This window comes from Micromonospora sp. DT62 (genome assembly GCF_049847285.1).
Classification (GTDB): Bacteria; Actinomycetota; Actinomycetes; order Mycobacteriales; family Micromonosporaceae; genus Micromonospora; species Micromonospora reichwaldensis.
Genome location: NZ_JBNCOB010000015.1, coordinates 1 through 113813 on the forward strand (window position 1 = coordinate 1; position 113813 = coordinate 113813).

Genomic DNA, 113813 nt, shown 5'->3' on the forward strand with positions numbered 1-113813 from the left:
TAGAAGACACCACGGTCAGTCAGAGGCTGAGTCAGACCGACCGGGTGACCCGCTCCCACATCATCACTGTCAGAGGCGCAGCAGCATCCGGGTGTTGCCGAGGGTGTTCGGCTTGACGCGTTCCAGGTCCAGGAACTCGGCGACGCCCTCGTCGTACGAGCGCAGGAGCTGCTCGTAGACCGGCTGCGGCACGGGCGCGCCGTCGATCTCGGTGAACCCGAACGAGCCGAAGAACCGGGTCTCGAAGGTGAGCACGAAGATCCGGGCCACCCCCAGCTCGCGGGCGCTGCCGATCAGCTCCGCGACGATCCGGTGGCCGAGCTTGCGCCCCCGGCAGGACGGGTCGACCGCCACCGTACGGATCTCGGCCAGGTCCTCCCACATCACGTGCAGCGCGCCGCAACCGACCACCGCGCCGTCGCCGGCGCGGACCGCGACCCGGAACTCCTGCACGTGCTCGTAGAGGGTGACGGTGGCCTTGCTGAGCAGCCGCCGGTCGTCGGTGTAGGTGTCGACGAGCCGCCGGATGCCGCGCACGTCCGAGGTGCGGGCCCGCCGCACCACGATCTCGTCGGCCCCCACCAGGCCCCCGTCCGCGCCCGCCATGGTCAGTCCGCCGCCGGCACGTCCACGCACGGGCCGGCCGCCCACCACTTCTCCACCAGCGCCAGCGTCTCGTCGCCGAACGGGTTCACCCCGGGCCCGGCCCCGAGCGCGTGCCCGAGGTGCACGTGCAGGCACTTCACCCGGCCGGGCATCCCGCCGGCGGAGATGCCGGCGATCTCCGGCACCTCGCCGATCGCGTCCCGGCGGGCCAGGTAGTCCTCGTGCGCGGCACGGTAGCGGGCGGCCAGCTCCGGGTCGGCGGCCAGCCGGTCCGCCATCTCCTTCATCAACCCCGCCGACTCCAGCCGGCTGCACGCCGCCGTCGCCCGGGGGCAGGTCAGGTAGAACAGCGTCGGGAAGGGGGTGCCGTCGGCCAGGCGCGGGGTCGTCTCCACCACGTCCGGCAGGCCGCAGGGGCAGCGGTGGGCCACGGCCCGGGTGCCCCGGGGCGGGCGTCCGAGCTGCGCGGCCACCGCGGCCAGGTCGGCCTCGGTGGCCGGTTCGCGCCGCGGCGGGGGTACGGAGTCCGCCGCCGGCTCCTGCGGTGGTACGACAGTCACGATGCTGATCTCTCGTTCGATGCTCGGGTGCTGATCACCTGTCGGGCTGCTCGCCGTTGGCGGCCTGCACGCTCGACCAGAGGGTGTCGTACCAGGAAGCGGGGGCGACGGGTGCCGACGGGGCCGCGGACGAACCGGCGTCCCGGGCGGCGCCCGCCGGGTCGGAGAGCACCACCAGCAGCGTCTCGCCCGGGGGGCCCATGAAGAACCGCTCCCTGGCCTGGATCTTGATGTATTCCGGGTCCTGCCACTTGGCCGCCCGCTCGGACAGCTCCTCGATCGCGTCCCGCTGGGCGGCCTGGGCGGCTTCCATCCGTTCGATGTCGGCCTGCTGGTCCAGGTAGACGCGCACCGGGTAGGTGTAGGCCAGGGCGAGCGCGATCAGCACCGCGAAGAGCACGGTGGCCCGCCCGGTGAGGCCCCGGGAGCGGGGTGCGGAGAGCCGCTTGACGGTGCCGGCGGCCGTACGACGGGCCGCGGCGGGCCGGCTCGCGGAGCGTACGCCCTCCGCGCCCCGGGCCGCCCCCGGCGCGCGACCGGCCGTGGCCCGCGACTCGGCGCGGACGCCGCCCTCGCGGACCGACGCCCGGGCGCCCCGGGCCCCGCCCGGCCGACCGGTGTGACCCGGCCGACGGGCAGGGCGCTGACCGCCCGGTGTGCGGCGCTGCTGCATCGTCACACCCCTCCCCCGAGGCCTCGCGCGTCTCAGGCCGAACGGTAGCGCGGGAAGGCGCCCGCCCCGGCGTACCGCGCCGCGTCGGCCAGCTCCTCCTCGATCCGCAGGAGCTGGTTGTACTTCGCGACCCGGTCCGAGCGGGCCGGGGCGCCGGTCTTGATCTGGCCGCAGCCCGTGGCCACCGCCAGGTCGGCGATGGTGGTGTCCTCGGTCTCGCCGGAGCGGTGGCTCATCATGCACTTGAAGCCGGCCCGGTGGGCCAGGTCCACGGCGTCCAGGGTCTCGGTCAGCGAACCGATCTGGTTGACCTTCACCAGGACCGCGTTGGCGGCGTTCTCGGCGATGCCGCGGGCGATGCGCTGCGGGTTGGTGACGAACAGGTCGTCGCCGACGATCTGGATGCGGTCGCCGAGCGAGGCGGTCAGCGTCTGCCAGCCGGTCCAGTCGTCCTCGGCCAGCGGGTCCTCGATCGACACGATCGGGTAGTCGCCGGCGAGCTTGGTGTAGTAGTTGCTCATCTCCTCGGCGGTCTTCGCGGCGCCCTCGAAGGTGTAGGTGCCGTTGTCGAAGAACTCGGTGGCGGCCACGTCGAGCGCGAAGACGATGTCGGTGCCGAGCCGGTAGCCGGCCTTCTCGACCGCCTCGGCGATCAGGTCCAGGGCGGCGGCGTTGGTGGGCAGGTTCGGCGCGAAGCCGCCCTCGTCGCCGAGGCCGGTGGAGAGCTCCTTCTTCTTCAGCACCGACTTCAGCGCGTGGTAGACCTCCGCGCCGGAGCGCAGCGCCTCGCGGAAGCTGGGCGCGCCGATCGGCGCGATCATGAACTCCTGGATGTCGACGTTCGAGTCCGCGTGCGCGCCACCGTTGAGGATGTTCATCATCGGCACGGGCAGCAGGTGCGCGTTCGGGCCGCCCAGGTAGCGGAAGAGGCTCAGCTCGGCGCTGCCGGCCGCCGCCTTGGCCACCGCCAGGGAGACGCCGAGGATGGCGTTCGCGCCCAGCTCGGACTTGCTGTCGGTGCCGTCGACGTCGAGCATCTTCTGGTCGATCAGCCGCTGCTCGCTGGCCTCGTAGCCGATCAGCTCGTCGACGATCTTGTCCTCGATGTTCGAGACCGCCTTCTCGACACCCTTGCCCTGGTAGCGGTCGGCGTCACCGTCGCGCAGTTCGATCGCCTCGAAGGCGCCCGTGGAGGCGCCAGAGGGCACCGCCGCCCGGGCGATCGTGCCGTCGTCGAGCCCGACCTCGACCTCGACGGTCGGGTTGCCCCGCGAGTCCAGAATCTCCCGCGCGACGATTCCCTCGATGGTTGCCACTGAGTCGCTCCTCGTTTGTGTGTTCCGGTCCGGTATGGGCCGCGACGGTGCGGCTGAGGCAGTTGTTGAACGCAGCGTATCGGTCGACGCTCGGACGCGGGCGGTCCGGGCGCTCGCCGGCCCGACCCGAAACCTGCCTTCGGGCAATGCTTTGGACGGACATTCCCGGATTCTCGTGCCTCAACCGGCAACGGGTTTGCGCGCGGTTGGCCCGATCGGCCAGGCTGGTCGCCATGCCCGCCGCCTCGACCACCCTCCGCATGCTCGCCGTGTCGGTCATCGCGTCGCTCACGGTGACCGGTTGCCAGACCCTCGACGACGCCGGCCGGGCGATCGGGCGGTCCGACCTGGTGAACGACCTGGCCGCCCGGCTCGACCGGGCGCTGGAGCTGACCTACTCCGCCGACTACCAGCTCCCTGGCGGGCAGACCGCCACGATCGCCCAGGCCCAGGATCCGGCCCGCTCCGCCTACACCTGGCCCGGCGGCAAGCTCACCGTCACCCCGGAGGCGACGACCCGCTGCGAGACCGGCGCCGGGCGCGCGACCTGCACCCTGGAGGCCCCGCCCGCGCCCAACGCGAAGCCCACGGTGACCATGTTCACCGAGGCCAAGCAGCGGGGACTGGTGACGCCGCCGGTCGTCGTGGGGCTGCTCACCACCGCCGCGCTGGACCCGGACGCGGTGATCGAGCAGAGCGACACCACCCTCGCCGGCCACCACGCCACCTGCGTCGACGTGGCGCAGTCGGCCGGGGACTTCACCGCCTGCGTGACCACCGACGGGGTGTTGGGCAGCTTCACCGGCCGGGTCGACGGCCGCCAGGTCGAGCTGGCGCTCAACCGCTACCGCGAGACGGTCGACGGCACGGCCTTCGACCTCCCGCCCGACGCCGGCGTCGTGGACCGCCGCCCGGCCAGCTCGTGACCGGTCCGGCAGACCCGCCCGTCCGGTGACGCTTCCGTGAAGCGCTGGCTGGTCGACGCGTTGCAGGCGCGTGGACCAGCCAGCGGTCGTGCTACGAGCTGAGCGCCTCGCCCAGCATTCGGCTACTTCGCTGGTAGCGATCCGGCGTGTACGGCAGCATCCTTCTCGCGGAGTCGAACGGCGCCCAACCGGAGAAGAAGGTGCCAGCCTCCCATTCCTCGCCCGCATCGTCGTAGTCCTCGGCCAGAGCCGCCCGCAGTTCCGGTCGACGGGCCAGGACGTCCCGCGCGACGAAGACCTCGGAGCCGAGCATGGCGCCACTGCGGAGCATCGAGGGAGTGGGAAAGGGCGCCTCGACCTCGATCGAGCCGTAGGCACACGGCAGCCGGCCCGTCATGACCTGCAACAATCGCTTACTCCACTGCGTGATCTCGAAGGCCGCCGAGCGGTCGGCCTCCCGCCAGAGGTCGATTGGCAGACCCAGCGCTCCTGCGAAGCAGGACACACCGACCGGGAACCGTTCCCCACGATTCCTGCGAAGCAACTCGACGACGACCACCTCACCCCTGCGGGTGAACCCGGCCCGCACAGGCCGTTTCGTGGGTTCCCCGCCCCGGATGATCCGCTGGAACGAGTCGGGCTTCACGGTCAGGAGCTCGACGGTTTCCGCGACGTCCGATCGCGCCTCGAAGTCGACGTCCGGCGACAGCGTCTCCAGCAGGCCGTCAGGCTGCGCACCACAGGCCACGAGGCTGTCGCACACCGCCGGGAACGCCGACTCGTCGGAGCTGGCCGGGAACACTGCGATGGTCAGGTGCGGCGGGTCGGGATAAAGGGGTGTATTACTCATCGAGGCGCTCCAGCATGGCTGACAACTGAGAATTTTCGGAACGAACGCGGCCACCAGTTCACCGGTCGGCCGGTCGGCTCACCTTCCGTCAGCGCCGCAGGGGTCGACCCCGGTCAAACCCGGCCGCGACCGACCGAGGGTGATCCCAGGAACCGACCCCACTTCGTCACACGCCGAGCAGGGTGCGCAGGTGGCGCGGGGGCGGGCAGTCGTGGGCGAGCATCGCGTCGTGCCACTCGCGTACCGCCACGCCGGCCGGACGGGCGGCGGCGATCGCGGCCACCTCGCTGTAGCCGACGAAGTACGTCGAGAGCTGCGTCGAGGTGAGCAGGGCGCGCCGCCACTTGCCGGCAGCCTCCCCCTCCTCCTGGAAGCCCCGCCCGGTCATCAGCGCCATCGCCTCGGCCTCCGGCAGCTCCTCGCAGTGCACGAGCTGGTCCAGCAGCGCGTTGATGGTCATCCGGAGCTGCATCTTGAGCTGCTGCAACCGCACCGGCAGGCCGCCGAAGCCGAGGCCGGCCATCAGCTCCTCCGTGTAGACCGCCCAGCCCTCGATGAAGGGGCCCGACTCGGTCAGCGCGCGGACCCGGGTGGGGCCGACGTGCCGGCGGGCGTGGGCGAGCTGGAGGAAGTGCCCCGGCATCGCCTCGTGCACCGTCAGGTTGCGGATCATGTGGTCGTTGTACTCGCGGTAGAACGACTCGACCCGGTGCGCGGGCCACTCCGCCGGGGTGGGCGCGATGCAGTAGAAGGTCGGCACGTCCGCCGTCTCCAGCGGGCCGGGCGAGTCGCAGTAGGCGACCGCCACGCCCCGGGCGAACTGGGGCATCTCCTGGATCACGCACGGGTCGTCGACCAGGGTGACCAGGTCGTGGGCGCGCACGAAGTCGGTCGCCTCGTCCAGGGTGACCGAGGCGAGGTCCACGATGGTGTGGTCGTCCGGGTGCTCGGCGGCCAGCAGGTCCAGCGCCCGGCGTACCGTCTCGTCGTCGGCGGGGCCGCCGACCAGCTCGACGGCCGCCGCGCGGATCTCCTCGCCGACCCGGTCCAGGTTGGCCCAGGCCCGGCGCTGGATCTCGGCGGCCCCCAGCTCCGTGTCGAGGGTGTGCCAGAGCCGCGCCTCCCAGCGGCGGCGGCCCAGCCGCGGGTCCCGCCCGGGGCCGGCGTCGGCGGCCAGGCCCTGACGCAGCCACGCGACGAACTCCTCCAGCGCCGCGATCGCCGCGGTGGCGGCCGGCTCGACCCGGTCGTGCAGGGCGGGGGCCTGCGCGAGCAGCGCCGGCACCTCGTCGCGGATCAGCGCCGCCGCGCCGGTGAACTGCCCGACCGCCGTCTCGGCGTGGATGCGCGGCATGTCGCGCAGCGTCGCGCGCGCGGTCGCCAACGCGTCCGGTACGGCGGCGAGCCGGCCCGCCAGGCTGGTCAGCCGCACGTCGACCGGGGCGTACGGGCGGGCGAGCAGCGCGTGCAGCAGCGGCCCGGGGTTGTGCCGCAGCGGGTCCCACTCGTGCGCGCGGATGTCGCCGGACTCGAACAGCTCCCGGTCCACGAACGAGGTGAGCAGCGCGTGGTCGACGCGCTCCTCGACGTCCAGGGCGTCCGGGTCCAGCTCGGCGAGCGCGTCCGCGGCCTCCTTGAGCATGGTCCGGTCGGCCGCGACCGCCTCGGCGGAGAGGTCCGGCAGCCGGTCGTCGTACCGGTGGTCGCCGGTGGACGTCGCGACCCCCGGCCGGCTCTCCAGCAACGCGTCGACGATCCGCTCCGCGAGCGGCACAAACGATTCCACCCGCCGACCCTACCGGGTCGACTCAGGCCTTTTCGGCGGCGCGGACCGCGTCCGCGTAGGCGAGGGCGGCGCGGCGCAGGGCCGCCTCCGGGTCCAGGCCCGCCTCGCGGGCCGCCGCGACCGTGGCGAGCAGGCCCGCGCCGAGCCGCGCCTCCGGGTCCACCTGGGAATCCGCGAGCGGCGGCGGTACGGCGAGGCCGACCCGCCCGGCGCGCTCCAGGATCTTGGCGGCCAGGGCGAGGGCCGGCTGGCTCAGCGCGATGCCGTCCAGCGCCGAGTCACGCGCCTTCTCGGCCCGCTTGATCCGCTCCCAGCTCGCCTCGATCTCCTCCAGGGTGCCCGCCTCGGCGTCGGCGAAGACGTGCGGGTTGCGCTGGACCATCTTGTCGACCAGCCCGCCGGCCACGTCGTCGACGGTCCACCGCTGCTCCTCGGGCAGCTCCTCCGCGAGGCGGGCGTGCAGCACCACCTGGAGCAGCACGTCGCCCAGCTCCTCGCGCAGCGCGTCGGTGTCCCCGGCGCTGATCGCGTCGTACGCCTCGTAGCACTCCTCGATCAGGAAGCCGGCGAGGCTGCGGTGGGTCTGCGCGCGCTTCCAGGGATCGCCGCCGGGGGACGCCAGCCGGTCCATAACCGCCACCGCGTCGAGCAGCCGGGCGCCCGGCGGGTCCCAGGAGCCGTACATCAGCTCCAGCTCGGCCAGGCCGGGCTCACGGGCCAGCCGCAGGCCCAGCTCGCGGGCCAGCGACTCGTCGCCGGCCGGGCCGGCCAGCCACACCGCGACGCCGTGCGCCGCCGCCGCGTCGAGCAGCGCCTGCGTCGCCCGGCCGTCGGCCACCGTGACCTCGGCGCCCGCCGCGCGGACCGCCGTCGTCAGCTCGCTCTCCGCCCCCGCCAGCACCGGATGCCGGCGTACGACGTCCCACGCGGCGGCGGTCAGCAGACCTGCCGGCAGCCGGGGCGAGGTGACGAGCAGGACGATCCGTGCGGGCATGCTCAGCTGTCGGTCCCGTCGGCCGCCTGCGGCCCGACGGTGGGCAGCGGATCCGGGGTGGAGACGTCGGTGACCCCGTCGGAACCGGCCTCGCCCAGCGGCACGCTCACCGCCGGCGCGTTGCCGGAGAAGCTCAGCACCGGGAACTCCAGCGGGCGGTAGCGGGGGTTGACCGTCACGTCGTACGCGGCGACCGCCTCGGCCAGCGACTTGCGGGTGGCCAGCGCGCCACGCAGCTGCTCGCCGTCGAGCTGGCGGGCGGCCGCCTCGTCGGGCACGTCGGCCGGGATGGCGCCCGCCTTGCGGCCCGCCGCCACCACGTCCGCCAGATCCTGCGCGGTCGGCTCGGCCGGCGCCCCGGTCGGCACCCCCGACAGGCAGTTGTAGAGCTCGGCGGACTGGCGCACGAAGCCGGTGTCGGGCGACAGGCGCAGCTGCTGGGCGACCTGCTCCGGCGCGACCTGCCCGCGCGGCTGGTAGTTCTTGTCCGCGGAGAGCCGCTCGCAGACCTCGGTCAGCACCAGCATGCTGACGATCTGGCCGCGGTCGGGCAGCTGTGGCACCTGCGCCGGGGGCTGCCCCTCGGGTGCCTCGGGCTGACCGGTCGGCATCGGGTTCTTCGCCCGCAGGTCGTCGACGATCCCGGTGACGACATCCTCGGTGATCCGCAGGTCACCGACGTAGGCGGCGACACCGGGCTCGGCACGGCAACCGGAGAGGGCGACGAGGCCGAGCGCCACGCTGGCGACGGCGACAAGACGGCGAGCACGCATGTCGGTCACTCTCTCATGCCGCCCGGGGCCGCCGTGACACCGGCTCCCGCCGTCGCCGGCTCGCCCAGGACGTCCTTGAGCAGCTGGGCGCACCACTCCAGCAGGGCCTGGTCGCGCAGCGGCTCGCCGCCCACCCGCCGGGTGCTCGGCCGGGGCACGCTGACCTGGTCGAGCGCCTGCTTGTAGACCGAGTCGGGGTGGTAGCGCTTGAGCCGCAGCTGCTTCGAGTCGGGCAGCGGCAGCGGACCGAACCGGATGTGCTTGCCCTGCATCGAGACGTCGGTCAGGCCGTAGCGGCGGGCCAGCAGCCGGAACCGGGCCACGGCGACGAGGTTCTGCACCGGCGCGGGCGGCTCGCCGTAGCGGTCCGTCATCTCGGCGACCACCTCGCGCAGCCGGTCGGCGTCGCGGGCCTCGGCGAGCTTGCGGTACATCTCCAGGCGCAGCCGCTCCACGGCGACGTAGTCGTGCGGCAGGTGGGCGTCGACCGGCAGGTCGACCTTGACCTCGGTCTCCTCCTCCGGGCGCTCGCCCTTGAACGCGGAGACCGCCTCGCCGACCATCCGCACGTACAGGTCGAAGCCGACGCCCTCGATGTGCCCGGACTGCTCGCCGCCGAGCAGGTTGCCGGCGCCTCGAATCTCCAGGTCCTTCATCGCCACGTACATGCCGGCGCCCAGCTCGGTGTGCTGGGCGATGGTCGCCAGCCGCTCGTGGGCGTGCTCGGTGAGCGGCTTCTCCGGCGGGTAGAGGAAGTACGCGTACGCCCGCTCCCGGCCCCGGCCGACCCGGCCGCGGATCTGGTGCAGCTGGGCCAGGCCGAGCAGGTCGGCCCGCTCCACGATCAGGGTGTTGGCGTTGGGGATGTCGATGCCGGACTCCACGATCGTGGTGCAGACCAGCACGTCGAACTCCTTCTCCCAGAAGCCGACCATGACCTTCTCCAGGGCCTCCTCGCCCATCTGGCCGTGCGCCACCGCGACCCGTGCCTCGGGCACCAGCTCGCGCAGCTTGCGGGCCGTCCTGTCGATCGACTCGACCCGGTTGTGCAGGTAGAAGACCTGCCCGTCGCGGAGCAGCTCGCGGTGGATGGAGGCGGCCACCTGCCGCTCGTCGTGCGCGCCGACGAAGGTGAGCACCGGGTGCCGCTCCTCGGGCGGGGTGGCGATGGTCGACATCTCCCGGATGCCGGTGATCGCCATCTCCAGGGTGCGCGGGATCGGGGTGGCCGACATGCTCAGCACGTCGACCGAGGCACGCATCGTCTTCAGGTGCTCCTTGTGCTCGACGCCGAAGCGCTGCTCCTCGTCGACGATGACCAGGCCGAGCGACTTGAACCGGGTGGCCGCCTGGAGCAGCCGGTGGGTGCCGATGACGATGTCGGCGGTGCCCGCGGCGGCCATCTCCAGGGCCTGCTCGGCCTCCTTCGGCGTCTGGAAGCGGGAGAGCTGCCGGATGGTCACCGGGAACTGGCTCATCCGCTCGGCGAACGTGTTGTAGTGCTGCTGCACCAGCAGCGTGGTGGGCACCAGCACCGCCACCTGCTTGCCGTCCTGCACCGCCTTGAACGCCGCCCGGACCGCGATCTCCGTCTTGCCGTAGCCGACGTCGCCGCAGATCAGCCGGTCCATCGGGACGGTCTGCTCCATGTCCCGCTTGACCTCCTCGATGGCGGCGAGCTGGTCCGGCGTCTCCTGCCACGGGAAGGCGTCCTCCAGCTCCCGCTGCCACGGCGTGTCGGGGCCGAAGTTGTGCCCCTTGGACGCCTTGCGCGCCGCGTAGAGCTGGATGAGCTGGGCGGCGATCTCCCTGACCGCCTTGCGGGCCCGGGCCTTGGACTTCTGCCAGTCCGAGCCGCCCATCTTGTGCAGGGTGGGCTGCTCGCCGCCGACGTAGCGGGAGAGCTGGTCGAGCTGGTCGGTGGGGACGAAGAGCCGGTCGCCGGGCTGGCCGCGCTTGCTCGGGGCGTACTCGATGACGAGGTATTCCCGGGAGGCCCCGTTGACGGTGCGCTGCACCAGCTCGACGTAGCGGCCGATGCCGTGCTGCTCGTGCACGACGTGGTCGCCGGCCTTCAGCTCCAGCGGGTCGATGGTGTTGCGCCGCCGGCTCGGCATCTTGCGCATGTCGCGGGTCGAGGTGCCCCGCCCGCCGGTGACGTCGTTGCCGGTGAGCAGCACGAACCGGGACGCCTCGTCGACGAATCCGCCGGTCAGGCTGCCGCAGGCGACCAGCACCTCGCCGGGGGCGGGCGCGGTCGGGATCTCCTCGGTCAGCCGCGCGCCGAGGCCGGCGTCGCGGAGCACCTCGACCGCCCGCTGGGCGGGGCCGTGCCCCTCGAAGACCAGCGCGACCGACCAGCCCTCGCCGGTCCAGCGCTTGAGGTCGTCGACCACCCGGGCGGTCTCGCCGTGGTAGAGCGGGGCCGGCTGCGCGGAGAGGGTCACCGCGATCGCGTCGTCGGGGGTGACGTCGTACGCCTCCGGGCCGTCCTCCCAGGGCTGCCGCGCCGGGGCGGCCTCCGCCTCCACGAGGCCGAACGGCGACAGCGTCCACCAGGGCTGGCGCAGCTTCGCCGCGACGGCGCGTACGTCGCCCAGGGTCCGGAAGGCGGCGGCGCCGAGGTCGACGGGGGCCTGGCCACCGACGGCGGCCGCGGCCCAGCTCGCCTGGAGGAACTCGTCGGAGGTACGCACCAGGTCGTGCGCCCGGGTGCGGATCCGCTCCGGGTCGCACAGGAGCACGTGGGTGCCGGCCGGCATGGCGTCCAGCAGCAGCTCCATCGAGTCGGCGCCGATCAGCGCCGGGGCGAGGGACTCCATGCCCTCCACCGGGATGCCCTCGGCCAGCTTGTCGAGGATCTCGGCCAGCTCCGGGTGCTCCTCGGCGAGGGCGGCGGCCCGCTTGCGCACCGACGGGGTCAGCAGCAGCTCGCGGCACGGCGGCGCCCACAGCTGCGGCACCTGCTCGATGGTGCGCTGGTCGGCGACGGCGAAGGTGCGGATCTCCTCCACCTCGTCGCCCCAGAACTCGACCCGCGACGGGTGCTCGTCGGTGGGCGGGAAGATGTCGAGAATGCCGCCGCGCACGGCGAACTCGCCCCGCTTGGTGACCAGGTCGACCCGCCCGTACGCCATGTCGGTCAGCCGGCGGGCGACCTCCTCCAGGTCGGCTTCCTGCCCGGTGGCGAGCTGCACCGGCTCCAGGTCGCCCAGCCCCTTGAGGTGCGGTTGCAGCAGCGAGCGGACGGGCGCCACGACCACCCGCAGCGGGCCGGTGCGACCGTGCGCGTCGGCCGAACCGGGGTGCGCCAGCCGGCGCAGCACGGCCAGCCGGCGGCCGACCGTGTCGGAACGGGGCGACAGGCGCTCGTGCGGCAGCGTCTCCCACGACGGGAAGACCGTCACCTGCTCGGGCGGGAGCAGGCTGCCCAGCGCGGCGGCCAGGTCGTCGGCCTCCCGGGTGGTGGCGGTCACGGCGAGCACCGGACGACCCGCGCCGCCGCCCGGCCCGCCGTCGCCGGCCTGGTCGGCGGCGACCGCGGCGACCGCGAACGGGCGCAGGGCGGCCGGCGCGGTGATGTCGAGGCCGTCGACCTGCGCGGCACCGGAGCGCGCCAGGTCACGTGCCCGGGCCAGCCCCGGGTCGGCCAGGGCGGCGGAGAACAGACCGGTGAGCATGAGATCACTTCCAGCGGGAGGACATGACGATCACCCCTCGTCCGGCTGGACGGGGGGCCACCGGTCGACACTATCTCTCCGGTCGGACGAACCACCCCCGCGTAGGTTGGATGGTCGACAATCCGCGCAGGGCCACCCGGGGGGAGAACGGATGCCTGAGGGAATCGGCAGCGATCCACGCCGGAAGACCACGCCCGGCCGGTGGCGGGTGCTGGGTCACCCGGAAGGCATCCTGATCTACGAGGTGCGCTGCATCGTCGAGAGCCACGGCTGGACCGAGCCCACCGCCGAGAGGTTCCACAACCTCATCCTCGGGCGGTCGGGGGCCTACCGGCGGCGGCTCAACGGTCGTACGACCTTCTCGGACGCCACCTCCGTGCTGATCACCCGGCCCGGCGACGAGATGTCCGTGTCCCACCCGCTGGGCTGCGGCGACTCGTACACCTGCGTGCAGGTCGACCCGAGGGTGCTGGCCGGGCGCCCGGACGGGGCGCGCTGGCTGGAGACCGCCGGCTGGGAGGGCACCTCGGACGCGTCGCTCGACCTGGCACACCGGATGCTCATCGCGGAGTTCCGGCGGGGACTGGACCACTTCGAGATGACGGAACGGCTGCACCGCTTCCTCGACGGGGTGCTCAGCCGTACCGGTGCCCGGGACGAGCCGGGGACGGACCTGGCACGCGCGGTCAGCCGACGGCCCGCCACCCAGGCCGCCCACCGTCGCCTGGCCGACCGGGCCCGCGAGGTGCTCACCGCCGGCGACTACTCGCTCAGCCTCGACGAGGTGGCCCGCGAGGTGGGCGCCTCCCCGCACCACCTGAGCCGGGTGTTCCACCGGGTCACCGGCAGCAGCCTCACCGCCTACCGGAACCGGCTGCGGGTCCGGGCGGTGCTGGACACCCTCGCCGAGTCGGACGAGCGGCCGCTGCGCGCGGTGGCGGCGGAGCACGGCTTCGCCGACCAGGCCCACCTCACCCGGGTGGTCCGGGACCACGTCGGCCACCCCCCGGCCCACCTGCGCCGACTCCTCACCCAACCCCGACGGCCCTGACCCCGCCTTCACCCCCCACCCGCTGTCCCTGCGTTCGGGCCAGGGTCGGGCGGGTCGGGGCGCGGGTTCTGAGTTGGCGGTCAATCGAGCATCAATGTTCAAGACCCGGACCGCCCGGCGGCCGAAGATGGAATCCGTCAGCCGGGATCGAGCCGCCGGATCGGCGGTCGCGGGGTGCGCGGACCTGTTCGGGGAGGCCCGCAGCTCCAACCGGCTGCGACCTCGGCGACGGCAAGGCGCCGTCGCCGCCCGCCGGTGGTGCCGTACACCCCCCTGTACGGCACTCCGGTGGGCGCGGGGCGGCCCGTTCGAAGGATCTTGACGGGAATGGCCGGCCGTGATCGGCTGCGCTGATGGGCAACCAGTGGCGGGCACAGTTCGACGCGGAGGTCACCTTCGCCAACGGCGGCGGGCTGCGGACGGACGGGTTCCGTCTGGACATTCCCGGCCGCGACATCGCCGACGACGAACTGGCGGCGCTGTTCGTCCGGCACCTCGGGCTGCTGATGGTGGCCGAGGTACGCATCACCGGCCGGACGATCGTCGAGGAGCCGCACAAGGGCGGCCGGGGTGTGGCCGCCGGGGCCGGCCCGGACGACAGTTCCCGGCGGCGGCTGGTCGAGCTGAGCCACGTGGTCACCGACGGCATGACCACCCTGCCGGGCTGGCCGGCGCCACGGATCACCGAGTGGCTGACCCGGGAGGCGTCCCGCGCCAACTACGCCCCCGGCACCGAGTTCCAGGTGGGGCGCATCGACATGATCGCCAACACCGGCACGTACCTGGACACGCCCGCCCACCGCTTCGCCGGGGGCGCCGACCTCGCCGGCACCCCGCTGGACCGCCTCGCCGACCTGCCCGGCGTCGTGGTCCGGGTGCCGGCCGGCACCCGCGCGGTGGACCGGCTGCTGCTGGCGTCGTACGACGTCGCCGGGCACGCGGTGCTGCTGCACACGGGCTGGTCGGCGCACTTCGGCACGGACCGGTACGGCGCGCCGGAGGCGCCCTACCTCACCGGCGACGGCGCCCGGGCCCTGGTCGACGCGGGCGCCGCCCTGGTCGGCATCGACTCGATCAACATCGACGACATGAGCCCGGCGGCGGCCGGCGAGCGACCGGCGCACAGCGCCCTGCTGGCCGCCGGCGTCCCGATCGTGGAGCACCTGACCGGGCTCGACGCGCTGCCCCCGACCGGCTTCCGGTTCACGGCCGCCCCACCGATGGTGGCCGGCATGGGCACCTTCCCGGTACGGGCGTTCGCGGTCCTCAATCCCACCTGATCGGCGACCGAGGGCCACGCCGACACCCCGGGATCAACCTTCGGGTCGGCACGCGGGCGGGCTGTAACGGCAGGCTGCCAGGATGTCACGGGCACCGCGCGTCCCCAGAGAGTTGGCGTTCCTCCCGTTCTCCGGCAGTCGGGCCGTCGCCGCCGGCCTCGTCACGTGGCGGATGCTGCGTGGGCCGTCCTGGCGCCGGCTGCTGCCCGACATCTACGTCCACGTCGACGGTCACCGTGAGAACGACCACCGGATGTGGTGCGACGCCGTTGCCCTCACCCTGCCGGCGGGGGCCGCCGTCAGCGGTCTCAGTGCGGCATTCCTGTGGAGCGTGGACCTCCTCCCACGCGCGAGCCCGGTCTTCGTCACGCTTCCGGCGACGGCCCGCCGACGCTCCACTCGGCGTGTGTCGGTCGACCAACGGTCGTTCTCCGCCCGGGAGATCACCCGCTTCGCCGGCTTGCCGGTCACCACCGGCGTCCGCACGGCCTTCGACCTCGGGCGGCAGTTGCCCCGGACGGACGCGCTCGTCGCGGTGGACGCGCTGCTGCATCAGCGGATGGTCAAGCTCCCGGCGTTGGGCAGCCACCTGGACACGCACAACGGCTGGCCCGGCACCGCCCAACTGCGGGAGGTGCTCACGCTGGCCGAGCCGCTGAGCGAGTCCCCCATGGAGACCCGGCTCCGGCTCGTCCTGCACGACGCCGGTCTGCCACCCCTGACCGCGCAGCACGACGTGTACGGCACCCACCCGCACCGAGGTCGCGTCTTCCTCGGCCGCGTCGACCTCGCCTACCCCCGGTGGCGAATCGCCATCGAGTACGAAGGTGACCACCACCGGGAACGCACCCACTTCCAGCGGGACGTAGCTCGGCTCAACGCACTACGCGCGGCGGGCTGGTTGGTGCTGCGCTTCACGGCGGACGACGTACTGCGGCACCCCGCCCGGATTGTCCGGCTGGTAGCTGACGCAATCCAGGAACGCCGCGTTTGACGACGACCCAGCCAACGGTGATCAGGACGCTATGGACCTTAAAACGGTCAGTTAACGTCCATGGCGTCCTGATCACCAGGGCGCTCGCACGCGCGCACGCCAAGGCGCGGCACCAGGGCGCTCGCACGCGAGCGGAGGGGCGGGCCGGGCGCTCGCACGTCAAGGCCCGACAGCCGGGCTCGCACGTCAAGGCCCGACAGCCGAGCGCTCCCCGCCCGACGGCGGGGCGCTCCCCACGCGAAAACGGGGCGCTTCCCACGCGAAAGCGGGCGGGTGGGGTGGGTCAGTAGCGGACCGAGACTTGTCGGGTGGTCGCGTCGATCCGGATCTCGCCGCCGTACGGGACGATGAGCTGCGGGTCGGTGTGGCCGAGGTCGACGTCGAAGACCACCACCGCGTCGGGGCGGTAGGCGGCGAGCGCCCGGGTGACCGCCGCCCGCTGCGCTTCCGCCCAGTCCCGCCGCTCGTCGGGGGTGTGCTGCCGGGTGAAGTCCCACGCCTTCGGCCGGCCGACGAGGACCGCCGGGAAGCCGGCGAGCAGACCGCGCTCCCCCATGTTGCGCAGGATCCGGAACACCTCGGTGGCCGAGGGCAGTTCCTCGGAGGTCTCGACCATCAGCACCGACCCGGCCAGGTCTCCGGCGTCAGGGACCCGGTCGGCGGCCAGCAGCCAGTGCAGGATCTCCAGGTTGCCGCCCCAGGTGCGCCCCTCGACCACCGTCGACGGCCCCTGCCAGCGCCAGCCCTCGCCCGGGAGCATCTCCGGCTCGTCGGCCAGCGTCGCCGGGTCCTGCCAGTCGTTCGGCCGGTCGCCCCACTGCGGCGCGGGCGTGAGGTCGTACCAGCCGGAGGTGAAGAGGGCCGCGCGCAGCGAGTCGAAGGTCAGCGGGTGCGGGCTGCCCGGCCGGCCGAGGTGCACGAGCACCGACCCGCCGTGGTACGACACGACGCCCAGCCGGTACAGGTGGTTGAGGACGTTGGTGTTGTCGGAGTAGCCGAAGTACGGCTTCGGGTTGGCCCGCAGCACGGCGTCGTCCAGGTGCGGGATGACCGTGATCAGGTCGTCCCCGCCCACCGTGGCGAGCACGGCGGCGATCGTCGGGTCGGCGAAGGCGGCGGTCAGGTCCCGGGCCCGGTCGCGCGGGTCGGCGCCGAGTACCCGGGTGGTCGGATACTCCACCGGCTCCAGGCCGAACTCCTCGCGCAGCCGGCGCAGCCCCAACTCGTACACGTGGGGGAAGAGGGCCGGCAGGCCGGCGGACGGCGAGACGACCGCGACCCGGTCTCCCGGTCGGGGCTTGGGGGGATAGTTGGGCGACGTCATGATCGGACGCTACCGACCGGCTCCACCGGTTTTCCGCTGGTCCGACCCGCCGGGATGCTGGCGGACGGCCTCTAGGCTGGCCCCGCCGAAGTTGATCGAGTATCGGAGGCCGCGTGAGCACCCCCGCCGGACATCCGCCGCAGCCCTTCCACCACGGCCCACCGCACGGCGGCCCGTGGGGAGCCCCCGTGCCGCCGCCGGTGACCCGGCGCATCCCGGAGGACCAGCCCTTCGTGGTACGGCCCAACGTCGCGAAACGCGGCCTGCTGATGACGGGGGTGGTGCTGCTCCTCATCCTCCCGATCGCCTGCTGCGCCGGTCTCGGCATGGCGAACTCGGCCGATCCGCAGCTGCGCTCCCAGTCCGTGGTCGCCATCCTCGGCGTGGTGGGCTGCCTGCTGGCCCTGGTCGCCCTGCCGCTGGGGATCCAGCTCTGGCTGATCGGTTCCGGCGGCCCGGTGCTGGCGCTCGGCCCGGCCGGGCTCTGGATCCGCACCCGGCCGACCCGGGGCCAGGCGATCTGGCTGCCGTGGGAGGGCGTCGCGCGGATCTCCCGGCGTCGGTGGAGCCTGGAGAAGATGCTGGTGGTCACGCCACGCGACGCGCGGGCGCTCCAGCACCTCGGGGCGTTCACGGCGCTCGACAGCGCGGCCCTGAGCGCCTTCTACGGCTCGGGGCTGGTCGCCACGCTCAACTTCGCGGACCGGTCCGAGGCGGAGATCATGGCGGCGGTCGCCCACTACAGCGCGGGCCGCTGCCAGCTCACCTGATCGACGCGGCACCGGCGGCACCGGCCGGGCCGGGAAACGCCACCGACCTGCTCAAGTCCGTCGTCTACTTCGACCGCCGGTCGACCGGCTGGCCGATCGCCGGGCTCACCATCTGGACGTCGCTGGGCGTGGTGGGTGTGCTCAGCGCCACCCCGTTCCAGGCCCGCCGTCGCGCCGGCCGACGCACCGCACCCGGCCCCACCAGCGAAGACGCGCCCCGCGCCGGCTGAGATGTCAGGAAGGGAACCTTCCCCTACCGCAGACGATTGCAAGGGTCCCCTCCTTCCCGGCGGGGGACGCGGATACGATCCAGGGAGTCGGACAGCGCTGTCCTTCGTACTCGCGTAAGGAGCGCATCGTGACCGACCAGCACGACCACGACGGCCCCGACGCCGCCCTGCGGGCCGACATCCGCCGCCTCGGCACCCTGCTCGGGCAGACCCTCGCCCGCCAGGAGGGCCGGCCGCTGCTCGACCTCGTCGAGGAGATCCGCGCCCAGGTGCGCTCCGACGCGCCCACCGCCGCGCAGCGCCTCGCCGGCCTGGACGTCACCACCGGCACCAAGCTGGCCCGCGCCTTCTCCACCTACTTCCACCTGGCCAACATCACGGAGCAGGTGCACCGGGCCCGGGAGCTGCGGCGCCGCCGGGCGGTGCAGGGCGGCTGGCTGGACCAGGCGGCCAAGATGATCGCCGAGCGCGGGGTGCCGGCCGAGGAGATCGCCGCGGCGGCCCGGCGGCTGGCGGTACGGCCCGTCTTCACCGCCCACCCGACCGAGGCGGCCCGCCGGTCGATCCTGTCCAAGCTGCGCGCCATCGCCGACGAGCTCGACACCGAGACCGCGAACGCGATCCTCTACGGCGCCAGCGACGAGGGCCCGGCCAACCGCCGCCTCGCCGAACTGCTCGACCTGATGTGGCAGACCGACGAGCTGCGGCTGGACCGGCCGGACCCGACCGACGAGGCCCGCAACGCCATCTACTACCTGCGCGACCTGTACGCCGAGGCCGCCCCGCAGGTCCTCGACGACCTCGCCGACACGCTGCGCACCCTCGGCGTGGAGACCTCCCCGACCGCCCGGCCGTTGTCCTTCGGCACCTGGATCGGCGGCGACCGCGACGGCAACCCGTTCGTCACGCCGGCCGTGACCCGCGAGGTGCTGACCATCCAGCACGAGCACGGCATCGCGGCCACCGAGAAGGCGATGGACCACCTGATCGACGAGGTGTCAGTGTCCCGGCGGCTGCGCGGGGTGTCGCTCGACCTCTCCGCGAGCCTCGCCACCGACCTGGACGCGCTGCCCGAGGTGGCGGCCCGGTTCCGCCGGGTCAACGCCGAGGAGCCCTACCGGCTCAAGGCCCGCTGCGTGAAGGCGAAGCTGGCCAACACCCGGCAGCGGCTGCGCCAGGGCACCGCGCACGTGCCCGGGCGGGACTACCGCGGCTCCGCCGAGCTGGTCGCCGACCTGGAGCTGCTGCGCGCCTCGCTGGCCCGCAACGCCGGCCAGCTCACCGCCGTGGGCCGGCTCGCCTCGACCATCCGTACGGTCTCGGCGTTCGGGCTGCACCTGGCGACCATGGACGTCCGGGAGCACGCCGAGGCGCACCACGCGGTGCTTGCCCAGCTCTACGCGGCCGTCGGCGAGGTCTCCGACTACCCGTCGCTGAGCCGGCAGGAACGCACGAAGCTGCTCGCCGACGAGCTGACCGGCCGCCGGCCGCTCTCCACCCTGGACACCCCGCTGACCGAGGCGACCCGCAAGACGTTCGACGTGTTCGGCACCATCCGCGAGGCGCAGGACCGGTTCGGCAACGAGGTCATCGAGTCGTACATCGTCTCGATGACGCTCGGCGTGGACGACGTGCTCGCCGCCGTGGTGCTGGCGCGCGAGGCCGGCCTGGTCGACGTGCACAGCGGCCGCTCCCGGATCGGCTTCGTGCCGCTGCTGGAGACCCCGGCCGAGCTGAACACCGGCGGCGAACTGCTCGACGAACTGCTCTCGCTGCCGGCGTACCGGGCCCTGGTGGCGGCGCGCGGCGACGTGCAGGAGGTGATGCTGGGCTACTCCGACTCCAACAAGGAGGCCGGCATCACCACCAGCCAGTGGTCCATCCACCGGGCCCAGCGCGCGCTGCGCGACGTGGCGGCCCGGCACGGCGTACACCTGCGGCTCTTCCACGGTCGCGGCGGCACGGTGGGTCGCGGCGGCGGGCCCACGCACGAGGCGATCCTGGCCCAGCCGTACGGCACCCTGGACGGCGCGATCAAGGTCACCGAGCAGGGCGAGGTCATCTCCGACAAGTACTCGCTGCCGTCGCTGGCGCGGGAGAACCTGGAGCTGACCCTGGCCGCGGTGCTCCAGGCCACCCTGCTGCACACCGCGCCCCGGCAGCCCGCCGAGATGCTGGAACGCTGGGACGCCACCATGGAGCTGGTCTCCGACTCGGCCTTCCGGTCGTACCGGTCGTTGGTCGAGGACCCGGACCTGCCCGCGTACTTCTGGGCGTCGACGCCGACGGAGCTGCTCGGCGCGCTGAACATCGGCTCCCGGCCGGCGAAGCGGCCGAACACCGGGGCCGGGCTCGCTGGGTTGCGCGCCATCCCGTGGGTGTTCGGCTGGACCCAGACCCGGCAGATCGTGCCCGGCTGGTTCGGGGTCGGTTCCGGGCTGGCCGCGGCCCGGGAGGCGGGGCTGGAGGACGTGCTGGCCGAGATGCACCGCAACTGGCACTTCTTCCGCACGTTCCTGTCGAACGTCGAGATGATGCTCACCAAGACCGACCTGAGCATCGCCCGCCGGTACGTCGAGACGCTGGTGCCGAAGAAGCTGCACCCGATCTTCCACAAGATCGAGCAGGAGTACGAGCTGACCAAGCAGGAGGTGCTGGCGGTGACCTCCTCGCCGGCCCTGCTGGAGAACTCCCCGGTGCTCCAGCGCACCCTGGCCGTCCGCGACACGTACCTGGAGCCGCTGCACCACCTCCAGGTCGCCCTGCTGCGCCAGTACCGGGAGTCCGGGGCGGCGGGCCGGGCGGTGGCCACGGCGCCGGGTGGCCGGCGTGCGCCGAGCGACGGCACGGCGCTGGAGCGGGCGCTACTGACCACGGTCAACGGCATCGCCGCCGGCATGCGCAACACGGGCTGAGCAGCGAGGAAGGGCACCTTCCCGCAGCGGAGGGTGCCCTTCCTCCACGGCACCACCGAGCCGGCCCGCGCCGTCGGTGTCGGTCGTGCCGTCGGTGTCGGCCCTACCAGTCTCCGCCGCCGAAGTCACCGCCTCCGAAATCTCCGCCGCCGAAGTCGCCGCCGCCGAAGTCGCCACCCCCGAAGTCTCCGCCGCCGGCCTCGCCGCCCTGCTCGCCGAATCCGGTGCCGTCGCCGAAGCCCTCCTGGTAGCCGGCCTCGTAGCCGTACCCGGGGTCGCCGAAGCCGGGCGAGAAGAGCGCGTCGGCGATCAGCATGCCGCCGAGGACACCCGCGCCGGCGCCCAGCGCGGTCTTCCACCAGGGGGTGGAGTACCAGCCCGCCGGCACCGGCCGGCCCTGGTAGCGCCCGCCCGGGTAGAAGTAGGGGGTGTCGCGGCCGGGCTGCGGGCCGGCCTTGAAGGTCTGCCCCTGCACGTCGACCTGACGCTCCCGGGTGAGCTGCCCGGCGCCCTGCGCGGCGGCCAGCGGGGGCAGCTCGGGGCCGGGATCGATGCCGAGCGCCACCCGGGCCGCCCGGGCGTAGGTCAGCCCCTCCAGCGCGGTCTCCCGGGCCAGGCGGTACTGCTCGACGCTGCGGGCCTGCTCCAGCTGGCTGCCGGCCGCGTTGTAACGCTCCCCGGCGTCGACCAGCGCCTGGCGCACGGCCGGATGGTCGCCGTGCAGGTTCATCACCTGGCCGCCGAGCCGCTCGTACCAGCGCTGGGCGTCGGCCCGCGCGTCGGCGAGGCGACGCTCCGCCCGGGCGGTGCTCTCCTGACGCCACCAGACGACCGCACCCACCAGCAGCACCACGAGGATGAGCAGCGGCAGATATCTCATGTCTGCGACGTTACCCAGGCCAGGCCAGCGCCACGCCTCCGATCGACGCAGCTCGGCGACGCGGACCGGAGACAGGGCCGGCAGCTCCGAGCCGGGCCGGGCCCAGCCGGACCAGGGCAGGGGCGGGCCGGGCGAGGGCAGGGGCGGGCCGGGCTAGTGTCGCCGGCCGAGGTTCCACACGACGGCGTGCACGTCGCCGCCGGTGGCGGCCAGTTGGCCGGCGACGAGCCCCCGGTCGTTGACGAAGCCCACCCGGCCGCCGGAGCGGTTGAGATCCAGCGGGCCGAGGTCGACACTGCGGCCCCGCGCCCAGGCCACGCCGTGCTTCGCGCCGCCGGCGACGGTCGCCTCACCGACCACGGTGCCGGCGTCGTTGATCGCCATGGCCTGGCTGTACGAGCCGCCGAGGGTGCCCAGATCGGTGACGACGCCGTGGTGCCACCGCACGGCGCGCATGTCCGTCGGGGTCTGCGCGCTGCCGGCGACCTGCCCACGCCTGTTGACGCCCACCGGGTAGCTGTCGGTGCCGCCGAGGGTGCCGAGGTCCGTGAAGACACCGTCGTACCACAGGAAGGCGTGCCATCCGGAGCCGTCGACCCGCATGGTGCCGACCACCTGGCCCCGGTCGTTGATGCCGGTGGCCATGCTGGTCGCGCTGGCCGGCGGCGTCAACCGGACCAGCCTGCCGTCGCGCCACAGCGCCGCCTCGGTGCTGGCCCCGTCCGCGCTGTTGGTGAAGCCGACGACGTCGCCGCGGTCGTTGATCGCCGCCGCGAGGGTGTCACCACCGCGACCGGGCAGGTCCGTGCTGATCCCGTTCCGCCAGCGGAACGCCTGGCCGTACTGGCCGCTGTCGTCGGTGTGTCTCGTGCCGATCACCTCGCCGCGCTCGTTGACGCCGACGGCCGAGGACGGCCCGTGGACGGCGGAGAGGTCGGTCATGACGCCGTCGCGCCACCGGAACGGCCTGGTCCGCCCGTCGGCCAGGACGGTGGTGCCGACCACCACGCCCCGCTCGTTGACGGCGGCGCCGTGGCTGTCCGTGCCCAGCGTGCCGAGGTCGGTCAGGGTCCCGTCCCGCCACACGAACGCGTGGATGCGGCCGTCGGCGGTCTGGCTGTCGCCGAGGACCAGCCCGGAGTCGGTGAGCCCGACGGGGACGCTCCAGGCGCCGCCCAGCGTCCCGAGGTCGCGCCAGCCGACGACGCCGCCGGGGGGCGCGGCGGCCACCGCGACCGGCGCGGCCAGGCCGGCGAGGAGGACTCCCGCCGCCGTCGCGACGAGTGTCCGTACGGGACGCAACCGACCAGCCATGCCGTCTCCCTCCGAGGCCCTGTCGTCACTCTGAGCCATGTCACCGCTTCCTGTCTGCCCCGGAACGGCCCCACCTCGCCACGCCGCTCGGCACGATCGGCCACAACGTCCATCCGCGACAAAGGCGGCGGGTGCGACGAGAGCGGCACGGCGGCGCGCGGCGCGCCGGTCTGGCAAGCTCCGGGGGGTGGACTTCTCGACGCTGGCCGTGGTGATCGTCTGCCTCTCCGCCGGGGGCGCGGCGGGTTGGTACGCCGCCCGGACCCGCTCGGCGACCGAGATCGCCCGGCTGGACGCCACGCTGCGGGCCACCCGGGAGGGCGAAGGGCGGCTCGAACAGTCCATGCGGGCGCTGAGCTACGAGGCCACCGCGCAGTCCCAGGAGGCGGTGGCCCGCGCCGTCGCGCCGCTGCACGACACGCTGCGCCGCTACGAGCAGCGGGTCGCCGAGCTGGAGCACGACCGCGTCGACGCGTACGCCGAGCTGCGCGAGCAGGTCCGTGCGATGAGCACGGTCTCGGGCGAGCTGCGTACCGAGACGAAGCAGCTGGTGGCGGCGCTGCGGGCACCCCAGGTACGCGGCCGCTGGGGCGAGCACCAGTTGCGCCGGATCGTCGAGGCGGCCGGCATGCTGGAGCACTGCGACTTCTCCGAGCAGGTCACCGCCGCCACCGACCACCAGGGGGTCCGTCCCGACCTGGTGGTCCGGCTGCACGGCGGCCGGTCGGTGGTGGTGGACGCCAAGGCGCCGTTCGACGCCTACCTGACGGCGATGGAGGCCCGCGACGAGCGGGGCCGCGACACCCACCTCGACGCGCACGCGAAGCACCTGCGCGCGCACGTCGACGCGCTGGCCGCCAAGACCTACTGGGCCGCGTTCGACAGCACGCCGGAGTTCGTGGTGCTCTTCGTGCCGGCCGACCCGTTCCTCGACGTCGCGCTGCAACGCGACCCGACGCTGCTGGAGCACGCGTTCGCCCGCGACGTGGTGCTGGCGACCCCGGCCACCCTGGTCGCGCTGCTGCGTACGGTCGCCTACTCGTGGCGGCAGGAGGCCCTGGCGCGCAACGCGGTCGCGGTGCACTCGCTGGCCCGGGAGCTCTACGGGCGACTGTCGACCCTGGGTGAGCACGTCGGCAAGCTCGGCTCGTCGCTCGGCGGCGCGGTGACCGCGTACAACCGGGCTGTGGGGTCCTTGGAGGCGCGCGTGCTGGTCAGCGCCCGCAAGCTCGCCGAGCTGGGGGTCTCCGACCAGGAGCTGGCCGCGCCCGCGCAGGTCGAGCTGGCGCCCCGTCAGCCGCAGGCCCCGGAACTGCTCGGAAACGCCGAGGCCGGGGCGCCGACCGGCCGGTCGGCACTGGACTGACGGCCGATACCTATCATCGCCGATGTGACAATGGACGCCCACCCATGTCACGAAGTGGTCACAACGAACTCCACGGTAGTGACAGTGACCAGCGGCAGCGCGAAGGATTCGCCTCACGCGTGCCCTGCATCTGAGGGCCCTGTTCTCTGGAGGAAAGAGAACGTGAGCAAACCCCGAAACCTGAGCCGGCGGACCTCCGCCGCGCTCTTCGCGTCGGTCGTGGCGGCCAGCGCCGTGACCGTGGCCGGCGGTGCCGCCACGGCGAGCGCCGCGCCCACCGCCGCACCCGACGCATCCCAGGCCACCCCTGTGGAGGCGCTGGGCTCGCACGACGCCAAGCTGCTCGCCGAGGCGGAGGCGAAGAAGGCCCCGACCGTCACCCTGATCGTGGCCACCAAGAAGGGCGAGGCGAAGGACGTCGCCGCCGACCTCAAGAACCTGGGCGCGGCCGTCACCGAGCGGTACGACAGCATCGGCTACGTCCTGGCCAAGGTCCCCACCTCCAAGGTGGTCAAGGCGGCCACGCTGCCCGGCGTCTCCGCCGTCGACCTGGACGAGACCATCCAGCTGCCCGACCCGACGCCCGAGGTCGCCCCCTCCGGCAAGAAGGCGGCGAAGCAGGCCACGACGCTGGCCGGCCCCGGGGCCGACACCCCGGCCGCCAACCCCTACATGCCGACCAACGAGATCGGCGCGGTCGACTTCGTCGCCAAGAACCCCCAGTGGGACGGCCGCGGCGTCACGATCGGCATCATGGACTCCGGTGTGGACCTCGGTCACCCGGCGCTGCAGAAGACCACCACGGGCGAGCGGAAGATCGTCGACTGGGTGACCGCGACGGACCCGTTCGAGGACGCCACCTGGCGCCCGATGCTCACCGAGGTGACCGGTCCGACGTTCACCTCCGGTGGCGCGACCTGGAAGGCCCCGGCGGGCACCTACCGGTTCAACCGGTTCAGCGAGTCGATCACGGCCGCCAGCGACCCGGCGGGTGACGTCAACCGCGACGGGGACCGGACCGACACGTTCGGCATCCTCTACGACCCGGCCACCCACAACATCTGGGTGGACGTCAACCAGAACAACGACTTCACCGACGACGCCCTGATGCGGCCGTACAAGGAGAAGTTCGACGTCGGGCACTTCGGCACCGACAACCCGGCCACCCCGGTGGTCGAGCGGATCCCGTTCGTGGTCGAGTACCGCGAGGACGTGGACACCGCCCCTCTCGGCGGTCCCGGCCTGGTGGACTACGTCAACATCGGCATCGTGGAGAGCACCCACGGCACCCACGTCGCCGGCATCACCGCCGCCAACGACATGCTCGGCAACGGCGCCTTCGACGGTGCCGCGCCCGGTGCCAAGCTGGTCTCCGCCCGGGCCTGCTCGTGGGGTGGCGGCTGCACCTACGCCGCCCTCACCACCGGCATGGCCGACCTGGTGATCAACCGCAAGGTCGACGTGGTCAACATGTCGATCGGCGGTCTGCCGGCGCTGAACGACGGCAACAACGCCCGCGCCGAGCTGTACAACAACCTGATCACCACCTACGGCGTGCAGATGTTCATCTCGGCCGGCAACTCCGGCCCGGGCCTGAACACCATCGGCGACCCGTCGGTGGCCGCCAACGTGGTCAGCGTCGCGGCGAGCATCAGCAAGGACACCTGGCTGGCCAACTACGGCTCCGCGGTGAAGACGAAGAACGCGCTGTTCAACTTCTCCTCCCGGGGCCCGCGTGAGGACGGCGGCATCAAGCCGAACATCGCCGCCCCCGGCTCGGCCATCTCCACCGCCCCGACCTGGCAGCCCGGCAACGCGGTCCCCGAGGCCGGCTACCCGCTGCCCCCGGGCTACGCGATGCTGAACGGCACCTCGATGGCCTCCCCGCAGGCCACCGGCGCCGCCGCGCTGCTGCTGTCGGCCGCCAAGGCGACCGACAAGGGCGTCACCCCGGCCGCGCTGCGCCGGGCGATCTACAGCTCGGCCAAGCCGATCAAGGACGTCCCGACGTACGGCCAGGGCTACGGCATGTTCAACGTGCCGGGCGCGTGGAAGCTGCTGCGCAAGGGCGTGGAGACGCGCTCCTACACCTCCGAGGCCCCGGTCTGCACCGTCCTGTCCGGTCAGCTGGGCACCCCGAACCTGGGCACCGGCCTCTACAACCGTTGCGCCTCCACCGATGGTGGGCAGCGGATCGGCCAGTCGAAGAGCTACCAGGTCAAGGTCACCCGCACCAGCGGGCCGGCCGGCACCGTGAAGCACAACGTGGGTCTGCGCGGCAACGACGGCACCTTCACGGCGCCGAAGACCGTCTCGCTCCCGCTGAACAAGACCGTCACCGTCCCGATCACCGCCAAGCCCGCCACCGCCGGCGCGCACGGCGCGATCATGACGATCGACGACCCGGCCACCTCGGTGATCGACTTCGAGGTCTCCACCGTCATCGTCGCCTCGAACGACGTGAAGAAGCCGAACTTCTCCTTCTCGACCGAGGGCTCGGTCGACCGGAACGGCTTCACCTCGTACTTCGTGACGGTTCCGCCGGGCACGGGCGCCCTCCAGGTGAACCTGTCGGGCATCGCCACCGGTTCGCAGACCCGGTTCATCGCCTTCAACCCGTACGGCGTCCCGGTGGAGAGCACCTCCAGCCTCGCCTGCTACACCAACTTCTCCGACGCCAACGCCTGCAAGCCGCAGGAGCGCGACTACCAGAACCCGATCGCCGGGGTCTGGGAGATCGAGGTGGAGTCCCGTCGGACCTCGCCGTCGCTGAACAACCCGTTCCAGCTCACGGCGCGGGTGCAGGGTGTCGCGGTCGAGCCGGCCGTGGTCGAGCTGCCGTCGGTCACCGCCGGCGCGGCGACCCCGGTGACCTGGTCGCTGACCAACACCTTCGGCCCGGTCGCGGTGACCGGTCAGGGTGGCCCGCTCTCCAGCGTCCACGCTGAGCGGCCCACCATCACCGAGGGCACGTCGCACGAGTACACCGTGGAGGTGCCGGCGGGCGCGACCCGCTTCACCGCCCGGATCGGCAACCCGGCCAGCGCCGCGGCCGACCTCGACCTCTACGTCTTCCGCGGTACTGCGGAGGTCGGTCGGGCCGCCGACGGCGACTCCGAGGAGGCCGTGACCATCAACAACCCGCCGGCGGGCACCTACCGGGTGGTCGTCGAGGGCTACGCGGTGGACGGAGCCGGTGGCAGCACCGCCTACGACTACCGGGACTCGTTCTCCGCGGCGGCGCTGGGCACTCTCGCGGCGCCCGCCACCCCGCTCAACCTGGCCCACGGCGCCACCGCCACCCTCACCGGTACGGTGACCGCCCAGTCCACCCCGGTCGCCGGTCGGGCGCTCTTCGGTGAGCTGTCCGTGGTGACCACTGAGGGCGCGGTCGTCGGCCGCGGTGCCGTCTCCATCGGCGCCGTGAACTGACCCGTCCCGCACCGGAACACCGGAGCCCGTCCCCACCCGGGGGCGGGCTCCGCCCGTTGCGGTGACCTCCGACGCGACCCAGCGGGCTCGGGACGCCCGACGCGGCCACGAGCGGACGCGCTCGCCCCTCCGTCGCGACGCAGGAGGCTCGGGACGCCCGACGCGGGCACGGGCGGACGCGCTCGCCCCCGGTGGGCACGCGCACCCACGGGTGACGGACGGTCGTCCGGTCAGCCCAGGCGGGCGGTACCGGTCAGCCCTCGCAGGCGGTACCGGTCAGCCCCGGCGGGCGGTCTCGACCAGGAAGGGCGTGCCCTGCTGGCAGGTCGTGAGCAGGTCGCGCTGGACCCGGCCGGTGACCGTGACCTTGGCGCCCGCCTTCAGCAGGTCCCGCGGGCCGCCGATCAGCAGGTAGTTGTCGAGCAGCAGGCAGTTGGGCTCCACCCCGGAGGTGACGGTCCCGGTCAGGGTGGTGCCGCCGGCCGGTGGCGTCTTCGTCGGCCCGCCGCTGGGCTTCGTGGGCGGGGGCAGGGCCGGCCCCGTCGGGTCCACCGGGTCGCCGGGGGTCGGCGGGACCGCGGGGCTGCTTGGATCAGGGCTGGGCGGGCTGGTCACCGGCTGCGCTCCCGTGGGGGTCGGGGTGGGGGTGTCGCCGGTACCGTCCTGCCCGCCGCAGGCGCTCAGCGCCACGCAGACGGCCAGCGCGGAGACGGCGAGCCGAAGAGTCCTCATACCCTGGTCTGACGCAGCGGGACCGCCCACCGTTCCCGCCGGTCAGCCACGGGCCGCGGCGGCGGCCTTCATGTCCCGCTTGAGCTCCTGCGGCAGCGAGAAGGTCAACCGCTCGTTGGCGGTCACCACCTCGTCGACGTCGGTGAAGCCACGCGCGGCGAGGTGGGCGAGGACCTCCTGGACGAGTTGGTCGGGAACGCTGGCGCCCGAGGTCAGGCCGACCGTGCGCGCTCCCTCCAGCCACGCGTCGTCGATCTCGTGCGCGAAGTCGACGAGGTGACCGGCGCGTGCCCCGGCGTCCAGGGCGACCTCGACGAGGCGTACGGAGTTGGAGGAGTTGGCCGAGCCGACGACGATCATCACGTCACACTCGGGCGCGATCTCCTTGACCACGTGCTGCCGGTTGGAGGTGGCGTAGCAGATGTCGTCGCTGGGCGGCGACTGGAGCATGGGCAGCCGCTTCTTGAGCCGGGCCACCGTCTCCAGCGTCTCGTCGACCGAGAGGGTGGTCTGGGAGAGCCAGACGACCTTGTTCGGGTCGCGGACGGTGATCCGGTCGGCGTCCTCCGGGCCGTCCACGAGCTGGATGTGCTCGGGGGCCTCGCCGGAGGTGCCGATGACCTCCTCGTGCCCCTCGTGGCCGATGAGCAGGATGTCGTAGTCCTCGGCGGCAAACCGCTTCGCCTCCTGGTGCACCTTGGTGACCAGCGGGCAGGTCGCGTCGATCGCCCGCAGCGAGCGGGTCCGGGCCTGCTCGTAGACCTCCGGGGCCACCCCGTGCGCGGAGAAGATGACGGTGGCGCCCTCCGGCACCTCCTCGTTCTCCTCCACGAAGATCGCGCCCTGGGCCTCCAGCGTCTGCACGACGTGCTTGTTGTGCACGATCTGCTTGCGTACGTAGATCGGGGCGCCGTAGAGCTTGAGTGCCTCCTCCACGGTCTGCACCGCGCGGTCCACGCCAGCGCAGTAGCCGCGGGGCTTGGCCAGGATCACGCGCTTGCCGGTCCGGGACGTCACTTCAGCCTGAGTCACCCGCCCATCGTACGTGCCGCCCCGGAGGGCGACACGGGCCGCGACCGCCACCACGGCGCGATGCCGGCCGCCCGCCGCCCGCCCCCGGCCGAGCCGCGCGGGACTGTCCGGGGCGGGCCGTAGGGTGGGCGGGTGAGCACAGGCGAGGTGGAGCGGAGCACGTCCGAGGAGCCGTGGCCGGTCCGGGTGGTCAGCCAGAAGGTCGGCGCCTGGATCGCCCGGCTGGGCTGGGTGTGGGTGGACGGGCAGGTGGCGCAGATCAGCCGCCGGCCGGGTGCCAGCACCGTCTTCCTCACGCTGCGGGACCCGTCGGCCGACCTGAGCCTGACGGTCACCACCAACCGGGACGTCCTGGACGTCGGCGCCCCTGAGCTGCGCGAGGGCGCCCGGGTGGTGCTGCACGCCAAGCCGGAGTTCTACGCGGCCCGGGGCACGCTGAGCCTGCGCGCCGACGAGATCCGGCAGGTCGGCCTCGGCGAGCTGCTGGCCCGGCTGGAGAAGCTGAAGAAGCTGCTCGCGGCCGAGGGGCTGTTCGACCGGGCGCGCAAGCGCCGGCCGCCGTTCCTGCCCAACCGGGTGGGGTTGATCACGGGTCGCGCCTCGGCCGCCGAGCGGGACGTGCTGACCAACGCCCGCCGGCGCTGGCCGGCGGTGGAGTTCCGCACGGTCAACGTGGCCGTGCAGGGGCCGAGCGCCGTCCCGCAGATCGTCGACGCGCTCAAGGTGCTGGACGCCGACCCGACCGTCGACGTGATCGTCATCGCCCGGGGCGGGGGCGGCATCGAGGACCTGCTGCCCTTCTCCGACGAGGCGCTCTGCCGGGCCGTCTTCGCCTGCCGCACGCCGGTGGTCAGCGCGATCGGCCACGAGACCGACGCGCCGCTGGTCGACTACGTCGCCGACGTACGGGCCTCGACGCCGACCGACGCTGCCAAGCGCGTGGTTCCGGACCTCACCGAGGAGGTCCGCGTCATCCGGCAGGCCCGGCACCGCCTCGAACGTGCGGTGCGCAACCTGGTGGACCGCGAGTCGCACCGGCTCGACGGCCTGCGCTCCCGACCGGTGCTGGCCCGCCCGCAGGTGATGGTCGACCAGCGGCTCGCCGACCTGACCGGGCTGCGCCAGCGGGCCGGGCGCTGCCTGGACCACCGGCTCGCCGCTGCCGACGACGACCTGCGGCACACCCTGGCCCGGCTGCGCGCCCTCTCCCCCGCCGCCACCCTCGACCGGGGCTACGCGATCGTCCAGCGCGCCGACGGTCACGTCGTACGCGCCGCGTCCGAGGTCGGCAAGGGCGACCCGCTCCGGGTACGCCTCGCCGAGGGCGAGCTGGCGGCGACGGTCGACGGCTGAACGGGAGCGGAACACACGAGGGCGGGCCGGCCGCGACGGTCGACGCTGAACGGAAGCGGAAACACGACGGCGGGCCGGCCGCGGCGGTCGACGGCTGAACGGCGACGGGATCACGATGTGGTGGGATGGCAGCGATGACTGACGAGAAGAAGGCCGAACAGCTCAGCTACGAGCAGGCCCGCGCCGAGCTGGCGTCGGTGGTCGAGCGGCTGGAGACCGGCGGCACCACGCTGGAGGAGTCACTGGCGCTCTGGGAGCGCGGCGAGAAGCTGGCCGAGACCTGCCAGCGCTGGCTCGACGGTGCCCGCGCCCGCATAGACGCCGCCCGCCAGGACCCCACCTCCTGACCTCCCCCGCCCGAACCCCGGCCCCGGCCCCGGCCCACCCGGCGATCATGGAGTTGTGGTGGGCGATACAGGGCGTTCTACACCTTGTGTCACCCACCACAACTGCATGATCGGCGCGGGCGGGAGCGCGGGCGGGGGGTGGGGTCAGTTGAAGAGGTTGTAGAGCTCGGCGGGGGCCTCGACGACCTGGTCCGCCGGGGGCTTCTGGGCGGCGGTGGCGCTGCCGTAGTCCGAGTACGTGATCTTGATGTCCTGCGCCTTGGTCTGGCCGGCGGCCGGGATCTGGATGACCATCTCGCTGAGCCGGCCCTGCGGGTCGAGCTTCGCGGTGAACGGCACCGACTTCGCCTGCGCCCCGAGGGCCGTGATCACCGTCGGGTCCACCGAACCCGCCTCGGCCGCCTTCGACACGTCGATCGTGCCGGCGTACGCGCCGTCGCCGGTCTGGCGTACCTCCGTGATGCCCTGCGTCAGCACCTCGCTGCCGGCCGGGTCGACCTTGTCGAAGTCGAAGCCGAGGTTGCGGTTGCCCTTGATCCGGGTCTGGTCCAGGTGCTGGTACTTGCCGAGGTTGAGCTTCTGCACGCCCGGCACGCTCTTGGCGGTCGTGCCACCGAGTTCAACCTTCACCCAGCTGTCCGGCTTGTAGTGGACGAGGTCGAGCTTCATGAACAGGTCGTCGGTCGGCTTGCCGATCGTCACCCGCATCTCGGCGCTCTGGGTGGGCTCGTGGACCCGCCCCTCGGCCGTCGAGCCGACGCCGGACATGGTGAACCGGAAGTTGCCGTTGCTGATCTCACGGGTGGAGGCCAGCAGCGCCTGCTTGGCGTCACCGGCCGCCGGGGCCGCGCTGCCGGAGGGCGCGGGCGTGCCGGACGCCGAGACGGTCGGGGAGGCGGACGAGCCCGCCGTGGGGGTCCCGGCGGAGTTGCAGGCGGCCAGGCCGGGAGTGAAGAGGGCGGCGGCCACCAGGCCGGCGCTCAGGCGTCGAACAGTCATACGTGTCTCCCACATGGGTCACCCGACGCACCTGGCGGCGGCCGGAAACCGGGCGACGCACCACGTCGGCTGCGCCGCGCGAACCCCCTGAGGCCGGCTGCCGGGGGCGACCGGTCCGGGTCCGCCCCACTCCTGTTCCCTGTCGCCGCGTCGCACAATCACCGGGATGTCCGGTTGCCCCGGACGGGTGACCCCGGAACGCGGAAACGGGGCGGCCGGAGCCGCCCCGTTTCCGTGTGTCGCTGTTACTTCTTGAACATCTCGTACGTCTCGGGGGACGCCTCGACCACCTTGTCCGCCGGCGGCTTCTGCGCGGCGGTGGCGCTGCCGTAGTCCGCGTACGTGACCTTGATGTCGTGCGCCTTGGTCTCGCCGGCGCCCGGGACGGAGATGACCAGCTCGGTGAGCCGGCCCTCCGCGTCCAGCTTGGCGGTGAAGGGCAGCGCCTTGGCCTGCGCGCCGAGGGCCTTGACCAGGTCGGCGTCCAGGGTGGCGGCGTCGCCCGCGGCGGACACGTCGAGCTTGCCGGTGTAGCTGCCCTCGGCGGTCTTCTGCACCTCGGTGATGCCCTTGGTCAGCTTCGCGCTGCCGGCCGGGTCGACTTCCTCCATGTAGCGGCTGAGCTCGCCGGCGCCCTTGACCTTGGACTGGTCGAGGTGCTGGTACTTGCCCTTCCACTTCTCCGCGCCCGGGATCATGGCGCCCAGCTCGCCGAGGTCGAGCATCACCCAGCTCTCCGGCTCGATGTAGATCAGCTCCATGCCCATCGACATGCCGCCGGACTCGTCGTCGAACTTCATGCTGAACTGGGCGCTGTTGCTGGGCTTGTGCACCAGGCCCTTGCCGGTCAGCCCCGCACCGGCCAGCGTGAAGGTGAAGTTGCCCTTCTCGATCTCCTTGGTGGAGGCGAGCAGCGCCTCCTTGGGGTCGGCGGGCACGGCCGACGCTGCCGAGCCGGCGGCGGTCGGCGCGGGATCGTCCGACTTGCAGGCGGTCAGGCCGGGAACGAGCAGGGTGGCGGCGAGCACGCCGACGCTCCACCGTCGAATGTTCACAGTCAGTTGTCTCTCTTCACGAAACGATGAGCACCTGGCGGACTTCAGCCGCCGGGCAGTGAGCCGGGGCAGCGTAGCCGATCCGACCGACACCCAGGGGGCAGTCGTGGGAGCGGGCTACCGGATCGCCGAGGCCAGGTGCCGCAGTTCGTTGTCCCGGGCGTCGCCGACCACGATCACGGTCCGGTTCGGTTCGAGCAGGACCAGGGCCTGTTCGTTGCCGCGGGCGGTGTACCGCTGCCAGGAACGCCCGCCCAGGTCCGTCTGGCCCTGCGGTTGCCCCTCGGCGGTCAGCTCGGCGGGCAGCAGCCGCTCCGGAGGCACGCTGCTCTGCACCAACTGGGCGGCCCGCCCCTCCGGGGTGAGATAGCCGAGGCGGAGGCTCGACCCGCCTTCGACGGTCTGGAAGTTCGCGCTGACCGTGCGCCAGCCGTCGCCCAGCTCCGCCGGCTCGCTGACCGGGAAGGCGTTGGCGGCCCGCGCCGATTCGAGGGCGGGCGCCGGGTCGACGGTCGTCGGCTGGTCGCCGCCGAGGAAGCCCCGGTAGAAGGCGAGCAGCAGGGCGATCGGGATCAGCAGCACGAGCAGCGAGATCGCCATGTCCTTCGGCGAGCGCTCGGACTTGCGGGTGTCGACCGCCGGCGGCGGCGCGGGCTGCTCGCCCGTCTCCGCCCCGCCGTCGGGCGGGGCTGCCCCAGAGGCGCCGGCGGGTTCGACCAGCGCCTGCTCCCCTTCCGGTACGGCGGCGGCCCGGGTCGGGGCGACCGGCGGCTGGCCGTCCGGCGGCGTCGAGTCGGCGGGTACGCGATCGGCAGGCTGTGCGGCTTCCACCCCACCATCTTCGCAGCCTCCCGACCGGCCGTATCCGGGCCATCACCGCCCCGACCCCGCGCCGGGTGAGCGATCGTGTGAGGATCAGCGACAAACCCGGCAGCGGCGACGCCGCACCCTGCCGCCCCGCAACGTCGCGAGGAGGAGCCGTCATGACGAACACCAGGACGCGGATCCCACAGGATCTCGACCGCAACCTCGCCCTCGACCTGGTCCGGGTCACCGAGGCCGCGGCGATGGCCGCCGGTCGCTGGGTCGGTCGGGGCGACAAGGAGGGCGGCGACGGAGCCGCCGTCGACGCGATGCGCAAGCTGATCAACTCGATCCCCATGCGGGGCGTCGTGGTGATCGGCGAGGGTGAGAAGGACAACGCCCCGATGCTCTTCAACGGCGAGCACGTCGGCGACGGCACCGGCCCGGAGGTGGACGTCGCCGTCGACCCGGTCGACGGCACCACGCTGATGAGCAAGGGCATGCCGAACGCGGTGGCGGTGCTCGCCGTCTCCGAGCGGGGCGCGATGTTCGACCCGAGCGCGGTCTTCTACATGGAGAAGCTCGCCGTCGGCCCGGCGTACGCCGAGGTGGTGGACATCAACGCCGGGGTGGCCGAGAACCTGCGCCGGATCGCCAAGGTCAAGGGCACCGACGTCTCCGAGGTCACGGTCTGCGTGCTGGACCGCAGCCGCCACGACGACCTGGTCACGCAGATCCGCCGGGTCGGGGCGGGCATCCGGTTCATCTCCGACGGCGACATCGCCGGCTCCATCGCGGCGGCCCGGGGCGAGTCCGACGTCGACGTGCTGATGGGCATCGGCGGCACCCCGGAGGGCATCATCTCCGCGTGCGCGCTGAAGTGCATGGGCGGGGCGATGCAGGCCAAGCTCTGGCCGCGCGACGCCGAGGAGCGGGAGAAGGCGCTCGCCGCCGGGCACGACCTGGACCGGGTGCTGACGACCGACGACCTCGTCACCGGGGACAACTGCTTCTTCGTGGCCACCGGCGTCACCTCCGGCGACCTGCTGCGGGGCGTCCGCTACCGGGCCGGTGGCGCGTACACGCAGTCGATCGTCATGCGCTCGAAGAGCGGCACGATCCGGGTGATCGACTCGTACCACCGGCTGGAGAAGCTCGCGCTCTACTCGGCCGTCGACTTCGACGGCCGCCCGCTGGCCGAGCAGGAGTGAGCCTCGCCGGGACGCTGGCCACTCCAGCCACGTCGGCGGCCCGCCGGATCACCGGCGTGGGCCTCGCGACCGCCTCCGGGCTGGCCGTGGCCGTGCAGTCCCGGATCAACGGCGAGTTGGGCGTACGCCTGGCCGACGGGATCGCCGCCGCGGTCGTCTCGTTCGGGGTGGGCCTGCTGGTGCTGCTGGTGCTGGTCCCCGCCACCCCGGGTGGGCGGCGGGGGCTGGTCGCCCTGCGCGGCGCGCTCACCGACGGCACGTTGCGGCCGTGGCACTGCCTCGGCGGGGCGTGCGGCGCGCTCCTGGTCGCCGCCCAGGGGCTGACCATCGGCACCCTCGGCGTGGCGGTCTTCACCGTCGCGGTGGTCGCCGGCCAGTCCGGCAGCAGCCTGGCCGTCGACCGGGCCGGGATCGGTCCGGGCGGTCGCCAGCCGGTCACCGGCCAGCGGCTGGCCGGCGCGGCGCTGACCGTGGTCGCGGTCCTGCTGGCCGTCGGCGACCGGCTCGGCGACCCGGGCACCCTCGTGCTGGCCCTGCTGCCGCTGCTCGCCGGGGTGGCCATCGCCTGGCAGCAGGCGGTCAACGGCCGGGTACGGATGGCCGCCGGCAGCGCGCTGACCGCCACGCTCGTCAACTTCTCCGTCGGCACGGTGGCCCTGCTGGTCGCCTTCGCCGTCGACGTCGCGCTCCGGGGCTGGCCGGCGGGCGGCGCGCCGGCCGAGCCGTGGCTCTACCTGGGCGGCCCGATCGGGATCGTGTTCATCGCGATCGCCGCGGCGATCGTCCGGTTCACCGGCGTGCTGCTGCTCGGCCTGTCCACCATCGCCGGGCAGATCGTCGGCGCCGTACTGCTGGACCTGCTGCTGCCCACGGCGGCCTCCCGCCCGGGGCCCGTCACCCTCCTCGGCGCGGCGCTGACCCTGGTCGCGGTCGGAGTCGCCGCCCTCGCCCCGCCGCCCCGCCCCGGCCGCTGACGTCGCCACCGGTGGGCGTGCCGGACCGGTGGCCCGCCGGTACCGGGCGGCGTGCCGGACCGGAGCCCGGCCGGCGCCGACAACGCCCCGCGCTCGCGCTTGTCGCGGCCGTCGCGGCGTACGGCAGCGGTGCGTCAGGTGCCGTCGGACGAGTGCCCGGGGAACAGGTGCGCGCTCGGGTCGATGGCCACCGCCGCGTTGTTGACCGCCGTGGCGGCCTCGCCGAAGCCGGTGGCGATCAGCCGCACCTTGCCCGGGTACTCCGTGATGTCGCCCGCCGCGAAGACCCGGGGCAGGTTCGTCGCCATCGCGCTGTCGACGACGATGTGCCGGCGGTCCAGCCGCAGCCCCCACTCGGCCAGCGGGCCGAGGTCGGCGGTGAAGCCGAGGGCGGCCACCACCGTGTCCACCGGCAGCAGCTCCGCCGCGCCGCCGCGTACGGTGATCTCGGCGCCGGTGACCGTGCCGTCGCCGTGCAGCCTGGTCACCTCGGCGTTGACGATCACGCGCACCGGCAGCCCCAGCACCCGGGCGACGGTGGCCGCGTGCGCCCGGAACTTCTCCCGCCGGTGCACCACCGTCACCGAGCGGGCCAGCGGCTCGAGCGTCGACGCCCAGTCGAAGGCGGAGTCGCCGCCACCGACGATCAGCACGTCCCGGCCGGCCAGCTCCGTCGGCTGCGGTACGAAGTAGACGATCCCGGCGCCGGCGAAGTGCTCCGCCACCGGCAGCGGGCGGGGCGTGAAGCTGCCCAGCCCACCGGTGACGATCACCGCCCCGCACCGCAGCTGCCCGCCCCCGGCGAGGCCGAGCACCGGCTGCCCGTCGGCGTACGAGAGCTTCTCGGCGCGGGTGCCGAGCAGGTAGCACGGGTCGAAGGGAGCTGCCTGGGCGACGAGGTTGGCCACCAGGTCCCGCCCCTTGACCGCCGGGAAGCCGGCGACGTCGTGGATCAGCTTCTCCGGGTACATGGCGGTGATCTGGCCGCCGGGCTCGGGCAGCGCGTCGACGACCGCGACGGAGAGCCCTCGGAATCCGGCGTAGTACGCCGCGAACAGTCCGGCGGGGCCGGCCCCGATCACCGCGACATCGACCTCGCGCATGTGCGTACCGTCGCTTTCCGCTCACGGACCAACGCGTGCTGATCCCGACGGTAGGGCCGGCGGCGCGCCCGGGGCAAGCATGTCCCACCGGGCCGCACGGCACCGGCGCGTCGACGCTCAGGGCATGGTGAGCGTGGACTCCGAGCGGTGGGGGCCGCCCAGGTCTCCCCGGCGGCGCCGGAAGATGATCGCGGCGACCACCCCGCCGAGCAGCCCGAACAGGTGCCCCTGCCAGGAGATCCGCTCGTCGGTGGGGAGGATGCCGACCAGCTGCCAGCCGTAGAGCAGGCCGACGAGCAGGAAGACCGCGAAGTTCCACCAGCTCCGTTCGACGATGCCCCGGGTCAGCAGGATGCCCAGGTAGCCGAAGATGACCCCGCTCGCGCCGACCACCACGGAGGTCGACGAGCCGGTGAACCACACCCCCAGCCCGCTGACCAGGATGATGACGAGCGTCGACCAGAGGAAGCGGCGGGCGCCGGCGGCGAGCACGAAGGTGCCGAGCAGGATCAGCGGGATGCTGTTGCTGTAGAGGTGGTCGAAGCCGTGGTGCAGGAACGGCGAGAAGAAGACCCCGTCGAGCCCGTCGATGCGCTTCGGGATGATTCCGGCCGTGGCGTCGAGGCCGACCGCGAGTCCCTGGTCGAGGGCCTCGATGAGGAAGAGGAACGGCACCACCGCGCACATGGCGACGAAGGCCCGGCCGAGCGCGGCGTAGAACGCCTCGGTGCCGAACCGGTGCGGGTCGCCGCTTCCCGGGTGCAGGGTCACCCGTCAAGAGCTATCAGGTGTCGGGCGCAGCCGCCACTTCTGCGGCGATCCGTACCCGGAACGACGAGGGCGGGGTGTGTGGACGCCCACACACCCCGCCGTCGAAGGTCGATCAGTACCAGCCCACGTCCTGCGAATGGGCCCAGGCCTTGCAGGGCGAACCGTAGCGGCCCTCGATGTAGCCGAGGCCCCACTTGATCTGGGTCGCCGGGTTGGTCTGCCAGTCGTCGGCGACGGAGCCCATCTTGCTGCCCGGCAGCGACTGCGGGATGCCGTACGCCCCCGACGACGGGTTGCGGGCCTTGTGGTTCCAGCCGCTCTCCTTGTCCCAGAGCTTGTTCAGGCACGGGAACTGGTCCATCCCGAAGCCCGCCTTCACCATGAGCGCGCAGCCGACCTCGCGGTTGCCGCTGAACTCGGCGCAGGAGGCCGGGATGGGTCCGTCGTACGGCTTGCTCTCGGCGGCCTTCTCGGCCGCGGCCTTGGCGGCGGCCTCGCGGGCCTTCTTCCGCGACGCGGCGGCGGCCTCGGCCTCGCGGGCGCGCTTGGCGGCCTCCTTGGCAGCCGCGGCGGCGCGCAGCTTCGCCTGGTACTCGGCGGTCCGCTGCTTCGCGGACTGCACCTGCTGGGCGGCCTGCCGCTCGCGCTGGTACTCGAACTCGGCCTGCTCGACAGCGGCACCGACCTGCGCGGTCAGGCCCTGCTGCTGGGTCTGGCGGTCTTCACCCAGGTAGACACCGCCGGCAACGCCCACGGAGAGCAGTGCGACAGCGGCCGTACGGGCGCCGAACCGGCTCCACAGCCGACTCACGAAGTGGTCCCTTCGTCGGGTGCAAGGACACGGCGCGGGGCGGCGACCCGGGTGGGTCGCGTCCGCGCGTCGCGAGCGCCCCGACCCGGTGCCGGTCGCAGCCGACGTACCCCGGTGAATGCTGGTGTGTCCCGTGACGAACGATCACCAACGATCTTCTCGGTACGTGGGCGCTCGTGGGACACCATCGCGCACGGTGAGGCTGATGGGAAACGAAGAGCGCCGATTGTGACCTGCGCCACAAAGAGAATGCGGACAAACCCCTACATAGCGACCGTCATTGCGGGATGTCCTCCAGAAGATCCGTCACCATCGCGGCGATCGGCGAACGCTCCGAACGGCTGAGGGTGACGTGGGCGAAGAGCGGATGGCCCTTGAGCGCCTCGATCACGGCGGTCACCCCGTCGTGCCGGCCGACGCGGAGATTGTCCCGCTGGGCCACGTCGTGGGTGAGCACCACCCGGGAGCCCTGGCCGATCCGGGAGAGCACCGTGAGCAGCACGCCGCGCTCCAGCGACTGCGCCTCGTCCACGATCACGAAGGCGTCGTGCAGGCTGCGGCCCCGGATGTGCGTCAGCGGCAGCACCTCCAGCAGGCCCCGCGAGGTGACCTCCTCCAGCACGTTCTCGTGCACCACCGCGCCGAGGGTGTCGAAGACCGCCTGCGCCCAGGGCGACATCTTCTCCGACTCCGAGCCGGGCAGATAGCCCAGCTCCTGGCCGCCGACGGCGTAGAGCGGGCGGAAGACCACCACCTTCTTGTGCCGGCGGCGCTCCATCACCGCCTCCAGCCCGGCGCAGAGGGCCAGCGCCGACTTGCCGGTGCCGGCCCGCCCGCCCAGCGAGACGATGCCCACCGACTCGTCCAGCAGCAGGTCGAGCGCGATCCGCTGCTCGGCCGAGCGGCCGTGCAGCCCGAACGCCTCCCGGTCGCCACGGACCAGCCGTACGGTCTTGTCGGGCAGCATCCGGCCGAGCGCGGAGCCCCGGCCCGAGTGCAGCACCAGGCCGGTGTGGCAGGGCAGCCCGGCGGCGGCGTCCAGGTCCAGCGCCTCACCGGCGTAGAGCCGGCCGATCTCCTCCTCGGCGAGTTCCAACTCGGCCATCCCGGTCCAGGTGGGGTCGCTGGCCTGGCCGTGCCGGTACTCGTCCGCCCGCAGGCCCACCGAGGCGGCCTTGACCCGCAGCGGCATGTCCTTGCTGACCAGCGTGACCTCCCGTCCCTCGGCGGCGAGGTTCAGCGCCACGGAGAGGATCCGGGTGTCGTTGGAGTCGGTGCGGAACCCCGGCGGCAGCACGCCGTCGTCGGAATGGTTGAGCTCCACCCGCAGCGTGCCGCCGGAGTCGTTGGCGGGCACCGGGCGGTCCAGCCGACCGTGCCGGACCCGCAGCTCGTCCAGCATGCGCAGGGACTGCCGGGCGAACCAGCCCAGCTCCGGATGGTGCCGCTTGCCCTCCAACTCGGTGATGACCACGAGGGGCAGGACCACCTCGTGCTCGGCGAATCGGTGGAAGGCCGCCGGGTCGGACAGGAGCACCGAGGTGTCCAGGACGAACGCCTGGCCCGCTGGTCGGGGCTCCTCGGTGTCCACCGGGGCGGCGGACGCGCCGCGGCGGCTCCGGGTGGCGCGGCGGGTCGTGGCAGTCGCGGCCGGGGTCTGGTCGGTCCCGGCGGGCGTACGGCGAGTCGTCACAGGCCTGCTCCGACGGATGGGCACCCGCCACCCGTGTTCCGCCTCCTCCGGTGCCCGGGGACACGGGGTCGGATGCGGAACCCCGTGCGCGAGGTCGCAGATCCGGGCGGACCGGCTGGCCCGGGAGAACCCCGTGCCATGCCTAGACGCTAGCCGCGTCGGACCCCGTCGGCTAGAGGCCGGCGGCGGATCTCCGGGGATCGGCGGGTGAACTCGGGCCGGCGGCGGATCCGGCCGGGATGCATGCCCCCTGCGCGCACCCCGGCCGGCGGGAACCACCGTCACCGGTCTGACGTGGTCCCGACGGTGCGTGTCCGCCGCGGACGACGCACCGCGTCCTGGTTCCGGTCGACGGGGCCTCGGGCTCCCCGTCGACCGGGGTTCAACCGGGGTTCAACCGGTCCGCCGGACCAGGGTCCCGGTCGGATGCCGCCCGGCGACCGGGGCGACCGGCGTCGAGAACGACGAGCCGGTGTACGTGGTGCCGGCCCGCACCACCGTGCCGGTGACCCGGGTGGTGGCGGGCGACGGGCCGGCCAGGGCGGACGCGATGGCGGCCGGGGCGTCACGGCGACGGCGGTTCCAGGCCCCCCGGTCGCCGTCGAAGTAGCCCTGCCGGTAGCCGAACCGGTAGCCGATGCGGTAGCTGAGCTGGCCGTGCAGCCGCCCGGCGGCGTAGCTCGTGGCGCCGAGGACGAGGACGAGGAAGACGGCGAGGAAGGGGCTCATCCGGCGGCTCCGGTGCGCCGCGGGTCCCGCTTCATCGCTCCTCCGGCTCGGTCGGCGTGGGCTCGGCGACCAGGAGCCGGTCCAGGTCGTCGGTGCTGACCTCCTCGACCAGCTCGACGCTGATCCGGCAGCCGTCCAGGACGACCTCGGCCACCGAGGAGCGGCGGATCTCCCCGCCGGCGTCGTACACGCGGACGCTGACCTCGGGGCAGCCGAGGTGCGTACGCCAGGCGTCCCACTCGGTACGGTCGCCGACGCTGAGTGACAGGTAACGGCAGCCCCGGGCGAGGTAGAGCCGCCATGGCGCGCTCAGGCCCGTGGCCACCCCCTCCGCGATCAGGCCGAAGGCCTGGGCACGGGTGGCTAGCTCGGTCACCACACCCCCCTCGCGCCGGGGGCGTGACGCATGTGAGCACTGATCGTCTCATGCACGTGACACACCGTAGATTGTCTCATGGGCGTGACAGTATCAGCTTTTCGTCCGTTTACGGCGACCTCTACGGGCATCTATTCTGCCCAGGTGACACCCCTCAGAAGCGGTGCCGGATCGTTTACCGGCACCCCGAAAAACACGTCACGTCCGCGTGACAACAGCGTGCCAGGACACGCGCCGGTGGCCGGATGGCCGTACCGTCACCGGGTGACCGAGACGGCCAACGCACGGAAGATCGCCTTCGCCACCTTCGTCCGGAGGGCGCTCGAAGAGGCCCGGGCCACCCGGGCGTGGAGCGGCACCGAGGTGTCCCGTCGCACCGGCGTCTCCCGGCAGACCATCAACCGCTGGGTCCGGGGCGACTGGGCGAGCGACCCGGAGGCCGAACGCGTGGTCGCGTTCTGCGAGGGCCTCGGCCTCAACCCGGCGACCGCCTTCGCCGCGCTGGGCTGGGAACGGGCGACCGCCCCGCGCAGCACCCCGGCCACGCCGCCGATGGACCCGGACGTGGAGGCGCTGCTGCGGCGGCTCGTGGACCCCGACGTCTCCGACGCGGAGAAGTTCCACATCCGGGAAACCATCAGATATCTCGCGTATCGCCCCACCCTCCCGGTCCATGTCCGAAAACGAGGTAAACAGGCCAGCTAGTTCCTCAGATGGCGAAAGAACGGCAGGTCAGACTCATTCGTTTCGCTCCGGGGCCGGAACGGGCGCGCTAGCGTCCGTACTCGTACTGCTTGGGCTCGTCGTCGGCGGGGGGACGGGACAAGGCCGAACCCAGCCCTGCGGGACAGAAGGAGGGGTCTGTCCATGACCCTGAAGTGGATGGCAGTCGTGATCGCCACCGTGTCGCTGACACTGGGCGTGACCGGAAACGTGGTGACCCTGGCGGTCAACGGCGGGCAGCTTCCCCTGCTCGTCAACCTCGTGGCGCTCACCTGCGCCGGCACCGCGGTGATCCTGGCCGTGGTCGCCGAACTGCACGACCGGCTCGACAACAAGGTCAGCGCCCTGACCGAATTCCTGGTCAACAAGCTGCAGGAGATCGAGGACCGCACCGGCGACCGCAACAGCGGGTTCGTCGAGGGTTACCTGCTCAACCACGGCCAGGAGGCCGCCGTCGTGCCGTTCGGCCGGCGGGGACGGGGAGCCGCCGAACGCTGACCGTCGGGCCCGTCGCACCCCGACCGCGCGCCCCCCGAGGCGCCGGCCGGAGGCCACCTCTCGGCCGGGGATTGAGCCGCCCCGCCCGGGGTACGCTGTCGCGCGTGCCGCCGTTGAATCTGGGCAACCAGCAGCCGAGGAACCCGTTGGACGCCGACCAGGCCTGGCGGACGACCGCCGGGAGGGCGGCCGGGACCGTGCTCTTCTTCGACTTCGACGGCACCCTGGCGCCGGTCGACGACGATCCCACCGCCGTACGTCCCGCCCCGAAGGTGCTGGCGGCGATCGAGGCGCTCGCCCCGGTCGTACGGCGGATCGCGATCGTCTCCGCGCGCCCGGTCGACTTCCTCCGCGACCACCTCGGTGGGCTCACCGGCGTCGACCTGTACGGCCTCTACGGCCTGGAGCACAGCCACTCCGGCGGCGAGACCGTGACGGAGCCGGCGGCCCTGCCCTGGGTGCCCACCATGGCCGAGCTGGCCGACCTGGCCCGGGCCGAGCTGCCCGAGGGCGCGCTGGTGGAGTACAAGCGGCTCTCCGTGGCGCTGCACTGGCGCACCGCGCCGCACCTCGGCGCGGCCGTGGAGCGGTGGGGCCAGGCCCAGGCCGAGCGACTCGGGCTCAAGGTCCAGGCCGGGCGGATGGTGCTGGAGCTCAAGCCCCCGGTCGACCGCGACAAGGGCATGGTGATCGACGAGATCGTCCGGGACGCCCAGGGTGCGTGGTACTTCGGCGACGACGTCTCCGACATCAGGGCGTTCGCCGCGCTGCGGGCCCGCGCCGCCGCCGATCCGCATTTCTTCGGCGTCTGCGTCGCCGTCGCCAACCCGGAGACGGGCCACGAGGTCGCGGAGGCCGCCGACCTGACCCTGGACTCCCCCGCCGCCCTCGGCGCGTTCCTCACCGACGCCACCCGACACCTCACCTGACGCCCTCGGGGCCGGCGAGGTGCTCCGGGTCGGTCAGGCGCCGTAGCGACGCTGGCGGCTGGCGTACGAGCGCAGGGCGCGCAGGAAGTCGATGTGCCGGAAGTCCGGCCAGTTGAGTTCGCAGAAGTAGAACTCCGAGTGCGCCGACTGCCACAGCATGAAGCCGGAGAGGCGCTGCTCGCCGCTGGTGCGGATGACCAGGTCGGGGTCGGGCTGGCCCCGGGTGTAGAGGTGCTCGGCGATGTGCTCGACGTCCAACACCTCGGCCAGTTCCTCGAGGGTGCCGCCGTTGGCGGCGTACTCCAGCAGCAGCGACCGCACCGCGTCGGCGATCTCCCGGCGGCCCCCGTAGCCGACCGCGATGTTGACCTCGGTCCCGCCGCTGCGGTCCCGGGTGCGTTCCTCGGCGGCCTTCAGCGCGGCGGCGGTCGAGGCCGGAAGCAGGTCGAGCGCGCCGACCATCCGCAGCCGCCAGGGGTTGCCCTCCTCGGCCAGCTCGACCACCAGGTCCTCGATGATCTGGAGCAGCGGGTCGAGCTCCTTGGCCGGTCGGCGCAGGTTGTCGGTGGCCAAAAGGTAGAGCGTCACGTGCTCGATGCCGGCCTGGTTGCACCAGCCCAGCATGTGCTTGATCTTGACGGCGCCCATCCGGTGGCCGTCGTTCGGGTCGACGTAGCCCATCTCCCGGGCCCACCTGCGGTTGCCGTCGCACATCACGCCCACGTGCCGGGGCACCGGCTTGCCCGCGAGCTTCGCCGTCAGGCGACGCTCGTACACGGAATAGATCAGGTCCCGCAGAGTCATCACCTTGCAGCGTAGCGACCTGCGCGCCGAATCACCGCCTCGGAGTCCGCTCCCACGCCGACAGACCGATGCCGATCATGCCCAGCGTGCGGGCGTCGAGCCGCCCGTCGCCCAGCCCCAGCTCCACCACCGTCCGGTAGACGCGGTCGTCCCGACCCGCCGCGCGGACCGCGGCGTCGACCACCCGCCGGCGCCGGGCCAGCCACGCCGCGAGCGAGCTGTGCCGCAGGTGGGTGCCGAGGCGGCGGCGCAGCGTCGCCGCGTACCGCCGGGCGGCCTGCTCGGGCGAGCCGGCCGCCGCCGCGCCGGCGAGGGCGCCGGAGAGCAGCGCGTAGAAGATGCCCTCGCCGGTGAACGGATTGATCAGGGAGAGCGCGTCGCCGGCGAGCAGCAGCCGGCCGCGCCCCGGGGCGGGACGGTGCGTCGACAGCGGCAGGTGGTGGGCCCGCAGGTCGCTGACCGTGGCCGGGTCCGTGCCGGGCAGCAGCGCGCCGAGCCGGTCGACCAGGTGCGCCCGGGTCAGCGGCTCGCCCCGCAGCACCTCCCCGTAGCCGACGTTCGCCCGGCCGTCCCCGATCGGGAACGACCAGGCGTACGCCGGCCAGCGCGGCGCCGAGGTGACGATGAGCTGTTCGGGCGGGCCGGGCAGCGCCGGGGCGTACCCCCGGATGGCGAGCGCCAGGTGCCGGTCGGGGTTCGGCCGGTGCCCGAGCGCCCGCCGGAGGACGGACCCGGCGCCGTCCGCCCCGACCACCGCCCGCCCCGCCAGCACGCCGTCGAGCACCACCTGGTCGGCCCGCACCTCGACGTGCCGCACCGCGTGCCGGCGCAGCCGCGCGCCGGCCGCGACCGCCGCCGCCACCAGCCGGGCGTCGAAGACCCTGCGGGGCACGGTGTACGCCGGCCGGGGCAGCGCCCGGGCCACGGCGCCGCCGCCCGGCCCGACCAGCCGCAGCGCCGGCAGTGGCGCGTACCCGGTCACCGCGTCGGGCACCCCCAGCTCGCCCAGCACGTCCAGCGCGTGCGCGGCGATGCCGTCCCCGCACGCCTTGTCGCGGGGGAAGTCGGACCGGTCGAGCAACAGCACGCTCGCCCCCGCCCGCCGGGCCGCCAGCGCGGCGGCCGACCCCGCCGGACCGGCCCCCACCACCACCACGTCGAACTCGTCACCCACGGATTCGTCGCCCACGCGTCGCCTCCCACCGCCGGTCCGGCTCCTGCGGCCATCCTGCCGCCGCGAACGGGCAGCGCACCGGAACCCGCCCGGCACGTCAACGAGGACCACGAACTCCCGGCGCCCTCCCGGCGCCCTCCCGGCGGCCCACGAACCAGAAGTCGAGGTCCGGGCCCCCGAACCATCCCCGGCAGCAACGGCGCCTCCCCCACGCACGGCGGGATGACGGCGCGCGGGAGATCTTGGTAGCTACGTGCCCCTGGAGGGGCATGTTCCTACCAAGATCGGCGAAGGGCTAGGCGTGGCGGGCCCGCGGACGGTTCCGTGGGTGGGGGCGAAGGGCGGGGCGGGCCGCAGGCGGTCTCGTAGGCGGGGGCGAGCAGCGGGCGGAGCGGGGTGGACCTGAGGGCGGTCTCGTGGGCGGGGCAGGTCGACAGCGCGGATTGGCAGCCGCCGGGCGGGTGGGGAACGGTCCGGGCGGCTTCGGGCTGGTCCGGGCCCTGCGGCGGATGGTGATCACGCTGGCTTGGGCGTGTCGGGGTGTCCGGCGGCGCCCTACGCCGGCCGGGTGGCGCGTTCGGCGCGGGTGGCGCGCCAGAGGCCGTAGATCGCCAGCGCGGCGGCAGCCACCAGCGGGCCGCCGTCGCGGACCAGCCCGTCCGGTCCGAGCAGCCACCAGCACAGCGGCAGGTCGACGGCGAGCACGATCGCCGTGACGGCCACCAGCAGCGTGCGCGCCCAGCCCTTGCCGCGCATCAGGAAGGCGGTGCAGAAAAGCACCGCGTAGCTGGTCACGATCCCGGCGGCGAACCAGAGCAGCACGGCGGGCACGGCGGCGAGCCGGTCGTCCAGCACCGCGCCGCCGGCGACCAGCGCCGGGACCAGCATGAGCGGGCTGTACGTGAACGCCGCGACCCGGCTGGTGAGCAGCCAACCGCTGACCTCCGGCCGGCGGGGCGGGGTCTCCCGCCAGGAGATGCCCTCCCGGTCGATGACGAGGCGGGGCCGGTGGCGGACCAGGTGCCCGGACACCGCGGACGAGCGGTAGAGCAGCCAGACCACAGCGGCGCAGAGCACGGTGAGCAGGGCGAACCCGAGCAGCCCCGGCAGCGGCGGCACCCCCTGCCGGGGCACGATCAGCCGGCCGACCGCGAAGACCGTGGTCACCGCCAGGATCAGCCCGAACGGCCGGGCCACCGTCCGGCCCCGCCGGACGTGCCCGATCAGCAGCAGGAAGCCGAGCGAACGGAGCATCGCCCAGCCCGTCCGCACCGCCAGCCCGAAGCCCTGCTCCGGGGCGTACCACCAGTTGAGCAGCTCGACCACGACGGTGGCCGCCGCGGTCAGCGCGAGCAGTGCGGTCAGCGCCCGGACGGCGGACGGCCGCCGGACCTCGGTCGCGGCGGCCGTCCTCATGGGATCCGATGATGCCCCGTCGGGGCGTCAGTCACACCTGTCCTCAGCGCTGCGGCGCCGCGTCGAGCCGGGCACGCAGCGCGTCCAGCTCCGCCCAGAGCACGCCCGGCAGCTTGTCGCCGAACTTCTCGAACCACTCGGTGACCATCGGGAGCTCCTTGCGCCACTCCTCCGGGTCGACCTTCAGCGCGATCCGGACGTCCTCCGGGGTCATGTCGAGGCCCTCGACGTCGAGCGCGTCCTGGGCCGGGACCATGCCGATCGGCGTCTCCACCGCCTCGGCGCGCCCCTCGATCCGCTCGATGACCCACTTGAGCACGCGGGAGTTCTCGCCGAAGCCGGGCCAGAGGAAGTTGCCCTCCGGGTCCTTGCGGAACCAGTTGACGTAGTAGATCTTCGGCAGCTTGGACTCGTCGCCGTCGGCGCCCTTGCCCATCTCGATCCAGTGCCGGAAGTAGTCGCCGGCGTGGTAGCCGATGAACGGGAGCATCGCCATCGGGTCGCGCCGGACGACGCCGACCGCGCCGGAGGCGGCGGCGGTGGTCTCCGAGGAGAGCGTCGCGCCCATGTAGACCCCGTGCACCCAGTCGCGGGCCTCGGTCACCAGCGGGATGGTGTCCCGGCGGCGACCGCCGAAGAGGATCGCGTCGATCGGCACGCCGTTCGGGTCGAAGTAGTCCTCGGCGAGGATCGGGCACTGGGTGATCGGGGTGCAGAACCGGCTGTTCGCGTGCGAGGAGAGGCTGTCGCTCTCCGGCGTCCAGTCGTTGCCCTTCCAGTCGACCAGGTGCGCCGGCGGCTCGCCCATGCCCTCCCACCAGATGTCCCCGTCGTCGGTCAGGGCGACGTTGGTGAAGACGGAGTTGCCGCGGTCCAGCGTCCGCATCGCGTTGGCGTTGGTCTTCCAGTCGGTGCCGGGCGCGACGCCGAAGAGGCCGTACTCGGGGTTGACGGCGTAGAGGCGGCCGTCCGGGCCGAAGCGCATCCAGGCGATGTCGTCGCCGATGGTCTCGACCTTCCAGCCCGGGACGGTCGGCTCCAGCATGGCCAGGTTGGTCTTGCCGCAGGCCGACGGGAAGGCCCCGGCGACGTGGTAGACCTTGCCCTCCGGCGAGGTGATCTTGAGGATGAGCATGTGCTCGGCGAGCCAGCCCTCGTCGCGGCCCATGACGCTGGCGATCCGCAGCGAGTAGCACTTCTTGCCGAGCAGCGAGTTGCCGCCGTAGCCGGAGCCGAAGGACCAGATCTCCCGGGTCTCCGGGAAGTGCGAGATGTACTTGGTCTCGTTGCACGGCCACGCCACGTCCTGCTGGCCGGGGGCGAGCGGGGCGCCGATGGAGTGCAGCGCGTGGACGAAGTCCGCGTCGTCGCCCATGGCCTCCAGGACCTTGGCACCCATCCGGGTCATGATGCGCATCGACGCGACCACGTACGGGCTGTCGGTGATCTCGACGCCGAACATGGGGCTCTCGGCCTCGACCGGGCCCATGCAGAACGGAATGACGTACATGGTGCGCCCGCGCATGCAACCGCGGTAGAGCTCCGTCATCGTCCGCTTCATCTCGGCCGGCGCCATCCAGTTGTTGGTGGGGCCGGCGTCCGCCTCGTCGACGGAGCAGATGTAGGTGCGCTCCTCGACCCGGGCGACGTCCGTCGGGTCGGTGCGCGCGTAGAACGAGTTGGGCTTCTTCTCGGGGTTGAGCCGGATCAGGGTGCCGGCCTCGACCAGCTCGTCGGTGAGGCGCCGCCACTCCTCGTCGGACCCGTCCACCCAGACGACGCGGTCGGGGGTGGTCAGTTCAGCGACCTCACGGACCCAGGCGAGCAGTTTCGGGTGGGACGTCGGGGCCTGATCGATACCCCGAACGGTAGCCGGAGCAACCATGACACATCTCCTTGTGGTCGACGCTGACCGATCTATGGGATGCACGAGTCTTGACGGCGCTATGCGTCGTCTTCGTGGAAACCTGGGATTGGCCTCAGCGTAAACCGGGCGAGGTCACCAGTCAGTGGGACTGGTTGTGAAGAACTGCACAAGGTACGGGCACGCTGCGGCATCACGAGCTAATACCCGCTTTCACGCGCAGTTTCACGCAAATCCTGTGGGGAACCGTCACCGGCCGGTCCGGCCGCGCCCCGGGCGGCGGAACCGACGAACCGCCCCGCAGGGCGCCTCATCTCGTTACGCTCTGTCCACAGGTGCACACCCGGGCGAGCGGTCCGCCGTTGCTACCCGTGCGGGATGACCCCAGCCGGTAGGCTCGCGTCGTGGCCGCGACGACGACCGGGGAGCCCGGCTCTCCGCAGACCCGCCCGGGTCTGGTCCGCTCGCTGGTGGACCGTTTCGGTCACCTGGTCCGCGAGCTGAGCAAGTTCGCCACCGTGGGCGGGATCGCCTTCCTGATCGACTTCGCGCTCTTCAACTACCTGACGAGCGTACGGGGCGTCGAGCAGGTCACCGCGAAGACCATCTCGACGGTGATCGCGGCGTCCGTGGCGTTCGTCGGCAACCGGTTCTGGACGTGGCGGCACCGCAAGCGCTCCAACCCGGCCCGCGAGTACGCGCTGTTCTTCTTCTTCAACGGCGTCGGCCTGGGGATCGCCGTGGCCTGCCTGGCGGTCAGCCGCTACGGCCTGGGCAGCATCTGGCCGGAGGTGTTCCAGACCCCGCTGGCCGACAACATCGCCAGCTTCATCGTCGGGACCGGGCTCGGGACGCTGTTCCGGTTCTGGTCCTACCGACGGTTCGTCTTCGTCGAAGCGGGAACCCCCTCCGTTCCGGAAGAGAAGCACCACCGAGACCACCGGGCGTGACCTGCCGCCCACCTTCGTCCCGGCCGGAGCCTGCCGGCCCCGCCCACTGCCCTAAGGTGTTCCGCATGCGTCTTGTCCGTCTGCTGCCTGAGCGCTGGCAGAAGTTCATCCACGAGGCGCTCAAGTTCGGAATCGTCGGCGGCGTCAACACCGTAATCAATTACGCGGTGTTCAACGCACTCGCACTGACCGTTTTCGTGGACGGTCAACTGAAGGCGACGGTGATCGCGACCGTAGTGGCGACGATCACGTCATATCTGATGAATCGTCACTGGACGTACCGGGATCGCCCCAAAGCAGCGATGCGGCGCGAGTACGTCCTCTTCTTCCTCTTCAACGGGGCGGGCCTGCTCATCGAGCTGGGCGTCCTGGCCGCCGCCAAGTACGGGCTGGGCCTGACCAGCCTGCTGGCCCTCAACGTGGCCAAGACCGGTGGCGTGCTGCTCGCGACGCTGTTCCGCTTCTGGTCCTACCGCACGTTCGTCTTCCAACCGACGCCGGCCCACGCGGCCGAGACGTGGCACAGCATCCCGCGCGACGAGTGGGACACCATGGCCGAAATGGACCCGGTGGCCGAGTTGGCGGAGTCGATCTCCGAGCTGGAGGAGTCCGAACCACCGCCCGGCGCCCCGCGGCGTGCCCCACGCGGCGCGCCCGGCCCCGAACCCGCGTCTGTGGCGGGCCCGGGGGCCCCGGTCCAGGGGCGCCCCGTCCCGCTCGACGCCGGCCTCGGCGGCTCCCTCGACCGGGAACTGGAGGCGGAACTGGCCGCCGAACTCCAGGCCACCACCCGCCGCCCGCCCCGCCGCTGACCCACGCGCCGTCCTGACCCACCCGCCGTCCTGGCCCGACCGGTTCCGGCCCGCTCCCGGGCCGCGCCGGTCGGGCCGCGCCGGTTCAGGCGGTCGGGCCGCGCCGGTTCAGGCGGTCGGGTCCCGCAGCGGCTTACCCTCGTGCAGGTCCGCCAGGATGTCGCGCATCTCCTCGTCGCCGAGGGAGTGCTTGTCGTGGTGGGCCTCCACCAGCTCGTAGAGCTTGGTCTGGACCTGACCGACGCCCGGCACGTCGTGCAGGACGGACTGGCCGCGTTCGCCGGCGGACTCGATGGTCAGGGTTCCGCAGCCGAGCAGGCGCTCCACGAACTGCTGGTTCATCGCGTGGTCGTTGATCCGGGTCAGCGGGATGTCCCGCCGGTCACGCGAGAGCACTCCCTGCTGGAGCAGCACCCGCTCGTTGGTGAAGAGGTAGTGGGTGGTCCGCCAGACCAGGAACGGCCAGAGCGCCAGCCACAGCACCGCCAGCAGGGCGAGGCCGCCGATGACGGCGAGCGCGATCGAGCCGCCCCCGCCGGACGGCAGGAGGACCACGCCGGCCACCACCGCCGCGACGGCGAGCACGAGCACCGCGACCGGCCGGATCAGCGCCTTCCAGTGCGGGTGCAGGTGCAGTACGACGTGCTCGTCCTCGGTGAGCACGTCATCGGGGAACGCCACAGGAACCTCCTCGCAGAAACGGACGCGCTGACCGTAGCCGCTCCCCTCCCGCCGGGGGATCAGCCGCGCGGCGGGAGTCGGCGATCAGCGGAGATGGAGGACGTCGCCGGCCGCCAGGGCCCGGGTGCCGGCGGGGGTGGCGACCAGGAGTTGGCCGTCGGCGTCCACGCCGGTCGCGGTGCCGGTCACCTCGTCGCCGCCGGGCAGCAGCACGCGTACCTGCCGGTCGATCGTCGCGCAGCTCGCCAGGTAGGCGTCGCGCAGGCCGCTGGCGACCGCGTCCCCGCCGGCCGCGCGCCACTCGCCGTACCAGTCGGCGATCCCGCGCAGCAGCGCCCGCAGCAGCGGGTCCCGGTCGGTGGCCGCCGCGCCGGCCAGTTGCAGGGAGGTCGCCGGCAGCCCCGTCGGGTTCTCCGGCAGCTCGTCGGCGCGCAGCGTGACGTTGAGGCCGACACCGAGCACGATCGCGGGCGGCCGGGCCGGCGAGGGCCCCGGCACCGCCTCGGCGAGGATGCCGGCACACTTCGCGTCGCCGACGAGCAGGTCGTTCGGCCACTTCAGGCCCGCGTCCAGCTCGGCCAGCCGGGTCACCGTCTCGACCAGGGCGACGCCGGCGAGCAGCGGCAGCCAGCCGTACCCCGCCTGGGGCGCCGACGGCCAGCCACGGTCGGCGACGGCCTCCCCGGGGCGGAGCAGCACGCTGGTGGCGATGCCGGCCCGGGCCGGCGACTGCCAGGCCCGGCCGCGCCGGCCGCGCCCGGCGGTCTGCCGCTCCGCGACCACCACCAGGCCCTCCGGCTCGCCGGCCCGGGCCGCCTCGGCGACGTCCGCGTTGGTCGAGCCGGTCTCGACGCGCAACTCCAGGCGGGCCCAGGGCCCGTGCGGGGCGACCAACGCCCGCCGCAGCCGCGCCGCTGACAGCGGCGGGCGGTCCAGATCGGTGTACGGCGAGCCCGGCATCCCGTCAGCCTACGGCCGCCCCCGGCCGACCGACCGGGGACGTCGCGGCCGGGCTGAGGCGAACTGCACAGCGGCGGCGGCCTGAACCATCGTTATATTCCCAGGGTGACTACCGAGACCGGGATCAACATCCACAGCACCGCGGGCAAGCTGGCCGACCTGGATCGGCGGGTCGACGAGGCGGTGCACGCCGGGTCGGCGCGCGCGGTCGAGAAGCAGCACGCGAGGGGCAAGAAGACCGCCCGCGAGCGGATCGAGATGCTGCTCGACGAGGGTTCCTTCGTCGAGCTGGACGAGCTGGCCCGGCACCGGTCCACCAACTTCGGGCTGGCGAAGACCCGCCCGTACGGCGACGGCGTCATCACCGGCTACGGCACCATCGACGGCCGGCAGGTCTGCGTCTTCGCCCAGGACTTCACCGTCTTCGGCGGCTCCCTCGGCGAGGTCTTCGGCGAGAAGATCGTCAAGGTCATGGACCTGGCCATGAAGATCGGCTGCCCGGTCGTCGGCATCAACGACTCCGGGGGCGCGCGCATCCAGGAGGGCGTCGCCTCGCTCGGCCTCTACGGCGAGATCTTCTTCCGCAACGTACGGGCCAGCGGCGTCATCCCGCAGATCTCCCTGATCATGGGCCCGTGCGCCGGCGGCGCGGTCTACTCCCCGGCGGTCACGGACTTCACGGTGATGGTCGACCAGACCTCGCACATGTTCATCACCGGCCCGGACGTCATCAAGACGGTCACCGGCGAGGACGTGGGCATGGAGGAGCTGGGCGGCGCCCGTACGCACAACTCACGCAGCGGCAACGCGCACTACCTCGCCACGGACGAGCAGGACGCGATCGACTACGTCAAGGCGCTGCTGTCGTACCTGCCGTCGAACAACCTGGACGAGCCGGTGGTCTTCGACGCACCCGCCGACCTCGACGTGACCGACGAGGACCGGGAGCTGGACACGCTGATCCCCGACTCGGCGAACCAGCCGTACGACATGCACCGGGTGCTCGAGCACGTCCTCGACGACGGCGAGTTCCTGGAGGTCCAGCCGCTCTACGCGCAGAACATGGTCATCGGCTACGGCCGGGTGGAGGGCCGTCCGGTGGGCGTGGTCGCCAACCAGCCGATGCACTTCGCCGGCACCCTGGACATCGCCGCCTCCGAGAAGGCCGCGCGGTTCGTGCGCACCTGCGACGCGTTCAACATCCCCGTGCTGACCTTCGTGGACGTCCCCGGGTTCCTGCCCGGCACCGGCCAGGAGTGGGACGGCATCATCCGCCGGGGCGCGAAGCTCATCTACGCGTACGCCGAGGCCACCGTCCCGAAGGTCACCGTCATCACCCGCAAGGCGTACGGCGGGGCGTACGACGTGATGGGCTCCAAGCACCTCGGCGCGGACCTGAACTTCGCCTGGCCGACCGCGCAGATCGCGGTGATGGGGGCGCAGGGCGCGGTGAACATCCTCTACCGCTCGGACCTGGCCGCCGCCGAGGACCCGGCTGCCGTGCGGGCCGAGAAGATCGCCGAGTACGAGGACACCCTCGCCAACCCGTACATCGCGGCGGAGCGCGGCTACGTGGACAGCGTCATCCCGCCGCACGAGACGCGGGCCCAGATCGTCCGCGCGCTGCGGGTGCTGCGCACCAAGCGCGAGACCCTGCCGCCGAAGAAGCACGGCAACATCCCGCTGTGACGCCGCGCCCCCGCGGGATCCGCGCGGTGTCCCCCGTCGACCGGGGCAGGCCACGGCTGCCCTGACATCGCGCGGACCGGGGGGCGGGGCGGCCGATCGGGCGGCCGATCGGGTGGGCGGTCAGCAGGACGGGTTGGCGGCGGCGCACATGCGCCGCGCGGCCAGACCGGCGAGGCGGACCAGGTCGTCCTCGGCGGTCGGTTCCAGGATCAGCACGCTCACCAGGTCGCCGACCCGCACCACCACGGTCGCGTCCGGCGTGGACGGGCGGCCGGGCACCTGCCCGTCGGCCGGGTCGAGGGTCGCGGCGACGGAGTGGCGCAGCAGCAGGGACTCGTCACCGGCGAAGTCGCGGTGCGGCACGTTCCAGCGGTGCACGTCCTCGACGGTGACGGACTCGCCGCCCCACTCGATCGACCGCACCTCCCGCCACTCCCGGCAGACGGTGAGTTGCCGGCGCAGTCCGTCGAAGAACCGGGCGGCCCCGTCGTCCCGCATCCGGTGCAGGTCCTGGACGACCAGGACGTCGCCGAGCCGCCCCCCGCCGGTCGCCGGTCGCAGCACCGTCTGGGACCGGCTCACCCAGGTCTCCTGCGCCGGCACACCGCTCGCGCGCCTGGTGGCGCACCGGCGGAGGGCCATGCCCACGTCGACGCTCCCGCCCAGGCCGGCCTCGCTGAGTTGCAGACCGCTGCGCGCCGTCAGGTCGTCCTTCTGCAGCAGGGCCGCCGGGGGGATCTCGACCCGGTTCCCCGGCGCCGCCAGCCGCGAGGGGGACGCCGCCGGGGCCAGCCCCCGCTGCCCGGACCGGTCCCCGACCGCCACGGCGGAGGCGGAGACGACGACGAGCACCGCGACCGCCGCCAGCACCGCCGTACGCCTGCTGCGCCTGCGGGCCCGGGCGCGGATCTCCGCCGGCTCCGGCCAGCGGACCTCGCGCAGGTCCCGGTGCAGTTGCTCGACGAACGTCGTCTCGTCACGCATCGGCGGCCTCCTCCAGGTCAGAGACGGCGAGCAGCCCGGCGAGCGCGGCGCGCCCCCGGAAGAGCCGGGCCTTGACGGTGCCCACCGGGGCGGCCGTCTGCCGGGCCACCTCGGCGACCGGCATGCCGACCAGGTAGTAGAGGGCGATCGCGGTGCGCTGCTCCTCGGGGAGCCGACGCAGGGCGGTGACCACGTCGACGGTGGCGGTGTCCGGGCCGGGCACGCTCTCGCCGGGGCCGTGCCGCAGGTAGGCGCGGGCCCGGCTGCGCAGGCTGCGCCACCGGCTGACCGCGATCCGGCTCGCCACCACCCGCACCCACGCCTCCGGCTCCTCGTACGCGCTCACCGTCGACCAGCGCTGCCAGGCCCGGATGTACGCCTCCTGCACGGCGTCCTGTGCCTCGGCCAGGTCGCCCGTCAGCGCGTAGACGTAGCCGAGCAGCCGTTGCCGGCTGCCCCGGTAGAACTCGTCGAATCCGTCGACGTCCGGCACCTGCTACCTCCCCGTGACGGTCGCAGGGGACACGCGTCGGACGGTGCCGCCGGTTGCCCGGTCGACCGATCATTTTCCGGGGGTCAGGCCGGCCTCGGTGAGGATCGGGCCGGCCAGCAGCAGCGCGCCGGCGCCGAGTGCGGCCAGGTTTACCAGGGCGAAGGCGGTGACCCAGAAGAAGGCCGGCAGCGGGGTGAGGCCGGCGAGCTGGTCGGCGTCGGAGGCGGGCATCCGACCCCGCGAGCGCAGCCGTTGCAGCTCCACCACCGGCCGCACCCCGCCGAGCAGCAGGAACCACACCCCGGCGTACGCGAACGCCGCCTGCACCTGCGGCTCGGCGTACCAGGAGACGGCGAGGACCACCCCGCCGGTGACCAGCAGCGAGAGCACGCCGAAGACGTTGCGGATCATGATCAGCATGGCCAGCAGCAGCGCCACGGCGACCCAGAGCAGCAGGGTGATCCGGTTGCCGCCGAGCAGCCACGCGCCGGCCAGCCCGACCAGCGGCGGGGCGACGTAGCCGGCGAGCAGGGTGAGGATCATTCCGGGGCCGGTGGGCCGGCCGGCGGAGAGGGTCAGCCCCGAGGTGTCCGAGTGCAGCCGGATGCCGTGCAGCCGGCGGCCGGTGAGCAGGGCGGCCAGCGCGTGCCCGCCCTCGTGGGCGATGGTGATGGCGTTGCGGGCGATCCGCCAGGGCAGCCGGGTGGAGACGACCACCAGGGCGACGACGGCGGTCAGCAGCACCAGCAGGGGCGGTGGGTCCGGCTGCGCCGCGAACAGCTTGTCCCAGAGACCGCCGAGCCCGTCGATCGACACCATGGGGCGCGAGCCTACCGGCCCCGACCTGTGTCGCGGCGCCGGCCACGCGCTGCGGCTGTACCGGCTCGACGGCGCGCACTACGTCGAGGACCAGGTGGCGAAGCCGGGCGAGGAGTTCCGCCTGGCCGAGCCGATCCGCTGGCGCGTCGACCCGGCCACGTTGCGCTGAGGCGGAGAGCGCCTCACCCAGTCCGCTCGCCGGCTGCGGAGACACCCGCCGCCGGGGTGGCCGGCTTCCGCCGTTCCTGAAGATTTCCTTAGCTCCCCTTGCCATTTGGGGCACTTACCTCCAAAGATGGACGTCTATTCGTTCGGCGTCCTTGGAGGCATCCATGACCCGTACCGGAACATCCCTTCGGCGGCTGCTGGCCGCCACCCTCGCGGCCCTCGCCACCGCGGCGGCGGGGCTCGTCGCGACCGCGACCCCCGCTGCGGCCGCCACCACGCCCGGCATCGACGTGTCGCACTACCAGGGCGCCATCAACTGGACCAGCGTCCGCAACGCGGGCATCCAGTTCGCCTTCATCAAGGCGACCGAGGGCACCAGCTACAAGGACCCGAGGTTCAACACGAACTACGTGGCCGCCTACAACGCCGGCGTCATCCGGGGCGCGTACCACTTCGCCCGGCCCAACATCTCCTCCGGGGCGGTGCAGGCGAACTACCTGGCCTCCAACGGCGGCGCCTGGTCGGCCGACAGCCGCACCCTCCCGGCCGCGCTGGACCTCGAAGCCAACCCCTACGCGGGCGGCTACTGCTACGGCCTGAGCACGACGGGCATGCGGAACTGGGTCCAGGACTTCCTCAACACCTACCGGGCGCGCACCGGCCGCTACGCCGTCATCTACACGACCACGAGCTGGTGGAACCAGTGCACCGGCAGCTGGAGCGCCCCGTGGGCGAACCACCCGCTCTGGGTGGCCCGCTGGTCGAGCACGGTCGGCGCGCTGCCGGCCGGGGCACCGGTCTGGAGCTTCTGGCAGTACACCGACCGGGGCAGCGTCGCCGGCATCAGCGGCGGGGTCGACCGCAACCACTGGAACGGTGACCGGAGCCGGCTGATCGCCCTGGCCAACAACACCTGATCCTGAATCGCCTGGGGAGGCGGTTGGCGGCAGCGGGATCGGTTGTCACCGTACGGTCGACAACTGGTCCGGCTGCCGCCACGCCGCTCTCGCGGGCGTCAGACCTGCCGTCGGGCCGCCACGGGCACAGTCGCCGCGTTCTCGCGGGCGAGCGCGTTGCGCCGGGCGAAGCGCCGGACGCCCACCCCGGCGAGGGTGACGGTGACGACGCTGAGCAGCGCGAACAGCAGCGGCAGGCCGGCGGCGGCGAGCAGCAGGACGATGTCGCCGAGGGCCACGAGCATCCACAGTGCCACTCGGGGCCGGGCGTCCCTCCGTCGGTAACCCATGTCGTACCCTCCCTTCCGTCGTGAAGGTCAGATACCCCGTACGGCGGAAGGTCATGCGAGTCGATCTCGCAACGGACGCGAATCCCGCGGGTCAGTCCTTGCGGTCGGGCACGAAGCCCTTGGCGATCCGGTCGAAGTTGGCCAGGTTGGCCTGCCAGTCCTTCGCGGCGACCTCCCAGCGGAGGGCGTAGCCGCGGTTCTTGGCCGTGACGAAGCCCCGGTTGCGGACGTGGATCCGGGTGCCGTCGCGGGTCTCCAGCCACTCCCAGTCGGCGCAGGTCTTGAAGTAGTCGCAGCGCTTGATGCTCAGGTACTGGTAGTTGTTCACGTAGTTCTTGCGGGCCGATTCGGCCCCCTTCCAGTCGGCGTAAGCGTCCGACTTGGGGCTGGACGTCCACTGCACCAGCAGCTCGCCCGGCCCGCCGGGCTCGTCGAAGACGACGGTGTTGGCTCCGGCGTTGCGGCGCACCCAGGTCGCCGGGATCGGCACCGTGAAGCCGCCCGGGTCCTTGTGCAGCTTCCAGCCCGCCGGCAGCGCGTCCGGGGTCGGCGAGGGGGTGGCCGAGGGCGTCGGGCTCGGCGCGGCGCTCGTGGGTGGGGCTGGCGCGGAGGACTGCGGCGGCTGCCCCTGCGAGGTCGCGGCGCCGGTCGGGTCGGCCTGCGGGGTGCCGCCGCCGTCCCCACCGTCGCCGCTGGTCAGCATCGGCACGACCACCACCAGGCCGATCAGCAGCAGCGCCACCAGCACGCCGATCAGGACGTTGCGCCGGGTGTTGCTCGGCTTCGTACCGTCGGACGCCACGACCGTCGCCCGGCCTGACGGCGGGCTGACCGGCGCGGGCATCACCGAGGTGGGGTTCGCCGGCCTGCCGGGCGCCGGGACCACCGGCTCGGCCTTCGTGTCGTCGAGCGCGGGCTTCGGCGGGTCGACCTTCGCCGTCGGGGCCGCGTCCGAGGTGGAGGACCCGACCTTGGCGGTCGGCACGGAGTCCGAGGAGAGCGCCGCCGCCGCGTCCTCGGCGGTGGACGCCGCGGCGGCCGCCGCCAGCGGCGCGCGCGGCGCCGGCGGGCTGACCGGCTTGTCGGGCCCGCCCTCGGCCGGTCGCGGTGCCGGCACCAGCGGCGGGCGCGGCTCACGCGGACCGTTCGGTCCCGGCCGGCGTACGCCGTCGAGCAGCGGAATCGTGCGGGTGCGCTTGCCGCCGGCGCGGCGCAGCAGCTTCTCCGCGACCTCGGCGGTGATCCGCTCGTTCGGGTCCTTGCGCAGCAGGCCGTTGAGCACCGGCTTGAGCGGCCCGGCGTTCTTCGGCGGCGGCATCGGCTCGGTGGCGAGCGCCGCCAGGGTGGCGATCGCCGACGGTCGCGCGTACGGCGACTTGCCCTCGACCGCCGCGTAGAGGGTGGCGCCCAGCGACCAGAGGTCGGCCTCCGGCCCGGCGGTGCCCTCGCGGGCCCGCTCCGGCGAGATGTACGCGGGCGACCCGAGCACCATTCCCGTGCGGGTCACGTTGGGGTCGCCGGGAATCGTGGCGAGGCCGAAATCGGTCAGCACCACCCGGCCGTCGTCGCCGAGCAGCACGTTGCCGGGCTTGACGTCGCGGTGCATCACGCCGGCCTTGTGCGCCGACTTCAGCGCGGCCAGCACGCCCAGGCCGATCTCCACGGCACGCGCCGGCGTCACCGGGCCGTCCTCGGCGAGGGTGTCCTGCAACGACTTCGACGCCACGTACTCCATGACGATCCACGGGTCGCCGTCGGTGCGCAGCACGTCGAAGATGCGGACCACGTTGATGTGGTTGAGCCGGGCGATGGCCCGGGCCTCACGCAGCGAGCGTTCCCGCATCTCGCGGCGCTCCTCGTCGGTGAGGCTGGGCGGCGGGACGAGCTCCTTGATCGCCACGTCCCGGTGCAGCACCTCGTCGCGCGCCTTCCACACCCGACCCATGCCACCCTGACCGAGCGGCGAGAGGAGCCGGTATCGGTCAGCGACGAGTTGGGGCAGCGCGTTCGACATCGCCCAGACGGTACCCGGAGCCGACGACGCTCACACCGCCGGCACGCCACTGTGCGGTCAAGGTCAACCTCTCCGACGCGTACGCTGACACCATGTCTGCCGAAGAGCCGCTGTTCCGGGTCGTCCGCGGAGTCCCCACCGCCGAGGAACTGGCCGCGCTGGTGGGCGCGATCGTCGTACGGTCCCGCCCGGCCGCCGCGACCCCTCCGGTCGCCGCGTCCGCCTGGGCGCGCTCCGGCCGGCCCGTCGCGGCGGCGGTCGCCGGCCCCGGCGCCTGGCGGGCGTCCGGCCTGCCCCGCTGACCTTTTCCAAGCGGATCACCGCAGCTCGGCACCCCTGCACACCCGCGGGGCGGCCGGTGTGTGCCGGGGCGGGGCTGCCGACACCCCCGGGGACCTATTAACCTCACTCAGGGAAACGACGCAGTGACGGGCAGGGAGGGCCGATGATCCCCGAGGAGGACGGTCCAGCGTCCTGGCTCCGCGGCTACGGCGGCATCGAGGCCGACATCCGCCAGCTCCGCGAGTTCGCCGACAAGCTCCAGGCCGAAGTGGAACGCAACTACGACCCGCACCTGTCGTACATCGCCGCGGACCTGACAGCACCGGTGCCCAACCCGGCCGACGCGTTCATCGAGCTGGTCGACTTCCTGCGCGCGCACCACGAGACCCAGCAGGCCACCGCCGACATGGTCTGGGGCGTCCGCGACGTCACCGGCCACCTGGCCGTCGCCGCCGGCACCGTCGCCACCCGCTACACCGGGTCCGACGCCTTCGCCGCCGCGCGCGTGACCGACATCGAGCGGGCCCTCGCCCACCCGGCCCCCACGGCACCTCGCGGCGCGCCGCCGATGCTGCCCGATCCCACCGGGCCGGAACCCGCGCCGGGTCAGGGACGGGGACAGGGTCCGGTGGTGCTGCCATGATCGAACGGGGCACCGGCGGCCGCACGTCCGCCCTCACCGACTGGCGGCTGATGGACGTCGCCAGCATGTGGGCCTGCCTCCAGGACCACGACACCACCAACCACTGGAAGCAGGTCGCCGGCTGGCGCAAGATCTGCGACCTCGCCCGGATGCACCTGAGCCGGCTCCAGGAATACCGCAAAGGGCTCGCCGAGGCATGGCCCCCGGAGACCAACGAGGCGGCCCGAGCCTACGTCCGCGAGCTGGACGAGCTCATCGACAAGGTGCAGCGCACGCACGACGCCGCCAGCGCCAACTACACCGCGCTCTCCGCCGCCACGCAGGCCATCAGCGCCACCCGCACGGAACTGAAGAAGATCTACGAGGCGTACGCCGTCAAGGTCCAGGAGAAGCAGACGTACGACGCGACGCTCGCCGACCCGAAGGCGGCCATGGGCAGCCGGGTCCCCGATCGCCCGGTGACGGATGCGGACCTCGAACGCCTCAACGTCCAGGCGCGCGGCATCATGTACGGCCTCAGCGGCGAACTCCAACAGGCCCGAGTAATGCTCCGCCAACCACCACCTAGGCCTAAGCCTTCACCTGAGGCGGACCAGCACAACCCCGACATCTACGGGGGCGCCAGCTCTGCCGCTCCGGTAATTCCTCCCATCATTCCCGTGCCGTTGTCGAGTTCGACTACTTCGCCCGTTGCCCGGCCGACCACGAACGCGCGACAGATCTCCGCACCTACCACCCGTAACGTCGGGCCTGTCCTCGGCGGGGTCAAACCCGGTCTAGCGCCTTCTCCGATCAATCCCGCGATGCCAGGTGCAACTCCACCCGGCCTCCCCACTGCTTCCGGCAGTGGACCCATGCCTGCAATGCCGCCAGGCGTGCGGCCTGGACGTGGGATCTCTGGATTGCCGATCGGGCAGCCTGGCCCTAGCAGCCGGCCGGTCAACGGAGCAATTCCGGGGCTCCCGCCTGCCACGCCACCGGCATCGCCCCGGCCCATGCCACCAGGTGGCCTGATCGGCGGAACCCCCGGAATGGGATTTGGACCATCGAGTGGCAGCGGCGCACAGCAACGCCGAGTTAACCCGATTGGCGGAGTAATCGGTGGCGGGGGCGCAGGCACCGCTCCGACCGGGGGCGCAGGCTCCCGCCCTGGGGCTGGCCGCAACTTCAGCGCGGTGCAGGGTATACCGCCAATCGGTGGAGCACCCGGCATGGGCACTGCCCGCTCAGGCGGGATGCCGGGCCAGTCGGGGCGGTACGACGGCAGTGACAAGGAGACGCGACGCTGGGATCCGGACCACCCATGGGAAGTGGACCAAGGCGTAAGCCCGGTAGTCCGCCCTCCGGACGAAGATGGCCCCATCGACCCAGGTCCGGCTATTGGCTTTAACCGTTGAGAATTCGGACTATCCAGGCCGCCTTGGCGCTGCTCACTCTTACAGCAACACTCCTGCCCCCCACCACCTCGCATGCTTGGTCTAACCGTAGCGCCGCAAGTCCGCAGGGCGTTGACCGGATCCGGGGGGACCAGTGGCACCTCAACTTTCTCAGGGTTGCCGAAGTACATAGAATCGTTCAAGGCAAAGGTGTGACAGTTGCGGTGCCAGACACCGGCGTTCATCCGCATCCCGATCTTGCGCACAACCTGCGTCGAGGCACAGATATTGTTGCTGGAGGCAGTGGCGACGGCCGACAAGACCGAGACAGCCACGGAACCGGCATGGCAGGTCTAATCGCCGCCCACGGGCGAACTGACAAACGAGGCGCCCTTGGCATCGCCCCCAAGGCGAAGATCCTTCCTATACGGGTGAAGAATAATAACCAAGGGGGAACCAGTCACCATTTGGCAGACGCGATAGACTATGCAATCACGCAAAATGCGGAAGTAATCAGCATTTCAGCAGCAGGAGCAGCAGATAGCCGTTTACATACGGCAATCGAGGCCGCAATCCGCGCGGACATAGTTATTGTCGCCGCAGCAGGTAATAAGCCCCTTAGCCAACACGTCGGGTTCCCTGCCGCCTACCCTGGCGTAATTGCCGTAGGTGGGGTTGATCGGCTCGGCCAGCGAGCCTCAGTGTCAGTCACCGGACCGGAAATCGACGTGGCCGCTCCGGCAGTCGACATTTTCAGCACTAGCATCGACGGCAAGTATCGCAAAGGCACCGGCACCTCAGACTCCACAGCCATCGTTGCTGGGGCCGCCGCCTTGATCCGGTCCAAGTACCCGTACCTGCCTGCCTCCGAGGTGGCGCACAGGCTCACCGCCACAGCGATCGACAAGGGCCCGCCGGGACGGGACGACGAGTACGGCCACGGGGTCATCGACCTGGTGGCGGCGTTGACGGCTGACGTACCGCCGCTGGGTTTCGGATCGGCGACGGCGAGCGTGCCGGCCCACGCCCCCTCGACCACGACGGCGGTAGCGGAGCCGGCCGGCGACGGGAGCGATGCGGCGACGACCCGTGGCCTGGTCACCCTCGGCGTGATCGTGGCGGCCGGCGGCGCGTGGACGTTCATCGCCCGTCGGCGGCGTCGGGGCGACGACCCGCCGCCCCGCGTCAGTCGCTGAGCGAACCGGAAGACGGAGACGGGCGAGGAGGGCCGACACGTCCCACCCGAGACGTCGTCGTCCCGGTCAGCCGGTAACGTCGGCGACGTGCCGAATTCCATGCCGCTCCGCCTCGTGCTCGCCTCCGCCAGCCCTGCCCGCCGCAAGATTCTCCAAGCCGCCGGGATCGAGACGGACGTGCTGGTCAGCGGCGTCGACGAGTCCCTCGTGGTCACCGAGCGGGCCGAGGACCTCTGCTTGGAGTTGGCCCGGATGAAGGCGCAGGCCGTGCTCACCCGGCTGCGGCCGGCCGACGACCAGCGGACGTTGGTGATCGGCTGCGACTCGGTGCTGGCCTTCGACGGGGAGATCCTCGGCAAGCCGACCGACGCGGCGGACGCCACCCGGCGCTGGGAGCGGATGCGCGGGCGCAGCGGTGTGCTGCACAGCGGGCACTGCCTGATCGACGTCGCAGCCGGGCGGCGGGCCGAGGCGGTCGCGTCGACCGTGGTGCACTTCGCCGACGTCAGCGACGACGAGATCGCCACGTACGTGGGCACGGGCGAGCCGCTGGCCGTGGCGGGGGCCTTCACGATCGACGGCCTGGGCGGTCCCTTCGTGGAGCGGATCGAGGGTGATCCGAGCACGGTCATCGGGCTCAGCCTGCCGATGCTGCGCCGCCTTCTCGCCGAACTGGACATCCCGATCACGGATCTGTGGACGAAGATCGCGCCCGGCAGTCAGACCGTCGAACTGCTCGGCTAGCGTCCGTTCTTGACTTCCTACCCACGTCTAGAGGCGGGGGATTCCAGCGGTCGCCCGCTGGGTTTCCTGCTTCACCGGCGGCCGCCCCGTCCGGACGTTCGTCCGTTGGGGTCTTATACCGCCTCCACAGGCAATCACGGAGAGCCCCTCCGCGAGGATGTTGCGGGCCGCGTTGACGTCGCGGTCGTGGGTCTGCCCGCATCGGCAGGTCCACGACCGCATGTTCAGCGGCATCCGCTGCGCGAGCGCACCGCACGCCGAGCACAGTTCGGACGACGGGAACCAGCGGTCCACGACAACGAGGTCGCGGTCGTGCCAGTCGGCCTTGTATTCGAGCAGGGTGCGGAACTGCCGCCAGGCCGCGTCGCTGATGGCGCGGGCCAGGCTGCGGTTTTTGACCATGTTGCGCACGGTCAGGTCCTCGACGACGATCGTTTGGTTCTCACGAACGAGCCGAGTGGTCAACTTGTGCAGATGGTCCCGCCTGCGGTCGGTGATCCGGGCGTGCACGCGGGCGACCTTGAGTCGGGCCTTGGCCCGGTTCGCGGAGCCCTTCTCCTTCTTGGCCAGGTTCCGCTGCGCCTTGGCGAGTGCGGCCCGGTCGCGGCGCTCATGCTTCGGGTTGACGACTTTCTCGCCGGTGGACAGCGTGAGCAGGCTGTCCAGGCCGGCATCGACCCCGACGGCCGGGCTCGGCGCCGGAGCCTGCTCGATCCGGTCGTCACACAGCAGCGACACGAACCAGCGACCGGCCGCGTCCTGCGACACGGTCACCGTGGACGGCTTCGCGCCCTCGGGAAGCGGCCGGGACCACACGATATCCAGCGGCTCGGCCATCTTCGCCAGCGTCAACTGGCCGTCGCGGTAGCGGAACCCGCTGGTGGTGTACTCCGCCGACCGGCGCGACTTTTTCTTGCTCTTGAAGCTCGGGTACCGGGCGCGCTTGGCGAAGAAGTTCGTGAACGCGACTTGCAGGTGCCGCAGCGTCTGCTGCAACGGCACGGACGACACCTCGTTGAGGAACGCCAGGTCGTCGGTTTTCTTCCACGCGGTCAACATCGCCGACGTGGTGTTGTAGTTGACCCGTTCCTGGCGCAGCGTCCACGCCTCGGTGCGGGCCTGCAATGCCATGTTGTAGACCAGCCGGACACAGCCGAACGTGCGGGCAAGCTCACAAGCCTGCTCGGAGCTCGGGTAGAAGCGGAACCTGAACGCCCGTTTCACAGCCCTGGCCATGGCTCATGGCCTAGCAAGATAGCCAGTAAGCTCTACGGTGACATGCGGGTGGACACCCATCCGCCTTGGCCGCGGATCGGCCTTTCCTGTCCCGACCTGCAAGAGTTCCGTTTGCTCCCACGGCTAAAGCCAGGGGTTTCCACGGAGGTTTTCGATGACCACCAAGTCGATCCCGCTCACGTCGGAACTGCACGCGTACCTGGTCGGGCACGGTGCGCCGCCGGACGAGATCATGCGGGACCTTGCCGAGGAGACCCGCGCGGCCCTGCCGAATGACGCGCAGATGCAGGTCGCACCGGAGCAGGCCGCCTTCCTGACCTTCCTCACCCGGCTGCTCGGGGTGCGGCAGGCCGTCGAGGTGGGCACGTTCACCGGCCTCTCGTCGCTGGCGATCGCCCGCGGGCTGCCCGAGGGCGGGCGGCTGACCTGCTTCGACATCTCCGAGGAGTTCACCGGCATCGCCCGGCGGTACTGGGCCCGCGCCGGTGTGGACGACCAGATCGAGCTGCGGATCGGCCCGGCCGGCGACACGCTGCGCGAGCTGCCCCACGAGCGCCACCTGGACTTCGCGTTCATCGACGCTGACAAGACCGGCTACCCGGTCTACTGGGCGGAGCTGGTGCCCCGGATGCGACCCGGCGGGGTGATCGCGGTCGACAACGTGCTGCGCGGTGGCCGGGTGATCGCCCCGCAGAACGCCGACGACCGGGCCATCGCGGCGTTCAACGACGAGGTGCTCGCCGACGTCCGCGTCGACGCGGTGATGCTCCCAATCGCCGACGGCCTCACCCTGGCCCGAGTGCACTGACGCCCTCACCTCAGCGCAATCTTGGTAGGAAACGGCCCCTGGAGGGGCCGATTCCTACCAAGATCCACCGGAGGGCAAGATCCACGGGGCACGCAAGAACCGCCGGAGAAACCCAAGATCCGCAGGGGATGCAAGAACCGCCGGAGGATGCAAGAACCGCGAGGTCGCTGGCGTCAGACGGGGGTCGGGGATCGGGTCTCGGCGGGGGCCGGGCGCAGGGCGCGGCCCAGGCGGGCGGCGAGCAGCGCAGCCGCCGCGATGAAGGCCGGCAGCAGCAGGAAGGCCAGGTGCGGTCCGACGCCGTCGGCCACCCAGCCGAGCGCGACCGGCGCGATCCCGAAGCCCACCCCCATCGAGTACGACGCGTAGCCGGCCGCCCGGTCCGCAGCCGGCCCGGCGACAGCGAGCGCGATCGAGATCGCCAGCGGGTAGTGCAGGGCGTTGCCGAGGCCGAGGACGACCAGGCCGGTAACGGCGAGCCAGCCGACCGGCGCGATCCAGAAGAGCGCGAACCCGGCCAGCGACACGCCCAGCGCGGCCAGCAGCAGCGGCACGGGCCGGTACCGCAGGGCGAGGCGGCCCCCGGCGAGCCGGCCCACGAACATGCCGCAGACGATCGCGGCGACGGCGGCCGAGGCGCCGCCGGCCGCCATCCCGGCGTGCGAGCGGAGCACGTCGGCCGTCCAGAGCGACAGGCAGACCTCGATCGAGCCGGTGACCGCCATCAGCACCCAGGCGATCCAGTACGCCACCGGCAGGCGCCGGCCGGACCCGTGGACACCGGCCACCGAGGCGACCCCACCGGAAGCCGAAGAGCCGGAAGTCGAAGAGCCTGAAGCCCGAGAGCCAGGAGCCGAAGAGCCTGAAGCCGGAGAGCCGGGAGCCGGAGAGCCGGGAGCCGCGGCAGCGGGAGCGGGCTGCGGCAGGCGTACGCGGAAGGTCACGGCGGCGAGCGCGACCAGCGCGATCAGGCCGACCTCGACGGCCATCGCCGGTCGCCAGCCCCACCCGGCGTCGACGCTGGCGCCGATGACCAGCGGGGCGAGGATGCCGGCGCCGGCGCAGGCGGCGTTGGCCTCGGTCAGCGCCGCCGGGGCGCCGGCGCCGTGCCGGTCGGTGAGCACCACGGACACGCCGCTGATCACCAGCATGCCGAAGGTGGCGATCACGGCTACGGCGGTGATCGTGGCGGGCAGGGCGTGGACGACGCCCAGGGCGACGACGCCGGCCGCCACGCCCGCCAGCCCGATCCAGATCGCCCGGCCCCGGCCGAGGCGGCGGGCCAGGGGTGCGAAGAGCGCCCCGCCGGCCAGCGCGCCGACGGCGATGCCGGTGCTGTGCAGGCCGGCGACGGCGGCCGAGGTGCCCTGTTCGTCGCGCAGCAGCGGCACGACCGGCCCGAAGCCGTAGAGGAAGAAGCCCCACAGCCCGAGCTGGGCGTAGGTCAGCCAGGTGAGCCGGTCACGGGTGAGGCGGGGCACCGGCCTCACGCTACAAGCGTGGGGACGGCGCCCCGCCCCTGGTGAGAGGCAACTCTCCCCTGCGTCAGGAAGGGCCCCTTCCGCTACCGCAGGCGTCAGGAAGGTGCCCTTCCTTTCACCTCAGCGGACGCTGCGGGCGAACTGGCGGGCGGCCCAGACGACGCTGGCGGCGGCGAGGAGCGCGATGATGCCGAGGCCCTGCCAGACCTTGTCGTCGCCGAGCTGGCCGGCGAAGAGGGCCCGGGTGCCGTCGACCGCCCAGGAGAACGGGTTCCACTCGGCGATGCCCTGGAGCCAGCCGGGGGCGAACGTCAGCGGCAGCAGGATGCCGGAGAGCAGCAGCACGGGCTGGGCCACGGTGTTCATCAGGGGGGCCAGCGCGTCCTCGCTCTTGACCTTGAGCGCGATGCCGTAGGAGACGGCCGAGGTCATCAGCGCGATCAGGGCGAGCATGAGGTACGCCAGCAGCAGGTCGACGAGGGAGACGCGCAGGTCGAACAGGAGCGCGAGCAGGGTGATGATGACCGCCTGCACGATGAGCGACACCACGTCGCGCAGCGAGCGGCCGAGCAGCAGGGCGAGGCGGCTGATCGGGGTGACCCGGGAGCGTTCGATGACCCCGGCGCGCAGCTCGGCGATCAGGCCGAAGCCCTGGAACAGGCCACCGAAGATGGCCAGCAGCACCAGCAGGCCGGGTACGAAGATCTTGTAGGCCTCCGCCTGGGTGGGCGCGTTCAGCGCCGGCTTGAGCAGCGGGGCGAAGAGCAGCAGGTACATCACCGGTTGGAAGACGCCGACGAAGACCCAGATGGGGTTGCGCAGCAGTAGCTGGAGCTGGCGCTGGAAGATCAGCCAGGTGTCACGGGCGAGTTTCATGGATCTCTCCGGTCGGGATCAGGACTCGCGCAGCGAGCGGCCGGTCTTGGTGAGGAAGACGTCGTCGAGGCTGGGCCGGTGCAGCTCGATGGACCTGAGCCCGAGGCCGGCGGTGTCGACGCGGCGCAGGATCTGCGGGATGGCGGTGGCGCCCTCGTCGACGTAGAGCCGCAGCCCGCCTTCCTCGGCGGTCTCCAGCTTGTTGACGTACGGCTCGCCGTCGAGCAGCTGCGCGGCCTGCGGGGTGGCCGCCGCGTCGAGCCCGACCAGCACGACGTCGCCGGAGATCTCGCGCTTCAGCTCCGTCGGGGTGCCCTCCGCGACCACCTCGCCGTGATCCATGATCGCGATCCGGTCGCAGAGCGCGTCGGCCTCCTCCAGGTAGTGGGTGGTGATGAAGACGGTCATGCCGTCGCCCCGCAGCCGGCGGATCTCGTCCCACATGTGCGCCCGGCTCTGCGGGTCGAGGCCGGTCGTCGGCTCGTCGAGGAAGACGATGCTCGGCTCGTGGATGATGCCGAGGGCGATCTCCACCCGCCGGCGCTGACCGCCGGAGTAGGTCTTGCACTTGCGGTCGGCGTACTCGGTGAGCTGGAAGGCGTCTAGGGCGCGGGCGGCCCGCCGGTGCGCGTCGGCCTTGCCGATGCCGTACATGCGGGCGTGCAGGACGAGTTCCTCCCGGGCGGTGGACTCGTCCCAGGTGCTGCCGCCCTGGGCGACGTAGCCGATGCGGCGGCGCACCTCGGCCGGGTCCTTGCGCAGGTCGGCCCCGGCGACGGTCGCCTCGCCGCCGTCCGGCTCGATGAGCGTGGCCAGCATCCGCAGGGTGGTGGTCTTGCCGGCGCCGTTGGGACCGAGGAAACCGAAGATCTCCCCCTCGGTGACCTTCAGGTCGACGCCGCGCACCGCGTCGACGGTCTTCTTCTGGCGACCCTCTCGGGAGCGGAACGACTTCCGCAACCCTCTGGTCTCGATCATGTCTGCTCCTGGTCGTCCGGGCCGGTGCCACCGGCCACCTGTCTGTCCCTCGGAGACGACGCCGGACGGCATGCTTCCCCCGTGGCGCCCCGGGCAGGCTAACGCGATATAGCTCTTATGGTCAACGTTGATTATTCGCCCTCCGTCGGGCGGGGCGGCAACCGCTCCTCCCAGCCCTCCCAGCCCTGCGCCCGCTCCAGCCCTTCAGGCAGGTACGACACCCCCGACTCGATCCGTTCCGCGATCCGCTCGCACCAGGAGATCTCCGCCTCGGAGCGGGCGGTCCAGAGTTCGAACATCCACCCCACGTGCACCGGCTTGGTCGAACGCATCCAGCCAGAACTCAACGACGTACGCATCCACTCGACACCGGCGCGCAGCAGGTTCGCCCGGTTGCGCAGGGCGGCCGCCGCCTCCTCGCGCGGCATCGCGGGCAGGAAGGAGAACGCCGCCGCGAACGGATCCGGCGGCTCGTGCAGCTGCCACCACAGGCCGCGCAGCAGCGACTCGAACTCCTCCTCGCCCTTCGGCGTCACCTCGTACGTGGTGCGGGCCGGACGGGCGCCCACCTGCTCGGTGGCGACCTCGCGCAACAGCCCCTCCTGGGTCAGCTTGCGCAGGGCGTGGTAGATCGATCCGGGCTGCACGTTCGCCCACCTGTCGGCGCTCCAACTGAGCAGCTCCCGGCGCACGTCGTAGCCGTGCACGGGCTGCATCCAGCGCACCAGGCCGAGGATCATCATTCGCGTGGCAGACACCGGATGAGCGTAATAAGCAAATTTGACTAGGGCGCGCTGAACAGTGCGGCATCCCACACTGAGCGATCGTTAGGGCCGGCACGGTGGCCGATACACTCCCGGTCAGTGACCCTCCGGGAGGAGCCAGCAAGGTGCGCAAGGTACTCATCGCCAACCGCGGCGAGATCGCCGTCCGCGTCATCCGTGCCTGTCGCGACGCCGGCCTCGGCAGCGTCGCCGTCTACGCGGACTCCGACCGGGACGCCCTGCACGCCACCCTGGCCGACGAGGCGTACGCGCTCGGTGGGGACACCGCCACCGACACGTACCTGCGGATCGACAAGCTGCTGGCGGTCGCCGCGAAGGCTGACGCCGACGCGGTCCACCCCGGCTACGGCTTCCTCTCCGAGAACGCCGACTTCGCCCAGGCCGTCATCGACGCCGGGCTGACCTGGATCGGCCCCACCCCGCAGGCGATCCGGGACCTCGGCGACAAGGTCACGGCCCGGCACATCGCCCAGCGCGCCGGCGCGCCCCTGGTGCCCGGCACCCCCGACCCGGTCGGCGGCCCCGACGAGGTGTTGGCGTTCGCCGTCGACCACGGCCTGCCGGTCGCCATCAAGGCCGCCTTCGGCGGCGGCGGACGCGGGCTCAAGGTGGCCCGCACCATGGAGGAGATCCCGCACCTGTTCGAGTCGGCCACCCGCGAGGCGGTCGCCGCGTTCGGCCGGGGCGAGTGCTTCGTCGAGCGCTACCTGGACAAGCCGCGCCACGTCGAGGCGCAGGTGCTGGCCGACCGGCACGGCAACGTGATCGTGGTCGGCACCCGGGACTGCTCGCTCCAGCGCCGGCACCAGAAGCTGGTCGAGGAGGCTCCCGCGCCGTTCCTCACCGACGCGCAGCGCGCCCAGATCCACGACAGCGCCAAGGCCATCTGCCGCGAGGCCGGCTACCACGGCGCCGGCACGGTGGAATACCTGGTCGGCGCCGACGGCACCATCTCCTTCCTGGAGGTCAACACCCGCCTCCAGGTCGAGCACCCGGTCACCGAGGAGACCGCCGGCATCGACCTGGTCCGCGAGCAGTTCCGGATCGCCGACGGCGAGAAGCTGCGGTTCACCGAGGACCCGACGCCGCGCGGGCACTCGATCGAGTTCCGGATCAACGGCGAGGACCCGGGCCGCAACTTCCTGCCCGCGCCCGGCACGGTCACCGCGCTGCGGCTGCCCACCGGCCCCGGCGTCCGGGTCGACACCGGCATCTCCGCCGGCGACGTGATCGGCGGCAACTTCGACTCGCTGCTGGCCAAGGTGATCATCACCGGCGAGACGCGTACCGAGGCGTTGGAGCGCGCCCGGCGCGCCCTGGACGAGATGGTCGTCGAGGGCATGGCCACCGCGCTGCCGTTCCACCGGCTGGTGGTCCGGGACGAGGCGTTCACCGCCGAGCCCTTCACCGTGCACACCCGGTGGATCGAGACCGAGTTCGACAACACCGTCGTGCCGTTCACCGCCGCCGCCGGCCCCGCCGAGGCGCCGGCCGAGCGCGAGACCGTCGTGGTCGAGGTCGGGGGCAAGCGGCTGGAGGTCAGCCTCCCCGCCGGCCTAGGCGGGGGTACGGCCACCGCCGCGCCCGCCGCACGCAAGCCGGCCCGCCGGGGCGGCGGGGCCAAGGCCGGCGTCGCGGTCAGCGGCGACGCGCTGACGTCCCCGATGCAGGGCACCATCGTCAAGATCGCGGTCGCCGACGGCGACACCGTGGCCGAGGGTGACCTGGTCGTGGTGCTGGAGGCGATGAAGATGGAGCAGCCGCTGCACGCCCACAAGGCGGGCACGGTCAGCGGCCTCGCGGCCGAGGTCGGCGTCGTCATCACCGCCGGCGCGGCGATCTGCACCATCGCCTGAGGTGTGAGGAAGGCACCTTCCTGACGTTTCCGGTACAGGAAGGTGCCTTTCCTCACGGCACGGCAGGGCGCGGCAAGCGGGGCGGGGTGCGCCCCCGGCCTGGCACCAGCCCGCCGGGCGGTCAGCGCAGTTCGGCGCCGGCCACCGCCCGGACGGCGGCCGTCAACGCGTCCAGGGTGGCGGAGTCCACCCGCCAGTGCTGCCAGTACAACGGGCGGTCCAGGTGGCGCCCGGCGCCGAGGTCGACGCAGCGTCCGGCGGCGACGTCGGCGCGGGCGATCCGCTCCGGGACCATTCCCCAGCCGAGCCCGAGCCGCACCGCCTCGTTGAAGCCGTCGAAGGACGGGACGTAGTGGACCGGCGGGTCGAGCCGACGCCGGGTGACGGTGCGGGCGAACCGCTGCTGGAGCTGGTCCTTGCGGTCGAACGCCATCATCGGCGCCGACGCCAGGGCGGCCTCGGTGAGACCGTCGGGGAAGTGGCGCGCGGCGAACCCGGTCTCGGCCAGGGCGACGTACCGCATGGCGCCCAGCCGCTCCACCCGGCAGCCCTGCACGGCCTCGCGCTGCGCGGTCACGGCCGCCATCGCCGTGCCGTCGCGGATCAGCTCCGCCGTGTGGTCCTCGTCGTCCCGGCGGACGTCGAACAGCAGCGCCAGCCCGGTGGGCAGTCGCGCCAGCGCGCCGACGAACCAGGTGCCGAGCGAGTCCCCGTTCGCCACGACCGTCACCCGGGTGGGTGCGGGCCCGCCGAGGGCGGGCCGGGCGGCGTCCAGCGCCTCCCGTTCCAGCAGGGCCACCTGCCCGGCGAGCCGCAGCAGCGGCCGGCCCGCGTCGGTGGCCCGGCACGGCTTCGTCCGCTGGACGAGCACCTGGCCGACGGACTGCTCCAGCGCCTTGAGCCGCTGGCTGACGGCCGAGGGGGTGACGTGCAGGGACCGCGCCGCCGCCTCGAAGCTGCCCTCGCGGACCACCGCGGCGAAGGTCCGGAGCTGCGTGGTGTCCAGCATGATGAAGCAGAGCTTATCCGGCATGAGAATCTTTAGCTGGGCTGTATCACGTGGGGCTCGTAGCCTCGGTTCGTGCCCGACATCCTCAGCAGCTCCGTGGCCGGCTCCGCCGCCGCCGGCTTCTCCCTCGCCATCGCGCTGATCGCCGCCATCGGCGCGCAGAACGCCTTCGTCCTGCGGCAGGGCCTGCGCCGCGAGCACGTCCTGCCGGTCGTCGCCGTCTGCGCCGCGTCCGACGCGCTGCTCATCGCGCTCGGCATCGCCGGCATGGGCGGCGCGACGGCCGAGCACCCCACCGCCCTCACCGCCGTCCGGTGGCTCGGCGCCGCGTTCCTGCTCGGGTACGCCGCGCTGGCCGCCCGCCGCGCGCTGCGTCCCGGCGCGCTCTCCCCCGCCGACCGGCCGCCGGCCACGCTCGGCGCGACGCTGCTGGCCTGCCTCGCGTTCACCTACCTCAACCCGCACGTGTACCTCGACACCGTCCTCCTGCTCGGCGGGGTGGCCCGCCAGCACCCGCACCACTGGGTCTTCGGCGCGGGCGCCGTGCTGGCCAGCGCGGTCTGGTTCACGGTCCTCGGCGCCGCCGCCCACCGGCTCGCGCCCGTGCTGGCCCGCCCGGCGGCCTGGCGGATCATCGACGGCACGGTCGCCCTCGTGATGGTCGCGGTCGCGGCGACCCTGCTGCTCGACTGAGCGCGCCGGTGTCATTGATCGGGCCGACGTCGCGGGCGCCGGTCGGGGTGTTTTCGGCTACCACCCGGGGCGCGGGCGCCGGCGGGCGGGAATGATGGGCGACGTGCGGTTCCTTCACGGCGCGGTCCCCGCGCACGACCTGACCTACAACGACGTCTTCATGGCGCCCGTCCGTTCCGAGGTGGGTTCGCGGCTCGACGTCGACCTGGCCACCCCCGACGGCACGGGCACCACCATCCCGCTGGTCGTGTCGAACATGACGGCGGTGTCCGGCCGCCGGATGGCCGAGACGGTCGCCCGGCGGGGCGCGATCGCGGTCATCCCGCAGGACATCCCCATCGAGGTGGTGGCGAACGTCGTCGCCTGGGTCAAGCAGCGGCACCTGGTGCACGACACGGCGATCACGCTGGGCCCGACCGACACCGTCGGCGACGCGATCCACCTGCTGCCGAAGCGGTCGCACGGCGCCGTGGTGGTGATCGACGAGGAGAGCCGGCCGATGGGCGTGGTGACCGAGGCCGACACGGTCAGCGTGGACCGCTTCGCCCAGCTCCGGCACGTGATGTCCACGGAGCTGCACACCGTGCCGGCGGACGCGGACCCGCGTACCGGCTTCGAGCGGCTCTCGGCGGGGCGGCGCCGGTTGGCCCCGGTGGTCGACGCCGAGGGTCGCCTCGTCGGGGTGCTGACCCGGCAGGGCGCGCTGCGGGCGACCCTCTACCGGCCGGCGGTGGACGACCGGGGACGGCTGCGGATCGCCGCCGCCGTGGGCATCAACGGCGACGTGACCGGCAAGGCGGCGGCGCTGCTGGAGGCCGGGGTGGACACGCTGGTGGTGGACACCGCGCACGGCCACCAGGAACGCATGATCACCGCCCTGCGGGCGGTCCGCGCGCTGGACCCGGCGGTCCCGGTCGCGGCGGGCAACGTGGTGACCGCCGAGGGCGTACGCGACCTCGTGCGGGCGGGGGCCGACATCGTCAAGGTCGGCGTCGGTCCGGGCGCGATGTGCACCACCCGGATGATGACCGGGGTGGGCCGGCCGCAGTTCTCCGCCGTGCTCGACTGCGCCGCGGCGGCCCGGCAGCTCGGCCGGCACGTCTGGGCCGACGGCGGCGTGCGACACCCGCGCGACGTGGCGCTGGCGCTGGCCGCCGGAGCCTCGAACGTGATGATCGGCTCCTGGTTCGCCGGCACCTACGAGTCCCCCGGCGACCTCTACACCGACGCCGACGGCCGGCGTTACAAGGAGAGCTTCGGCATGGCCTCGGCGCGGGCGGTCAGCGCGCGGACGGCCGACGACAGCGCGTACGACCGGGCCCGCAAGGCGGTCTTCGAGGAGGGCATCTCCTCGGCGCGGATGTACCTGGACCCGGCCCGTCCGGGCGTGGAGGACCTGATCGACGAGATCATCGCGGGGGTGCGGAGCGCCTTCACCTACGCGGGCGCGCGCGACCTCGCGGAGTTCCACGAGCGGGCCCTGGTCGGCGTGCAGAGCACGGCCGGCTACACCGAGGGGATGCCGCTGCCCACCAGCTGGTGACGCCGCCGCCACCCTGAGCCGCGCCGCAGCCGGCTGACGCTGTCCGCCGGTGGCCGGCGGCTGCCACGAACGACCTGCCGGGCCGATCTCGACGGCGGTGCCCGTCGAGGGCGGGCCTGTCGGGCTGAATCGTCTACGACATCAGCTCGACAGGACCGGCACGGGCACTGCTCCGGCGCGTCCGGCCGCGGATCGGGCGCCCCACGTCGGTCGCCCCCGGGGGCGGGCAAGACGACACTCGCCGACGCGGGGTCGCCCGGCCGTCCCGCGCCCGTCAGGACTGCGGGAAGAGGCGGTGGATCACCTCGCGGGCCGCCGCCCGGGGGTCGTCGCCGACGCGGGGCGGCAGCGCGCCCGAGATCCAGAGCGTGGCGAAGCCGTGCACGATGGACCAGGCCGCGAGCGCGTCGCCCTGCGGATCCTCCGCCGTCGGGCGTCCCTCGGGCAGCGCGGCGACGCCCGAGTTCAGTGCGGCCCCGGCCCGCTGGCGGGCCGCCACCAGCTCCTTCGCGTCGGCCCGGTAGAGGTCCGGACGGAACATCACCTCGAAGTGCGCGCGGTGGCGCACCGCGAAGTCGACGTACGCGACGCCCCGGTCGAGCAGTTCGCCGCCGACGTCGTACAGCGCCTCGGCCAGCCGGTGGAAGCCCTCGGTGGCGAGGGCGGTGAGCAGTCCGGCCTTGTCGCCGAAGTGGTGGGTCGGGGCGGCGTGCGAGACGCCCGCCCGGCGGGCTAGGTCGCGCAGGCTCAGGGCCGCCGGGCCCGACTCCTCGATCGCCTGCACCGCCGCCGCGAGCAGGGCGCGACGCAGGTCGCCGTGGTGGTAGCCGCGCGTTCCGGTCATGCCGCCATCATATCTTTCCATTGACAAGATGACACCTCCGGAGGCAATCTTTTCGGCGACAAGTTCCTACCGGGGAGGTACCGATGGCTCCGTTGATCACACTCGTGGCCGGCACCGCGCTCGCCCGGCTGGCCGGACTGGTCGGCGTGGCCGCCCTCGACGGCTGGCATCCGGCGCTGCGGGTGGGCCTGGCGCTGATGTTCGTGGTGACCGGTGTCGCGCACTTCGCCCCCGCCTACCGGGCCGACATGATCGCGATGGTGCCGCCGCGCCTGCCCCGGCCCGACCTGCTGGTCACCGTCACCGGCGTGCTGGAGCTGGTGGGCGCGGTCGGGCTGCTGGTGCCGGCGACCGCCCGCTGGACCGCGGCCGGGCTGGCCCTGCTGATGCTGGCCATGTTCCCGGCGAACGTCTCGGCGGTACGGCGCGGGCTGACCCTGGCCGGCCGCCCGGCGACCCCCCTCGGCCCGCGCACGGCGGAGCAGATCCTCTTCGTCGGAGTGGCCGCCGCCATTTCGTTTGGGGCCTGACGTTCAGGGCGCTAATCTGCCGTCCATGGAATTGATGACGCTACGGGACGTGCCGATAGCGCGACTGCTCGTGGTCGCCGGGCACGTCACCGGACAGCGGTGGAATCGTTACCTGGCCGAGGCACACGGCCTCACCCAGGCCGGGATGGTCGCTCTGATGACTCTCGCCGAGCACGGCGAACTGGCGCACCGCGCGGTCGCCGAGCACTGTTTCGTCCGGCCGGCCACCCTGACCGGCATCGTCGACACCCTCGAACGCGACGGCCTCGTCGAGCGGCAGCGCGACGAGGCCGACCGGCGCAGCGTCAAGATCGCGATCACCCCGGCCGGCCGCGCCCGGATCGACGCGCTGACCGCCATGATCCGCTCCGGGCAGCCGCTGACCTCGGTCGACGCCGACCCGGCGAAGGCGGCGGTGATCCGCGAGTTCCTCCTCGAGGTCATCGGCAACGGCGACCACGGCACCCCGGAAGGGAGCCCGGCATGCTGACCCGGCTGCTGCGTACGCACCTTCGCCCGTACCACCGGCCGCTGGCCGCCGTGGTGCTGCTCCAGTTCGTCGGCACCATGGCGTCGCTCTACCTGCCCAGCCTCAACGCCGACATCATCGACCTGGGCGTGGCCCGGGGTGACACCGGCTACATCATGCGCACCGGCGGCTGGATGCTCGCGGTCAGCCTGATCCAGATCGTCTGCTCGGTCGCGGCCGTCTACCTCGGCGCGCGCACCGCGATGGCCTTCGGCCGGGACGTCCGGTCGTCGATCTTCGGGCACGTCAACCGCTTCTCCGCCCGCGAGGTCGCCCGGTTCGGCGCGCCCTCGCTGATCACCCGCAACACCAACGACGTGCAGCAGGTGCAGATGCTCGTGCTGATGAGCTGCACGATGCTCGTCGCCGTGCCCATCATGAGCGTCGGCGGCGTGGTGATGGCGCTGCGCGAGGACGTCGGGCTCTCCTGGCTGATGCTCGTCAGCGTGCCCGTGCTGGCCGTGGCCCTGTGGCTGATCATCCGGCGGATGGTGCCGGGCTTCCGGCTCATGCAGACCCGCATCGACACGGTCAACCGGGTGCTGCGCGAGCAGATCACCGGCATCCGGGTGGTGCGGGCGTTCGTCCGGGAGCCGTACGAGACGGATCGATTCGCCACGGCGAACGCCGACCTGACCGCGACCGCCCTGCGGATCGGCCGCCTGATGGCGTTGATCTTCCCGGTGGTGATGCTGGTGCTCAACGTCTCCAGCGTCGCGGTGCTCTGGTTCGGGGCCGAGCGGGTGGACGCCGGGGCGATCCAGGTCGGCGCCCTCACCGCCTTCCTCCAGTACCTGATGCAGATCCTGATGGCCGTCATGATGGCCACCTTCATGCTGATGATGGTGCCGCGGGCGGCGGTCTGCGCCGAACGGATCGTCGAGGTGCTCGACACCGACTCCTCCGTGGTGCCCGCCGCCCGCCCCGTGACCGAGGTGACGAGCCACGGCGAGCTGGAACTGCGCGACGTCGCGTTCCAGTACCCGGGGGCGGCCGAGCCGGTGCTGCGCAACGTGTCGTTCCGGGTCACGCCGGGGACGACGACGGCGGTCATCGGCAGCACCGGCGCGGGCAAGACCACCCTGCTGTCGCTCGTGCCCCGCCTGGTCGACGCGACCGCCGGCGCGGTGCTGGTCGACGGCGTCGACGTGCGGAAGCTGGCGCCGGACGAGCTGTGGCGCCGCATCGGGCTGGTGCCGCAGCGGCCGTACCTGTTCACCGGGACGGTGGCGAGCAACCTGCGCTACGGCAACCCGGACGCGACCGACGCGGAACTCTGGGACGCGCTGGAGATCGCCCAGGCCCGGGACTTCGTCGAGGCGATGCCCGAGGGGCTCGAGGCGCCGATCGCGCAGGGCGGCACGAACGTCTCCGGCGGGCAACGGCAGCGGCTGGCCATCGCGCGGGCCCTGGTCCGGCGGCCGGAGATCTACCTCTTCGACGACTCGTTCTCCGCGCTCGACCTCGGCACGGACGCGCGGCTGCGGGCGGCGCTGCGCCCCGTCACCGCGGACGCCGCCGTGGTGATCGTGGCGCAGCGCGTCTCCACCATCGTCGGCGCCGACCAGATCGTCGTGCTCGAGAACGGGGGCGTGGTCGGGATCGGCCGACACGACGAACTACTACTCACCTGCCCGACGTACGCCGAGATCGTGGCGTCGCAGAACACCACGGAGGTGGTCGCGTGAGCGAGCGGAGCGAGCCAACCGTCAGGCACAGCAGCGCGGGCGCGAGCGCCGTACCGCAGCAGAAGCCGGCCGCCGACGCCGCGACGCCGAAGCGGCTGCCGCCCGGCGTGCAGCGCGGCGGTCCGCACGCGAGCGTCGGGATGCCCGCCGAGCGGTCGATGAACTTCGGGCCCTCGGCCCGGCGGCTGCTGGGCCGGCTGCGCCCGCAGCGCCTCCAGCTCGTCGCCGTGATCGCGCTGGCCGTGCTCAGCGTCGGGTTCAGCGTGGTCGGGCCGAAGGTGCTCGGCTGGGCCACCGACCTGATCTTCACCGGGGTGATCGGCCGGCAGCTGCCGGCGGGCACCACCGCCGACCAGGCGGTGGCCGCCGCGCGGGCGGCCGGCAACGACAACTTTGCCGACATGCTCGCCCGGATGGACGTGGTGCCCGGTGAGGGCATCGACTTCACCGCGCTGGCGCGGGTGCTGCTGCTGGCACTCGGGCTCTACCTGGCGGCCAGCCTGCTGATGTGGTGGCAGGGCTGGTTGCTCAACGGGGTGGTGCAGCGCACCGTGCTGCGGCTGCGCGCCGAGGTGGAGGAGAAGCTGAACCGGCTGCCGCTGCCCTACTTCGACCGGCAGCCCCGGGGCGAGCTGCTCAGCCGGGTCACCAACGACATCGACAACATCTCGACGAGCCTTCAGCAGACGCTGAGCCAGCTGCTCACCTCGCTGCTCACCGTGGTCGGCGTGCTCGCCATGATGTTCTGGATCTCGCCGCTGCTGGCCCTGGTGGCCCTGGTCGCGGTGCCGATCTCGGTGATCGTCACCGGTGTCATCGCCAAGCGGTCGCAGCAGCAGTTCATCGCCCAGTGGGAGCACACCGGCGAGCTGAACGGCCAGATCGAGGAGGCCTTCACCGGCCACGAGCTGGTCAAGGTCTTCGGCCGGCAGCGTGAGGTCGAGGCCGCCTTCACCGCCAAGAACGACGAGCTGTTCCGGGCGAGCTTCGGCGCCCAGTTCATCAGCGGGATCATCATGCCGGCGATGATGTTCGTCGGGAACCTCAGCTACGTGGCGATCGCCGTGGTCGGTGGCCTGCGGGTGGCGTCGGGGTCGATGAGCCTCGGCGACGTGCAGGCGTTCATCCAGTACTCGCGGCAGTTCACCCAGCCGCTCACCCAGGTCGCCTCGATGGCGAACCTGCTCCAGTCCGGGGTGGCCTCCGCCGAACGGGTCTTCGCCGTGCTCGACGCCGAGGAGCAGAGCCCCGACCCGGCCGAGCCGGCCCGGGTACGCGACCCGCACGGCCGGGTCGAGTTCGCGAACGTCTCCTTCCGGTACACCCCCGACAAGCCGCTGATCGAGGACCTCTCCCTGGTCGCCGAGCCCGGCCACACGGTCGCCATCGTGGGGCCGACCGGGGCCGGCAAGACCACGCTGGTCAACCTGGTCATGCGCTTCTACGAGCTGGACGCCGGCCGGATCACGCTCGACGGGGTGGACGTGACCACGATGCGCCGCGACGACCTGCGCGGCCGGATCGGCATGGTGCTCCAGGAGACCTGGCTCTTCGGGGGCACCATCCGCGACAACATCGCGTACGGCCGCCCCGGGGCGAGCGAGGAGGAGATCCTGGCCGCGGCCCGGGCCACGTTCGTGGACCGGTTCGTGCGCAGCCTGCCCGACGGCTACGACACGGTGATCGACGAGGAGGGCAGCAACGTCAGCGCCGGCGAGAAGCAGCTCATCACGATCGCCCGGGCCTTCCTCGCCGAGCCGTCGCTGCTGATCCTGGACGAGGCGACCAGCTCGGTGGACACCCGCACCGAGGTGCTGCTCCAGCGGGCGATGGCCGCGCTGCGGTCGGACCGGACGAGCTTCGTCATCGCGCACCGGCTCTCCACCATCCGCGACGCCGACCTGATCCTGATGATGGAGGACGGCCGGATCGTGGAGCAGGGCACGCACGATGAACTGCTCGACGCGCGGGGCGCGTACCACCGCCTGTACCGGTCGCAGTTCACCGCCGCCCTCCAGCCCGACCCCGACCCCCAGCCCGACGCCCAGCCCGGCCCCGAACTCCAGCCCGGCCCCGAGCCCGCGCCGCTCGAAGGGTCGTCCCGGTGACGGGGAGACCGCCGGTGGCGACGGGCGGGCGGTCGACGGGGTCGGGGCCGGGCGGGGGCTCAGCGGGTCGGCAGCAGGGCCGGGCCGCGGTCGGCCACCACCGCGCCGATCAGCCGGAGGGCGTCGGCGGCGGGCATCGGGTCCAGGGCCCGGCCGCCGCGCAACCGCAGGGAGACCGCGCCCTCGGCCGCCTCGCGGGGTCCGACGACGGCGGCGTACGGCACCCGGGCGCGGGCCGCGTCGCGGATCCGGGAGCCCAGCGAACCGGCCCCGTCGACCTCGACGCGCAGCCCGGCGGCCAGCGCGTCGCGGGCGAGCCGGGCCGCCGCCCCGGCCTGCTCGTCGCCGACGGGCAGCACCACCAGCTGCACCGGGGCGTACCAGGCGGGGAAGGCGCCCTCGTGCACCTCGATCAGATACGCGAAGAGCCGCTCCATGCTGCCCACGAGGCTGCGGTGCACCATCACCGGTCGACGCCGCGCCCCGGACGCGTCGGTGTACGACAGGTCGAACCGCTCCGGCTTGTCGAAGTCGAGCTGGACGGTGGAGAGGGTGAACTCCCGGCCGGCGGCGTCGCGCACCTGGATGTCGATCTTCGGTCCGTAGAACGCGGCCTCCCCCGGGGCCTCGGTGAACTCCACCCCGTCGAGCGCGGCGCGCAGCAGCTCCTCCGCCCGCGCCCACTGGGCGTCGTCCCCGACGTACTTCTCCCCCGGCCCGCGCAGCGACAACCGGAACCCCGCCGGCCGTACGCCGAGCGCGGCGTGCGCCTCGCGGATCAGCCGGAGGATCTCGACGACCTCCTCGCCCACCTGCTCCAGGGCGCAGAAGTTGTGCGCGTCGTTGAGCGAGATGGCGCGTACCCGGGACAGCCCGCCGAGCACCCCCGAGCGCTCGGCGCGGTACATGCCGCCCAGCTCGGCGATCCGCAGCGGCAGCTCCCGGTAGGAGCGGCCCCGGGACCGGAACACCAGCGCGTGGTGCGGGCAGAGCGCCGGCCGCAGCACGAGCTCGTCGTCGGCGCCGAGCGCCATGGGCGGGAACATGTCGTCGGCGAAGTAGCCGAGATGGCCGGAGAGTTCGAAGAGTTCCCGCCTGCCCAGCGGCGGGGTGGACACGTGCCGGTAGCCGGCCCGGCGTTCCAGCTCGCGGACGTACTCCTCGACGGCGTGCCGGGCGGCGGCGCCGGCCGGCAGCCAGAGCGGCAGCCCGGCGCCGGCCAGCGGGTCGGAACCGAACAGCTCCAGCTCCCGGCCGAGCCTGCGGTGGTCGATCATGTCGCGCTCCTTGATCGGGTACGACCCGGAGGCGACCCGGTCACCGGACGCCGCGAGGCCCCGGGGCGGATCGCCCCGGGGCCTCGTCGACGGTCAGGTCAGTACGGCGCGCCGGGGTCTCCCGGCGTCGTGGTGGATACCGCACTGCGCATGCCGCGACGGTACGGCCCTGCGCGCGGGGACCGCAGCCGGTTTTTCCGGGCGGTCCGGCACGGGGGCGGCGGGAGCGCGGACGGACACGGGGGCGGGCCGCCGGCACGGGACCTGCCGACGGCCCGCGGCGGCCGCACCGTCAGGAACGGGGGACCCGACGGTCGTGGGGCCGCGCCCCGACAACGGTACGCCGGGGCACCCCGGCCCGCCGACCTTCGGCGCCGCGCCCATCCGTCACCCGCGGCGGTGTCCGCTCGTTGTGTCCGGTGGCCCTGCCGTGTCGGTGGTCACCACGCGCCAGGGTCCCGCCCCGTGACGCCGGACGACCCGTCAGGCTCGGTACCCGCAATCGGCCCCGTCCGGCGAGGTGGCAGTCGTGCCCGAACTACTCACTGAGGTCGCAACGCCGGCCTGGGCGTACCTCGCACTGCTCGCGCTGCTGGTCGCCGACGCCTTCGTCCCCGTGATCCCCACCCAGGTCGTGATGATCACCGGGGGCGCGCTCACCGTGTACGGCGGGCTGAACCTGCCGGTGACCATCGCCGTCGGCGCGCTCGGCGTCTTCGTCGGGGACCTGGCCTGCTACCTGCTCGGGCGGGGCGCGCCGGACCGCCGGGCGCCGCGCGACGCCCAACGGGGCCGGGCCCGGCGCGTCGCCAGCCGGGTCACCCAGGGGCTGCGCCGGCCCGGGCCGCTCGTGATCCTGCTCTGCCGCTTCGTGCCCGGCGGACGGATGGCCGCCTGCTTCTCGGCCGGCCGCAGCCGGTACCCGTACCGCCTCTTCCTGCTCTACGAGGGCCTGGCGGCGCTGGCCTGGGCCACGTACGGCGGGCTGGTCGGGCACCTCGGCGGGACGGCGCTCACCGAGTCCGCGTGGCGGCTGGCGCTGATCGCAGGGGTCGCGGCGGCCGGCTTCGCGGCGGCGGGCTGGGCCATGACCACCGTCGGGGCCCGGCGGGCGGCGGAGTCGGTCGCGGTGCCGGTCGTCGTCGCGGCGAGGCGGGACGCGCCCGGGGCGGAGTGACCGGCCGCCCCGGCGCCGCCTAGGGGTGGTCCCGGGGGCCGGTCTCGGTGGGCGGCCCGGATCCGTCTGGGGTCCCTCGCGGGACAGGCTGAGCCATGCGCGGAACCCGGAACAGTGGACTACTGGCCCTCGGCGGGATCGCCCTGGCGACGCTGCTCGCCGTGATCGGCCACGTCGAGGTCAACGAGAACCTGGACCCGTGGACGCTGACCGTCAGCGACTACGCCGTCTCCGAGCGGGGCGGCGTCATCGACGCCGCCATGCTGGTGCTCGCGGCGGCCACCGCCGTGCTCCTGCCCGCCCTGTGGCGCGGCCACCGGCCGCCGGCCGCCGGAGCGGGGCGGGCGGCCGAGGCGTTCCTGGCCGCCTGGGTCGGCGGGCTGCTGCTGGCCGCGGTGGTGCCGACGAACGAGCCCGGCCTGCCCATGGACACCGCCGCCTACGTCCACCGGTACGCCTCGGTGGTCGCCTTCCTGGCGCTGCCGGCCGCCGGCTGGCTGCTCGCCCGACGCCTGCCGGCAGCCGCGGGCCGCCGCGTACGCGGTCTCGCCACGGCCAGCGTGGTCCTGGCGGCGGCGATGGTCTGGTCCGCCTACCCCGGCGACCGGCTGCTGCTCGGCCTGGTCGAGCGCCTGCTGATCCTCACCGAGGTCGCCGTGCTCGTCGTCGTCGCGGTCGCCCTGCTCCGGCGGGTCACTCCAGCTCGTGCAGCATGAGCTGGCGGGCGGCCTCGGTGATGGAGCCGGACAGGCTCGGGTAGATCGTGATCGTCTGGGCCAGCTCGTTGACCGTGAGGTTGTTCTCCACCGCCATGGTGATCGGCAGGATCAGCTCGCTCGCCTTCGGCGCCACCACCACGCCGCCGATCACCTGCCCGCTGGCCGGGCGGCAGAAGAGCTTGACGAAGCCGTCCGCGAGGCCGTCCATCTTGGCGCGGGCGTTGCCGTCCAGCGGCAGCATGACCTGCCGGGCCGGCACCTTGCCCGAGTCGACCTCGTCCTGCGAGACGCCCACGGTGGCCAACTCCGGGTCGGTGAACACGTTCGCCGCGACGGTACGCAGCCGCAGCGGCCGGACCGCCTCGCCGAGCGCGTGCCACATCGCGATCCGGCCCTGCATGGCGGCGACGCTGGCCAGCGGCAGCACCCCGGTGCAGTCGCCGGCCGCGTAGATGCCGGGCACGTTGGTCCGGGAGACCCGGTCGACGGTCACGTAGCCGCCCCGGGCCAGCGCGACACCGTACTCGGCCAGGCCCAGGTCGGCGGTGTTGGGGATGGAGCCGACCGCGATCAGCGCGTGCGAGCCGGCCACCTTCCGGCCGTCGGAGAGCTCGACCTCCACCCCGTCGGCGGTACGCCGGACCGCGTCGGCCCGGGAGTTGTTGAGGATGCTCATGCCCCGGTTGCGGAAGACCCGCTCGATGGCCATGGCCGCGTCGGCGTCCTCGTGCGGCATCACCCGGTCGCGGCTCGACACCAGCGTCACCGGCACGCCCATCGCCAGGTAGGCGCTGGCGAACTCCGCGCCGGTGACGCCGGAGCCGACCACGATCAGGTGCTCGGGCAGCTCCGGCAGGTCGTACACCTGGCGCCAGGTCAGGATCCGCTCGCCGTCCGGTACGGCGGTGGGCAGCTGGCGCGGGGTGGCGCCGGTGGCGACCAGCACGGTCGACGCGGCGATGGACTGCTCGCCGCCGCCGTCGGTCGGGGTGACGAGCACCCGATGGGTGTGCCCAAGGGTGTCCTCGCCGAGCCGGGCGGTGCCCGACACGAAGGTCACCCCGGCCTTGACCAGCTTGGCGTGGATGTCGGCGGACTGGGCGAGCGCGAGGCGCTTGACCCGCTCGTGCACCGCGCTGGCGTCGACCGTGACCGCCTCCAGGCCGTCGGAGTCCACCCCGAACTCCTCGGTGTCCCGGTAGCCGGTCACCACCTCCGAGCTGGCGATGAAGGTCTTCGACGGCACGCAGTCGGACAGCACGCAGGCCCCGCCGGCGCCCTCGGCCTCCACGACGGTGACATCAGCGTCCAGCTGCGCGGCGACCAGGGCCGCCTCGTAGCCGGCCGGTCCACCGCCGATGATCACGATCCGGCTCACAGGGCCATCCTTTCGTTCGCGGCTGCGGGGCTCCGCTCCGCTGCACTCCTCGCGCTCACCGTGCCCGCCCCCGACCAGTGCTCACAGTGACTTTCTTCTCCCGAACGCGTCCGACACGCTCAGTCGTATTCTCCCCCACCCCGCCGGCGGGCTATCGTCATCGCCGTGCGTCATCACGCCGCCTACGGCTCTAACCTCGACCCCGCCCGCATGCGCGCCTACTGCCCGCATTCGCCGATGGTGGGCACCGGCTGGCTGGAAGGCTGGCGGCTCACCTTCGCAGGCGAGGACGTGATCGGCTGGGAGGGTGCGGTCAGCACGGTCGTCGAGTCGCCCGGCGACCGGGTCTTCGTGGCGATCTACGACATCCACCCCTACGACGCCGCCCAGCTCGACGAGCTCGAGGGGGTGACCGCCGGCACGTACCGCAAGCTGCACGTGCGGATCTCCACCCTCGACGGCGACGTGACCGCGTGGATCTACGTCTTCGACGGGTACGAGGGCGGGCTGCCCACGGCGTGGTACCTCTCGGAGATCGCGAACGCCGCCGAGAAGGCGGGCGCACCGGACGACTACGTCACCGAGCTGCGGTCCCGCCCCACCGGCACCGCGTCGGCCTAGCCCGTACGGTCGGCCTCGCGCGTATCCCACGGCCCCCAGTCTGCTCCGGCGCCGGGCGGGGCCCCCATCCGGCCCCGCCCGGCGTCGTCAATCACACACCGGCGGCCGGCACGACCAGCTCGTACATGTCGACCCAGCGCACCTCGCGCAGCCCCACCGACCGGTAGAGCGAGAGCGGGGCGGTCGGGTTGGCCAGGTCGACCCCGAGGCCGACGGACTCCCGGCCCTTCTCCACGTACCGGGCGAACGCGTGGTTCAGCAGCGCCGCGCCCACCCCGCGACGCCGGTGACCGGGCAGCACGGCGAGGTTCCTGACCCATCCCTCGTTCCGGTCGAGCGCCTGGTCGGACGACCGGAGTACGCCGGCGGGCTGCCCGTCCACCTCGGCGACGAACCACTCGTCCCAGGCCGTGTCGGGCCTGATGAGGGCCCGCCACCGGTCGTAGCCCGACGGCTCGTAGTCCAGGGTGTCGCGGAAGGCGGTGTCGACGATCCGGTGGAAGTCGCGCAGCTCCGACTCGTCGCCCGGACGCACCGGCCGGACCGTCACCCCGGGCGGCGGTGGCGGCGGCTCGCCGGGCACCCCCGCCAGCGACCGGCGCAGGAGCTGGTACCGCTTGACCAAGTCGAACCCCGCGTCGGTCAGCTCGGCCGCCCACCGGCGCTCGGGCTCGCAGGCGGGGCAGCGCGCGGTCAGGGCCGCCAGACCGCGCTCGGCGGCCCGCGCGGCCACCCGGTCCAGCTGCCGGGCCAGCAGCGGCCCCCGCACCTCCGCGCCCCGGTCCGGGTCGACGAACACGTCGACGAACTCCCGTCCCGCCCCGGTCTCGTTCTGCAGGATCGCCCAGGCCACCAGAGCGCCCTCCGGATCGGTCACCACCCAGGAGTCCCGCTCCGGGTCGACGTTCGGCGCGGTGAGCGCCTCGCGCACGTCGTCGGCGTCGAAGTCCGGGTAGCCGATGGCGAAGGTGTCGGCGGCGTGCACCACCGCCAGGATCGCCGGTACGTCGTCCAGGGTGGGTCGGCGGGCGTGCCAGCCGGCGGGAAGAGTCACGGGGGCGATCCTGACAGGCGGGCCGGCGGGTCGCCGCCGATTTTCCGGCGCGCCCGGGTGGCCGGGGTCCGGCGCGGGCCGGGGTCCGGCGCGGGCCGGTGGCCGGGGTCCGGCGCGGGCCGGTGGCCGGGGTCCGGCGCGGGCCGGGGTCCGGCGCGGCGGCTCAGCCCGGGTCGGTCAGGTGGGCCCGGGTCGCCGTGAGCAGCTCCACCAGTTCGGCGCCGTCGGCCGGGCCGAGCGCCGCGAAGGCCGGCGAGGCCAGCCGGTCGGTCACCGCCTCGGCCCAGAGCCGCCGCCGGACCAGTGGCCCGACCGGCGGGTACGGCGGCGGCCAGCCGCAGGCGACCGCGCCCGCCTCCCCGTCCGGGCCGGCGAGCACGGCCTCCAGCGGGGTCATCCCGCTGGCCCGGACCGCGACCAGGTGGGCCCCGGCGAAGTGCTCCCGGAGCAGGCGCAGGCCGACGGCCGCCCGGGCGCCGGCCGTCCGCACCGGCACCGGCATGGCGCGCCAGGCCGCGAAGAGCGGCATGCCGCTGGCGTCCGCGGCGTCGACCGCGCGGCTGAGCAGGGCGGCGAGCCGGCTCACCCCGGCGAGGGCGTCGAGCCGCTCCTCGCCCCACCGGCAGCACTCGACCATGGTGGCGGCGGCCACCTCGACCGGCGGGACGACCCGGCGGGCCGCGTCCCAGCCGTCGGCGACCGCTTCGGGGGCCAGGAAGCCGAGGGCGGCGGCGACCGTCTCGGCGCGCACGTCCCCGAGGGCGCCGGCCCGCCCGGTGACGTAGAACGCCCAGCCGGGGATGCCGAGCAGCCGGGCCCGACGCAGGGTGGTCGGGCAGCGGGTGAAGACGTCGCCGAGGTCCAGCACGATCGGCTTGCTGGCCGCGGCGACCTGTTCCGGCGTCATCCGCCCGCTCCCCGTCCGTCCACAGGGGTCAGTCTGCCGCGCCGCCGCCCGACTCGGCATCCCCCTCTTCGGCGTCGAGGGCCTCCACCGCCGCCTCGACCTCGCCGGCGCGGCGGCGCGCGGCCGTCACCGTGCGTTCCGCCCCGCGCCGTGCCAGCCTCGCCCGGCTCAGGTCCTGCTCGGCGACGGCCCGACGCCGCTCCAGCTCGGCCAGTTCCGCCTCGATCGCGTCCAGGGCGCCGACGCCGTCGCGCTCGGCCGCCGTCGCGCCGGCCAGCTCCGCCTCGGCCCGTTCCTGGTCGGTACGCGCCCTGGCCAGCTCCTTCTCCAGCGCCCGTCGGCGGCGCGCCCGCTCCGCCCGGGCGGCCCGTTCCACCTGCTCGGCGCGGAGCGCGGCCCGGTCGACGCCGCCCCGCTGCTTTCCGGCCGGCTCGGGTGAGGGCGGCGGTTCCGGCTCCTCCCCGCCGGTCACCAGCCGCAACTGGGGGCGGGGCACCTCGCCGAAGCCGGCGTACGTGGCGGCCCGCAGCAGCCGGCCGGAGCGGACCTGTTCGGCGACGTCGGTGTCGGCGAGCGCGGCGTTGAGGGTGGCCTCCACCTCGCCCAGCGGCAGCTTCCCGGTCGGCGGGGCCTCCTCCACCCCGGCCGCCAGCTTGCGTACCTCGGCGACGAGCGCGCCGACCACCGCCCGCCGCTGGGTGGAGAGTTCCCGCAGCCGGGGCCCGCGCAGTTCACGCTGGGCGGTGCGCAGCGCCTCGGCGAGCTGGGCCAGGTCGGCGACCAGTTCGGGGCGGTGGATGGCGAGCAGGTTGACCAGCCAGGCGGCCACGGTGGGCCGGCGCAGCCGGGCGATCTCCCGGGCGGCCTTCGGGTCGCCGGCGCGGCGGGCCTCGGCGACGGCCTCGTCGCGGATCGCGACGAACCGGTCCGGCGGGGTGGTGTAGAGCCGGTGCACCAGCTCTCGGGGCGGGCCGGGCATCGCCGTCAGGCGTCGATCCGGGTGCCCGGTTCGAGCCGGCGGTACTCCACGTCGGACAGCCGGGTGAAGTTGCCGTTGAGCACGTTGAGCCCGTTGTCGTTGAGCAGCCCGTCGTGCAGCGCGTACGCCCGGCGCGGGGCGACCGCCCGGAGGAAGTCCAGCGACTCGGAGAACTTCGTCCACGGCGCGTGGATCGGCAGGAAAAGCGTGTCGACCTGCGCGTCCTCGGGGACGACCAGGCTGTCCCCGGGGTGGTACACCGCGTCGTTCAGCAGGTACGCCAGGTTGTCGATCACCGGGATGTCGGGGTGGATCACGGCGTGCCGGCCGCCGTGGGCGCGTACCGGCACGCCGGCGGCCGTGAACGACTGTCCGGGTCGGACCGCGTCGAGCGCCTCGGCGGCGTCGCCCAGGGTGTCGGCCAGCGACGCCGGCCCGTGGATGACGAAGCGCCGTCGGTCGAGCTGCCGGGTGACCGCCTCGACGTCGAGGTGGTCGGGATGCTCATGGGTGATCAGCACCGCGTCGACCCCGTCGAGCGCAGCCGGATCGCTGAACACGCCCGGGTCGATGACCAGCACTCCCCCGTCGTGTTCCACCCGCAGGCAGGAGTGGGCGTACTTGGTGAGCTGCATCGTGACTCCAAGATTATCGAATCGTGATGTCCTGAGCGCAGTCTGCCGGAACCGACGTGGGGACGCGTCACGTCTGAGGTATCGCCCCGCACGGGGGCGAGGACGATGGAGGCGGGATGGACGGACAGGATCGGCGACGTCGAGGCGTACGGCTGACGGCCGCCGCGCTGGTGGCGCTGTTCGCGCTCGCGGGTTGCGGCAGCGGGGCGCGGGACAACGCCGACAGCGGGCCGGCGGCGGCCCCTGCGGAGCGGGACCAGGCCGGTGGCGCGGCGGACCAGGCCGGTGGCGCGGCGGAGCGGGGCGGCAAGGCCGAGCAGGGCAGCGGCGCCGGCGCACCGGACCTGCGGGTCGACCAGCGCTCCATCATCTACACGGGCACGATGCGCGTGCAGGTGGACGATGTGGACGAGGCGGCGCGGAGCGCGATCGCCACGGTGACGGCGGCCGGCGGTTTCATCGGCGGCGACCAGCGGCGCAGCGCCGACGCGGACGCGCGGGCCGAGCTGGAGCTGCGGGTGCCGGCGGCGAAGTTCCACGGCGTCGTCGACGAGCTGGCGAAGCTCGGCCGGCAGCAGCGGCGGGAGATCCGCACGGAGGACGTCACCGAGCAGATGGTCGACCTGGACGCGCGGATCATCACCCAGCGCGCCCGGGTGGAGAGCGCCCGCAAGCTGCTGGCCCGGGCCACCTCGATCAGTGACCTGGTGTCGCTGGAGAACGAGCTGTCGCGCCGGGAGGCCGACCTCGCCTCGCTCGAGGCGAAGAAGGAGCGGCTGGCGGACCTGACCAGCCTGTCGACGATCACCGTGTCGCTGGTCGGCCCGGACGCGAGCACCGCCGACGAGGAGACCGAGGTCGGCTTCCTGGTGGGGCTCAAGGGCGGCTGGAAGGTCTTCCTGACCTCGATGACCATCCTGCTGACGGTGCTGGGTGCGGTGCTGCCGTGGCTGCTGGCGATCGGCGTACCGCTGACGGTGCTGCTGGTGGTGCTGCGCCGGCGGCGGCGTACGGCCCCGCCGGCGATGACGCCGACCGGACCGGCCGCGCCGCTGCCGCCTACCGCGCCGCCGCCAGTGCCCGCAGCGCGGTCTGGACCATGAGTCGTACGCCGACCGGGATGGCCCGCTCGTCCGCGTCGAACGAGGCCCGGTGCAGGTCCACGTTCGGGCCGGAGCGGCCGACGCCCAGCCGGGCGAGCGCGCCGGGGACGTACTCCAGGTACCAGGAGAAGTCCTCGCCGCCCATGCTCTGCGGGGTCTCGGCGACGCCCTCCGGCCCGAGCGCGGCGACGGTGGCGCCGGTCAGGACCTGGATGGCCCGGGAGTCGTTGCACACGGGCGGGCGGCCCCGCAGGTATTCCAGGTCGACGGTGGCACCGGTCGGCGCGACGACGTCGCGGACCACCTGACCCACGATCTTGGGGGCCAGCTCCCAGGTGTCGCGGTCCATCACCCGCAGGGTGCCGGAGGCGCACGCCTCGGAGGGGATGACGTTGTAACGGGTGCCGGCCGAGGCGTGGCCGAAGACCAGCAGCAGCCCGCTGTTGGCCGGCACCCGGCGGCTGACCAGGGCCGGCACCTCGGTGATCAGGCGGCCCAGCGCGTCGACCAGGTCGACGGTCAGGTGCGGGCGGGCGGTGTGCCCGCCCGGGCCGGTGAGCCGGACGGTGACGTTGTCGGCGGCGGCGGTGATCGGACCGACCCGCAGGCCGATCTGCCCGACCGGCAGGTTGGGGTCGCAGTGCAGCGCGAAGATCTGCACCACGTCGTCCAGGCCGCCGGCCTCGATGACCTCCAGCGAGCCGCAGGGCAGGATCTCCTCGGCGGGCTGGAAGATCAGCCGGACCCGGCCGGGCAGCTCGCCGAGGTCGGCGAGCTGGGCCAGCAGCATGCCGACGCCGAGCATCACGGTGGTGTGCACGTCGTGGCCGCAGGCGTGGCAGACGCCGTCCACCGTGGAGCGGTACGGCACGTCCTTCGAGTCGGTCAGCGGCAGGGCGTCGATGTCGGCGCGCAGCGCGACCACCGGGCCGTCGGGGCGGCCGTCGATGTCGCAGATGACCCCGTTGCCCTTCGGCAGCAGCCGCGGCCTCAACCCGGCCAGGGTGAGCTCCCGGGCGATCAGGCCGGCCGTCTCGAATTCCTCGCCGGAGAGCTCCGGGTGCGAGTGGAGGTGGCGACGGGTGGCGATCAGCCCGGGCACCCGGAGGGCGAGCAGGTGGTCCAGCTCGAACGGCAGGGGCTGGGAGCCGGACGGTGCGTCCGGCCAGGACGACGCCAGCTGGTTGCCGGTGGGCAGCGTCAACGCACTCGTCACGTCGAATTCTCGTTCGCTAGAGATGGATGGATCATCAGGAACAGCAGACAGCCTAGACCTCCGACGGTGACGCTGCGCAACGTCGTTCCGGTAGCCGTCGGACCGCGCAGCGTCACGTATGCCCTGCTCGGAGCGTTCGTAGATCTGCGGGACAGCAGGTAGATCGCGGTCGAACGCCGTCATCCGCCCCCCACCTCCTACAACGCGTAATCGGCCCGGCCGCCGCGAAATCGATGCCGATCGCAGGCGCCGCTTTTCCGAATTGTCGCATTAGTCGGTCACACCGACCGACACTCCGACAATTACCCGACCATCGCCCGAGCGAGGGCACCCGAGACGGTCACACACCCCGTCGCCGACCAACCGCACACCGTGTGCGTCCGCGTCCACCTGGTCGGGTTACCCCCGAACCCGTCCGGCACACGCCGTGGCCGGTCGGCCACGTCGCCCCGCACCGCGCGCGGCCCTCCGGCTGCGTCGCCGGGACTGCTCCACGCGCCCGCGCCGCCGATGGGCGGCCAGCGTCTGCTCCGACTGTAGCGCTCCGCCCGGCACGCCCGCGACCAGCAGGAACGCTCCGTGGGCGGGTCGTTACCCGGACGGTTACGGCACGGGGGTGAGTCGGCGCCGCACCGACGCCGACGGCCGCCCGCTCCCGACGCGGCGGGAGGTCGGACGGCCGTCGGCCGACGTGATCAGAAGCGGTCGCTCGGGCGGTACAGCCCCCACACCTGGCGCAGGGTGCCGCAGACCTCGCCCACGGTGGCGCGGGCCCGCAGCGCCTCCTTCATCGGGTAGAGCACGTTCTCCGTGCCCTCCGCGGCGGCCCGCAGCTCGGCCAGTCCCCGCTCGACCGCCCCGGCGTCGCGCTCGGCACGCAGCCGCGCCAGCCGCTCGGCCTGCGCCGCCTCGATCGTCGGGTCGACCCGCAGCGGCTCGTACGGCTCCTCCTCGTCGACGGTGAACCGGTTGAGGCCCACCACCACCCGCTCGCCGGAGTCGATCTCCTGCGCGATCCGGTACGCGGACTGCTCGATCTCCCGCTTCTGGAAGCCCGCCTCGATGGCGTCGACCGCCGAGCCGTGGTCGGCCACCCGCTCCATCAGCTCGGTCGCCGCCGCCTCGATCTCGGCGGTCATCGCCTCCACCACGTACGAGCCGGCGAACGGGTCGACGGTGGCGGTCAGGTCCGTCTCGTACGCCAGCACCTGCTGGGTGCGCAGCGCCAGCCGGGCCGCCTTCTCGGTGGGCAGCGCGATCGCCTCGTCGAAGCTGTTGGTGTGCAGCGACTGGGTGCCGCCGAGCACCGCGCCGAGGCCCTGCACCGCCACCCGGACCAGGTTGACCTCCGGCTGCTGGGCGGTGAGCTGCACGCCCGCGGTCTGGGTGTGGAAGCGCAGCATCATCGACTTCGGGTTCTTGGCGCCGAAGTCGTCGCGCATCAGCCGGGCCCAGATCCGGCGGGCGGCCCGGAACTTGGCCACCTCCTCCAGCAGGGTGGTGCGGGCGACGAAGAAGAACGACAGCCGGGGCGCGAAGTCGTCCACGGCCAGGCCGGCCTCCAGCGCGGCCCGGACGTACTCGACGCCGTTGGCCAGGGTGAACGCGATCTCCTGCGCGGGCGACGCGCCGGCCTCGGCCATGTGGTAGCCGGAGATGGAGATCGTGTTCCACTTCGGCACCTCCTTGAAGCAGTAGCCGAAGGTGTCGGCGACCAGCCGCAGCGAGGGCTTCGGCGGGAAGATGTACGTCCCGCGGGCGATGTACTCCTTCAGGATGTCGTTCTGGATCGTGCCGTTGAGGGCCGAGCCGGCGACCCCGTTCTCCTCGGCCACGAGCTGGTAGAGCAGGAGCAGCACCGAGCCGGGCGCGTTGATGGTCATCGAGGTCGAGACCTTGTCGAGCGGGATGCCGTCGAAGAGCAGCCGCATGTCGTCGATCGAGTCGATGGCCACCCCGACCTTGCCCACCTCGCCGTGCGCGATCGGGTCGTCGGAGTCGTAGCCCATCTGCGTCGGCAGGTCGAAGGCCACGGAGAGACCCATCGTGCCGGCCCGCAACAACTGGTGATACCGCGCGTTGGACTCGGTGGCGGTGCCGAAGCCGGCGTACTGGCGCATGGTCCAGGGGCGGGAGGTGTACATGGTGGGGTAGACCCCACGCGCGTACGGAAACTCGCCCGGGCCGCCGAGCCGGGAATCCAGATCCTCCGGAAGGTCCGCCGCCGTGTAGACGCCCTTGATCGGGAAACCGGACTCGCTTGACCGCGGTTCGCTCATTAGCGGATGGTAGGACGCGCGACGGCGTCGGCGGGTGAGGGATACCGCACACCGGGCGACGCGTCGACGGGCATCGACGAGAGGTGAACGCTCGGACACGTACCGTCCAGTTCGACAAACGTCCGCCGCGTCGGGTTTCGCATCGGGCGTCGGAACCAGCAAGATAGGGGGGTTGTGTCCCAGCCCCCCTCGAATTCCCCCGGTGGCTTTTCTGTGACTCAGATCCCGACGTGGAGCGGCGGACCAGTCAGTTCCCCCAACGGCCGCGCGACGCCCGGCACGACCATCGGCGAGCGCTACTCGCTGCGTTCGGCGGTGGGCAACGGCGGCATGGGCACGGTCTGGCGTGCCACGGACACACTCCTGCGGCGGGACGTGGCCGTCAAGGAGGTCGTCCTGCCCCCGGGGCTGGCCCCCAGCGACCGCGACGCCATGTATGAGCGCACCCTGCGCGAGGCCCGCGCGGCGGCGGCCATCCAGCACCCGGCCGTCGTCCAGGTCTACGACGTGGTCACCGAGGGCGGCCGGCCGTGGATCGTGATGGAGATGCTCGACGCCCGCAGCCTCGCCGACATGGTGATCGAGGACGGGCCGGTCGCGCAGCGGGTGGTCGCCAAGATCGGCATCGCCCTGCTCGGCGCGCTGGAGGTGGCGCACGCGATCGGTGTGCTGCACCGCGACGTCAAGCCGGCCAACGTGCTGATCTGCGCCGACGGGCGCTGCGTGCTGACCGACTTCGGCGTGGCCCGGATGCCCACCGACGTGCAGCTCACCACCCCCGGGATGGTGCTCGGCTCGCCGCACTTCATCTCCCCCGAGCGGGCGATGGGCCAGGAGTTCGGCCCGCCGAGCGACCTCTTCTCGCTGGGCGTCACGCTCTACACGGCGGTGGAGGGGCGGCCCCCGTTCGACAAGGGCGACCCGATCGAGACCATGCACGCCGTGGTCGAGGACCCGCCCGCCCCGCCGCAGCGCAGCGGGCCGCTGGCCCGGGTGCTGATGGGCCTGTTGGAGAAGGACCCGGCCCGCCGACTCGACGTGCACACCGCCCGGGCCATGCTGCGCGAGCTGCTCGCCGGCCCGCTGACCAGCAACGCCGCCGCGGTGAACTCGGTGACTGATCCCTACTCGGTGGTTCCGGTGCAGCGGCCCGTGCCGACCCCGCCGGCCGCCGCGCCGGAGCAGCCGAAGCCGAGCGGGCAGATCGGCGGCCGGGCGATGCTCGACCCCGACGAGTCGCTCACCGACCGGCTGGCGGCGCTGCGCCGGGGCGAGCGCCCCGCGCAGGCCGCCCTCGCCGCGAGCCCGGCCGCGATGGACGACACCAGCGCCGACGCCCTGGCCGGGCCGCTGCACACCCCCACCGGCGCGATGCCCGCGCCGAGCGGGTCCACGCCGGCCGGCCGCACCTACGGCGGCGCCGAGGCGACCCAGCGGATGACGTCCGGCGGGTCGGACGCCACCCAGCAGCTGCGCACCAACGCCGCCGGCCTGGTCGGCTTCAGCGGCCCGACCGAGGCGACCCAGCGGGTGAAGGCGGGCACGCCCACCTTCGGCCCCCCGCCGGATGCCACCCAGCGGGTGGGCGCCGGAACGCCCGTCTTCGGCGCACCGCCGCCGGAGGCCACCCAGCACCTCGGCGGCACCTACGGCGGCGGCCAGTGGTCGGTGCCGGGCACCGGGCAGCCGTGGGCGACTCCCGCCACCGCGCCCGCCACGAGCGGCTCGGGCGGCGGCTTCGGCGGCCGGGTCGGCTCCGTCGGCAACCAGCTCGTCGGCACGGTCAAGGGCTGGCCGCGCAAGGTGCAGCTCGCCGCCGCCGCCGGCGGCCTGGCCGTGCTGCTGCTGATCGGGGCGGTCGTCCTCTTCACCGGCGGCGACGACCCGGCGCCGACCGTCCCGCAGGCCGCACCGACGTCGCAGGCCCCGGCCGCCGGCGTGCCCGAGATGAAGGAGCACACCGGCAAGGGCGTACGGGTCATGGTGCCGCAGGGCTGGGAGATCAAGAGCGCCGGCAACTGGGTGGACTACGTCGACCCGGAGGACGAGGGCCGCAAGGTCCGGATCCTGGTGGAGGACTTCCGCACCAACTCGATGCGCTGGGCCGAGGTCGCCGAGGACGGCCTGAAGAACCGTTCCAAGTCCTGCGCCAAGCCGTACGCCCAGCTCGCCATGAACGAGGTGCAGTGGGTCGGCAAGGCGGCGGCCGAGTTCGAGTACACCTGCGGCGAGGGCGAGACCAAGCGGCACGGCGTGTGGCGCGGCGTGGTCCACGAGGGCAAGGTCTACTCGTTCTACCTCACCTCGACCGACACGAAGTTCGCCGACAGCCGGCCGATCTTCGACGAGATGGTGAAGTCGTTCCAGCTCACCGAGGCCGGCTGAGCCCGGGGGAAGCGCGGTGGTGATCCGCCGGCGTGCTATCAAGAGACATGCCGGCGGAAACCACTGACATCGACGACATTCGCGAGCAAGCACGGCGCTGGCTCGACGACGATCCTGACCCGGCCAGCCGGGAGGAACTGCGGGCGGTGCTCGACCGCCTGCCGGCGAGCGCCCCGGAGCTGGCCGACCGCTTCGCCGGCCCGCTGACCTTCGGCACCGCCGGGCTGCGCGGCCCGCTGCGCGCCGGCCCCAACGGGATGAACCTCGCGGTGGTCACCCGGGCCGCCGCCGGGCTGGTCGGCTGGCTCGCCGCCCAGGGCGGCTCCGGCCCGCTGGTGATCGGGTACGACGCCCGGCACGGTTCCCGCGAGTTCGCCGAGCGGACCGCCCAGGTCGCCACCGGCGTGGGACGCCCGGCGCTGCTGCTGCCCCGCCCGCTGCCCACCCCCGTGCTCGCGTACGCGGTGCGCCACCTCGGGGCGGTCGCCGGGGTGATGGTGACCGCCAGCCACAACCCGCCGCAGGACAACGGCTACAAGGTCTACCTCGGCGCGGAACTGGGCGGGGCGCTCGGCGACGGCGCCCAGATCGTGCCCCCGGCCGACGCCGGCATCGAGGCCGCGATCCGGTCGGTCGGGCCGCTGGCCCAGGTGCCGCTCGGGCCGGCCGGTCAGGTGCTCGGCGACGACCTGGTGGCCTCCTACGTGGAGCGGGCCGCCGCCGTCATCGACCCGGACGGGTCGCGCGACCTGGCGGTGGCGTACACGCCGCTGCACGGGGTGGGCGCGGCGGTGCTCACCGCGGCGTTCGCCCGCGCGGGCTTCCCCGTGCCCGGTGTGGTGCCCGAGCAGGCCGAGCCCGATCCGGCGTTCCCGACCGTCTCCTTCCCCAACCCGGAGGAGCCGGGGGCGGTGGACCGGCTGGTCGCGCTGGCCGAGGCGACGGGCGCGGACATCGCCATCGCCAACGATCCCGACGCGGACCGCTGCGCGGTGGCCGTCCGGGACACCGGTCCCGCAGTGAGCACGCAGGCAGCGGTCGCCGGCCCGGATCAGCCGGAGGGGAACCCGTCCGGCTGGCGGATGCTGCGCGGCGACGAGGTGGGTGCGCTGCTGGCCGACCACCTCATGCGGCGCGGCGTGACCGGCCTCTACGCCACCACGATCGTGTCGTCGTCGCTGCTGCGGGCGATGTGCGCCGCCCGGGGCCTGCCGTACGACGAGACGCTGACCGGTTTCAAGTGGATCGTACGAGCCGGCGGCGGGACCGAGCCGCTGGTCTTCGGCTACGAGGAGGCGCTCGGCTACTGCGTCGCCCCCGAGCACGTACGCGACAAGGACGGCATCACCGCCGCGCTGACCGTGGCGGAGCTGGCCGCCGGGCTCAAGGCGCAGGGGCGCACCCTGACCGACCGGCTGGACGAGCTGGCCGCCGAGTTCGGCGTGCACCACACGGACCAGCTCTCCGTACGGGTGGACGACCTGCGGCTGATCGCTGACGCGATGGCCCGGATCCGGGCCGCCACCCCGACGACGCTGCTCGGGCAGCCGGTCACCGAGGCGCAGGACCTGCTCCCCGAGGCGGACGTGGTGATCCTGCGTACCGGCACCGCCCGGGTGGTGATCCGCCCCTCGGGCACCGAGCCGAAGCTCAAGGCGTACCTGGAGGTCGTGGAGCCGGTGGCGGACGGCGACGTCGCCGCGGCCCGCGCCCGCGCCACCGACGCGGTAATCACCCTCCGCACGGAAATGGCCAAAACCCTGGGCCTCTGACCCACCCCGCCCCCACCCACCCCGCACCCCGCACCCCGCGTTGATCATGAAGTTATTGCACTGGAAAGCGATTTCCGGTGCCAATAACTTCATGATCAACGGGATGGGGCGGGGAGGGGAAGGGGGGTGGGGGTGGGGGTGGGGGTGGGGGTGGGGGGTTAGCGGCGGGGGCCCAGGGCGGCGTTGACGGCGCTGGCCAGGGCGGCCACGACGAGGCCGACGGAGGGGCGGACCACGGAGTCGTCCAGGCTGACGGTGCCGGAGAAGCCGGATCCGCCGGCGATCTCCTCCAGCCGCTGCCGGGCCTCCCGCGCCGCGTCACCGCTCAGGCCGAGCGCCGGTTCCATCCGCAGCACCGCGACCAGGGTGGCCAGGGCCGCCGTCCGCTCGTCGGGCAACTCGCCGCTGGCCAGCGCCTCGGCGAGCCGGCGTCGGGTGTCCGCCTCGACGGCGGGGTCCACCGTCGGGTAGCGGTGCACGTGGATGAAGCCCAGCTCGGTCTCGTCGACGTCGCGGACCACGCCCTGGGCGCACAGGTCGCCCAGGATCTTGTCGCGCAGGCCGTGCCGCAGCCGCTGCACCCAGGACGAGGGGCTGTGCGGCGTGTCGGCGGCCATGCGGGCGAGGACCCCGTCGACGAGCGGCTCGCCGGTGGGCGTCGGGTCGACCACCGTCAGGGACCCCTCGGAGTACACGATCCGCCCGGCCAGGGCCAGTTCGATCAGCACCGCGGCGGCCATCCCCAGGTCGAGGCTGATCCGCGGCATGGTCGCCTTGCCGGTCTCGTCGTCGTACGCGAGGAGAAGCAGCTCTTCGGCGAGAGCAACACCAGTCATGGCCGGAGACGGTAGCGGGTGTGGGCACCCCCGCGCACCAACTCGACGCCGATGGCGTGCCGCCGCACCCGGGCTCCGCACCCGTCCGGCGCGCGCCGGGGCGGTCGGGCCCCGTGTCCCGACCGTTCCGGCGCGCGCCGGACGGTGGTCAGCTCAGCGTGTCGGTGCGCCGGGCGTCGAGCAGGAGCTCGTAGTGCAGCACGCGGCGCTTCGGGGCCGTCTCCAGATATTCGAACGCGAGCATTTCACCGGTCGCCGGGTGGAAGACCAGCAGCATCTGCGCCCGCTGCAGAGGCTGCCCGGCCGGTGGTACGAGGTCGGCGGTGACGGCCACGCCCTGGCGGCCGGCCCGGTCGACGACCCGGCCGCGCCACTCGAAGCCGGGCTTCCCGGCCAGGATGGTGAGGAGGTCGGCCCGGGTCCGCCGCGGCACCAGGTAGCTGCTGTACAGGTGGTACACGCGCATCGCCAGCTCGCCCGCCGGCTTTCTGGTGCCGAGCCAGCGCTCGAGTTCCGCCCGGTCGGCCGGCAGCCGGCGGCTCACCGGGTCCGGTGGGATCTCCCGGATCCCGCGCGGCGGCCTGCTGGCCGAGGGGTCGGCCGCCGTCGACCGTAGCCGGGTCGACCAGTACTCGCGGGACGCCTCGTCGGGGTACTCGGCACCCAGGGGCTCGACGTCCTGCCAGCGGCGACCGTCGTCCGCCGCCCACTCGCGGCGTTCGTGCACGAAGCTCATCATGTGCCCCTCGGGCGACATCGACGTCGGGCTGCCCCAGGACTTGCCGTGCCGGTAGGCGTAGCGGCCGGCGGTGCTGTCGGGCGGGGCGTCCACCAGGCGGGCGGCGAGCGCCCGCAGGTGCCGATCGGCCGGTTCGCCCGCGACGACCTCGTAGGCCACCGGCTTGAGCACGGTGCCGGCGACCGGCTGCGCCGGCTCCGGCGGGATGGCCGTCCCGTCCCGCAGCACCTGGGCCACCCCGGCGGAGCCGAGCACCGCCAGCGTGGCGACCGCGCCGACGAACACGGTGCGCCGGGACGCGCCCCGGCGTACCGGCCCGGCCGGGGTCGCGGTCGCGTCCTGCGCGCGGAGGATCAGGTCGTGGGCGGTGCGGGGCGACGGGGGTACGACGACGTCGCGCGCCGGGTCGGCCGGGCCCAGGAGCTCCCGGACCCGCTGCGTGGTGTGCATGGCGCTCCTCTCAGACGTGGGCGGACGCCGGGCGGGTGCCGCGGGCGGGGGTGGGCGTGGTCAGTGCGGAGCGCAGTCGACGCCGGGCCCGGAAGAGCCGCACGGCGGCGGCGGACCGGGTGCAGCCCAGGGCGACGGCGGCGTCGCCGACGCTCAGGTCCTCCCAGCCGACCAGCCGGAGGATCTCCTGGTCGGCCTCGGGGAGCGCGCGCAGCGCCCGGTGCAGGTCGAGCACCGGCGCGACGGCGTCGGGCTCGACGATCCGTGCCGGCACGTGATCCGCCTCGGCGAGCGGGAGCAGGCTGGGTCCGCCCTGCCGGGACCGCCACCGGTTCGCCACCACGTGCCGCGCCACGGCGTAGAGCCAGGGCAGGGCGTGTTCGGGCACCTCGCCGCGCCGTCGCCAGACGACGACGAAGACGTCCTGGGCGAGTTCGGCCGCCGCGTCAGCGTCGGGCAGCCGACGCAGGCCGTATCGGACGATGTCCGGGTAGTGCGCGGCGTAGAGGCTGGTGAACCAGTCCTCGCCCCGCTCACCCACGGGTTTCATCAGGGATCTCCCGACCGCAGTTCCTGACAGGGACACCAGGTATGTGTCGCGGACGGGTCGGATCGTTACCGGCAACCGGGCGCGGGATCTCCGGCCGGTGCGGGCGGCCTGCCGGCCGGAGCGGAAGAGCCCCGGTTGCGAACGGCCTCCCGCAACTCGGCGGGAGGCCGTGACGTGCCGGTGCCGACCTCAGAAGCGGGGCATGCCACCGAACTGGCGGTCGCCGGCGTCGCCGAGCCCCGGCACGATGAACATGCTGTCGTTGAGCCCCTCGTCGATCGAGGCGGTGACCAGGCGCAGCGGCAGGCCGGAGCGCTCCAGCCGCTCGATGCCGACGGGCGCGGCGAGCACGCAGAGCACCGTGATGTCGGTGCAGCCCCGGTCGGCCAGCAGCCGGCAGCAGTGCTCCAGCGAGCCGCCGGTGGCGAGCATCGGGTCGAGCACCAGCACCGGCAGGCCGCTCAGGTCGCGCGGCAGCGACTCCATGTAGGCGCGCGGCTCGTACGTCTCCTCGTCCCGGGCCAGGCCGACGAAGCCCATCGAGGACTCCGGCAGCAGGCCGAGCGCGGCGTCGGCCATGCCCAGACCGGCCCGCAGCACCGGTACGAGCAGCGGCGGGTTGGCCAGCCGGGTGCCCTCGGTGCCGGTGACGGGGGTCTGCACCGGGTACTTCTCGACGGGGAAGGAGCGCGCGGCCTCGTACACCAGCATGGTGGTGAGTTCGTGCAGCGCCGCCCGGAACGAGGAGGAGTCGGTGCGCGCGTCCCGCATGGCGGTCAGCCGCGACTGGGCGAGCGGATGGTCAATGACGTGTACGTCCACGATCGCTCAACCTACCGGTCCACCCGTCCCGGCACTGCGGGTGCGGCCGGACCGGCGACCTCGCTCACCACCGCGCCGGCGACAGGACGGTGACCAAGATCACTGTCCGGCCGGGTGCGTAGACTTCGGGGCATGACGGCGACAGCGACGTCGGCCCGGTCGGAGCTCTCCGAGTTGGGACGATCCGAGACCGCTCTGCGGACCTTCCTGCACGGCCTGCCCGGCGTGGACCAGGTCGGCGCGGAGCAGCGGGCGGCACAGCTCGGCACCCGCTCCATCAAGACCACCGCCAAGGCCCAGGCCATCGACCTGGCGATCCGGATGGTCGACCTGACCACCCTCGAAGGGGCGGACACCCCGGGCAAGGTGCGGGCCCTCGCAGCCAAGGCGCTGCGCCCCGACCCGGCCGACCCGACCTGCCCGCACGTGGGCGCGGTCTGCGTCTACCCGGCGATGGTCCCGCACGTGGCCGAGGTGCTGCGTGGCTCCGGCGTGCACCTGGCCAGCGTGGCGACCGCCTTCCCGTCGGGCCAGGCCCCGCTGGAGGTCAAGCTCGCCGACACCCGGGCCGCCGTCGCGGCCGGCGCCGACGAGATCGACATGGTGATCAACCGGGGTGCCTTCCTCGCCGGCCGCTACCAGGAGGTCTACGACGAGATCGTGGCCACCAAGGAGGCCTGCGGCGACGCGCACCTCAAGGTCATCCTGGAGACCGGCGAGCTGGCCACGTACGACAACGTGCGGCGCGCCTCCTGGCTGGGGATGCTGGCCGGCGGCGACTTCATCAAGACCTCCACCGGCAAGGTCCCGGTGGCGGCCACCCTGCCGGTGACCCTGGTCATGCTGGAGGCCGTCCGCGACTTCCGGGCCGCCACCGGCCGGCAGGTCGGCGTGAAGCCCGCCGGCGGCATCAAGACCACCAAGGACGCCATCAAGTACCTGGTGATGGTCAACGAAACCGTCGGCGCGGACTGGCTGGACCCGGACTGGTTCCGGTTCGGCGCCTCCAGCCTGCTCAACGACCTGCTCATGCAGCGCACCAAGCTGACGACCGGCACCTACTCCGGTCCCGACTACTTCACCCTGGACTGAGAGCCGATGTTCGAATACGCACCCGCCCCCGAGTCCCGCTCGGTGGTGGACCTCAAAGCCTCCTACGGGCTCTTCGTCGACGGGGAGTTCGTGGACCCCACCGACGGCGGCACGTTCAAGACGGTCAACCCGGCCTCCGAGGAGGTGCTCGCCGAGGTCGCCGAGGCCGGCGCGCAGGACGTGGACCGCGCCGTCCGCGCCGCCCGCCAGGCGTACGAGAAGGTCTGGGGCCCGATGCCGGGCCGGGACCGGGCGAAGTACCTCTTCCGGATCGCCCGGATCATCCAGGAGCGCTCCCGCGAGCTGGCCGTGCTGGAGTCCCTGGACAACGGTAAGCCGATCAAGGAGTCGCGCGACGTCGACCTGCCCCTGGTCGCGGCGCACTTCTTCTACTACGCCGGCTGGGCCGACAAGCTGGAACACGCGGGCTTCGGCGCGAACCCGCGCCCCCTCGGCGTGGCCGCGCAGGTCATCCCGTGGAACTTCCCGCTGCTGATGCTGGCGTGGAAGATCGCCCCGGCGCTCGCCGCCGGCAACACGGTGGTGCTGAAGCCGGCCGAGACGACGCCGCTGACGGCACTGCTCTTCGCCGAGATCTGCCAGCAGGCCGACCTGCCCGCCGGCGTGGTCAACATCGTCACGGGCGCCGGCGAGACCGGCCGGGCGCTGGTCGAGCACCAGGGCGTGGACAAGGTCGCCTTCACCGGTTCGACCGAGGTGGGCCGGGCCATCGCCCGCGCCGTGGCCGGCACCCGCAAGAAGCTCACCCTGGAGCTGGGCGGCAAGGCGGCCAACATCGTCTTCGACGACGCCCCCGTCGACCAGGCCGTCGAGGGCATCGTCAACGGGATCTTCTTCAACCAGGGGCACGTCTGCTGCGCCGGCTCCCGGCTGCTGATCCAGGAGAACGTCGCCGACCGGGTGCTGGAGTCGCTGAAGCGGCGGATGGCCCAGCTGCGCGTCGGCGACCCGCTGGACAAGAACACCGACATCGGCGCGATCAACTCGGCCGCGCAGCTCGCGCGGATCCGGGAGCTGTCCGACGCCGGGTCCGCCGAGGGCGCGGAGCGCTGGTCGCCGCCGTGCGAGCTGCCGGAGCGCGGCTTCTGGTTCGCGCCGACGATCTTCACCGGGGTCACCCAGGCGCACCGGATCGCCCGCGAGGAGATCTTCGGCCCGGTGCTGTCCGTGCTGACGTTCCGCACCCCGGCGGAGGCCGTCGAGAAGGCCAACAACACGCCGTACGGGCTGTCGGCCGGGATCTGGACCGACAAGGGCTCCCGGATCCTGTGGATGGCCGACCGGCTGCGCGCCGGCGTCGTCTGGGCCAACACGTTCAACAAGTTCGACCCCACCTCGCCGTTCGGCGGCTACAAGGAGTCGGGCTACGGTCGCGAGGGCGGCCGGCACGGGCTGGAGGGCTACCTCAATGTCTGAGCGGGTCGCGGTACGCAAGACGTACAAGCTCTTCATCGGCGGGAAGTTCCCGCGCAGCGAGTCGGGACGGTCGTATCTCGTGCAGGACTCCAACGTGTCGCTCGCCTCCCGCAAGGACGCGCGGGACGCCGTGGTCGCCGCCCGCGCCGCCGTGAAGGGCTGGGCCGGGGCGACGGCGTACAACCGGGGTCAGATCCTCTACCGGGTCGCCGAGATGCTGGAGGGCCGGCGCGAGCAGTTCGTCGCCCTCGGCGTGCCCGGCGACGAGGTCGACGCGGCCGTGGACCGCTGGGTCTGGTACGCCGGCTGGTCCGACAAGCTGCCCCAGGTGTACGGCGGCGCCAACCCGGTCGCCGGGCCGTACTTCAACCTGTCGGCGCCCGAGCCGACCGGCGTGGTGGCCGTGGTGGCCCCGGAGTCCCCGGCGCTGCTCGGCCTGGTCAGCGTGATCGCCCCGGCGATCGTCACCGGCAACACCGTGGTCGTGGCGACCTCGCCGACGCAGCCCCTGGCGGCCGTGACCCTGGCGGAGGTGCTCGCCACCTCCGACCTGCCCGGCGGCGTGGTCAACCTGCTCACCGGCCGGATCACCGAGACCGTGCCGGCGCTGGCCGCCCACATGGACGTCAACGCCATCGACCTGACCGGCGTGACCGACGTCGAACTCGCGGTCGAACTGGAGGTCAAGGCGGCGCAGAACCTCAAGCGGGTGCTCCGACCGGCCCCGGCCGACCACGACTGGTCCGCCGACCCCGGCATCACCCGGATGACCACGCTGCTGGAGACGAAGACGGTCTGGCACCCCAAGGGGGTGTGACTGGTCGCTGTCCTGGGGTTTTCCGGGGAGCCCCGCCCGCTCCGGGCGGTCAGGCTTGATCCCTGCGCGGGCGGGGCTCCCCGGAAAACCCGTCCGTGGACAGGTTCGTGGGAGAGCTCGGCTCAGGTGTGCTGCGTCGGGTGGGGTGAGCGCTCGGGGTGCCGCCTTGGTGGGGTGGTCCGGTGTGCGGGGCGGGGCGGGTCTACTACGGGGGGTAGGATTGCGGCGTGACTCGGCTTGGTGATCTCGAACGTGCGGTGATGGACGTCTTGTGGGACTCGGTCCCGGGCACGTCGGACGGGATCACCGTGCGCGAGGTGGCCGACGCGCTGGACGGCCGCGAGCTGGCGTACACGACGGTGATGACCGTGCTGGACCGGCTCGCCGGCAAGGGCATGGTGCAGCGCGAGCGGGAGGGGCGGGCCTGGCGTTACCGGGCCGCCGCCAGCCGCGAGGCGTACATCGCCCAGCTCATGCTCGACGCCCTCGACCTCGGCGGCAGCCGGGACGCCGCGCTGGTGCGCTTCGCCCGATCGGTGACCGGCACCGAGGCCGAGGTGCTGCGCGCCGCCCTCGGGGCCGAGGCCGAAGGGGCCGGGCACGACGGGAGCGCGCTGACCGACCGGGTCGAGGCGCCGTCGGTCGACGGCCTGCCGCCCCGGACCGGCAAGGCAGCGGACAGGTAGGGCGACGGTCGTGGCGTACGCCCTGCACTTCGCCGCGTCGATGCTGGCCTGCTGGCTGACCGCGCAGGTGCTGGCCCGCTCCACCTGGACGTGGCGCAGTCCCCGGGTCGCGATCGTCTGCTGGCAGGCGGTCGGGCTGGCCCTCGGGCTCTCCGCCATGGGCGTGCCGATGGCGCTGGGCCTGTCCGCCTACGACCGCCCGACCGGCAGCGCGCTGGTCGCCCTCGCCACCGACCTCGCCCACGGCACCCTGCCCGTCGGGCTGGGCGCGCCGCACCTGGCCGCCGTCGGGGTGGGTTTCGGCATCGGCGCGGTGCTGCTGACCACGACCGTCCGCAGCGTCCACGGCACCGTACGCGCCCAGCGCCGGCACCGGGACCTACTCGCCCTGGTCGCCCGCCGGGACCCGACGGTGCCCGGGGCGCTGGTGCTGGACCATCCGAGCGCGGCGGCGTACTGCCTGCCCGGGATGAAGCCCCGGGTGGTGGTCAGCGCGGGCACGCTCGACCTGCTGGACAGTGCCGAGTTGGCGGCCGTGCTCGCCCACGAGCGGGCGCACGCCCAGGAACGGCACGACCTGGTGCTGCTGCCGTTCACCGCGCTCAGCCGGGCGCTGCCCTGGTTCGCCTGGGTCCGCGAGGCGCACGACCGGGTCGCCCTGCTGGTCGAGATGCGGGCCGACGACAAGGCCCGGGAGGCGCACGCCGACGCCCCGCTGGCCGGTGCGCTGCGCCGGTTCGCCGCAGCGGGCAACCGGGTCACTCCGGCCGGCACGCTCGGGCTGGGCGACCGGGACCTCGACGTCCGGGTGCAGCGGCTCCTGGTCACCGACCGGCCGCCCCGGCTGCTCGGGGCCGCCGCGCTGACCGTGGCGACCAACGTGGCCGCCCTGCCGGTCTCCCTCTTCCTGAACTGACCGGGCACCGGCCCGCCCCCGCACCGGCCCGCTTCCCTCGGCGGCACCCGGGGGCCGCCGGCGTGCTCCCGCGCACGGTGGAGTTACCGCCGCGTGGATCGCCTCCGGACATGCTGGGACCGGACCGCCCGCGTACGCGAACCGCCCGGCGCCCCAACCCTCCCCCACGGCTACTACAAATCGTCGTAGCATCGTCTACGACGGGCCATAGTAGTTATGCGTAGGTAACCTACGTGTAGGCTCGCTACGACAAGTGAGCCAACCGTACGGAGAGCCGGCCATGGACACCCTGCTCCTCGCCCGCCTGCAGTTCGCCACCACCACCTCGATCCACTTCCTCTTCGTGGCGGTGACCCTGGGCCTCGTGACCCTGCTGGTCGGTCTCCAGACCGCCTGGGTGATCACCAACAAGCCGGTCTACGAACGGCTGACCCGCTTCTGGGGCCAGCTCTACGTGATCAACTACGTGCTCGGCATCGCCACCGGCATCGTGATGGAGTTCCAGTTCGGACTGAACTGGAGCGGGCTGTCGCGCTACGTCGGCAACGTCTTCGGCGCACCGCTGGCCATCGAGACGCTTGTCGCGTTCTTCCTGGAGTCGACGTTCCTCGGCATGTGGATCTTCGGCTGGCACCGGTTGCGCCGGGGCGTCCACCTCGCCCTGCTCTGGGGCGTCGCGATCACCGCGTACGCCTCGGCGTTCTGGATCATGGTGGCGAACTCCTGGTTGCAGAACCCGGTCGGCTACGAGGTACGCGACGGGGTCGCGCATCTCACCGACTTCTCCGCACTGTTGGACAACCCCACCTTCCGCGTGGCGTTCGGGCACGTCGTCACGGCAGCGCTGCTGGTCGGCGGGATGCTGATGGCGGCGGTCAGCGCGTGGCACCTGCTCCGGCGCACCCCCGACTTCGCGCTGCACCGCAAGGGCCTGCGGATCGGCCTGATCACCTCCGCGGTGGCGATCTTCTTCGTGCAGGGCTTCGGCTTCGCCCAGTTCTTCGCGATCAGTGACGTGCAGCCCACCAAGTTCGGCGACGACGCCGCCGCCGCACCGCTGATCGCCGAATGGACCGCCCGGTTCGGCCCCGGTGACTACACGCCGCCGGCCCTCGCCAACGTCGGCCTCGGCTTCATGATCCTGATCGGTTTCACCCTCGGCCTGCTCTGGCTGATGCTCCCGCTGCTCTGGCGGGACTGGGTGATCCGGTTGCGCGTCCCGCTGCGGATCCTCCAGTTCGCCCTGCCGCTGCCGTTCGTCGCGCTGATCCTCGGCTGGATCACCCGCGAGGTCGGCCGCCAGCCCTGGGCCGCGTACGGGCTGCTGCCCGTGGACCAGGCGGTGTCGCCGGTCAGCCCCTGGCTGATGCTCACCTCGCTGATCGGCTTCAGCCTGCTGCTCGGCGCGCTCGCCGTCACCAACTGGGTGCTGCTGGCCCGGCACGCCGCCCGGGGCGCGCAGGACCCCGCCCTGGGCCGGCAACCGGACCAGCCGCCGGCCGACCCCCACCCCGAGCCCGCCTTCGCCTGAGGAGACGACCGTGGAACTCGCCTGGTACGCCCTGCTCGGCCTCTTCTTCGCCGTCTACCTGGTGCTCGGCGGCTACGACTACGGCGTCGGCCTGCTGCTCGCAAGGGACACCGACCCCGCCCGCCGCCGCGCCGCGCTCAACGCGGTCGGCCCGTTCTTCCTCGGCAACGAGGTCTGGCTGGTGGCCGCCGTCGGCATCCTGTTCGGCGCCTTCCCCGTGCTGGAGGGGGAACTGCTCTCCGGCTTCTACCCGGCGGTGCTCGCCGCGTTGACCGGGGTCATCCTGGTGACCGCCGGCGTGCAGCTGCGCAGCCGCCCCGACGGGCAGCGGGCCCGCGCCTGGTGGGACCGGATCGTGGTCGTCGGCAGCGTGCTCGCCGCGCTCGGCTGGGGCGCCGTGCTGGCCGGGCTGCTCCAGGGCGTACCGCTGCGCGCCGACGGCCACGTCGCCGGGGTGACCCACCTCTTCACCCCGTTCGTGGCCGCCGCCGGGCTCGCCGTCGTCGCGCTGGTCGCGCTGCACGGTGCGACCTTCCTCACGCTCCGGCTGCCCGCCGCCGACGCCGCGCCGGTCGGGCGACTGGCCGCCCGGCTCGTCCCGGTGGCGCTCACCACCGTCGGCGCGGCCACCGTCCTCGGCCTGCTCTCCGCCGACGTACGCGCCGCCGCACGGCAGCCGGTGGTGGGCGTACTGCTGCTGTCGTTGCTGGTCGCGGCGCTGCTGACGGCCCGGGCGGCGCTCGCCCGGCGGCGGCCGGGACTGGCCTTCGCCGCCACCTGCGCGTCGCTGGCGCTGCCGGTGGCGCTGGCCGGCGCGACCATCTGGCCCTACGCGCTCGTCTCCACGGTCGACCCGGGCGCGTCCCTGACCGTGGCCGACGCGGCGGCGAGCACCCCCACGCTGCGGCTGCTGAGCTGGGTGACGCTGCCGCTCCTGCCGGCCCTACTAGGCTTTCAGGCGATGTGCTGGTGGGTGTTCCGGGGACGGACCGACGGCAGGGCACCGGTGTACTGGTGAACCGCCGTCCCTTCGACCCGCGTCTGCTGCGCCGGGTCCCGGGGGCCCGGCGCGACCTCGCCGTGCTCGCGCTGCTCGGCGTGCTGGCCGCGGGGCTGGTCGTCGCGCAGGCCACGGCGCTGGCCGCGCTGCTGGCGACCGCGTTCGAAGGGCGGCTCGACCGGCCCGCGCTGGCCGGCTTCGCCACGGCGGTGGCCGCCCGCTCGCTGCTGGTCTGGGCGCAGGGCACGGTCTCGGCGCGGGTCGCGGCGACGGTCAAGGCGGCACTGCGGGCCGACCTGCTCGGGGCGGTCGGACGGCACGGCCCCGGCTGGGTCGCGGGACAGCGCGCCGGGCAGCTCGCCACGCTGACCGGGCGCGGGCTGGACGCGCTCGACGCGTACTTCACCGGCTACCTGCCGCAGCTGGTGCTCAGCGTCACCGTGCCGCTCGCCGTGCTGGCCCGGATCCTTTTCGCCGACTGGAGCTCGGCGCTGATCATCGCGGTCACCCTGCCGCTGATCCCGATCTTCGGCGCGCTGCTCGGCTGGCAGGCGCAGGCCGCCACCGAGCGGCAGTGGCGGCGGCTCTCCCTGCTCGGCGGCCACTTCCTCGACATGGTCGCCGGCCTGCCCACCCTGCGCGCGTTCGGCCGGGCCCGGGCGCAGACCGACGTGGTCCGCCGGATGGCCGACGGCCACCGGGTCGCGACCATGAAGACACTGCGGATCGCGTTCCTGTCCGCCCTGGTGCTGGAGCTGGTGGCCACCCTCTCGGTGGCGCTGGTCGCCGTGCCGGTCGGCGTACGGCTGCTCGGCGGCGGGCTGACCCTCCAGACCGCGCTGCTGGTGCTGCTGCTCACCCCGGAGGCGTACCTGCCGCTGCGGGCGGCCGGCGCCCGGTTCCACGCCAGCATGGAGGGGCTCACCGCGCTGGACGAGGCGCTGACCCTGTCGGCCGCCGCGCCCGCGCCGGCGCGCGGCGCGGGCGCGGCCGTCCCCGACGGCCGGGGCGAGATCCGGTTCGAGGCGGTGACTGTGGCGTACGAGCGGACCACCGCCCTGCGCGACGTCACGCTGACCATCCGCCCGGGCGAGCGCGTCGCCGTGATCGGCCCCAGCGGCGCCGGCAAGAGCACCCTGCTCGGCCTGCTGCTCGGCTTCGTCACCCCGACCGCCGGCCGGGTCACCGTGGGCGGGGTCGACCTGGCCGACGCCGACGCCGACGGCTGGCGCCGCCAGGTGGCCTGGGTGCCGCAGCGGGCCCACCTCTTCGCCGCCTCGCTGGCCGACAACATCCGGCTCGGCACGCCGGACACCCCCGACGAAGCGCTCGCCACGGCGGTCCACGACGCCGCCCTGGACGACGTGGTCGCCGGGCTGCCCGACGGGCTCGCCACCGTCCTCGGCGAACGCGGGCACGGCCTCTCCAGCGGGCAGCGGCAGCGGGTCGCGCTGGCCCGCGCGTTCCTGCGGGACGCGCCCGTGGTGCTGCTCGACGAGCCGACCGCCCGGCTGGACACCGCCGCCGAGGCCGTCGTCCTCGACGCCACCCGCCGGCTGGTGGCCGGGCGGACGGCGCTGCTGGTGGCGCACCGGCCGGCGCTGCTCGCCGACGCGGACCGGATCCTGCGCATCGAGGACGGCCGGGTCACCGAGCTGACGCCCACGGCGGCCGGGGAGGCCACCCGATGACCGACGAGCGGCCCCCCGCCGACGCCCGACCCACCCACGCGCCCGGTGCCGCCGACGACGCCCGGACCGACGCGCAGAGCGCCCTCGCGGCCGGCGCCACTGCCGACGCCCGGACCGGGCCGGGGCGCGCCGGCTCCGCCGAGCGGGCCGTGCTGCGGCTGGCCCGGCCGTACCTGAACCGGCTGCTCGGCGCGGGGCTGCTCGCCGCCGCCACCGAGTTCGCCGGCCTCGCCCTGATGGCCACCGCGACCTGGCTGCTGATGAGCGCCGCCGGCCAGCCCCCGCTGGACCGCCTCACCGTGGCGATCGTGGCGGTCCGGGCGCTGGCGATCAGCCGGGGCGTGCTCCGCTACACCGAACGGCTCGCCGGGCACGACGCCGTGCTGCGGCTGATCACCGACGTCCGGGCCCGGGTCTTCGGCACCCTCGCCGCCCGCCCGACGGCCCGGCAGCGCTCCGGCGACGCGCTGAGCCGGCTCGTCTCCGACGTGGAGGCCGTCCAGGACCTGCTGCTGCGGGTGCTGGTGCCGGCCTCGGCGGCGGCGCTGGTCAGCGTGCTCGCGGTCGGCGGGGCGGCGCTGATGTCGCCGGCCGCCGCCGGGGTGCTCGCGGTCGGGCTGCTGGTCGCCGGGGTGGCGCTGCCCGCCCTGGCCACCGCGCTGACCCGGCGCGCCGCCGCCGAACTGGCGCCGCTGCGCGGCGCCCTCGCCACCGACGCGGTCGACCTCACCCACGGCGCCGCCGACCTGGCCGCGTTCGGCGCCACCGGGCACGCGCTGGCGGCGGCCGGGGCACGGACCCGCCGGCTGGCCCGGTTGGAGCGGCGGCTCGCCGCCACGGGCTTCGCCGTCGACGCGGCGGGGGTGCTCGTGGCCGGGCTGACCGCCGGCGCGGTGGTGCTCGCCGCACTCGCCGACGACGTGGACGGGGTGCTGGTCGGCGTCCTGGCGGTCGGCACGCTCGCCGCCGTGGAGATCGCGCTGGCGCTGGTCGGGGCCGCCCGGCAGTGGACCCAGCTGCGGACCGGCCTGACCCGGGTCGCCGCCCTGCTGGACGCCCCGGCCGGTCCGGCCACCTCCGACGGCGCGGAGGTCGGCCCCGGGCCGTACGACGTCCGGTTCGAGGAGGTCACCGTCCGGTACCGGGAGGGCGCCCCGCCCGCCCTGGACGGGTTCAGCCTGGACCTGCCGCCCGGTCGCCGGGTCGCGGTGGTCGGGCCCAGCGGCGCCGGCAAGAGCACCCTGGCCGCCGTCCTCACCGGCGCGGTGCGCCCCGCACACGGCCGGGTCACCCTCGACGGACGCGGGCTGTCGGCGTACCGGACCGAGGAACTGCCCCGCGCGGTCGGCGGACTGCTCGCCGAGGCGTACGTCTTCCACGCCTCCGTGCGGGAGAACCTGCTGCTCGGGCGGCCTGCCGCCGGCGAGGAGGAGCTGGCGGCGGCGACCGCGGCGGCCGGGCTGCTGGACTGGGTGCACGAGCAGCCCGACGGCTGGGACACCGTGGTCGGCGAGGAGGGCGGCCAGCTCTCCGGCGGCCAGCGGCAGCGGCTCGCGCTGGCCCGGGCGCTGCTCGCGGCGCCGGGTGTGCTGGTGCTCGACGAGCCGACGGAGGGGCTCGATCCCGCCGCCGCCGACGCGGTGCTCGCCTCCGCGCTGGCGGCCACCCCGGCCGGGCACTCCGTGCTGCTGATCAGCCACCGGCTCAGCGGGCTCGCCGAGCTGGACGAGATCGTGGTGCTGGACGCCGGGCGGGTGGCCCAACGCGGCCGGCACGCCGAACTGGTCGCCGCCCCCGGCTGGTACCGGGACCAGTGGCTGATCCAGGAGGCGGCCGAACGCGGGTACCTGGCGCTGCGCCCCTGACCTCCGCCCGGCCCGACCGCCCACCGGCTCCGGGTCGGGCCAGGGTTTGTCCCCGACGACGTCCGGCGGCGACCCGTGACAGGGTGGGGGCCATGCGGGGCGAGGACGACGCGACGGCGGTGGAGGAACGGCTGCGGGAGCTGGGCGCGCACCTGCGGGGGCCGCGCCGGCTCAAGTCCGACCTGCTGACCGAGGCACGGCACGGGCTGCTGGACGCCGTCGACGCGTACCGGGCGGACGGGCTGCCGGCGACGGAGGCGCAGCGCCGGGCGGTGGCCGAGTTCGGCTCGCCGGCGCAGCTCGCCCCGGCCTACCAGGCGGAGCTGGCGGCGGGCGCGCTGCGCGGGCTGTCGCTGCGGGTCATCGCGCTCGCCACGGTCGCGTTCGTCGCCGGCGACCTCACCTGGCAGGGGTCGAGCTGGGGCGGCTCCCCGCCGCCGGCGGCCTACCAGCTGCTGTCGGCGTCGGTGGGCTGGATCTGGGCGGCGGCGTTCGCGCTGGCCGCGACAGGGCTGCTGCGGGCCGGCCGGGCGGCGCTACGCGGCGGCGCCGACCGGGCGGTGGGGGCGGCCCTCGTCGGGGTCCTCGCTCTCGGCGTACTGACCGGCTCGGCACTCTTCGCGTGGTCGATCGGCCTCTGGGACGACGCGCTCACCTGGCCGCCCATGATCATCGGCGCGGCGGTGGCCGCCGCCGGCTACCTCTGGCTCGGCCGGGCCGCCCGCACCTGGCTGCTCGCC

Annotated in this window: 102 protein-coding genes and 1 pseudogene (1 of these 103 running past the window's edge); 50 read left to right on the top strand and 53 right to left on the bottom strand. The window is 73.3% G+C overall.

The features are described from left to right. Window positions 1-69 precede the first annotated feature (69 nt). From ACPXCB_RS20080 to eno, 4 genes are read right to left on the bottom strand one after another with little or no spacing between them, the layout of a single operon-like run. The gene (locus ACPXCB_RS20080; RefSeq protein WP_425877261.1) at window positions 70-606 is read right to left on the bottom strand and encodes an amino-acid N-acetyltransferase; all 537 of its coding nucleotides are present in this window, start codon (window positions 604-606) and stop codon (window positions 70-72) included. A 2-nt stretch (window positions 607-608) separates the two neighbouring features. Continuing rightward, a complete protein-coding gene (locus tag ACPXCB_RS20085; protein WP_311414780.1) occupies window positions 609-1166 on the bottom strand; it encodes a DUF501 domain-containing protein in 558 nt (185 codons plus the stop codon). A gap of 34 nt (window positions 1167-1200) precedes the next feature. Further along, on the bottom strand, window positions 1201-1839 hold the full coding sequence (locus ACPXCB_RS20090) for an FtsB family cell division protein (protein WP_425877262.1): 639 nt from the start codon (window positions 1837-1839) through the stop codon (window positions 1201-1203). Window positions 1840-1871: 32 nt separating this feature from the next. Then, window positions 1872-3155 carry a phosphopyruvate hydratase gene (gene eno / locus ACPXCB_RS20095; RefSeq protein ID WP_425877170.1) on the bottom strand — a complete coding sequence of 428 codons (1284 nt, stop codon included), beginning with the start codon at window positions 3153-3155 and terminating at the stop codon, window positions 1872-1874. 233 nt (window positions 3156-3388) lie between these two features. Here eno and ACPXCB_RS20100 point away from each other — a divergent pair, with 233 nt between their 5' ends. Beyond that, the gene (locus tag ACPXCB_RS20100) at window positions 3389-4081 is read left to right on the top strand and encodes a hypothetical protein (protein WP_425877171.1); all 693 of its coding nucleotides are present in this window, start codon (window positions 3389-3391) and stop codon (window positions 4079-4081) included. Window positions 4082-4172: 91 nt separating this feature from the next. Here the strand turns inward: ACPXCB_RS20100 and ACPXCB_RS20105 are convergent, their stop codons facing one another. From ACPXCB_RS20105 to mfd, 5 genes are all read right to left on the bottom strand, one after another. Continuing rightward, window positions 4173-4985: a hypothetical protein gene (locus tag ACPXCB_RS20105; RefSeq protein ID WP_425877172.1), complete on the bottom strand. Its 813-nt coding sequence runs from the start codon at window positions 4983-4985 to the stop codon at window positions 4173-4175. 112 nt (window positions 4986-5097) lie between these two features. Next, on the bottom strand, window positions 5098-6717 hold the full coding sequence (locus ACPXCB_RS20110; protein ID WP_425877173.1) for a DUF885 domain-containing protein: 1620 nt from the start codon (window positions 6715-6717) through the stop codon (window positions 5098-5100). A 22-nt stretch (window positions 6718-6739) separates the two neighbouring features. Further along, on the bottom strand, window positions 6740-7711 hold the full coding sequence (locus ACPXCB_RS20115) for a nucleoside triphosphate pyrophosphohydrolase (RefSeq protein WP_425877174.1): 972 nt from the start codon (window positions 7709-7711) through the stop codon (window positions 6740-6742). Between the two features lie 2 nt (window positions 7712-7713). After that, entirely contained in the window at window positions 7714-8484 is a 771-nt protein-coding gene (locus tag ACPXCB_RS20120) for a hypothetical protein (protein ID WP_425877175.1), read from the bottom strand. A gap of 5 nt (window positions 8485-8489) precedes the next feature. Beyond that, a complete protein-coding gene (gene mfd / locus ACPXCB_RS20125) occupies window positions 8490-12164 on the bottom strand; it encodes a transcription-repair coupling factor (protein WP_425877176.1) in 3675 nt (1224 codons plus the stop codon). 151 nt (window positions 12165-12315) lie between these two features. On the opposite strand from mfd, the gene ACPXCB_RS20130 reads away from it, so the two are divergent. The 3 genes from ACPXCB_RS20130 (at window position 12316) to ACPXCB_RS20140 (ending at window position 15489) form a co-directional block, all read left to right on the top strand. Then, entirely contained in the window at window positions 12316-13215 is a 900-nt protein-coding gene (locus tag ACPXCB_RS20130; RefSeq protein WP_425877177.1) for a helix-turn-helix domain-containing protein, read from the top strand. A gap of 353 nt (window positions 13216-13568) precedes the next feature. Beyond that, window positions 13569-14495 (top strand): cyclase family protein, encoded by a 927-nt coding sequence (locus ACPXCB_RS20135; RefSeq protein ID WP_425877178.1) that lies wholly within the window; start codon window positions 13569-13571, stop codon window positions 14493-14495. 82 nt (window positions 14496-14577) lie between these two features. Then, window positions 14578-15489 carry an endonuclease domain-containing protein gene (locus tag ACPXCB_RS20140; protein WP_425877179.1) on the top strand — a complete coding sequence of 304 codons (912 nt, stop codon included), beginning with the start codon at window positions 14578-14580 and terminating at the stop codon, window positions 15487-15489. 283 nt (window positions 15490-15772) lie between these two features. Here the strand turns inward: ACPXCB_RS20140 and ACPXCB_RS20145 are convergent, their stop codons facing one another. After that, on the bottom strand, window positions 15773-16813 hold the full coding sequence (locus tag ACPXCB_RS20145; RefSeq protein ID WP_425877180.1) for a S66 family peptidase: 1041 nt from the start codon (window positions 16811-16813) through the stop codon (window positions 15773-15775). A 113-nt stretch (window positions 16814-16926) separates the two neighbouring features. Between ACPXCB_RS20145 and ACPXCB_RS20150 the strand changes: the two genes are divergently transcribed. Next, window positions 16927-17583, top strand: coding sequence for a hypothetical protein (locus ACPXCB_RS20150; RefSeq protein WP_425877181.1), 657 nt, complete (start codon window positions 16927-16929; stop codon window positions 17581-17583). A gap of 358 nt (window positions 17584-17941) precedes the next feature. Next, window positions 17942-20728: a phosphoenolpyruvate carboxylase gene (gene ppc, locus ACPXCB_RS20155; protein ID WP_425877182.1), complete on the top strand. Its 2787-nt coding sequence runs from the start codon at window positions 17942-17944 to the stop codon at window positions 20726-20728. Between the two features lie 103 nt (window positions 20729-20831). Here ppc and ACPXCB_RS20160 read toward each other — a convergent pair whose 3' ends face one another. Beyond that, window positions 20832-21608, bottom strand: a complete 777-nt coding sequence (locus tag ACPXCB_RS20160; protein WP_425877183.1) for a hypothetical protein — start codon at window positions 21606-21608, stop codon at window positions 20832-20834. Window positions 21609-21761: 153 nt separating this feature from the next. After that, complete coding sequence (locus tag ACPXCB_RS20165; protein ID WP_425877184.1) at window positions 21762-22922, bottom strand: hypothetical protein; 1161 nt, start codon at window positions 22920-22922, stop codon at window positions 21762-21764. Window positions 22923-23109: 187 nt separating this feature from the next. Here ACPXCB_RS20165 and ACPXCB_RS20170 point away from each other — a divergent pair, with 187 nt between their 5' ends. After that, entirely contained in the window at window positions 23110-24288 is a 1179-nt protein-coding gene (locus ACPXCB_RS20170) for a DNA recombination protein RmuC (protein ID WP_425877185.1), read from the top strand. A gap of 162 nt (window positions 24289-24450) precedes the next feature. Further along, complete coding sequence (locus ACPXCB_RS20175) at window positions 24451-27720, top strand: S8 family serine peptidase (RefSeq protein WP_425877186.1); 3270 nt, start codon at window positions 24451-24453, stop codon at window positions 27718-27720. 276 nt (window positions 27721-27996) lie between these two features. Here ACPXCB_RS20175 and ACPXCB_RS20180 read toward each other — a convergent pair whose 3' ends face one another. Further along, window positions 27997-28452, bottom strand: coding sequence for a hypothetical protein (locus ACPXCB_RS20180; RefSeq protein WP_425877187.1), 456 nt, complete (start codon window positions 28450-28452; stop codon window positions 27997-27999). Between the two features lie 42 nt (window positions 28453-28494). Beyond that, entirely contained in the window at window positions 28495-29484 is a 990-nt protein-coding gene (locus ACPXCB_RS20185; RefSeq protein ID WP_132233380.1) for a 4-hydroxy-3-methylbut-2-enyl diphosphate reductase, read from the bottom strand. Window positions 29485-29616: 132 nt separating this feature from the next. On the opposite strand from ACPXCB_RS20185, the gene xseA reads away from it, so the two are divergent. Together xseA and ACPXCB_RS20195 are read left to right on the top strand one after the other, a co-directional pair. Continuing rightward, window positions 29617-30837 carry an exodeoxyribonuclease VII large subunit gene (gene xseA, locus ACPXCB_RS20190; protein ID WP_425877188.1) on the top strand — a complete coding sequence of 407 codons (1221 nt, stop codon included), beginning with the start codon at window positions 29617-29619 and terminating at the stop codon, window positions 30835-30837. A gap of 134 nt (window positions 30838-30971) precedes the next feature. Continuing rightward, complete coding sequence (locus ACPXCB_RS20195; protein ID WP_132233964.1) at window positions 30972-31184, top strand: exodeoxyribonuclease VII small subunit; 213 nt, start codon at window positions 30972-30974, stop codon at window positions 31182-31184. 144 nt (window positions 31185-31328) lie between these two features. Here the strand turns inward: ACPXCB_RS20195 and ACPXCB_RS20200 are convergent, their stop codons facing one another. The 3 genes from ACPXCB_RS20200 to ACPXCB_RS20210 form a co-directional block, all read right to left on the bottom strand. Next, window positions 31329-32183, bottom strand: coding sequence for a hypothetical protein (locus ACPXCB_RS20200; RefSeq protein WP_425877189.1), 855 nt, complete (start codon window positions 32181-32183; stop codon window positions 31329-31331). 245 nt (window positions 32184-32428) lie between these two features. Beyond that, on the bottom strand, window positions 32429-33238 hold the full coding sequence (locus ACPXCB_RS20205) for a hypothetical protein (protein ID WP_425877190.1): 810 nt from the start codon (window positions 33236-33238) through the stop codon (window positions 32429-32431). Window positions 33239-33355: 117 nt separating this feature from the next. Further along, window positions 33356-34069 carry a DUF4245 family protein gene (locus ACPXCB_RS20210; RefSeq protein ID WP_425877191.1) on the bottom strand — a complete coding sequence of 238 codons (714 nt, stop codon included), beginning with the start codon at window positions 34067-34069 and terminating at the stop codon, window positions 33356-33358. Window positions 34070-34221: 152 nt separating this feature from the next. Between ACPXCB_RS20210 and glpX the strand changes: the two genes are divergently transcribed. Both glpX and ACPXCB_RS20220 read left to right on the top strand, forming a co-directional pair. Then, entirely contained in the window at window positions 34222-35253 is a 1032-nt protein-coding gene (glpX, locus tag ACPXCB_RS20215; protein WP_425877192.1) for a class II fructose-bisphosphatase, read from the top strand. Further along, window positions 35250-36227, top strand: coding sequence for a DMT family transporter (locus tag ACPXCB_RS20220; RefSeq protein WP_425877193.1), 978 nt, complete (start codon window positions 35250-35252; stop codon window positions 36225-36227). Before glpX ends, ACPXCB_RS20220 begins: the two co-directional genes overlap by 4 nt. 134 nt (window positions 36228-36361) lie before the next feature. On the opposite strand, the gene ACPXCB_RS20225 is transcribed toward ACPXCB_RS20220, so the two are convergent. From ACPXCB_RS20225 to ACPXCB_RS20250, 6 genes are all read right to left on the bottom strand, one after another. Then, window positions 36362-37330: an NAD(P)/FAD-dependent oxidoreductase gene (locus ACPXCB_RS20225; RefSeq protein ID WP_425877194.1), complete on the bottom strand. Its 969-nt coding sequence runs from the start codon at window positions 37328-37330 to the stop codon at window positions 36362-36364. 117 nt (window positions 37331-37447) lie between these two features. Next, the gene (locus tag ACPXCB_RS20230) at window positions 37448-38101 is read right to left on the bottom strand and encodes a rhomboid family intramembrane serine protease (protein ID WP_151455782.1); all 654 of its coding nucleotides are present in this window, start codon (window positions 38099-38101) and stop codon (window positions 37448-37450) included. Between the two features lie 112 nt (window positions 38102-38213). Next, the gene (locus ACPXCB_RS20235) at window positions 38214-38912 is read right to left on the bottom strand and encodes a lytic transglycosylase domain-containing protein (protein WP_357577891.1); all 699 of its coding nucleotides are present in this window, start codon (window positions 38910-38912) and stop codon (window positions 38214-38216) included. Window positions 38913-39189: 277 nt separating this feature from the next. Further along, window positions 39190-40605, bottom strand: coding sequence for a PhoH family protein (locus tag ACPXCB_RS20240; protein WP_425877195.1), 1416 nt, complete (start codon window positions 40603-40605; stop codon window positions 39190-39192). Between the two features lie 393 nt (window positions 40606-40998). Then, the gene (locus ACPXCB_RS20245; protein WP_425877196.1) at window positions 40999-41334 is read right to left on the bottom strand and encodes a hypothetical protein; all 336 of its coding nucleotides are present in this window, start codon (window positions 41332-41334) and stop codon (window positions 40999-41001) included. Between the two features lie 31 nt (window positions 41335-41365). Beyond that, a complete protein-coding gene (locus tag ACPXCB_RS20250) occupies window positions 41366-41710 on the bottom strand; it encodes a hypothetical protein (RefSeq protein WP_089003683.1) in 345 nt (114 codons plus the stop codon). A gap of 264 nt (window positions 41711-41974) precedes the next feature. On the opposite strand from ACPXCB_RS20250, the gene ACPXCB_RS20255 reads away from it, so the two are divergent. From ACPXCB_RS20255 to otsB, 3 genes are all read left to right on the top strand, one after another. After that, window positions 41975-42415, top strand: a complete 441-nt coding sequence (locus ACPXCB_RS20255; protein WP_425877197.1) for an XRE family transcriptional regulator — start codon at window positions 41975-41977, stop codon at window positions 42413-42415. Between the two features lie 162 nt (window positions 42416-42577). After that, window positions 42578-42931, top strand: coding sequence for a hypothetical protein (locus tag ACPXCB_RS20260; RefSeq protein WP_151455785.1), 354 nt, complete (start codon window positions 42578-42580; stop codon window positions 42929-42931). Window positions 42932-43035: 104 nt separating this feature from the next. Next, a complete protein-coding gene (gene otsB / locus ACPXCB_RS20265) occupies window positions 43036-43860 on the top strand; it encodes a trehalose-phosphatase (RefSeq protein ID WP_425877198.1) in 825 nt (274 codons plus the stop codon). 33 nt (window positions 43861-43893) lie between these two features. Here otsB and ACPXCB_RS20270 read toward each other — a convergent pair whose 3' ends face one another. From ACPXCB_RS20270 to ACPXCB_RS20285, 4 genes are all read right to left on the bottom strand, one after another. Further along, window positions 43894-44664 carry an isoprenyl transferase gene (locus tag ACPXCB_RS20270; protein WP_393167393.1) on the bottom strand — a complete coding sequence of 257 codons (771 nt, stop codon included), beginning with the start codon at window positions 44662-44664 and terminating at the stop codon, window positions 43894-43896. 31 nt (window positions 44665-44695) lie between these two features. Then, on the bottom strand, window positions 44696-45853 hold the full coding sequence (locus ACPXCB_RS20275) for a geranylgeranyl reductase family protein (protein ID WP_425877199.1): 1158 nt from the start codon (window positions 45851-45853) through the stop codon (window positions 44696-44698). Between the two features lie 540 nt (window positions 45854-46393). After that, on the bottom strand, window positions 46394-47254 hold the full coding sequence (locus ACPXCB_RS20280; protein WP_425877200.1) for a hypothetical protein: 861 nt from the start codon (window positions 47252-47254) through the stop codon (window positions 46394-46396). A gap of 43 nt (window positions 47255-47297) precedes the next feature. Beyond that, on the bottom strand, window positions 47298-49139 hold the full coding sequence (locus tag ACPXCB_RS20285) for a phosphoenolpyruvate carboxykinase (GTP) (protein ID WP_425877201.1): 1842 nt from the start codon (window positions 49137-49139) through the stop codon (window positions 47298-47300). 136 nt (window positions 49140-49275) lie between these two features. On the opposite strand from ACPXCB_RS20285, the pseudogene ACPXCB_RS20290 reads away from it, so the two are divergent. From ACPXCB_RS20290 to ACPXCB_RS20300, 3 genes and pseudogenes are all read left to right on the top strand, one after another. Further along, a pseudogene (locus tag ACPXCB_RS20290) lies at window positions 49276-49368 on the top strand (GtrA family protein); the annotation flags it as partial. A 154-nt stretch (window positions 49369-49522) separates the two neighbouring features. Further along, the gene (locus ACPXCB_RS20295; RefSeq protein ID WP_425877202.1) at window positions 49523-50068 is read left to right on the top strand and encodes a GtrA family protein; all 546 of its coding nucleotides are present in this window, start codon (window positions 49523-49525) and stop codon (window positions 50066-50068) included. A 65-nt stretch (window positions 50069-50133) separates the two neighbouring features. Continuing rightward, window positions 50134-50880, top strand: coding sequence for a GtrA family protein (locus ACPXCB_RS20300; RefSeq protein ID WP_425877203.1), 747 nt, complete (start codon window positions 50134-50136; stop codon window positions 50878-50880). A gap of 108 nt (window positions 50881-50988) precedes the next feature. Here the strand turns inward: ACPXCB_RS20300 and ACPXCB_RS20305 are convergent, their stop codons facing one another. Both ACPXCB_RS20305 and ACPXCB_RS20310 read right to left on the bottom strand, forming a co-directional pair. Then, window positions 50989-51561 carry a PH domain-containing protein gene (locus tag ACPXCB_RS20305; protein ID WP_425877204.1) on the bottom strand — a complete coding sequence of 191 codons (573 nt, stop codon included), beginning with the start codon at window positions 51559-51561 and terminating at the stop codon, window positions 50989-50991. 84 nt (window positions 51562-51645) lie between these two features. Continuing rightward, window positions 51646-52521: a biotin--[acetyl-CoA-carboxylase] ligase gene (locus tag ACPXCB_RS20310; protein WP_425877205.1), complete on the bottom strand. Its 876-nt coding sequence runs from the start codon at window positions 52519-52521 to the stop codon at window positions 51646-51648. Between the two features lie 105 nt (window positions 52522-52626). Between ACPXCB_RS20310 and ACPXCB_RS20315 the strand changes: the two genes are divergently transcribed. Beyond that, the gene (locus ACPXCB_RS20315) at window positions 52627-54210 is read left to right on the top strand and encodes an acyl-CoA carboxylase subunit beta (protein ID WP_425877206.1); all 1584 of its coding nucleotides are present in this window, start codon (window positions 52627-52629) and stop codon (window positions 54208-54210) included. 120 nt (window positions 54211-54330) lie between these two features. On the opposite strand, the gene ACPXCB_RS20320 is transcribed toward ACPXCB_RS20315, so the two are convergent. From ACPXCB_RS20320 to ACPXCB_RS20330, 3 genes are all read right to left on the bottom strand, one after another. Next, window positions 54331-55194, bottom strand: coding sequence for a hypothetical protein (locus tag ACPXCB_RS20320; protein WP_425877207.1), 864 nt, complete (start codon window positions 55192-55194; stop codon window positions 54331-54333). Continuing rightward, window positions 55187-55687, bottom strand: a complete 501-nt coding sequence (locus tag ACPXCB_RS20325; protein ID WP_425877208.1) for a SigE family RNA polymerase sigma factor — start codon at window positions 55685-55687, stop codon at window positions 55187-55189. The genes ACPXCB_RS20320 and ACPXCB_RS20325 overlap by 8 nt, the downstream gene beginning before the upstream one ends. Window positions 55688-55756: 69 nt before the next feature. Then, the gene (locus ACPXCB_RS20330) at window positions 55757-56506 is read right to left on the bottom strand and encodes a M50 family metallopeptidase (RefSeq protein ID WP_425877209.1); all 750 of its coding nucleotides are present in this window, start codon (window positions 56504-56506) and stop codon (window positions 55757-55759) included. Here ACPXCB_RS20330 and ACPXCB_RS20335 point away from each other — a divergent pair. After that, a complete protein-coding gene (locus tag ACPXCB_RS20335; RefSeq protein ID WP_425877210.1) occupies window positions 56505-56675 on the top strand; it encodes a hypothetical protein in 171 nt (56 codons plus the stop codon). The genes ACPXCB_RS20330 and ACPXCB_RS20335 overlap by 2 nt on opposite strands. A 163-nt stretch (window positions 56676-56838) precedes the next feature. Then, window positions 56839-57591 (top strand): GH25 family lysozyme, encoded by a 753-nt coding sequence (locus ACPXCB_RS20340; protein ID WP_425877211.1) that lies wholly within the window; start codon window positions 56839-56841, stop codon window positions 57589-57591. A gap of 98 nt (window positions 57592-57689) precedes the next feature. On the opposite strand, the gene ACPXCB_RS20345 is transcribed toward ACPXCB_RS20340, so the two are convergent. Together ACPXCB_RS20345 and ACPXCB_RS20350 are read right to left on the bottom strand one after the other, a co-directional pair. Then, window positions 57690-57920 (bottom strand): hypothetical protein, encoded by a 231-nt coding sequence (locus tag ACPXCB_RS20345; RefSeq protein ID WP_151454419.1) that lies wholly within the window; start codon window positions 57918-57920, stop codon window positions 57690-57692. 91 nt (window positions 57921-58011) lie between these two features. Beyond that, a complete protein-coding gene (locus ACPXCB_RS20350) occupies window positions 58012-59934 on the bottom strand; it encodes a protein kinase domain-containing protein (protein WP_425877212.1) in 1923 nt (640 codons plus the stop codon). 92 nt (window positions 59935-60026) lie between these two features. On the opposite strand from ACPXCB_RS20350, the gene ACPXCB_RS20355 reads away from it, so the two are divergent. From ACPXCB_RS20355 to ACPXCB_RS20375, 5 genes are all read left to right on the top strand, one after another. Beyond that, the gene (locus ACPXCB_RS20355; RefSeq protein ID WP_357577876.1) at window positions 60027-60236 is read left to right on the top strand and encodes an acyl-CoA carboxylase subunit epsilon; all 210 of its coding nucleotides are present in this window, start codon (window positions 60027-60029) and stop codon (window positions 60234-60236) included. 143 nt (window positions 60237-60379) lie between these two features. After that, a complete protein-coding gene (locus tag ACPXCB_RS20360; RefSeq protein WP_425877213.1) occupies window positions 60380-60859 on the top strand; it encodes a hypothetical protein in 480 nt (159 codons plus the stop codon). Continuing rightward, window positions 60856-62256 (top strand): coiled-coil domain-containing protein, encoded by a 1401-nt coding sequence (locus ACPXCB_RS20365; RefSeq protein ID WP_425877214.1) that lies wholly within the window; start codon window positions 60856-60858, stop codon window positions 62254-62256. Before ACPXCB_RS20360 ends, ACPXCB_RS20365 begins: the two co-directional genes overlap by 4 nt. Before the next feature lie 23 nt (window positions 62257-62279). Next, a complete protein-coding gene (mycP, locus tag ACPXCB_RS20370; protein ID WP_425877215.1) occupies window positions 62280-63431 on the top strand; it encodes a type VII secretion-associated serine protease mycosin in 1152 nt (383 codons plus the stop codon). Window positions 63432-63518: 87 nt separating this feature from the next. Further along, the gene (locus ACPXCB_RS20375) at window positions 63519-64175 is read left to right on the top strand and encodes a Maf family protein (protein WP_425877216.1); all 657 of its coding nucleotides are present in this window, start codon (window positions 63519-63521) and stop codon (window positions 64173-64175) included. A 27-nt stretch (window positions 64176-64202) separates the two neighbouring features. Here ACPXCB_RS20375 and ACPXCB_RS20380 read toward each other — a convergent pair whose 3' ends face one another. Continuing rightward, window positions 64203-65411: an RNA-guided endonuclease InsQ/TnpB family protein gene (locus tag ACPXCB_RS20380; RefSeq protein ID WP_425877217.1), complete on the bottom strand. Its 1209-nt coding sequence runs from the start codon at window positions 65409-65411 to the stop codon at window positions 64203-64205. Between the two features lie 154 nt (window positions 65412-65565). Here ACPXCB_RS20380 and ACPXCB_RS20385 point away from each other — a divergent pair, with 154 nt between their 5' ends. Beyond that, on the top strand, window positions 65566-66219 hold the full coding sequence (locus tag ACPXCB_RS20385; RefSeq protein WP_425877218.1) for an O-methyltransferase: 654 nt from the start codon (window positions 65566-65568) through the stop codon (window positions 66217-66219). A gap of 173 nt (window positions 66220-66392) precedes the next feature. Here ACPXCB_RS20385 and ACPXCB_RS20390 read toward each other — a convergent pair whose 3' ends face one another. The 4 genes from ACPXCB_RS20390 to ACPXCB_RS20405 all read right to left on the bottom strand — a co-directional run bounded on the left by ACPXCB_RS20390 (window position 66393) and on the right by ACPXCB_RS20405 (window position 70297). Next, complete coding sequence (locus ACPXCB_RS20390; protein WP_425877219.1) at window positions 66393-67700, bottom strand: MFS transporter; 1308 nt, start codon at window positions 67698-67700, stop codon at window positions 66393-66395. Window positions 67701-67820: 120 nt separating this feature from the next. Beyond that, a complete protein-coding gene (locus ACPXCB_RS20395) occupies window positions 67821-68576 on the bottom strand; it encodes an ABC transporter permease (protein WP_425877220.1) in 756 nt (251 codons plus the stop codon). A gap of 18 nt (window positions 68577-68594) precedes the next feature. Continuing rightward, window positions 68595-69554, bottom strand: coding sequence for an ATP-binding cassette domain-containing protein (locus ACPXCB_RS20400; protein ID WP_425877221.1), 960 nt, complete (start codon window positions 69552-69554; stop codon window positions 68595-68597). Window positions 69555-69685: 131 nt separating this feature from the next. After that, a complete protein-coding gene (locus ACPXCB_RS20405; protein WP_421458610.1) occupies window positions 69686-70297 on the bottom strand; it encodes a PadR family transcriptional regulator in 612 nt (203 codons plus the stop codon). Between the two features lie 146 nt (window positions 70298-70443). Between ACPXCB_RS20405 and ACPXCB_RS20410 the strand changes: the two genes are divergently transcribed. After that, complete coding sequence (locus ACPXCB_RS20410) at window positions 70444-72195, top strand: acetyl/propionyl/methylcrotonyl-CoA carboxylase subunit alpha (protein WP_425877222.1); 1752 nt, start codon at window positions 70444-70446, stop codon at window positions 72193-72195. A 121-nt stretch (window positions 72196-72316) separates the two neighbouring features. On the opposite strand, the gene ACPXCB_RS20415 is transcribed toward ACPXCB_RS20410, so the two are convergent. Next, window positions 72317-73204, bottom strand: coding sequence for a LysR family transcriptional regulator ArgP (locus ACPXCB_RS20415; protein WP_425877263.1), 888 nt, complete (start codon window positions 73202-73204; stop codon window positions 72317-72319). Window positions 73205-73300: 96 nt separating this feature from the next. Between ACPXCB_RS20415 and ACPXCB_RS20420 the strand changes: the two genes are divergently transcribed. Then, entirely contained in the window at window positions 73301-73897 is a 597-nt protein-coding gene (locus tag ACPXCB_RS20420) for a LysE/ArgO family amino acid transporter (RefSeq protein WP_425877264.1), read from the top strand. Window positions 73898-74000: 103 nt separating this feature from the next. Beyond that, window positions 74001-75440: a GuaB1 family IMP dehydrogenase-related protein gene (locus ACPXCB_RS20425; RefSeq protein ID WP_425877223.1), complete on the top strand. Its 1440-nt coding sequence runs from the start codon at window positions 74001-74003 to the stop codon at window positions 75438-75440. A gap of 274 nt (window positions 75441-75714) precedes the next feature. Here ACPXCB_RS20425 and ACPXCB_RS20430 read toward each other — a convergent pair whose 3' ends face one another. After that, on the bottom strand, window positions 75715-76284 hold the full coding sequence (locus ACPXCB_RS20430) for a TetR/AcrR family transcriptional regulator (RefSeq protein WP_425877224.1): 570 nt from the start codon (window positions 76282-76284) through the stop codon (window positions 75715-75717). A gap of 83 nt (window positions 76285-76367) precedes the next feature. Between ACPXCB_RS20430 and ACPXCB_RS20435 the strand changes: the two genes are divergently transcribed. The 4 genes from ACPXCB_RS20435 to ACPXCB_RS20450 all read left to right on the top strand — a co-directional run bounded on the left by ACPXCB_RS20435 (window position 76368) and on the right by ACPXCB_RS20450 (window position 81139). After that, window positions 76368-76814 carry a DoxX family protein gene (locus tag ACPXCB_RS20435; RefSeq protein WP_425877225.1) on the top strand — a complete coding sequence of 149 codons (447 nt, stop codon included), beginning with the start codon at window positions 76368-76370 and terminating at the stop codon, window positions 76812-76814. A gap of 25 nt (window positions 76815-76839) precedes the next feature. Next, window positions 76840-77304, top strand: coding sequence for a MarR family winged helix-turn-helix transcriptional regulator (locus ACPXCB_RS20440; protein WP_311414041.1), 465 nt, complete (start codon window positions 76840-76842; stop codon window positions 77302-77304). Then, the gene (locus tag ACPXCB_RS20445) at window positions 77298-79031 is read left to right on the top strand and encodes an ABC transporter ATP-binding protein (protein ID WP_425877226.1); all 1734 of its coding nucleotides are present in this window, start codon (window positions 77298-77300) and stop codon (window positions 79029-79031) included. The genes ACPXCB_RS20440 and ACPXCB_RS20445 overlap by 7 nt, the downstream gene beginning before the upstream one ends. A gap of 140 nt (window positions 79032-79171) precedes the next feature. Then, window positions 79172-81139, top strand: coding sequence for an ABC transporter transmembrane domain-containing protein (locus ACPXCB_RS20450; protein WP_425877265.1), 1968 nt, complete (start codon window positions 79172-79174; stop codon window positions 81137-81139). 59 nt (window positions 81140-81198) lie between these two features. Here ACPXCB_RS20450 and thrS read toward each other — a convergent pair whose 3' ends face one another. Further along, window positions 81199-82416, bottom strand: a complete 1218-nt coding sequence (gene thrS, locus ACPXCB_RS20455; RefSeq protein ID WP_425877227.1) for a threonine--tRNA ligase — start codon at window positions 82414-82416, stop codon at window positions 81199-81201. A 529-nt stretch (window positions 82417-82945) separates the two neighbouring features. Here thrS and ACPXCB_RS20460 point away from each other — a divergent pair. Beyond that, the gene (locus tag ACPXCB_RS20460) at window positions 82946-83593 is read left to right on the top strand and encodes a DedA family protein (RefSeq protein WP_425877228.1); all 648 of its coding nucleotides are present in this window, start codon (window positions 82946-82948) and stop codon (window positions 83591-83593) included. Between the two features lie 95 nt (window positions 83594-83688). Continuing rightward, the gene (locus ACPXCB_RS20465; RefSeq protein ID WP_425877229.1) at window positions 83689-84309 is read left to right on the top strand and encodes a DUF998 domain-containing protein; all 621 of its coding nucleotides are present in this window, start codon (window positions 83689-83691) and stop codon (window positions 84307-84309) included. Here ACPXCB_RS20465 and ACPXCB_RS20470 read toward each other — a convergent pair. Next, window positions 84287-85690: an NAD(P)H-quinone dehydrogenase gene (locus ACPXCB_RS20470; protein WP_311414046.1), complete on the bottom strand. Its 1404-nt coding sequence runs from the start codon at window positions 85688-85690 to the stop codon at window positions 84287-84289. The two genes, ACPXCB_RS20465 and ACPXCB_RS20470, sit on opposite strands and share 23 nt — an antisense overlap. A gap of 165 nt (window positions 85691-85855) precedes the next feature. Here ACPXCB_RS20470 and ACPXCB_RS20475 point away from each other — a divergent pair, with 165 nt between their 5' ends. Continuing rightward, complete coding sequence (locus ACPXCB_RS20475) at window positions 85856-86311, top strand: gamma-glutamylcyclotransferase (protein WP_132233291.1); 456 nt, start codon at window positions 85856-85858, stop codon at window positions 86309-86311. Between the two features lie 91 nt (window positions 86312-86402). Here the strand turns inward: ACPXCB_RS20475 and ACPXCB_RS20480 are convergent, their stop codons facing one another. The 4 genes from ACPXCB_RS20480 to ACPXCB_RS20495 form a co-directional block, all read right to left on the bottom strand. Further along, window positions 86403-87365, bottom strand: coding sequence for a GNAT family N-acetyltransferase (locus ACPXCB_RS20480; protein WP_425877230.1), 963 nt, complete (start codon window positions 87363-87365; stop codon window positions 86403-86405). 163 nt (window positions 87366-87528) lie between these two features. After that, complete coding sequence (locus tag ACPXCB_RS20485) at window positions 87529-88272, bottom strand: SCO6745 family protein (RefSeq protein ID WP_425877231.1); 744 nt, start codon at window positions 88270-88272, stop codon at window positions 87529-87531. Between the two features lie 28 nt (window positions 88273-88300). Beyond that, the gene (locus ACPXCB_RS20490; protein ID WP_425877232.1) at window positions 88301-89251 is read right to left on the bottom strand and encodes a hypothetical protein; all 951 of its coding nucleotides are present in this window, start codon (window positions 89249-89251) and stop codon (window positions 88301-88303) included. Window positions 89252-89256: 5 nt separating this feature from the next. Further along, entirely contained in the window at window positions 89257-89886 is a 630-nt protein-coding gene (locus ACPXCB_RS20495) for an MBL fold metallo-hydrolase (protein WP_425877233.1), read from the bottom strand. 116 nt (window positions 89887-90002) lie between these two features. Here ACPXCB_RS20495 and ACPXCB_RS20500 point away from each other — a divergent pair, with 116 nt between their 5' ends. Continuing rightward, the gene (locus ACPXCB_RS20500; RefSeq protein ID WP_425877234.1) at window positions 90003-90989 is read left to right on the top strand and encodes a DUF4349 domain-containing protein; all 987 of its coding nucleotides are present in this window, start codon (window positions 90003-90005) and stop codon (window positions 90987-90989) included. Here the strand turns inward: ACPXCB_RS20500 and ACPXCB_RS20505 are convergent. Then, the gene (locus tag ACPXCB_RS20505; protein ID WP_425877235.1) at window positions 90946-92205 is read right to left on the bottom strand and encodes an amidohydrolase; all 1260 of its coding nucleotides are present in this window, start codon (window positions 92203-92205) and stop codon (window positions 90946-90948) included. The two genes, ACPXCB_RS20500 and ACPXCB_RS20505, sit on opposite strands and share 44 nt — an antisense overlap. A gap of 695 nt (window positions 92206-92900) precedes the next feature. Beyond that, the gene (locus tag ACPXCB_RS20510; protein WP_425877236.1) at window positions 92901-94484 is read right to left on the bottom strand and encodes an acyl-CoA mutase large subunit family protein; all 1584 of its coding nucleotides are present in this window, start codon (window positions 94482-94484) and stop codon (window positions 92901-92903) included. A 213-nt stretch (window positions 94485-94697) separates the two neighbouring features. On the opposite strand from ACPXCB_RS20510, the gene ACPXCB_RS20515 reads away from it, so the two are divergent. Both ACPXCB_RS20515 and ACPXCB_RS20520 read left to right on the top strand, forming a co-directional pair. After that, window positions 94698-96869 carry a serine/threonine-protein kinase gene (locus tag ACPXCB_RS20515; protein ID WP_425877237.1) on the top strand — a complete coding sequence of 724 codons (2172 nt, stop codon included), beginning with the start codon at window positions 94698-94700 and terminating at the stop codon, window positions 96867-96869. Window positions 96870-96916: 47 nt separating this feature from the next. Next, entirely contained in the window at window positions 96917-98641 is a 1725-nt protein-coding gene (locus ACPXCB_RS20520; RefSeq protein ID WP_425877238.1) for a phospho-sugar mutase, read from the top strand. 158 nt (window positions 98642-98799) lie between these two features. Here the strand turns inward: ACPXCB_RS20520 and ACPXCB_RS20525 are convergent, their stop codons facing one another. From ACPXCB_RS20525 to upp, 4 genes are all read right to left on the bottom strand, one after another. Beyond that, window positions 98800-99477, bottom strand: coding sequence for a GOLPH3/VPS74 family protein (locus ACPXCB_RS20525; RefSeq protein WP_357579990.1), 678 nt, complete (start codon window positions 99475-99477; stop codon window positions 98800-98802). Between the two features lie 148 nt (window positions 99478-99625). Further along, window positions 99626-100666: a CU044_5270 family protein gene (locus ACPXCB_RS20530; RefSeq protein ID WP_357579989.1), complete on the bottom strand. Its 1041-nt coding sequence runs from the start codon at window positions 100664-100666 to the stop codon at window positions 99626-99628. A gap of 10 nt (window positions 100667-100676) precedes the next feature. After that, a complete protein-coding gene (locus tag ACPXCB_RS20535) occupies window positions 100677-101216 on the bottom strand; it encodes an RNA polymerase sigma factor (protein WP_334605382.1) in 540 nt (179 codons plus the stop codon). A gap of 189 nt (window positions 101217-101405) precedes the next feature. Further along, a complete protein-coding gene (upp, locus tag ACPXCB_RS20540; RefSeq protein WP_311413748.1) occupies window positions 101406-102038 on the bottom strand; it encodes a uracil phosphoribosyltransferase in 633 nt (210 codons plus the stop codon). Between the two features lie 132 nt (window positions 102039-102170). Between upp and deoC the strand changes: the two genes are divergently transcribed. From deoC to ACPXCB_RS20590, 10 genes are all read left to right on the top strand, one after another. Continuing rightward, window positions 102171-103130, top strand: a complete 960-nt coding sequence (gene deoC, locus ACPXCB_RS20545) for a deoxyribose-phosphate aldolase (protein WP_425877239.1) — start codon at window positions 102171-102173, stop codon at window positions 103128-103130. 6 nt (window positions 103131-103136) lie between these two features. Next, window positions 103137-104567 (top strand): aldehyde dehydrogenase family protein, encoded by a 1431-nt coding sequence (locus tag ACPXCB_RS20550; protein ID WP_425877240.1) that lies wholly within the window; start codon window positions 103137-103139, stop codon window positions 104565-104567. After that, window positions 104560-105384, top strand: coding sequence for an aldehyde dehydrogenase family protein (locus ACPXCB_RS20555; RefSeq protein ID WP_425877241.1), 825 nt, complete (start codon window positions 104560-104562; stop codon window positions 105382-105384). Before ACPXCB_RS20550 ends, ACPXCB_RS20555 begins: the two co-directional genes overlap by 8 nt. A gap of 227 nt (window positions 105385-105611) precedes the next feature. Continuing rightward, window positions 105612-106070, top strand: coding sequence for a BlaI/MecI/CopY family transcriptional regulator (locus ACPXCB_RS20560; protein WP_357579986.1), 459 nt, complete (start codon window positions 105612-105614; stop codon window positions 106068-106070). 10 nt (window positions 106071-106080) lie between these two features. After that, window positions 106081-106986: a M56 family metallopeptidase gene (locus ACPXCB_RS20565; RefSeq protein WP_425877242.1), complete on the top strand. Its 906-nt coding sequence runs from the start codon at window positions 106081-106083 to the stop codon at window positions 106984-106986. Between the two features lie 280 nt (window positions 106987-107266). Beyond that, window positions 107267-108517, top strand: a complete 1251-nt coding sequence (locus ACPXCB_RS20570; RefSeq protein ID WP_425877243.1) for a cytochrome ubiquinol oxidase subunit I — start codon at window positions 107267-107269, stop codon at window positions 108515-108517. 10 nt (window positions 108518-108527) lie between these two features. After that, window positions 108528-109535: a cytochrome d ubiquinol oxidase subunit II gene (locus ACPXCB_RS20575; protein WP_425877244.1), complete on the top strand. Its 1008-nt coding sequence runs from the start codon at window positions 108528-108530 to the stop codon at window positions 109533-109535. Further along, entirely contained in the window at window positions 109532-111208 is a 1677-nt protein-coding gene (cydD, locus tag ACPXCB_RS20580; RefSeq protein WP_425877245.1) for a thiol reductant ABC exporter subunit CydD, read from the top strand. The genes ACPXCB_RS20575 and cydD overlap by 4 nt, the downstream gene beginning before the upstream one ends. Beyond that, on the top strand, window positions 111205-113073 hold the full coding sequence (gene cydC / locus ACPXCB_RS20585; protein ID WP_425877246.1) for a thiol reductant ABC exporter subunit CydC: 1869 nt from the start codon (window positions 111205-111207) through the stop codon (window positions 113071-113073). The genes cydD and cydC overlap by 4 nt, the downstream gene beginning before the upstream one ends. 92 nt (window positions 113074-113165) lie before the next feature. Further along, on the top strand, window positions 113166-113813 hold the 5' portion of the coding sequence (locus tag ACPXCB_RS20590; RefSeq protein WP_425877247.1) for a permease prefix domain 1-containing protein. It continues 9 nt past the right edge of the window; only the first 648 of its 657 coding nucleotides appear in the window; the start codon lies at window positions 113166-113168; its stop codon lies beyond the right edge, outside the window.

Bases quoted from the DNA above. Each gene is read 5' to 3' on its own strand.
- ACPXCB_RS20080 (WP_425877261.1), bottom strand. From the start codon at position 606: ATGGCGGGCGCGGACGGGGGCCTGGTGGGGGCCGACGAGATCGTGGTG.
- ACPXCB_RS20090 (WP_425877262.1), bottom strand. From the start codon at position 1,839: ATGCAGCAGCGCCGCACACCGGGCGGTCAGCGCCCTGCCCGTCGGCCG.
- ACPXCB_RS20100 (WP_425877171.1), top strand. From the start codon at position 3,389: ATGCCCGCCGCCTCGACCACCCTCCGCATGCTCGCCGTGTCGGTCATC.
- ACPXCB_RS20115 (WP_425877174.1), bottom strand. From the start codon at position 7,711: ATGCCCGCACGGATCGTCCTGCTCGTCACCTCGCCCCGGCTGCCGGCA.
- ACPXCB_RS20120 (WP_425877175.1), bottom strand. From the start codon at position 8,484: ATGCGTGCTCGCCGTCTTGTCGCCGTCGCCAGCGTGGCGCTCGGCCTC.
- mfd (WP_425877176.1), bottom strand. From the start codon at position 12,164: ATGCTCACCGGTCTGTTCTCCGCCGCCCTGGCCGACCCGGGGCTGGCC.
- ACPXCB_RS20130 (WP_425877177.1), top strand. From the start codon at position 12,316: ATGCCTGAGGGAATCGGCAGCGATCCACGCCGGAAGACCACGCCCGGC.
- ACPXCB_RS20135 (WP_425877178.1), top strand. From the start codon at position 13,569: ATGGGCAACCAGTGGCGGGCACAGTTCGACGCGGAGGTCACCTTCGCC.
- ACPXCB_RS20140 (WP_425877179.1), top strand. From the start codon at position 14,578: ATGTCACGGGCACCGCGCGTCCCCAGAGAGTTGGCGTTCCTCCCGTTC.
- ACPXCB_RS20145 (WP_425877180.1), bottom strand. From the start codon at position 16,813: ATGACGTCGCCCAACTATCCCCCCAAGCCCCGACCGGGAGACCGGGTC.
- ACPXCB_RS20160 (WP_425877183.1), bottom strand. From the start codon at position 21,608: ATGAGATATCTGCCGCTGCTCATCCTCGTGGTGCTGCTGGTGGGTGCG.
- ACPXCB_RS20165 (WP_425877184.1), bottom strand. From the start codon at position 22,922: ATGGCTGGTCGGTTGCGTCCCGTACGGACACTCGTCGCGACGGCGGCG.
- ACPXCB_RS20180 (WP_425877187.1), bottom strand. From the start codon at position 28,452: ATGAGGACTCTTCGGCTCGCCGTCTCCGCGCTGGCCGTCTGCGTGGCG.
- ACPXCB_RS20195 (WP_132233964.1), top strand. From the start codon at position 30,972: ATGACTGACGAGAAGAAGGCCGAACAGCTCAGCTACGAGCAGGCCCGC.
- ACPXCB_RS20200 (WP_425877189.1), bottom strand. From the start codon at position 32,183: ATGACTGTTCGACGCCTGAGCGCCGGCCTGGTGGCCGCCGCCCTCTTC.
- glpX (WP_425877192.1), top strand. From the start codon at position 34,222: ATGACGAACACCAGGACGCGGATCCCACAGGATCTCGACCGCAACCTC.
- ACPXCB_RS20225 (WP_425877194.1), bottom strand. From the start codon at position 37,330: ATGCGCGAGGTCGATGTCGCGGTGATCGGGGCCGGCCCCGCCGGACTG.
- ACPXCB_RS20245 (WP_425877196.1), bottom strand. From the start codon at position 41,334: ATGAGCCCCTTCCTCGCCGTCTTCCTCGTCCTCGTCCTCGGCGCCACG.
- ACPXCB_RS20260 (WP_151455785.1), top strand. From the start codon at position 42,578: ATGACCCTGAAGTGGATGGCAGTCGTGATCGCCACCGTGTCGCTGACA.
- ACPXCB_RS20270 (WP_393167393.1), bottom strand. From the start codon at position 44,664: ATGACTCTGCGGGACCTGATCTATTCCGTGTACGAGCGTCGCCTGACG.
- ACPXCB_RS20280 (WP_425877200.1), bottom strand. From the start codon at position 47,254: ATGAGGACGGCCGCCGCGACCGAGGTCCGGCGGCCGTCCGCCGTCCGG.
- ACPXCB_RS20285 (WP_425877201.1), bottom strand. From the start codon at position 49,139: ATGGTTGCTCCGGCTACCGTTCGGGGTATCGATCAGGCCCCGACGTCC.
- ACPXCB_RS20300 (WP_425877203.1), top strand. From the start codon at position 50,134: ATGCGTCTTGTCCGTCTGCTGCCTGAGCGCTGGCAGAAGTTCATCCAC.
- ACPXCB_RS20310 (WP_425877205.1), bottom strand. From the start codon at position 52,521: ATGCCGGGCTCGCCGTACACCGATCTGGACCGCCCGCCGCTGTCAGCG.
- ACPXCB_RS20320 (WP_425877207.1), bottom strand. From the start codon at position 55,194: ATGCGTGACGAGACGACGTTCGTCGAGCAACTGCACCGGGACCTGCGC.
- ACPXCB_RS20335 (WP_425877210.1), top strand. From the start codon at position 56,505: ATGGGGCGCGAGCCTACCGGCCCCGACCTGTGTCGCGGCGCCGGCCAC.
- ACPXCB_RS20330 (WP_425877209.1), bottom strand. From the start codon at position 56,506: ATGGTGTCGATCGACGGGCTCGGCGGTCTCTGGGACAAGCTGTTCGCG.
- ACPXCB_RS20340 (WP_425877211.1), top strand. From the start codon at position 56,839: ATGACCCGTACCGGAACATCCCTTCGGCGGCTGCTGGCCGCCACCCTC.
- ACPXCB_RS20345 (WP_151454419.1), bottom strand. From the start codon at position 57,920: ATGGGTTACCGACGGAGGGACGCCCGGCCCCGAGTGGCACTGTGGATG.
- ACPXCB_RS20350 (WP_425877212.1), bottom strand. From the start codon at position 59,934: ATGTCGAACGCGCTGCCCCAACTCGTCGCTGACCGATACCGGCTCCTC.
- ACPXCB_RS20355 (WP_357577876.1), top strand. From the start codon at position 60,027: ATGTCTGCCGAAGAGCCGCTGTTCCGGGTCGTCCGCGGAGTCCCCACC.
- ACPXCB_RS20360 (WP_425877213.1), top strand. From the start codon at position 60,380: ATGATCCCCGAGGAGGACGGTCCAGCGTCCTGGCTCCGCGGCTACGGC.
- ACPXCB_RS20365 (WP_425877214.1), top strand. From the start codon at position 60,856: ATGATCGAACGGGGCACCGGCGGCCGCACGTCCGCCCTCACCGACTGG.
- ACPXCB_RS20380 (WP_425877217.1), bottom strand. From the start codon at position 65,411: ATGGCCAGGGCTGTGAAACGGGCGTTCAGGTTCCGCTTCTACCCGAGC.
- ACPXCB_RS20385 (WP_425877218.1), top strand. From the start codon at position 65,566: ATGACCACCAAGTCGATCCCGCTCACGTCGGAACTGCACGCGTACCTG.
- ACPXCB_RS20395 (WP_425877220.1), bottom strand. From the start codon at position 68,576: ATGAAACTCGCCCGTGACACCTGGCTGATCTTCCAGCGCCAGCTCCAG.
- ACPXCB_RS20400 (WP_425877221.1), bottom strand. From the start codon at position 69,554: ATGATCGAGACCAGAGGGTTGCGGAAGTCGTTCCGCTCCCGAGAGGGT.
- ACPXCB_RS20405 (WP_421458610.1), bottom strand. From the start codon at position 70,297: ATGATGATCCTCGGCCTGGTGCGCTGGATGCAGCCCGTGCACGGCTAC.
- ACPXCB_RS20415 (WP_425877263.1), bottom strand. From the start codon at position 73,204: ATGCTGGACACCACGCAGCTCCGGACCTTCGCCGCGGTGGTCCGCGAG.
- ACPXCB_RS20430 (WP_425877224.1), bottom strand. From the start codon at position 76,284: ATGACCGGAACGCGCGGCTACCACCACGGCGACCTGCGTCGCGCCCTG.
- ACPXCB_RS20435 (WP_425877225.1), top strand. From the start codon at position 76,368: ATGGCTCCGTTGATCACACTCGTGGCCGGCACCGCGCTCGCCCGGCTG.
- ACPXCB_RS20440 (WP_311414041.1), top strand. From the start codon at position 76,840: ATGGAATTGATGACGCTACGGGACGTGCCGATAGCGCGACTGCTCGTG.
- ACPXCB_RS20445 (WP_425877226.1), top strand. From the start codon at position 77,298: ATGCTGACCCGGCTGCTGCGTACGCACCTTCGCCCGTACCACCGGCCG.
- ACPXCB_RS20450 (WP_425877265.1), top strand. From the start codon at position 79,172: ATGCCCGCCGAGCGGTCGATGAACTTCGGGCCCTCGGCCCGGCGGCTG.
- thrS (WP_425877227.1), bottom strand. From the start codon at position 82,416: ATGATCGACCACCGCAGGCTCGGCCGGGAGCTGGAGCTGTTCGGTTCC.
- ACPXCB_RS20465 (WP_425877229.1), top strand. From the start codon at position 83,689: ATGCGCGGAACCCGGAACAGTGGACTACTGGCCCTCGGCGGGATCGCC.
- ACPXCB_RS20485 (WP_425877231.1), bottom strand. From the start codon at position 88,272: ATGACGCCGGAACAGGTCGCCGCGGCCAGCAAGCCGATCGTGCTGGAC.
- ACPXCB_RS20490 (WP_425877232.1), bottom strand. From the start codon at position 89,251: ATGCCCGGCCCGCCCCGAGAGCTGGTGCACCGGCTCTACACCACCCCG.
- ACPXCB_RS20495 (WP_425877233.1), bottom strand. From the start codon at position 89,886: ATGCAGCTCACCAAGTACGCCCACTCCTGCCTGCGGGTGGAACACGAC.
- ACPXCB_RS20500 (WP_425877234.1), top strand. From the start codon at position 90,003: ATGGACGGACAGGATCGGCGACGTCGAGGCGTACGGCTGACGGCCGCC.
- ACPXCB_RS20510 (WP_425877236.1), bottom strand. From the start codon at position 94,484: ATGAGCGAACCGCGGTCAAGCGAGTCCGGTTTCCCGATCAAGGGCGTC.
- ACPXCB_RS20520 (WP_425877238.1), top strand. From the start codon at position 96,917: ATGCCGGCGGAAACCACTGACATCGACGACATTCGCGAGCAAGCACGG.
- ACPXCB_RS20525 (WP_357579990.1), bottom strand. From the start codon at position 99,477: ATGACTGGTGTTGCTCTCGCCGAAGAGCTGCTTCTCCTCGCGTACGAC.
- ACPXCB_RS20530 (WP_357579989.1), bottom strand. From the start codon at position 100,666: ATGCACACCACGCAGCGGGTCCGGGAGCTCCTGGGCCCGGCCGACCCG.
- ACPXCB_RS20535 (WP_334605382.1), bottom strand. From the start codon at position 101,216: ATGAAACCCGTGGGTGAGCGGGGCGAGGACTGGTTCACCAGCCTCTAC.
- deoC (WP_425877239.1), top strand. From the start codon at position 102,171: ATGACGGCGACAGCGACGTCGGCCCGGTCGGAGCTCTCCGAGTTGGGA.
- ACPXCB_RS20550 (WP_425877240.1), top strand. From the start codon at position 103,137: ATGTTCGAATACGCACCCGCCCCCGAGTCCCGCTCGGTGGTGGACCTC.
- ACPXCB_RS20555 (WP_425877241.1), top strand. From the start codon at position 104,560: ATGTCTGAGCGGGTCGCGGTACGCAAGACGTACAAGCTCTTCATCGGC.
- ACPXCB_RS20570 (WP_425877243.1), top strand. From the start codon at position 107,267: ATGGACACCCTGCTCCTCGCCCGCCTGCAGTTCGCCACCACCACCTCG.
- cydC (WP_425877246.1), top strand. From the start codon at position 111,205: ATGACCGACGAGCGGCCCCCCGCCGACGCCCGACCCACCCACGCGCCC.